The sequence below is a fragment of the Vibrio rotiferianus genome, from assembly GCF_002214395.1.
In the GTDB taxonomy this organism is placed as follows: domain Bacteria; phylum Pseudomonadota; class Gammaproteobacteria; order Enterobacterales; family Vibrionaceae; genus Vibrio; species Vibrio rotiferianus.
On record NZ_CP018312.1, the window covers coordinates 402,803 to 518,145 of the forward strand.

The 115,343-nt window shown below is 45.3% G+C and carries 88 protein-coding genes and 2 tRNA genes (1 of these 90 cut by a window edge); 57 read left to right on the forward strand and 33 right to left on the reverse strand.

All coding sequences use genetic code 11. From position 1 onward, the window contains the following. Window positions 1-54 precede the first annotated feature (54 nt). The 3 genes from aceE to lpdA all read left to right on the forward strand — a co-directional run bounded on the left by aceE (window position 55) and on the right by lpdA (window position 6,345). Window positions 55-2,718 (forward strand): pyruvate dehydrogenase (acetyl-transferring), homodimeric type, encoded by a 2,664-nt coding sequence (aceE, locus tag BSZ04_RS11025; protein ID WP_010450177.1) that lies wholly within the window; start codon window positions 55-57, stop codon window positions 2,716-2,718. A 30-nt stretch (window positions 2,719-2,748) separates the two neighbouring features. Continuing rightward, window positions 2,749-4,671 (forward strand): pyruvate dehydrogenase complex dihydrolipoyllysine-residue acetyltransferase, encoded by a 1,923-nt coding sequence (gene aceF, locus BSZ04_RS11030; protein WP_088880394.1) that lies wholly within the window; start codon window positions 2,749-2,751, stop codon window positions 4,669-4,671. Window positions 4,672-4,914: 243 nt separating this feature from the next. Continuing rightward, window positions 4,915-6,345 carry a dihydrolipoyl dehydrogenase gene (lpdA, locus tag BSZ04_RS11035; RefSeq protein WP_005438019.1) on the forward strand — a complete coding sequence of 477 codons (1,431 nt, stop codon included), beginning with the start codon at window positions 4,915-4,917 and terminating at the stop codon, window positions 6,343-6,345. Between the two features lie 292 nt (window positions 6,346-6,637). Here the strand turns inward: lpdA and BSZ04_RS11040 are convergent, their stop codons facing one another. Beyond that, a complete protein-coding gene (locus BSZ04_RS11040; RefSeq protein WP_010450170.1) occupies window positions 6,638-7,252 on the reverse strand; it encodes a LuxR/HapR/OpaR family quorum-sensing transcriptional regulator in 615 nt (204 codons plus the stop codon). Between the two features lie 319 nt (window positions 7,253-7,571). On the opposite strand from BSZ04_RS11040, the gene hpt reads away from it, so the two are divergent. Then, window positions 7,572-8,102 (forward strand): hypoxanthine phosphoribosyltransferase, encoded by a 531-nt coding sequence (gene hpt / locus BSZ04_RS11045; RefSeq protein WP_010450168.1) that lies wholly within the window; start codon window positions 7,572-7,574, stop codon window positions 8,100-8,102. An 88-nt stretch (window positions 8,103-8,190) separates the two neighbouring features. On the opposite strand, the gene can is transcribed toward hpt, so the two are convergent. Further along, window positions 8,191-8,859 (reverse strand): carbonate dehydratase, encoded by a 669-nt coding sequence (gene can / locus BSZ04_RS11050; RefSeq protein WP_010450166.1) that lies wholly within the window; start codon window positions 8,857-8,859, stop codon window positions 8,191-8,193. Between the two features lie 284 nt (window positions 8,860-9,143). Between can and BSZ04_RS11055 the strand changes: the two genes are divergently transcribed. The 4 genes from BSZ04_RS11055 (at window position 9,144) to BSZ04_RS11070 (ending at window position 13,813) form a co-directional block, all read left to right on the forward strand. Further along, complete coding sequence (locus BSZ04_RS11055; protein ID WP_088880395.1) at window positions 9,144-10,814, forward strand: SulP family inorganic anion transporter; 1,671 nt, start codon at window positions 9,144-9,146, stop codon at window positions 10,812-10,814. A 240-nt stretch (window positions 10,815-11,054) separates the two neighbouring features. Further along, window positions 11,055-11,972, forward strand: a complete 918-nt coding sequence (locus BSZ04_RS11060; RefSeq protein WP_088880396.1) for an ABC transporter ATP-binding protein — start codon at window positions 11,055-11,057, stop codon at window positions 11,970-11,972. Beyond that, the gene (locus BSZ04_RS11065; RefSeq protein WP_088880397.1) at window positions 11,972-12,742 is read left to right on the forward strand and encodes an ABC transporter permease; all 771 of its coding nucleotides are present in this window, start codon (window positions 11,972-11,974) and stop codon (window positions 12,740-12,742) included. Before BSZ04_RS11060 ends, BSZ04_RS11065 begins: the two co-directional genes overlap by 1 nt. A 141-nt stretch (window positions 12,743-12,883) precedes the next feature. Beyond that, entirely contained in the window at window positions 12,884-13,813 is a 930-nt protein-coding gene (locus BSZ04_RS11070) for a Kdo(2)-lipid IV(A) acyltransferase (RefSeq protein WP_088880398.1), read from the forward strand. A gap of 62 nt (window positions 13,814-13,875) precedes the next feature. Here the strand turns inward: BSZ04_RS11070 and panC are convergent, their stop codons facing one another. The 7 genes from panC to sfsA all read right to left on the reverse strand — a co-directional run bounded on the left by panC (window position 13,876) and on the right by sfsA (window position 19,812). After that, window positions 13,876-14,778 (reverse strand): pantoate--beta-alanine ligase, encoded by a 903-nt coding sequence (gene panC, locus BSZ04_RS11075; RefSeq protein ID WP_071235309.1) that lies wholly within the window; start codon window positions 14,776-14,778, stop codon window positions 13,876-13,878. Window positions 14,779-14,789: 11 nt separating this feature from the next. Continuing rightward, window positions 14,790-15,584: a 3-methyl-2-oxobutanoate hydroxymethyltransferase gene (gene panB, locus BSZ04_RS11080; RefSeq protein WP_088880399.1), complete on the reverse strand. Its 795-nt coding sequence runs from the start codon at window positions 15,582-15,584 to the stop codon at window positions 14,790-14,792. Between the two features lie 24 nt (window positions 15,585-15,608). Beyond that, entirely contained in the window at window positions 15,609-16,094 is a 486-nt protein-coding gene (gene folK, locus BSZ04_RS11085) for a 2-amino-4-hydroxy-6-hydroxymethyldihydropteridine diphosphokinase (RefSeq protein WP_010450154.1), read from the reverse strand. Next, window positions 16,091-17,458, reverse strand: a complete 1,368-nt coding sequence (gene pcnB, locus BSZ04_RS11090; RefSeq protein ID WP_010450152.1) for a polynucleotide adenylyltransferase PcnB — start codon at window positions 17,456-17,458, stop codon at window positions 16,091-16,093. Before pcnB ends, folK begins: the two co-directional genes overlap by 4 nt. 102 nt (window positions 17,459-17,560) lie before the next feature. Continuing rightward, complete coding sequence (gluQRS, locus tag BSZ04_RS11095; protein ID WP_010450150.1) at window positions 17,561-18,424, reverse strand: tRNA glutamyl-Q(34) synthetase GluQRS; 864 nt, start codon at window positions 18,422-18,424, stop codon at window positions 17,561-17,563. 88 nt (window positions 18,425-18,512) lie between these two features. Then, the gene (gene dksA / locus BSZ04_RS11100; protein WP_010450149.1) at window positions 18,513-18,959 is read right to left on the reverse strand and encodes an RNA polymerase-binding protein DksA; all 447 of its coding nucleotides are present in this window, start codon (window positions 18,957-18,959) and stop codon (window positions 18,513-18,515) included. Window positions 18,960-19,095: 136 nt separating this feature from the next. Next, window positions 19,096-19,812, reverse strand: a complete 717-nt coding sequence (gene sfsA / locus BSZ04_RS11105; protein WP_071235310.1) for a DNA/RNA nuclease SfsA — start codon at window positions 19,810-19,812, stop codon at window positions 19,096-19,098. A gap of 66 nt (window positions 19,813-19,878) precedes the next feature. On the opposite strand from sfsA, the gene hrpB reads away from it, so the two are divergent. The 10 genes from hrpB to BSZ04_RS11155 all read left to right on the forward strand — a co-directional run bounded on the left by hrpB (window position 19,879) and on the right by BSZ04_RS11155 (window position 36,548). Next, window positions 19,879-22,347 (forward strand): ATP-dependent helicase HrpB, encoded by a 2,469-nt coding sequence (gene hrpB / locus BSZ04_RS11110; protein ID WP_088880400.1) that lies wholly within the window; start codon window positions 19,879-19,881, stop codon window positions 22,345-22,347. Beyond that, window positions 22,340-24,730 carry a penicillin-binding protein 1B gene (mrcB, locus tag BSZ04_RS11115; protein ID WP_088880401.1) on the forward strand — a complete coding sequence of 797 codons (2,391 nt, stop codon included), beginning with the start codon at window positions 22,340-22,342 and terminating at the stop codon, window positions 24,728-24,730. The genes hrpB and mrcB overlap by 8 nt, the downstream gene beginning before the upstream one ends. Before the next feature lie 87 nt (window positions 24,731-24,817). Next, window positions 24,818-27,133 (forward strand): patatin-like phospholipase family protein, encoded by a 2,316-nt coding sequence (locus BSZ04_RS11120; protein WP_088880402.1) that lies wholly within the window; start codon window positions 24,818-24,820, stop codon window positions 27,131-27,133. A 270-nt stretch (window positions 27,134-27,403) separates the two neighbouring features. Further along, on the forward strand, window positions 27,404-29,992 hold the full coding sequence (gene acnB / locus BSZ04_RS11125; protein WP_088880403.1) for a bifunctional aconitate hydratase 2/2-methylisocitrate dehydratase: 2,589 nt from the start codon (window positions 27,404-27,406) through the stop codon (window positions 29,990-29,992). A 482-nt stretch (window positions 29,993-30,474) separates the two neighbouring features. Continuing rightward, window positions 30,475-30,843: a YacL family protein gene (locus BSZ04_RS11130; protein ID WP_088880404.1), complete on the forward strand. Its 369-nt coding sequence runs from the start codon at window positions 30,475-30,477 to the stop codon at window positions 30,841-30,843. Between the two features lie 188 nt (window positions 30,844-31,031). Continuing rightward, window positions 31,032-31,370, forward strand: coding sequence for a P-II family nitrogen regulator (locus BSZ04_RS11135; RefSeq protein ID WP_010450136.1), 339 nt, complete (start codon window positions 31,032-31,034; stop codon window positions 31,368-31,370). 25 nt (window positions 31,371-31,395) lie between these two features. Further along, window positions 31,396-32,625, forward strand: coding sequence for an ammonium transporter (locus tag BSZ04_RS11140; RefSeq protein ID WP_010450134.1), 1,230 nt, complete (start codon window positions 31,396-31,398; stop codon window positions 32,623-32,625). A 153-nt stretch (window positions 32,626-32,778) separates the two neighbouring features. Continuing rightward, window positions 32,779-33,792 (forward strand): Fe(3+) ABC transporter substrate-binding protein, encoded by a 1,014-nt coding sequence (locus tag BSZ04_RS11145; RefSeq protein WP_010450132.1) that lies wholly within the window; start codon window positions 32,779-32,781, stop codon window positions 33,790-33,792. 99 nt (window positions 33,793-33,891) lie between these two features. Then, window positions 33,892-35,517 carry an ABC transporter permease gene (locus BSZ04_RS11150; RefSeq protein ID WP_038884268.1) on the forward strand — a complete coding sequence of 542 codons (1,626 nt, stop codon included), beginning with the start codon at window positions 33,892-33,894 and terminating at the stop codon, window positions 35,515-35,517. Next, the gene (locus tag BSZ04_RS11155; RefSeq protein ID WP_088880405.1) at window positions 35,517-36,548 is read left to right on the forward strand and encodes an ABC transporter ATP-binding protein; all 1,032 of its coding nucleotides are present in this window, start codon (window positions 35,517-35,519) and stop codon (window positions 36,546-36,548) included. Before BSZ04_RS11150 ends, BSZ04_RS11155 begins: the two co-directional genes overlap by 1 nt. 96 nt (window positions 36,549-36,644) lie before the next feature. On the opposite strand, the gene BSZ04_RS11160 is transcribed toward BSZ04_RS11155, so the two are convergent. From BSZ04_RS11160 to hemL, 14 genes are all read right to left on the reverse strand, one after another. Next, window positions 36,645-38,057 (reverse strand): phosphoglucomutase/phosphomannomutase family protein, encoded by a 1,413-nt coding sequence (locus tag BSZ04_RS11160; protein ID WP_088880406.1) that lies wholly within the window; start codon window positions 38,055-38,057, stop codon window positions 36,645-36,647. A 125-nt stretch (window positions 38,058-38,182) separates the two neighbouring features. Further along, window positions 38,183-40,591: a glycoside hydrolase family 94 protein gene (locus tag BSZ04_RS11165; RefSeq protein WP_088880407.1), complete on the reverse strand. Its 2,409-nt coding sequence runs from the start codon at window positions 40,589-40,591 to the stop codon at window positions 38,183-38,185. A gap of 86 nt (window positions 40,592-40,677) precedes the next feature. Next, a complete protein-coding gene (locus tag BSZ04_RS11170) occupies window positions 40,678-42,597 on the reverse strand; it encodes a beta-N-acetylhexosaminidase (protein ID WP_088880408.1) in 1,920 nt (639 codons plus the stop codon). 8 nt (window positions 42,598-42,605) lie between these two features. Further along, on the reverse strand, window positions 42,606-43,496 hold the full coding sequence (locus BSZ04_RS11175) for a glucosamine kinase nucleotide-binding domain-containing protein (RefSeq protein ID WP_010450122.1): 891 nt from the start codon (window positions 43,494-43,496) through the stop codon (window positions 42,606-42,608). 2 nt (window positions 43,497-43,498) lie between these two features. Further along, window positions 43,499-45,238: a glycoside hydrolase family 9 protein gene (locus BSZ04_RS11180; RefSeq protein ID WP_088880409.1), complete on the reverse strand. Its 1,740-nt coding sequence runs from the start codon at window positions 45,236-45,238 to the stop codon at window positions 43,499-43,501. Window positions 45,239-45,308: 70 nt separating this feature from the next. Further along, window positions 45,309-46,304, reverse strand: coding sequence for an ABC transporter ATP-binding protein (locus tag BSZ04_RS11185; protein WP_010450118.1), 996 nt, complete (start codon window positions 46,302-46,304; stop codon window positions 45,309-45,311). A gap of 48 nt (window positions 46,305-46,352) precedes the next feature. After that, window positions 46,353-47,336, reverse strand: a complete 984-nt coding sequence (locus BSZ04_RS11190) for an ABC transporter ATP-binding protein (protein ID WP_010450116.1) — start codon at window positions 47,334-47,336, stop codon at window positions 46,353-46,355. Between the two features lie 2 nt (window positions 47,337-47,338). Beyond that, entirely contained in the window at window positions 47,339-48,364 is a 1,026-nt protein-coding gene (locus BSZ04_RS11195; protein WP_010450114.1) for an ABC transporter permease, read from the reverse strand. Between the two features lie 2 nt (window positions 48,365-48,366). After that, window positions 48,367-49,353 (reverse strand): ABC transporter permease, encoded by a 987-nt coding sequence (locus BSZ04_RS11200; protein WP_010450112.1) that lies wholly within the window; start codon window positions 49,351-49,353, stop codon window positions 48,367-48,369. A 171-nt stretch (window positions 49,354-49,524) separates the two neighbouring features. Continuing rightward, window positions 49,525-51,207 (reverse strand): ABC transporter substrate-binding protein, encoded by a 1,683-nt coding sequence (locus BSZ04_RS11205; protein ID WP_010450110.1) that lies wholly within the window; start codon window positions 51,205-51,207, stop codon window positions 49,525-49,527. 847 nt (window positions 51,208-52,054) lie between these two features. Next, complete coding sequence (locus tag BSZ04_RS11210) at window positions 52,055-55,441, reverse strand: response regulator (protein WP_010450108.1); 3,387 nt, start codon at window positions 55,439-55,441, stop codon at window positions 52,055-52,057. A gap of 228 nt (window positions 55,442-55,669) precedes the next feature. Continuing rightward, a complete protein-coding gene (rsmC, locus tag BSZ04_RS11215; RefSeq protein WP_038883889.1) occupies window positions 55,670-56,692 on the reverse strand; it encodes a 16S rRNA (guanine(1207)-N(2))-methyltransferase RsmC in 1,023 nt (340 codons plus the stop codon). Window positions 56,693-56,768: 76 nt separating this feature from the next. Further along, the gene (locus BSZ04_RS11220; protein ID WP_088880410.1) at window positions 56,769-57,854 is read right to left on the reverse strand and encodes an AI-2E family transporter; all 1,086 of its coding nucleotides are present in this window, start codon (window positions 57,852-57,854) and stop codon (window positions 56,769-56,771) included. Window positions 57,855-58,214: 360 nt separating this feature from the next. After that, window positions 58,215-59,510 carry a glutamate-1-semialdehyde 2,1-aminomutase gene (gene hemL, locus BSZ04_RS11225; RefSeq protein WP_005425271.1) on the reverse strand — a complete coding sequence of 432 codons (1,296 nt, stop codon included), beginning with the start codon at window positions 59,508-59,510 and terminating at the stop codon, window positions 58,215-58,217. A 246-nt stretch (window positions 59,511-59,756) separates the two neighbouring features. Here hemL and erpA point away from each other — a divergent pair, with 246 nt between their 5' ends. The 3 genes from erpA to BSZ04_RS11240 all read left to right on the forward strand — a co-directional run bounded on the left by erpA (window position 59,757) and on the right by BSZ04_RS11240 (window position 64,473). Next, complete coding sequence (gene erpA / locus BSZ04_RS11230; RefSeq protein WP_005449174.1) at window positions 59,757-60,098, forward strand: iron-sulfur cluster insertion protein ErpA; 342 nt, start codon at window positions 59,757-59,759, stop codon at window positions 60,096-60,098. 115 nt (window positions 60,099-60,213) lie between these two features. Then, window positions 60,214-61,329 carry an efflux RND transporter periplasmic adaptor subunit gene (locus tag BSZ04_RS11235; protein ID WP_088880411.1) on the forward strand — a complete coding sequence of 372 codons (1,116 nt, stop codon included), beginning with the start codon at window positions 60,214-60,216 and terminating at the stop codon, window positions 61,327-61,329. 9 nt (window positions 61,330-61,338) lie between these two features. Next, window positions 61,339-64,473 carry an efflux RND transporter permease subunit gene (locus BSZ04_RS11240; RefSeq protein ID WP_088880412.1) on the forward strand — a complete coding sequence of 1,045 codons (3,135 nt, stop codon included), beginning with the start codon at window positions 61,339-61,341 and terminating at the stop codon, window positions 64,471-64,473. A 38-nt stretch (window positions 64,474-64,511) separates the two neighbouring features. On the opposite strand, the gene BSZ04_RS11245 is transcribed toward BSZ04_RS11240, so the two are convergent. After that, window positions 64,512-65,804 (reverse strand): peptidoglycan DD-metalloendopeptidase family protein, encoded by a 1,293-nt coding sequence (locus BSZ04_RS11245; RefSeq protein ID WP_088880413.1) that lies wholly within the window; start codon window positions 65,802-65,804, stop codon window positions 64,512-64,514. 129 nt (window positions 65,805-65,933) lie between these two features. Between BSZ04_RS11245 and tyrS the strand changes: the two genes are divergently transcribed. Both tyrS and BSZ04_RS11255 read left to right on the forward strand, forming a co-directional pair. Beyond that, the gene (tyrS, locus tag BSZ04_RS11250) at window positions 65,934-67,121 is read left to right on the forward strand and encodes a tyrosine--tRNA ligase (protein WP_088880414.1); all 1,188 of its coding nucleotides are present in this window, start codon (window positions 65,934-65,936) and stop codon (window positions 67,119-67,121) included. A 424-nt stretch (window positions 67,122-67,545) separates the two neighbouring features. Beyond that, window positions 67,546-68,391: a magnesium transporter gene (locus BSZ04_RS11255; protein WP_010450092.1), complete on the forward strand. Its 846-nt coding sequence runs from the start codon at window positions 67,546-67,548 to the stop codon at window positions 68,389-68,391. Here BSZ04_RS11255 and dacB read toward each other — a convergent pair. Both dacB and BSZ04_RS11265 read right to left on the reverse strand, forming a co-directional pair. Beyond that, window positions 68,370-69,794 (reverse strand): serine-type D-Ala-D-Ala carboxypeptidase, encoded by a 1,425-nt coding sequence (gene dacB, locus BSZ04_RS11260; RefSeq protein ID WP_088880416.1) that lies wholly within the window; start codon window positions 69,792-69,794, stop codon window positions 68,370-68,372. The genes BSZ04_RS11255 and dacB overlap by 22 nt on opposite strands. 113 nt (window positions 69,795-69,907) lie before the next feature. Beyond that, window positions 69,908-70,909: a porin gene (locus BSZ04_RS11265; RefSeq protein ID WP_088880417.1), complete on the reverse strand. Its 1,002-nt coding sequence runs from the start codon at window positions 70,907-70,909 to the stop codon at window positions 69,908-69,910. Between the two features lie 536 nt (window positions 70,910-71,445). Between BSZ04_RS11265 and greA the strand changes: the two genes are divergently transcribed. Then, the gene (greA, locus tag BSZ04_RS11270) at window positions 71,446-71,919 is read left to right on the forward strand and encodes a transcription elongation factor GreA (RefSeq protein WP_010450086.1); all 474 of its coding nucleotides are present in this window, start codon (window positions 71,446-71,448) and stop codon (window positions 71,917-71,919) included. A gap of 66 nt (window positions 71,920-71,985) precedes the next feature. On the opposite strand, the gene yhbY is transcribed toward greA, so the two are convergent. Then, window positions 71,986-72,282, reverse strand: a complete 297-nt coding sequence (yhbY, locus tag BSZ04_RS11275; RefSeq protein WP_010450084.1) for a ribosome assembly RNA-binding protein YhbY — start codon at window positions 72,280-72,282, stop codon at window positions 71,986-71,988. 138 nt (window positions 72,283-72,420) lie between these two features. Here yhbY and rlmE point away from each other — a divergent pair, with 138 nt between their 5' ends. The 17 genes from rlmE to vmrA all read left to right on the forward strand — a co-directional run bounded on the left by rlmE (window position 72,421) and on the right by vmrA (window position 90,461). Continuing rightward, window positions 72,421-73,050: a 23S rRNA (uridine(2552)-2'-O)-methyltransferase RlmE gene (rlmE, locus tag BSZ04_RS11280; protein ID WP_010450082.1), complete on the forward strand. Its 630-nt coding sequence runs from the start codon at window positions 72,421-72,423 to the stop codon at window positions 73,048-73,050. Between the two features lie 108 nt (window positions 73,051-73,158). Further along, window positions 73,159-75,138, forward strand: a complete 1,980-nt coding sequence (gene ftsH / locus BSZ04_RS11285) for an ATP-dependent zinc metalloprotease FtsH (RefSeq protein WP_162531057.1) — start codon at window positions 73,159-73,161, stop codon at window positions 75,136-75,138. Between the two features lie 69 nt (window positions 75,139-75,207). Then, window positions 75,208-76,038, forward strand: coding sequence for a dihydropteroate synthase (folP, locus tag BSZ04_RS11290; protein ID WP_088881586.1), 831 nt, complete (start codon window positions 75,208-75,210; stop codon window positions 76,036-76,038). A 19-nt stretch (window positions 76,039-76,057) separates the two neighbouring features. Beyond that, entirely contained in the window at window positions 76,058-77,398 is a 1,341-nt protein-coding gene (gene glmM / locus BSZ04_RS11295; protein WP_010450075.1) for a phosphoglucosamine mutase, read from the forward strand. 223 nt (window positions 77,399-77,621) lie between these two features. Continuing rightward, on the forward strand, window positions 77,622-77,963 hold the full coding sequence (gene secG / locus BSZ04_RS11305) for a preprotein translocase subunit SecG (protein ID WP_010450072.1): 342 nt from the start codon (window positions 77,622-77,624) through the stop codon (window positions 77,961-77,963). Window positions 77,964-77,980: 17 nt separating this feature from the next. Then, window positions 77,981-78,064 (forward strand) — tRNA-Leu (locus BSZ04_RS11310). A 56-nt stretch (window positions 78,065-78,120) separates the two neighbouring features. Further along, window positions 78,121-78,197: transfer RNA gene (locus tag BSZ04_RS11315), tRNA-Met, on the forward strand. A gap of 228 nt (window positions 78,198-78,425) precedes the next feature. Next, window positions 78,426-78,881, forward strand: a complete 456-nt coding sequence (rimP, locus tag BSZ04_RS11320) for a ribosome maturation factor RimP (RefSeq protein ID WP_005530330.1) — start codon at window positions 78,426-78,428, stop codon at window positions 78,879-78,881. Window positions 78,882-78,917: 36 nt separating this feature from the next. Beyond that, window positions 78,918-80,405 (forward strand): transcription termination factor NusA, encoded by a 1,488-nt coding sequence (gene nusA / locus BSZ04_RS11325; RefSeq protein WP_045393938.1) that lies wholly within the window; start codon window positions 78,918-78,920, stop codon window positions 80,403-80,405. Between the two features lie 21 nt (window positions 80,406-80,426). Continuing rightward, window positions 80,427-83,111, forward strand: a complete 2,685-nt coding sequence (infB, locus tag BSZ04_RS11330; protein WP_071235324.1) for a translation initiation factor IF-2 — start codon at window positions 80,427-80,429, stop codon at window positions 83,109-83,111. Between the two features lie 109 nt (window positions 83,112-83,220). Continuing rightward, on the forward strand, window positions 83,221-83,628 hold the full coding sequence (gene rbfA, locus BSZ04_RS11335) for a 30S ribosome-binding factor RbfA (RefSeq protein ID WP_005449148.1): 408 nt from the start codon (window positions 83,221-83,223) through the stop codon (window positions 83,626-83,628). After that, complete coding sequence (gene truB, locus BSZ04_RS11340) at window positions 83,628-84,572, forward strand: tRNA pseudouridine(55) synthase TruB (protein ID WP_010450060.1); 945 nt, start codon at window positions 83,628-83,630, stop codon at window positions 84,570-84,572. Before rbfA ends, truB begins: the two co-directional genes overlap by 1 nt. Window positions 84,573-84,722: 150 nt before the next feature. Continuing rightward, the gene (gene rpsO / locus BSZ04_RS11345; RefSeq protein ID WP_010450057.1) at window positions 84,723-84,992 is read left to right on the forward strand and encodes a 30S ribosomal protein S15; all 270 of its coding nucleotides are present in this window, start codon (window positions 84,723-84,725) and stop codon (window positions 84,990-84,992) included. A gap of 322 nt (window positions 84,993-85,314) precedes the next feature. After that, window positions 85,315-87,447: a polyribonucleotide nucleotidyltransferase gene (gene pnp / locus BSZ04_RS11350; RefSeq protein ID WP_071235325.1), complete on the forward strand. Its 2,133-nt coding sequence runs from the start codon at window positions 85,315-85,317 to the stop codon at window positions 87,445-87,447. Between the two features lie 180 nt (window positions 87,448-87,627). Further along, a complete protein-coding gene (gene nlpI, locus BSZ04_RS11355) occupies window positions 87,628-88,545 on the forward strand; it encodes a lipoprotein NlpI (protein ID WP_038883862.1) in 918 nt (305 codons plus the stop codon). Window positions 88,546-88,643: 98 nt separating this feature from the next. Further along, window positions 88,644-89,057, forward strand: coding sequence for a MarR family winged helix-turn-helix transcriptional regulator (locus BSZ04_RS11360; RefSeq protein ID WP_088880419.1), 414 nt, complete (start codon window positions 88,644-88,646; stop codon window positions 89,055-89,057). Window positions 89,058-89,114: 57 nt separating this feature from the next. After that, entirely contained in the window at window positions 89,115-90,461 is a 1,347-nt protein-coding gene (vmrA, locus tag BSZ04_RS11365) for a sodium-coupled multidrug efflux MATE transporter VmrA (RefSeq protein ID WP_088880420.1), read from the forward strand. 70 nt (window positions 90,462-90,531) lie between these two features. Here vmrA and BSZ04_RS11370 read toward each other — a convergent pair whose 3' ends face one another. The 3 genes from BSZ04_RS11370 to BSZ04_RS11380 form a co-directional block, all read right to left on the reverse strand. Beyond that, on the reverse strand, window positions 90,532-91,410 hold the full coding sequence (locus BSZ04_RS11370) for a U32 family peptidase (RefSeq protein ID WP_010450046.1): 879 nt from the start codon (window positions 91,408-91,410) through the stop codon (window positions 90,532-90,534). 20 nt (window positions 91,411-91,430) lie between these two features. Then, window positions 91,431-92,444: a ubiquinone anaerobic biosynthesis protein UbiU gene (ubiU, locus tag BSZ04_RS11375; protein WP_010450044.1), complete on the reverse strand. Its 1,014-nt coding sequence runs from the start codon at window positions 92,442-92,444 to the stop codon at window positions 91,431-91,433. Window positions 92,445-92,593: 149 nt separating this feature from the next. Next, a complete protein-coding gene (locus BSZ04_RS11380; protein ID WP_010450043.1) occupies window positions 92,594-94,630 on the reverse strand; it encodes a sensor domain-containing protein in 2,037 nt (678 codons plus the stop codon). Between the two features lie 266 nt (window positions 94,631-94,896). Between BSZ04_RS11380 and ubiT the strand changes: the two genes are divergently transcribed. Together ubiT and BSZ04_RS11390 are read left to right on the forward strand one after the other, a co-directional pair. Further along, window positions 94,897-95,424, forward strand: coding sequence for a ubiquinone anaerobic biosynthesis accessory factor UbiT (gene ubiT / locus BSZ04_RS11385; RefSeq protein WP_010450041.1), 528 nt, complete (start codon window positions 94,897-94,899; stop codon window positions 95,422-95,424). Then, complete coding sequence (locus BSZ04_RS11390) at window positions 95,408-95,911, forward strand: GNAT family N-acetyltransferase (protein WP_010450039.1); 504 nt, start codon at window positions 95,408-95,410, stop codon at window positions 95,909-95,911. The genes ubiT and BSZ04_RS11390 overlap by 17 nt, the downstream gene beginning before the upstream one ends. Before the next feature lie 72 nt (window positions 95,912-95,983). Here BSZ04_RS11390 and BSZ04_RS11395 read toward each other — a convergent pair whose 3' ends face one another. Next, window positions 95,984-96,436: a hypothetical protein gene (locus tag BSZ04_RS11395; RefSeq protein ID WP_010450037.1), complete on the reverse strand. Its 453-nt coding sequence runs from the start codon at window positions 96,434-96,436 to the stop codon at window positions 95,984-95,986. Window positions 96,437-96,499: 63 nt separating this feature from the next. Between BSZ04_RS11395 and BSZ04_RS11400 the strand changes: the two genes are divergently transcribed. The 11 genes from BSZ04_RS11400 to deoD all read left to right on the forward strand — a co-directional run bounded on the left by BSZ04_RS11400 (window position 96,500) and on the right by deoD (window position 107,794). Next, window positions 96,500-96,898, forward strand: coding sequence for a DNA polymerase III subunit psi (locus tag BSZ04_RS11400; RefSeq protein WP_010450035.1), 399 nt, complete (start codon window positions 96,500-96,502; stop codon window positions 96,896-96,898). Between the two features lie 12 nt (window positions 96,899-96,910). Further along, window positions 96,911-97,366 carry a ribosomal protein S18-alanine N-acetyltransferase gene (gene rimI, locus BSZ04_RS11405; RefSeq protein ID WP_088880421.1) on the forward strand — a complete coding sequence of 152 codons (456 nt, stop codon included), beginning with the start codon at window positions 96,911-96,913 and terminating at the stop codon, window positions 97,364-97,366. Between the two features lie 171 nt (window positions 97,367-97,537). Next, window positions 97,538-98,611 carry a GGDEF domain-containing protein gene (locus BSZ04_RS11410; protein ID WP_088880422.1) on the forward strand — a complete coding sequence of 358 codons (1,074 nt, stop codon included), beginning with the start codon at window positions 97,538-97,540 and terminating at the stop codon, window positions 98,609-98,611. A 120-nt stretch (window positions 98,612-98,731) separates the two neighbouring features. Continuing rightward, window positions 98,732-100,321 carry a peptide chain release factor 3 gene (prfC, locus tag BSZ04_RS11415; RefSeq protein ID WP_010450029.1) on the forward strand — a complete coding sequence of 530 codons (1,590 nt, stop codon included), beginning with the start codon at window positions 98,732-98,734 and terminating at the stop codon, window positions 100,319-100,321. Between the two features lie 122 nt (window positions 100,322-100,443). After that, a complete protein-coding gene (locus tag BSZ04_RS24950; RefSeq protein WP_010450027.1) occupies window positions 100,444-100,611 on the forward strand; it encodes a DUF5363 family protein in 168 nt (55 codons plus the stop codon). After that, window positions 100,598-101,371 (forward strand): TatD family hydrolase, encoded by a 774-nt coding sequence (locus BSZ04_RS11420; RefSeq protein WP_088880423.1) that lies wholly within the window; start codon window positions 100,598-100,600, stop codon window positions 101,369-101,371. The genes BSZ04_RS24950 and BSZ04_RS11420 overlap by 14 nt, the downstream gene beginning before the upstream one ends. Window positions 101,372-101,575: 204 nt before the next feature. After that, window positions 101,576-102,859 (forward strand): NupC/NupG family nucleoside CNT transporter, encoded by a 1,284-nt coding sequence (locus BSZ04_RS11425; protein ID WP_038883847.1) that lies wholly within the window; start codon window positions 101,576-101,578, stop codon window positions 102,857-102,859. Between the two features lie 581 nt (window positions 102,860-103,440). Continuing rightward, the gene (gene deoC / locus BSZ04_RS11430; protein ID WP_010450021.1) at window positions 103,441-104,217 is read left to right on the forward strand and encodes a deoxyribose-phosphate aldolase; all 777 of its coding nucleotides are present in this window, start codon (window positions 103,441-103,443) and stop codon (window positions 104,215-104,217) included. 98 nt (window positions 104,218-104,315) lie between these two features. Beyond that, window positions 104,316-105,644: a thymidine phosphorylase gene (gene deoA, locus BSZ04_RS11435; protein ID WP_010450019.1), complete on the forward strand. Its 1,329-nt coding sequence runs from the start codon at window positions 104,316-104,318 to the stop codon at window positions 105,642-105,644. A gap of 64 nt (window positions 105,645-105,708) precedes the next feature. Further along, entirely contained in the window at window positions 105,709-106,929 is a 1,221-nt protein-coding gene (locus tag BSZ04_RS11440) for a phosphopentomutase (RefSeq protein ID WP_010450017.1), read from the forward strand. A 145-nt stretch (window positions 106,930-107,074) separates the two neighbouring features. Beyond that, on the forward strand, window positions 107,075-107,794 hold the full coding sequence (gene deoD, locus BSZ04_RS11445) for a purine-nucleoside phosphorylase (RefSeq protein ID WP_010450015.1): 720 nt from the start codon (window positions 107,075-107,077) through the stop codon (window positions 107,792-107,794). 76 nt (window positions 107,795-107,870) lie between these two features. Here deoD and BSZ04_RS11450 read toward each other — a convergent pair whose 3' ends face one another. Further along, window positions 107,871-108,476 carry a YtjB family periplasmic protein gene (locus tag BSZ04_RS11450; protein WP_029561031.1) on the reverse strand — a complete coding sequence of 202 codons (606 nt, stop codon included), beginning with the start codon at window positions 108,474-108,476 and terminating at the stop codon, window positions 107,871-107,873. Between the two features lie 91 nt (window positions 108,477-108,567). Here BSZ04_RS11450 and serB point away from each other — a divergent pair, with 91 nt between their 5' ends. Continuing rightward, on the forward strand, window positions 108,568-109,548 hold the full coding sequence (gene serB, locus BSZ04_RS11455) for a phosphoserine phosphatase (RefSeq protein ID WP_088880424.1): 981 nt from the start codon (window positions 108,568-108,570) through the stop codon (window positions 109,546-109,548). A 57-nt stretch (window positions 109,549-109,605) separates the two neighbouring features. Here the strand turns inward: serB and BSZ04_RS11460 are convergent, their stop codons facing one another. Then, the gene (locus BSZ04_RS11460; protein WP_010450009.1) at window positions 109,606-111,957 is read right to left on the reverse strand and encodes a PilZ domain-containing protein; all 2,352 of its coding nucleotides are present in this window, start codon (window positions 111,955-111,957) and stop codon (window positions 109,606-109,608) included. Window positions 111,958-112,108: 151 nt separating this feature from the next. Here BSZ04_RS11460 and radA point away from each other — a divergent pair, with 151 nt between their 5' ends. Then, window positions 112,109-113,488, forward strand: a complete 1,380-nt coding sequence (gene radA, locus BSZ04_RS11465) for a DNA repair protein RadA (protein WP_005439523.1) — start codon at window positions 112,109-112,111, stop codon at window positions 113,486-113,488. Between the two features lie 217 nt (window positions 113,489-113,705). Beyond that, a protein-coding gene (gene fusA / locus BSZ04_RS11470) for an elongation factor G (RefSeq protein ID WP_010450004.1) crosses the window boundary here: on the forward strand, window positions 113,706-115,343 show its 5' portion. The gene runs 450 nt beyond the window's last position; only the first 1,638 of its 2,088 coding nucleotides appear in the window; it begins with the start codon at window positions 113,706-113,708; the stop codon falls past the right edge of the window.

Sequence of the window (115,343 nt, forward strand, 5' to 3'; positions counted from 1 at the left end):
ACAAGAACCGCTTACTTAAATAAGTAGATCCAACCAACAGAAGGATAGATCGCCATGTCTGACATGAAGCATGACGTAGATGCACTGGAAACTCAAGATTGGCTACAAGCCCTTGAATCCGTTGTTCGTGAAGAAGGTGTAGAACGTGCACAGTTTCTACTAGAAACCGTTCTAGAAAAAGCACGTCTAGACGGCGTTGATATGCCAACTGGCATCAACACAAACTACATCAACACTATTCCAGCTGCACAAGAGCCAGCTTACCCTGGTGATGTAACTCTTGAGCGTCGTATTCGTTCGATTATTCGCTGGAACGCAATCATGATCGTATTGCGTGCTTCTAAGAAAGACCTAGACCTTGGTGGTCACATGGCTTCTTACCAGTCAGCAGCAGCGTTCTACGAAGTTTGTTTCAACCACTTCTTCCGTGCTCCAAACGAGACGGACGGTGGCGATCTAGTTTACTACCAAGGTCACATTTCACCGGGTATCTACTCTCGTGCATTCGTTGAAGGCCGTCTAACTGAAGAGCAGCTAGACAACTTCCGTCAAGAAGTAGACGGTAAAGGCGTACCTTCATACCCGCACCCTAAACTAATGCCTGAGTTCTGGCAGTTCCCAACAGTATCTATGGGTCTTGGTCCAATCTCTGCTATTTACCAAGCGCGTTTCCTTAAGTACCTAAACGGCCGTGGCCTGAAAGATACTTCTGCTCAACGTGTATACGCTTTCCTAGGCGACGGTGAGATGGATGAGCCAGAATCACGTGGTGCTATCTCTTTCGCTGCGCGTGAGAAGCTAGACAACCTATGTTTCCTAATCAACTGTAACCTACAGCGTCTAGACGGCCCTGTAATGGGTAACGGTAAGATCATTCAAGAGCTTGAAGGTCTGTTTAAAGGTGCTGGTTGGAACGTAGTTAAAGTTATCTGGGGCAACAACTGGGATGCACTACTAGCTAAAGATACGACTGGTAAGCTACTACAGCTTATGAACGAGACGATCGATGGCGACTACCAAACATTCAAATCTAAAGATGGCGCATACGTACGTGAGCACTTCTTTGGTAAGTACCCAGAAACAGCTGCACTAGTTGCAGACATGACTGACGACCAAATCTTCGAATTGAAGCGCGGTGGTCACGATTCTTCTAAGCTGTTTGCTGCATTTAACAATGCAAAAGAAACAAGCGGCAAGCCAACAGTAATCCTAGCTAAGACTGTTAAAGGTTACGGCATGGGCGAAGCGGCTGAAGGTAAGAACATCGCTCACGGTGTTAAGAAGATGGACATGACTCACGTACAATACCTACGTGATCGTCTAGGTCTACAAGACATTCTTTCTGATGAGAAAGTGGCTGAGCTTCCATACCTGAAACTGGAAGAAGGTTCTGCTGAGTACGAATACTTGCATGCTCGTCGTAAAGCTCTGAAAGGTTACACGCCACAGCGTCTACCTAACTTCACACAAGAGTTCAAAGTACCAGAACTAGAAGAGTTCGCTCCTCTACTAGGTGCTCAGAAGCGTGAAATATCAACAACTATGGCTTACGTACGTACGTTGAACATTCTGCTTAAAGACAAGAACATCGGTAAGAACATTGTTCCTATCATCTGTGATGAAGCGCGTACGTTCGGTATGGAAGGTCTATTCCGTCAAGTGGGTATCTACAACCCAGACGGTCAAGAATACACACCGGAAGATAAAGGCATCGTTTCTTACTACAAAGAAGCAACATCAGGCCAAGTTCTTCAAGAAGGTATCAACGAACTAGGTTCAATGGCATCTTGGGTTGCTGCTGCTACTTCTTACAGCACAAACGATCTGCCAATGATCCCGTTCTACATCTACTACTCAATGTTCGGTTTCCAACGTATTGGTGACATGGCATGGCTAGCAGGTGACCAACAAGCTCGTGGCTTCCTACTAGGTGCTACAGCTGGTCGTACAACACTGAACGGTGAAGGTCTACAGCACGAAGATGGTCACTCGCACATTCAAGCGAACACTATCCCGAACTGTATCTCTTACGACCCAACATTCGCTTACGAGCTGGCAGTAATCATGCAAGATGGTATCCGTCGTATGTACGGTCCTGAGCAAGAAAACATTTACTACTACCTAACAGTAATGAATGAAAACTACGCAATGCCAGCAATGCCAGAAGGCGCTGAAGAAGGCATCCGTAAAGGTATCTACAAGCTTGAGTCTCACGAAGGTGCTAAGGGTAAAGTTCAGCTAATGAGCTCTGGTACTATCATGAACGAAGTACGTAAAGCAGCGACTATCCTAAGCGAAGAGTACGGCGTAGCATCTGACGTGTTCTCTGTAACTTCATTCAACGAGCTAACTCGTGATGGTCAAAATGCAGAGCGTTACAACATGCTTCACCCAGAAGCTGAAGCGAAAGTACCTTACATCACTACTGTTCTTGGTAACGAACCAGCAATCGCTGCGACGGATTACATGAAGAACTACGCTGAGCAAGTACGTGCATTCATGCCTACTGAGTCTTACAAAGTTCTTGGTACTGACGGTTTCGGTCGCTCAGACAGCCGTGAGAACCTACGTCGTCACTTCGAAGTTAATGCAGGCTACGTGGTAGTTGCAGCACTAACTGAACTAGCGAAACGTGGTGATGTTGAGAAGTCTGTTGTTGCTGAAGCAATTGCTAAGTTCAACATCGACACTGAAAAAACAAACCCACTTTACGCTTAATACAGCGCTTAACTAGAAGGTAAATAAGCAATGGCAATCGAAATTAATGTACCTGACATCGGTGCGGATGAGGTTGAAGTTACTGAGATTCTTGTAAGCGTTGGCGACAAGGTTGAAGAAGAACAGTCTCTGATCACTGTTGAAGGCGACAAAGCTTCTATGGAAGTTCCAGCGTCTCAAGCAGGTATCGTTAAAGAAATCAAAGTAGCAGAAGGTGATTCTGTTACGACTGGTTCTCTTATCATGATTTTCGAAGCCGAGGGTGCAGCTGACGCTGCACCTGCTCCTGCGGCGGAAGCGGCTCCAGCAGCAGCTCCAGCTCCAGCAGCAGCGGCCCCAGTTACAAACGAGCTTAAAGAAGTTCACGTTCCTGATATCGGTGGCGACGAAGTAGAAGTTACTGAGATCATGGTAAAAGTTGGCGATGCAGTAGAAGAAGAGCAATCACTTCTAACTGTAGAAGGCGACAAAGCTTCTATGGAAGTACCAGCACCATTCGCAGGTACGGTTAAAGAGATCAAGATTGCTGAAGGTGATTCAGTAACAACTGGCTCTCTTGTGATGGTATTTGAAGTAGCAGGCTCTGGTGCACCAGTAGCAGCTGCTCCTGCAGTTGAAGCGGCTCCAGCAGCAGCTCCTGCGGCATCCGGAGCGCCGGCCGCAGCCGAAAAAGAAGTTAACGTTCCAGATATCGGTGGTGACGAAGTAGAAGTTACTGAGATCATGGTTAAAGTTGGCGATACAGTAGAAGAAGAGCAATCTCTAATCACTGTTGAAGGCGACAAAGCTTCTATGGAAGTACCAGCACCATTCGCAGGTACAGTTAAAGAGATCAAGATTGCTGAAGGCGACAAAGTAACGACTGGCTCTCTAATTATGACTTTCGTTGTTGAAGGTGCAGCACCTGCTCCTGCGGCGGCTCCAGCTCAAGCGGTAGCACCTGCTCCAGCATCAGCTCCTACACCAAAAGCTGAAGCTCCAGCGGCGGCACCTGCAGCGAACGATTTCCAAGAGAACAATGACTACGCACACGCATCTCCAGTTGTTCGTCGTCTTGCTCGCGAATTCGGTGTTAACCTATCTAAGGTTAAAGGTACTGGTCGTAAGAGCCGTATCCTAAAAGAAGACGTTCAAGCTTACGTTAAAGATGCACTTAAGCGTCTTGAGTCTGGTGCTGCGGCATCTGGTAAAGGCGGTGACGGTTCAGCTCTTGGTCTACTACCTTGGCCAAAAGTTGACTTCAGCAAGTTTGGTGAGACTGAAGTTCAGAAACTTTCTAAGATCAAGAAGATCTCAGGTGCTAACCTACACCGTAACTGGGTAATGATCCCTCACGTTACACAGTGGGACAACGCTGACATCACTGAGCTAGAAGCATTCCGTAAAGAACAGAACGCAATCGAAGCGAAGAAAGATACTGGCATGAAGATCACTCCACTTGTGTTCATCATGAAAGCGGTAGCGAAAGCACTAGAAGCGTTCCCAGCGTTTAACTCTTCTCTATCTGAAGATGGCGAAAGCATCATTCTTAAGAAGTACGTGAACGTAGGTATTGCGGTAGATACGCCAAACGGTCTAGTTGTTCCTGTATTTAAAGACGTGAACAAGAAAGGCATCTACGAGCTGTCTGAAGAGCTAATGGCTGTATCTAAGAAAGCACGTGCTGGTAAGCTAACTGCAGCTGACATGCAAGGCGGTTGTTTCACAATCTCTAGCCTTGGTGGTATCGGCGGTACGGCATTTACGCCAATCGTAAACGCTCCAGAAGTAGGTATCCTAGGTGTATCTAAGTCTGAAATGAAGCCAGTGTGGAACGGCAAAGAGTTCGAACCACGCCTACAACTTCCACTGTCTCTATCATACGACCACCGTGTGATTGATGGTGCAGAAGGTGCACGCTTCATTACTTTCCTAAACGGTGCTCTATCAGACATTCGTCGCCTAGTACTGTAATTTAGAAAGTAATAGTTAAGGTGGCTTTCGGGTCACCTTACTTCTTTATATAAAAGACTATTTTTAGACGACAATTTCTAATATCGTTCAGAATCTGAAAGATGAATTGTTGTCTAGCTCACAGGCTAACTTAAAGCTGCTTTCACACTGTTAACATCTCTGTAAAATATTGATCGTTTGAAAGCCTAATAATTTAAGAACATCTACTCAGCCTGTTAGGGATAATGACTACAAGAGGTCACAATGAGCAAAGAAATTAAAGCCCAAGTTGTTGTACTTGGTTCTGGTCCTGCTGGTTACTCAGCTGCATTCCGTTGTGCGGACTTAGGTCTAGAAACAGTACTAGTTGAACGTTACAGCACTCTTGGCGGTGTGTGTCTAAACGTTGGTTGTATTCCATCTAAAGCACTTCTTCACGTTTCAAAAGTTATCGAAGAAGCAAAAGCGATGGCTGAGCACGGTGTTGTGTTTGGCGAACCACAAACAGACATCAGCAAAATCCGTATCTGGAAAGAGAAAGTTGTAAACCAACTGACTGGCGGTCTTAGCGGTATGGCTAAGATGCGTAACGTTACTGTAGTAAACGGCTACGGTAAGTTCACAAGCCCTAACTCTATCCTTGTAGAAGGTGAAGGCGAAGCAACAACAGTTAACTTCGACAACGCTATCATTGCTGCAGGTTCTCGCCCAATCAAACTGCCATTCATCCCGCACGAAGATCCACGTATTTGGGATTCAACGGATGCACTAGAGCTAAAAGAAGTACCAGAAAAACTGCTTATCATGGGCGGTGGTATCATCGGTCTAGAAATGGGTACGGTTTACCACTCTCTAGGTTCTAAAGTAGACGTAGTAGAGATGTTTGACCAAGTTATCCCTGCTGCAGATAAAGACATCGTTAAAGTCTTCACTAAGCGCATTAAAGACAAGTTCAAGCTAATGCTTGAGACTAAAGTAACAGCAGTTGAAGCGAAAGAAGACGGTATCTACGTTTCAATGGAAGGCAAAAAAGCACCAGCAGAAGCTGAGCGCTACGATGCCGTTCTTGTTGCTATCGGTCGTGTACCAAACGGTGCACTTATCGATGCTGAAAAAGCGGGTATTGAAGTGGACGAGCGTGGCTTTATCAACGTTGATAAGCAAATGCGTACTAACGTTCCTCACATCCACGCGATCGGCGACGTAGTTGGCCAACCAATGCTTGCTCACAAAGGTGTGCATGAAGGCCACGTAGCGGCAGAAGTTATCTCTGGTAAGAAGCACTACTTCGATCCTAAAGTTATTCCTTCAATTGCTTACACTGAGCCAGAAGTAGCATGGGTTGGTAAGACTGAGAAAGAAGCGAAAGCGGAAGGCATCAACTACGAAGTGGCAACATTCCCATGGGCAGCATCAGGTCGTGCAATCGCATCTGACTGTGCAGACGGTATGACTAAGCTAATCTTCGATAAAGAAACTCACCGCGTAATTGGTGGTGCTATCGTTGGTACTAACGGTGGCGAACTGCTTGGTGAAATCGGTCTGGCTATCGAGATGGGTTGTGATGCAGAAGATATTGCACTAACTATCCACGCTCACCCAACTCTACATGAGTCTGTAGGTCTAGCTGCTGAAGTATTTGAAGGTTCAATCACTGACCTTCCAAACAAAAAAGCAGTTAAAAAGAAAAAGTAACTTTTTCTTAGCTACTCGCTAATGTTTTTAGAAACCGCTGATTCGTCAGCGGTTTTTTATTGGAAGAAAAGAACGCTACGTTTGGAGGTTCGGGAGTGCTCCGCTTTAGGAATCGAGAGCTGGTTGTGGGAAGGCTAATGAAAGAGGGTCGGCTCTAAAGGAGTTGACTTGTTTCAAGAAAGACAAATTATTATCGCTTATCGCTTATCGCTTATCGCTTATCGCTTATCAAAAACAAAAAAGGCCAATACCTAAGTATCAGCCTTTGATTTAATCAAATTCGCGTTTCAGCTTAATGGTCGCGGTTGTAGATGCAAAGCATATCTAGGTAAGAATTAACTAAGCTAGCTAGTTCAGATTCACTCTTAGAACGATTTGCTTGCACAAATAAAGAGTAACAGATGCCATGGAAGAGGTTTGCCAAGTGCTCTGGTTCATGCTCAGAACATACTTCACCACGTTCGATTGCCTTAATGAACATGTTTTGCACTAGCAGTTGGTTGGTACGGTTTGTAGTTACAAAAAGTGGCCATACTTCATCACGTGTTGAAGCACTCCACTCAAACCATACTTTCAGCCAGTGGCAATCTTGGCTTACTAGCTCAATCATTGCATTAGTGATGTTGGCGATGTTCTCACGAGCATGAATGTCTAAGTCAATATTATCAGACAAAAAGTTAGAGAACTGACGAACAACGTGGTTCAGAACTTCATCCACCAAATCTTCGCGAGTCGGGAAGTAGTTAAATACAGTCGCAACAGAAACTTGAGCGATCTCGGCAATATCCGCATGACCACCACGGCCAATGCCGCGACGAGCAAATACTTCTAGAGCGATTTCCATCAGTTGTTGTTTACGTTTAAGAGGCGAAAGCCTAGTACGAGGCCTCTTTGCAATTGAGTCCATATTAAATATCCTTGCCATTTGAGTTGATTATTTCGCGTTTAATACGCTTATATTTAATTATTCTAATGATTGCTTAAAGCTTGATGAGTGTAATGGTGCATATTATTAAGGTCAATATGCAATCAGAAAATTATCGATAGGAATGTCATTACTGTGGCGTTTTTCATCAACTGCTTGTGAAAACTTAGATGTAGGTCTAAAAATTTCTTGGTGGTGAAGAGCGCTTTTATCGCTCTACTCGTGGTGTTACACTACGCTGCGTAAAAAGGTGATCGTTTGCGTACGACCAACCTCAACTCACAAGAATATTGAGCACAGTATGAAACATACAGTAGAAGTTATGATTTCTGAGCAAGAAGTTCAGGAACGTATTCGCGAATTAGGCAAGCAAATTACAGAACGTTACCAAGGCAGTGAAGATCTAGTTTTGGTTGGTTTGCTTCGTGGTTCATTTGTATTTATGGCGGATCTGGCGCGTGCAATTGATCTGACTCATCAAGTGGACTTTATGACTGCCTCTAGCTACGGTAACACGATGGAAAGCTCTCGTGATGTGCGTATCCTTAAAGATCTAGATGATGACATCAAAGGTAAAGATGTCCTGATCGTTGAAGACATCATTGATACGGGTAATACGCTGAACAAGATCCGTGAGATTCTTTCTCTACGTGAACCAAAGTCGATTGCTATCTGTACGCTGCTAGACAAGCCATCACGTCGTGAAGTTGAAGTGCCAGTTGATTACGTTGGCTTTGCGATTCCAGACGAGTTTGTGGTTGGTGTGGGTATCGACTACGCTCAAAAATACCGCCACCTACCGTTCATTGGTAAAGTGGTACCACAAGAGTAATCATTACTCTTACTAGAAGAATACAAAAACGCCCGTTAAGAAATTAACGGGCGTTTTCTTTTATTTGGTTCGGCTGATACTTTTTAACTCAGCGACAAAGCAATTTGTTGTCTGAGTTAAGAATGGTTGAGAGCGCTTTTTGGTAAGAGGCTTCAACGGTCTCTTTTGAGTTTGAACGAATACCTAAATATTCAAGGCGACCATCTTCAATCCCGTACACCACGCCATGAATTTCTACATCCTGACCACGTTCCCAAGCATTTTGCATAATGGTCGAGTTACCCAGGTTGTAGACTTGTTCTGCTACGTTGATTTCACCAAGTTTATCCGCGCGGTCTTCGACAGGCATTTGGTCTAGATAAGTTCGGTGTTTAAAGTAGAGATCTCGGATGTGAAGGAGCCAGTTATTGATAAGACCAAGTTGAGGGTTGTCGATAGCTGCGTTAACGCCACCACAGCCATAGTGGCCGCAAACAATAATATGTTTTACTTTTAATACATCGACCGCATATTGCACAACCGAAAGGCAGTTTAGGTCGGTATGGATCACTTGATTCGCTACATTTCGGTGAACAAAAAGCTCGCCAGAAAAAAGTCCGGTTAATCGTTCTGCAGGTACACGACTATCAGAACATCCAATCCAAAGAAAATCAGGCTTCTGACCTTCCGCTAGCTTTGCAAAATATTCTGGACGATCAGATTTAATTTCTTCCGACCATTTCGAGTTATTTTCGAATAATTGTTTAATTTCCGGCATCTGGCAATCTACTTCCCTAATAATTCAAAAAGCTCATCGCTCAAGCTTGCTTATAAAGCGATCAGCGCTGTAACTATACACAATGTTACAATTTCGATCCCGTTAAATATCCATCAAAGATGACTCATCTGACGAGTTCTCGCCGTTAAAATCATAAAATATGCAGTCATCATTCATTAAACGAATGAGCTTACTAGTTACATGGTTATATTTGGTTTTTTTCTACATCGAAATATTTGATAGATTGATGGCATTTTGTCTTTTTTATGCAGGGAGCAAATTCAATGTTCGGTAGTCGCTTTAAGGATATCAACTTGAAAGGGGATCTGTTTGGTGGTGTAACAACAGCCATCATTTCACTTCCTCTTGCGTTAGCCTTTGGTGTAGCGTCGGGTGCAGGCGCGGAAGCGGGGCTGTGGGGAGCGATCATGGTGGGGCTTTTTGCTTCGCTGTTTGGTGGCTCGAATACCCTGATTTCTGAACCAACCGGTCCAATGACGGTGATCATGACCGCGGTACTGACTAGCATGATGGCTAAGTATCCAGAAACGGGCATGGCCATGACCTTCACCGTTGTCATGATGGCGGGGGCGTTCCAAGTTGTTCTCGGTACATTGAAGCTAGGTAAGTACATCACATTAATGCCTTATAGTGTGATATCAGGCTTTATGTCCGGTATCGGTGTGATTCTGATTATCTTGCAGTTATCACCTTTATTAGGCCATGCTGCCCCTTCCGGTGGGGTTATCGGGACGCTTTCTGCGTTACCAGACACGATTTCAAACCTGAAGTTTAGTGAGCTATTTTTGGGCTTGCTGACGTTAGGTATCTTATTCTTTTTCCCAAAACACTATCGTAAATACGTTCCCGCTCAGCTAGTGGCTCTTGTTGCCGTCACGCTGCTTTCTGTCATTTTATTTGACGCAGAAGACATTCGCCGTATTGGTGAAATTCCGGCAGGCTTACCATCTTTGGTTGTGCCGCATATCGATCCTGCTATGTTCACGGAGATGGTCATTGATGCTTTGGTACTGGGTACGCTTGGTTGTATTGATACCTTATTGACGGCCGTTATTGGTGACTCTCTGACGCGTAAAGAGCATGATTCAGATAAGGAATTACGTGGCCAAGGTTTAGCAAACATGATTTCTGGTCTGTTTGGCGCGCTGCCTGGAGCTGGTGCCACCATGGGCACAGTAACCAATATCCAAGTTGGCGCACGCTCGCCATTATCTGGAGTGATTCGTGCGTTGATCCTTGCGCTGGTGGTTTTGGTTGCAAGCGGGTTGACTGAGCCAATCCCAATGGCAGTGCTCGCGGGTATCGCGGTGTACGTTGGTTTCAACATTCTTGATTGGAGCTTCATTCAACGTGCCCATAAAGTCAGCTTTCCTGGTATGGCAGTCATGTATGGCGTGATGTTCCTAACGGTGTTCGTCGATTTGATTGTTGCGGTCGGTCTTGGTGTGTTTATTTCTAACATCATCATTATTGAGCGTTTAAGCCGCGAGCAAGCTCGCCAAGTGAAGGCAATCAGTGATGCGGATGAAGACGATGTGCCGCTAACAGACAGTGAGCGAGGCATACTAGATAGAGCGAATGGCAAAGTGTTGTTCTTCTATCTTTCGGGGCCAATGATCTTCAGCGTATCGAAAGCCATTTCTCGTCAGCATTCGAGTATCTCTGACTATGAAGTGATGATCCTCGATCTTACTGATGTACCTATGATTGATGTGACGGTAGGTCTGGCGCTAGAAAACGCGATTAAAGATGCTCTAGATGCAAACTGTGCAGTTTACCTACTGTGTCCAAATCAACGTACTCGTGAACAGTTAGAGAAGTTCCACGTGATAGATTTAGTTCCTGATGAAAACACCTACAAGTTCCGTTACGAAGCATTGAATGCGGCGATAAAGCATGTAGAAACAGATGAGCATCAAATGCTAACCATGTAGTCTAAGTGGTTTACTTAAAAGCGCTACCAGAGAGATTTGGTGGCGCTTTTTCGTATATAGAGTTAAGGAAACTTATAGTTATTTCTAATTTTATGGAAAGGTTTATTTGTGTTCATCGTTATTCAACGATAAACTAATTCAACTTCAGTGCAATACCGCTTTCGACTTTTTAGTCGCTATCAATGAGCCCCTAAAGGTATTGGCATTCACGATTCATCAACAGATGGCAATGATTACGCAATGTACGCATTAGAAATAGAACAGCTTCGCAAGACTTATGCGGGCGGATTTGAAGCGTTGAAGGGCATTAGCCTAACAATAGAAAAAGGTGATTTCTACGCGCTTTTAGGGCCGAATGGTGCTGGTAAATCCACTACGATTGGCATTATCTCTTCTTTGGTAAACAAAACTTCCGGTACGGTTAAGGTTTTCGGTTACGACATCGATACACACCTCGAACTAGCGAAGCAAAATCTAGGTTTGGTACCGCAAGAGTTTAACTTCAACCAGTTTGAAACGGTCGAACAGATTGTGATGCAGCAAGCAGGTTACTATGGTGTATCCAAAACGCTTGCACGAGAGCGAGCAGAAAAGTACCTGACTAAGCTCGACTTATGGGAAAAACGCAAAGAGCGTGCACGTAACCTATCGGGTGGTATGAAACGTCGTTTGATGATTGCTCGCGCTTTGATGCATGAGCCGCAGCTGTTGATCCTTGATGAACCAACAGCAGGTGTGGATATCGAATTACGTCGCTCAATGTGGGATTTCTTGAAGGAGATTAACCAAGAGCAGGGCATTACTATCATTCTAACGACTCACTACCTTGAAGAAGCAGAAATGCTATGTCGTAACATTGGTATCATCAATAAAGGTCAGCTGATCGAGAACACAACGATGAAAGCGCTACTCGGAAAACTTCGTGTTGAAACTTTCATCCTCGATGTCGAGTGTGATGGTGAGATGCCAGAGCTTGCGGGTGTGAATAGCCAAACGATGATCAATGGTTCACTAGAGATTGAGTTGGACAAGAGCCACGGTCTGAACTCAGTATTCAGTCAACTTTCAGACAGTGGGGTGAAAGTACTCTCTATGCGTAACAAAGCAAACCGTTTGGAAGAGCTGTTTGTCAGCATCGTACGTGGAGGTAACCAATAATGTACAAGTTATATTGGACCGCTTTTTGTAGCCTGCTAACGAAAGAAATCAATCGCTTTACACGAATTTGGGTGCAAACTCTTGTGCCGCCAGCGATTACGATGACGCTGTACTTCATCATCTTCGGTAGCCTAATTGGTTCTCGTATTGGTGAAATGAACGGCTTTAGTTACATGGAATACATCGTGCCGGGCTTGATCATGATGTCGGTGATCACCAACTCGTATTCTAATGTCGCGTCGTCGTTCTTTAGCTCTAAGTTTCAGCGTAACATTGAAGAGCTACTAGTAGCGCCAGTGCCGAACTACGTCATCATTCTTGGTTTTGTTATGGGGGGCGTCGTTCGTGGTTTGCTGGTGGGGACTATCGTAACGTTCGTGTCGCTGTTCTTTGTTGATTTGCAAGTGGATCACTGGGGCATCATTATCGCGACGGTATTTATGACTTCGGTTGTATTCTCACTCGGTGGCTTGATTAACGCGGTTTACGCAAGAACGTTCGATGATATCTCCATCATCCCGACGTTTGTATTGACGCCACTGACTTACCTCGGCGGTGTTTTTTACTCAATCAGTCTATTGCCTGAGTTTTGGCAAGGGGTGTCTAAACTGAACCCTATCGTCTATATGGTGAATGCTTTCCGTTATGGCTTCCTTGGTGTGTCCGACGTGGGTATTGTCACTTCGTTTAGCGTACTGACGGTATTTGTGGTCGCGCTTTATAGTGTGGCTCATTATTTGGTGACCAAAGGAATTGGTTTAAGAAGCTAATACACAAAGAATTGAAAGAGCAGCTATTGGGGTTGCTCTTTTTCTATGCACACCAATACATTCCCATACAATTTTTCGACTTTTTACATGCTAGGTTTCACTCATCTGTCGTAAATACATCTGTTGTAAATGAGTGAAGCCATGAATACCGTTCCATCTCCTTCTTTTTCCTTTAAATTGCTTCTTCCTAAATACTGGTCTGTTTGGTTTGCATTCGGCTTGTTAGCGTTTGTCGTCAATGTTCTGCCGTATCCGTTGTTGCGAGTATTGGGAAGAGGTATCGGCTCTCTCGCTATGCTGCCAATGAAGCGTCGCCGAGAAATTGCTAAGCGCAATCTCAAGCTCTGTTTTCCTGAATACACCGATCAACAATGTGAGGAGCTGGTAAAAGCAAACTTTAAGTACACTGGTATGGCACTGATTGAAACGGGTATGGCTTGGTTTTGGCCTGAGTGGCGAGTGAAGCATCTAACTAAAGTTGTGGGCAAAGAGCGTTTACTTGAGCAGGAAAAGAATGGGCGAGGTGTGCTAGTAGTATGCAGTCATCACCTCAATTTGGAAATGACGGCGAGAATCTTTAGTCAATTTGCTGAAGGCTACGGTGTATATCGCCCGAACTCAAACCCCGCTTATGAGTTCATTCAGCACCGTGGTCGAACTCGATGTGGGCATCAAATGATAGACAGGAAAGACGTAAAATCGATGCTCAAAGTCCTGAAAAATGGCAAGCGATTATGGTACTTACCGGATCATGATTATGGGATGAACAATTCGGTATTCGTACCTTTCTTCGCCGTCGAACAGGCGGCAAGCACGGCTGGCTCGAGTGTGTTGGTTGATGCAACCAAGTGTGCGGTGATGTCTGGAGTGACAGTCATGAGAGACAACCAATATACGCTTTATATTGGTGAGGACCTGAGCGAGCAATTTGAACGACGCAATCCGGTTAAAGCGGCGAGTATTTTGAATCAAGAAATCGAGGGGATGATAAAGCGAGATATTCCAGCATGGATGTGGTTACACAAGCGATTTAAGACTCGTCCAGAAGGGCTTAAATGTGTTTACTCATAAATCAAATTAGCAGATGTAAAAAAGGTCGGCTTAGCGCCGACCTTTTCATTTAAGACTTCGATTTACTCAGCATTTGCAGAGTCATCTTCACTTGATTCTTCTTCTTTAGCTTCGACTACCATATCAACCGTTTGGTTATCGATTAGGCGTGTTTTTCCTAAGAAAGCAGACATCAAGATCACCGCTTGTGTGGTCTCTGCTGTGATGGCCTGAAGTGTACGTGCATCACGGATGAAGATTTCATCAGGTTGTAGACCTGCTGCGCGTAGCTGATCGTTCGCATCTTCAATGATAGAAGCGTAATCGTCACGACCACCGCGCATCGCGCTGCTGATCCAACGCATAGTGCGTGCTAAAACCGGTGCACGTTGTCGTTCATCAATGGTAAGCAGGCCATTGCGAGAGCTCATTGCAAGGCCGTCCATTTCACGTACGGTTGGTACGCCAATGATCTCAATGTCCATTGCTAGGTCATCAACCATCTTGCGAATCACAGCAAGCTGTTGAAAGTCTTTCTCACCAAAGCAAGCCACATCTGGCTGAACAATGTTGAACAGTTTGTTTACGATGGTGGTAACACCACGGAAGTGACCTGGGCGAGATGCACCTTCGAGGATGGTTGATAGACCAGGGACGTCAACAAATGTTTGTTTGTCTAAGCCTTCAGGGTAGATGATTTCTGGTGTTGGAGTGAACACCAGTTCTACACCTTCGCCACCTAGTTTACTTAGGTCTTCTTCTAGAGTGCGAGGGTAGTTATTCAAATCGTCTGCACGGTCAAACTGCATCGGGTTTACAAAGATGCTTACGACAACGACATCCGCGTATTCGCGAGCTTTACGAACAAGCGTTAAGTGGCCTTCGTGTAGGTTACCCATGGTTGGGACAAACGCTACCTTACGACCTTCACGCTTAAAGGTTTTTACCTGTTCACGAATCGCTGAGATTTCCGCAAAAGTTTGCATGCATTTATCCTCTAGGCAATAGTATGTGCTTCGTCTGGGAATGAACCGCTTTCAACATCAGCCATGTATTGAGCCACGGCTTTGCGCATATCGCCTGTTTCAGCAAGGAAGTTTTTCGAGAATTTTGGCATGTAGTTCGCCGAAATTCCAAACATATCGTGCATTACAAGAATTTGACCGTCTGTCACATTACCAGCACCGATGCCAATCACTGGCACATCAAGTACTTGTGTAATGCGCGCTGCCAAGTCAGCAGGAACACACTCGAGTAAAACAATTTGAGCACCGGCTTCTTGCAATGCCAGAGCGTCTTTAACCATACGATCCGCTTTTTCTTGATCGCGACCTTGTACCTTGTAACCACCAAAGATGTTTACAGATTGAGGTGTTAGGCCAAGGTGAGCACAAACTGGAACAGCACGTTCAGTTAGCATCTTAACGGTATCAACTAACCAATCACCGCCTTCGATTTTTACCATGTTTGCACCAGCACGCATTAGCGTTGCTGCGTTCTCACACGCTTGCTCAGGCGTTGCATAGCTCATGAATGGCATATCAGCCATCAATAGACAATTAGGGCTACCAGCGCGCACACAGCGTGTGTGATAAGCGATGTCTTCAACGGTCACAGGTAATGTGTCTGTCTTACCTTGCAGAACCATGCCTAGAGAGTCACCTACCAATAAAACCGGCATTTCTTGGCTTTCAAAAAGTTGGGCAAAGCTTGCATCGTATGCAGTTGAAGTAGCAAATTTACGACCTTCTTGCTTCCACTTAATCAGGTCGTTAATGGTCATTTTTTTCATTGTTTTTTCCTCACTAGGAGTTGGCTATGACTGCCAAATGCTGAGGCCGTTTCGATCTACTTGTTTAAGTAGTGACGACACCTCGGTCCCGTCTGGGAGTTGTAAACTTGGTGCAATTTCCGCAAGAGGGTAGAGTACGAACTCGCGCTCTCTCATTCCATAGTGTGGAACTGTCAGTCTTTCGGAATCAATCACCTCATTGCCGTACAGAATCATGTCGAGATCCAAGGTTCTTGGACCCCAACGTTCGTCTTTACGGACACGCCCTTGCTCTTGCTCAATTGCTTGAGTGCAATCGAGCAGTTCAAGAGGCGTCAAATTGGTTTTTATCGCCACCACCGCATTGATGTAATCCGGCTGATTCTGTGGTCCCATTGGCGTGCTGCTGTAAAGCGAAGAGGCTTGCACAAACTCACAGTTTGGTAGCGTTTTTAAAGCCTCAATTGCTTGTTTCGCTTGGCTGACAGGATCAGCCAAGTTACTGCCTACCGCAATGTACGCTGTGATCATGACTTTGGCTTGCTCTTTTTCTTGCGATAGGTTTTACGGCGGCGTTGGCCAGTTTTTGGTGCTTGACCATCTAGGTCGGCAGCCATGGCTTGGCGCATTTCTCGGCCTGCATTTTGGAAAGTTTCCCACCACTTGGCAAGCTTCTGAGTATCACCACCCTCAATTTCACCGCGCATTTCAAGAAAATCAAAGCCAGCTCTAAATTTATTGAGCTCCATTAGACGGAACGCGCGCTTACCATTACGTCGTGGAAGACGTAATTGCAGCTGCCAAATTTCACGAATGGTTGCGGTATGACGGCGTGGAATTGCGATGGTACGAACTTGGTCATCAAGAATGATATTACTCGCTTCCATAATCGCATCGTAATGGCACAGATTGCGCTGTTCCATCAATTTGTCTGCCATCGCACACAGTGGATACCACAACATTGCAGCAAACATAAACGCAGGGTTTATACGTTTGCCTTCTTCGATACGCATATCGGTTGAATCAAGTACTAAATCGAGCATTTGCTCAGTATGAGATTCGTATTCTTCAGTGAAGTGCTCTGCAATTGCTGGGAATAGCTGTTGGAATAGGTTGTACTCGCGCAATAGGTGGTAGGTTTCTAGACCATGGCCAGATTGAAGCATCTTCAGAGATTCTTCGAAAAGGCGAGCGGATGGAATATCACGCAGCAGTGGAGCCATTTCTTCAATTGGTGCTGCGGTATCCTCTTCGATATCGAAGTCGAGTTTCACCGCAAAGCGAACTGCACGTAGCATACGTACAGGGTCTTCTCGATAGCGGGTCTCTGGATCACCGATCAATCGAATTAGGCGGTCTTCTAAATCTTCAATGCCACGAGCATAGTCGTGAATCGAATAGTCTGCGATGTTGTAGTACATCGAGTTAATCGTGAAGTCACGGCGCTCTGCATCTTCATCAATAGTGCCGTAAACATTGTCACGAAGCAGCATGCCTTCTTTAGACTGCTGGGAGACGTTCTTGTTCTTTTGCTCTTGGTGGTGACCACGGAAGGTCGCAACTTCGATGATGTCTCGGCCAAACATAATATGTGCGAGACGGAAGCGACGACCAATCAAACGGCAGTTTCTAAATAGCTGTTTGATCTGTTCTGGTGTCGCGTTGGTTGCGATATCGAAATCTTTTGGTTTTTGTCCAAGCAGTAAGTCTCGAACCCCGCCACCCACAAGAAAAGCATCGAAACCGGCACCGTTTAGTCGGTATAGCACCTTCAGTGCATTATCACTGATCTGCTTACGCGAAATGTTGTGCTCTTCACGAGTAATTACATTGAGAGCGAGTTCTGGGATCATGGCAGATTCGCTTGTTGTATAGTCGTTTGTATTCATGTGCATCTGGCAATAACTGGGTTTAATCCAATTTTGCTTTGGTTAGTTTTTTATGCCTCTAGGGCCAATTTTGCGGCTAATGATAGCCTACACAGTGCCATTTGAGAATCACGGTGTGATCTCGATCTCTGCTGGAAGTTGTTCTAAGTCCCAATTTTCGCATCCCCAACGCAGTATTTCATCCACGTTGGCCGCTTCAATTTCCTCAGGGATATCGAAGCCTAAAAACGTCATGGCATGCAGCAGAGCTGGCTTTGGGTTGTCGACATCAATAGCTGTCGCATGGTTCTGTTTGGACAGCTTGTTGCCATTGGTGTCCATCGCCAATGGTAAATGCAGGTAGCTCACTTCTGGCTGCCCAAGAATTTGGTACAAGCTGATTTGACGGCCAGTGGGCTCAATTAAATCGGCACCACGGACAACCTCGGTTACACCTTGGTCAATGTCATCTAATACTACCGCAAGATTATAGGCAAATAATCCATCTCGACGTTTAATAATGAAATCTTCATTTACTAACGCTTCAGGAATGGCCATCAAACCATGCTTCTGATCGAGAAAATTAGCGATCGGCTTGGTCATTTTTAGGCGAATCGCGCCTTCTTTCAAGCCCTTGTCTCGACAAGTGCCGGGATAATAACCACCGTGCTCTTTAATTTGCTTACGCGTACACTGACAGTAATAGGCATCACCATTAGCTAACCAAGCGTCAATCTGTGCTTGATAAAGGTCGTGTCGTTCACTTTGATAAACCACCTCTCCATCCCAATGCAGCTGATAGGCCTTTAGAGCATTTAGAATCATTTCTGATGCGCCAGGCATTTCTCGTGGAGGATCAAGATCTTCGATGCGAACAAGCCAAGTGCCTTGCTGGGCTCTTGCTTGAAAGTAGCTGCCTAGTGCTGCGACTAAGGAACCAAAATGTAAAGGGCCTGAAGGGGATGGGGCAAATCGACCCACATAGCGTGTCATGCGTGTATCTCGAAATTATTCTATTAGGGCTAAGCCAAAACAAAAAGGGAGCCTGAGCTCCCTTTCAATAATCATGATGCTTGGTTGATTAACCTTGCATTTGTTTCTCTTTGATTTCTGCAAGTGTTTTACAGTCAATACAAAGGTCTGCTGTTGGACGCGCTTCTAGGCGACGAACACCAATTTCAACACCACAAGACTCACAGAAGCCGAAGTCTTCTTCAGTGATTTTATCTAGTGTTTTCTCGATCTTCTTGATCAAGCGACGCTCACGGTCACGGTTACGCAGTTCTAAGCTGAACTCTTCCTCTTGAGAAGCTCGGTCAACTGGATCTGGGAAGTTTGCTGCTTCGTCCTGCATATGGTGTACAGTGCGATCGACTTCTTCCCTGAGCTGATTACGCCAAGCTGTTAAGATCTTTGTAAAGTGTTCAACCTGCTCTGGTGACATGTACTCTTCACCAGGCTTTTCCTGATATGGCTCCACACCGGCAATGGCTAGGATGCCTATCGTTTTCTTCTTTGATTCTGGCATACAGCATCTCCTACTTACACCTAGTCAACTGCTTTGCAGTCAATTTAAGGCGGGTATCTATAGCAAAAAGAGGCGGTGCAGGCAATTACTGAATCGCAAACTTATCGTCATTGTGAAGGTGACATCATTTTTTCTCTTAATTGATAAATTCAATAGCAGAGATTAGTTTGATTTCAGTATTACTTAGTTCAGCTTTATAGCAGAGAACTTCTACTCCCGCTTCTTGTGCTTGTTTTAGTAACGTTGAATATTTCGCGTCTATATGGTGTGCCGCAGATACTTTTTCAATACCTGAATGTAAAACAGTGAATAAAAGTATGGCTCTACTTCCAGTTTGTGCCATTTCTGTGAGCTCTCTTAGGTGCTTTTGTCCTCGAGTTGTCACGGCATCTGGGAAATATCCTTGTCCTGATGAATTCTTCTCATCAAGCAGGGTGACGCTCTTCACCTCTATATAGCACTTTGGTTTGTTGCTTGCGCTGAGCAAGATATCAATTCGGCTATTTTCATTGCCATATTTCACTTCAGTTTGAAGTTGGTCATACCCAATCAGTTCTGAAATCACATTATTTTCAATGGCTTCTACCGCTAATTGGTTAGCGCGAGCAGTATTGATACAGATTCTGTGTCCTTGTGCGGTCTCACTAAGCTCCCAACTGTTTGGGTATTTGCGCTTAGGATTGTCAGAAGTGGAATACCAAACTTTATTGCCCGGTGTTGCACAGCCCGTCATTGCTCCAGTATTGGCACAATGGATGGTGCGAACTTCACCACTATCTAGTTCGATATCGGCAAGGAAGCGTTTGTAGCGTTTGAGCAGAGTTGCTGACTCTAGAGTGGGGTTGAATTGCATTTGCTTATTTAGCCAAGAAGGTTTTTATGTACAATGTAGCCAACATTACAACATAGGGTATTTCCTTTGTCACAATTGCCGATTGAAGCCGTGATGCCACAATTACTTACGGCGGTCAAAAATCAACATCAAGTGATCCTCAAAGCCGCCCCTGGTGCCGGTAAATCCACTTATTTCCCGCTGCAACTTCTCAATAATCAAACCGTGACAGGCAAAATCGTGATGTTAGAGCCTCGACGCCTTGCTGCTCGTAACATTGCTTGTTTTTTATCGCAGCAGTTGGGAGAGCAAGTCGGGGAGCGCGTTGGTTATCGTGTTCGTGGTGAAACAAAGGTGAGTAAGAGCACGCAACTTGAAATTGTGACCGAGGGGATCATGACGCGCATGATCCAAAATAACCCGGAGTTAGATGGCATTGATCTGCTGATTTTTGATGAGTTTCATGAGCGCAGTATTCATGCTGATACGGCACTAGCATTCAGTTTAGAGGTGCAAGAAGCGCTGCGAGACGACTTGAAACTGGTCGTAATGTCTGCAACGCTCGATCAAGATGCTTTGCAATCCTTGCTACCAGAAGCGTCTTACATTGAATCGGAAGGTCGTAGCTTTGAGGTGGAAACGCGCTATTTACCGCTTGGTGCGAACGATCATCTGCCTACATCTATGGCAAAAACGATAGAGAGCTTACTACACAAAGAGTCGGGCTCTCTGCTGGCTTTTCTTCCAGGCGTCGCAGCCATCAAACAGGTGGAAGAGCGTTTATCGCACCTACCTGATAACGTTGAAGTGTGTCCTCTGTATGGCCAACTTAGCTTTGCCGAGCAGCAAAAAGCCATCTCACCGGCTTCTTCTGGTAAACGGAAAGTCGTGTTGGCGACCAATATTGCCGAAACCTCATTGACTATTGAGGGAATTCGCTTGGTGGTGGATTCGGGATTGGAACGTGTGGCACGCTTTGATTTGAAGAATGGTTTAACGCGATTGGAACAAGTTCGTGTGGCGCAATCCTCGGCGATTCAACGAGCTGGCCGAGCAGGTCGTATCGAAGAGGGCATTTGTGTTCGTTTATATTCTGAAAGCCAATTCAAACAGCAACCACAAGTACCGCAACCGGAAATTCTGCATTCTGACTTAGCAAGCTTGGTGATGGAGCTGGCATTTTGGGGCGCTGGGGATATCTCTGACCTTAAATGGCTAAACATTCCCTCTTCGGCATCGCTTGCTCAAGCTAAACAGTTGCTGATTTCTCTAGGATTGCTTACCGAGCAAGGTCAACTGACTCCTGAAGGTAAGACGGCACATGAGCTGGGCGTTGAACCCCGTTCGGCCGCAATGCTGATTCAGGCTCAGCAACACAGCGAAAAGATGCTAAATACTGCGCTAGCGGCAGTCGCCCTTATTGAAGAACCAGAGCGTAATGTCACTAATATCTCTCATAGCCTACATCGGTGGATGAGTAGCACGCATTCTAAGAGAACCGTATTGAGTAAGCGTGCTCAGAACTTAGCTTACAAATTGGATGCAGCATTTCGTCTATCAAATGTCGATGAGCGATTGCTGCCATTGGTGTTAAGCCTGGCTTTTCCTGATCGAATCGCTCAGCAGCGCGTTAATCAACATGGTCGTTTTACTCTGTCGAATGGACATGGTGCTGAATGTCGACCAGAAGAGACGCTGGGAGATTGTGAGTATTTGGTGGCGATTGATTTGATGCGTTCGCACTCTAGTTCCAGCCAAATTAACTTGGCGTGTGATTTAGATATCAATAGCTTACAAGAAACATTCGCGCACCTTTTTAATACGAAAGAAATGGTTGATTGGGATGAAAAAAAAGGCCGTTTGATTGCCGAACGCCAAATCAAGCTCGGTCAACTGGTGATTAAGCGCGAAGCCTTGCCGAGTCCGGGTAAAGAAAAAATGACACAAGCTTTACTCACGTATGTCCGCCGTCAAGGCTTACAGAGTCTAAACTGGTCACCTGCAGCGGAGAGTTTACTGGAACGTATTCGTTGTGCAGTGGAATGGTTACCCGAGCAACCTTGGCCGAGCGTTGATGACGCCAGTTTGCTTGATAGCTTAGAAGGGTGGCTAGAGCCGTACATGAACACGCTCTCGTCGGTGAAAGATTTAGCTAAGGTGAACTTAGTAGAAGCCTTAAATGCTCGACTAGGTTGGCCTTTGAATCAACAGATTGATGAGTGGTTACCTGAAGATTATCGCTTACCTACTGGCTCGAAAAAGCGCATTCGTTACCAGTTTGGTCATGAGCCTGTGCTGTCGGTGCGTATGCAAGAAGTGTTTGGAGAAAGCACTTCTCCAACGGTGGCGCAAGGTCGTAAGCGATTGGTGTTAGAGTTGTTGTCTCCAGCTCAGCGGCCACTACAGGTGACAACGGATTTAGCAGCCTTTTGGGCGGGAAGCTACAAAGAAGTGCAAAAAGAGATGAAGGGCCGTTACCCTAAACATGTTTGGCCTGACGACCCTGCGACTCATGTAGCGACAACGAAAACTAAAAGACAAATGAATAATGACTGATACTAAAAAGCCAGGAGCGAAAAAAGCACCTGCCAAGAAAACAACGTCAAGCAAAACGACACCCGCGAAAAAAAGTGGTGCAAAACGTCCGAGAAAGTCACCATCCAAAAAACCAGAGCGTAGTAACCGTTCTTGGCTAAAAGCTATGTGGTCATTTAGTTGGAAAGCGGGCATTGCACTAGCGGCGGTATTGTTGTTTGTCGGTATTTATCTCGATAGCGTGGTGAAAGACCGTTTTGATGGTCAGTTGTTTGACCTCCCGACAGTGGTTTATGCGCGAATTCTTCACTTAAGCCCAGGGGAAAATATTACCATCAAAGAGATGCGTAATGAGCTTGATGTATTGAACTACCGTAAGGTAAGTCAGCCTCGTTACCCTGGTGAATACTCTTCTTCTTCAACGCGTATTGAGTTGATCCGTCGTCCATTTGAATTTGCCGATGGCCCAGAGCCTGATCGTCATGTCATGCTGCACTTTTCTGATAGTGGTCTAAAACGCATTCAATCCTTAGAATCTAAAGGCGATCTGGGTTACTTACGCATTGAGCCTAAGATGTTGGGCATGCTAGAAAAAGATCAAAATGAGCAACGTCTTTTCTTACGCAGAGATCAGTTTCCTGAGATCCTTGTCGATGCACTTCTTGCAACGGAAGACCGTGATTTCTATCAACATGATGGTGTATCACCACTGGCTATTGGTCGTGCTTTAGTTGCTAACATCAAAGCCGGACGCACCGTGCAAGGTGGCAGTACACTTACTCAGCAGTTAGCGAAAAACCTTTTCCTGACGCGTGATAAAACCTTATGGCGAAAAGTCCGTGAAGCATACATTGCTCTGATTCTAGATTACCGCTACAGCAAAGATCGTATTTTAGAAGCTTATCTAAACGAAGTGTATTTGGGGCAAAGTGGCGGGGATGCGATTCATGGTTTTGCACTGGCATCGCGTTACTACTTCGGCCAGCCGATCCAAGAGTTGCGTATTGACCAACTCGCTATGCTAGTGGGGATGGTAAAAGGACCGTCTTACTACAACCCTATTCGCTACCCAGAGCGCACGAAAACTCGTCGCGATTTGGTACTGCGTCTTTTGATGCAACAAGAGATGCTTACTGCGCAGCAGTATGAACAAGCCGTGAATCGTCCTCTGGATACGCAGAGTCATCCACGTATTGCCAGTCGCCAGCCTGCTTACTTTCAGCAGTTGAATATCGAGTTGAAAGAGAAGGTAGGAGATAACTTCAAGGCTGAAACCGGCCTGCGTTTATTTACTTCTCTAGATCCAGTCTCTCAAAGTAAGTTAGAGCAAGCCATTGCGAAGAAAGTGCCTGAGCTTGCTAAACGTGCTGGCAAAGATCTTGAAGCCGCCGCTGTCGCAGTGGATCGTCATAGTGGTGAAATCCGTGCCATGGTCGGTGGTAAGCGTGTTGGTTATGAAGGTTTTAACCGCGCATTGAATGCTAGTCGTCCAATTGGTTCTTTAGTTAAACCCGCAATTTACTTGACGGCATTGGAGCAACCAGAAAAATACAATTTGGCGACGACGTTACATGATACGCCGTTAAGCTTGAAAGGAAGTAAAGGGACGGTTTGGTCACCGCGCAACTTCGACCGTAAGTTCCGTGGCGATGTGCCGTTATATCTAGCCTTAGCAAAATCACTCAATGTGCCTACCGTGCGCTTGGGTATGCAGTTAGGAATTCCAGAAGTTTCAGACACACTAGAGCGCCTTGGTGTAGATAAGAGCGAGATCCGCCCTGTTCCTTCGATGTTCTTAGGATCATTTTCGTTAACGCCCTTTGAAGTAGCACAAATGTACCAAACAGTAACGAACTCTGGTAAACGTGCGAAACTCTCTGCATTACGCTCGGTGATTGATATGGATGGCAATGTGATTTATCAATCGCTGCCCCGCTCAACTCAGGCCGTTGATCAGCAAGCTGCTTGGCTGACGACTTATGCGATGAAGCAAGGTGTTGCACAAGGTACGGGCCGATTCCTACAAAGCCAATTCGCATGGGCGGCATTAGCAGGTAAAACGGGGACGAGTAACGATAGCCGTGACAGTTGGTTTGTGGGTATTGATGGGCGAGAAGTCACCACCGTTTGGCTTGGTCGCGATGATAATAAATCGACTAAACTAACTGGGTCTAGTGGCGCATTGCGTGTGTATGCTGAATACTTGAAACAGCGTATTCCAGAGCGACTAGAGCTGCCATGGCCGAATGAAGTGACCACATTAGGTTTTCAGAAAGCGACGAATGGTGCGCTGGAAATGAATTGTCGTAGTGAGTACAAACTGCCAGTGTGGGATAAAACCGGGCAAATTAAGCAACAGTGTGAAAAAAAATCGAACTGGTTGAACAGCTTATTTGATTGGTAGGACCACCAAAAACACCATCGCTGACTTGTGCAGTTGTTTAATTCTTAGTAAAAGTAGGTGTTCAATATTCAGTAAAGGAAGAAATGAATGTTCAAAAGGTCAAATACGAACCCATGGATACGTTGCTTTGCGTTGTGGGTCTGCTCCTTTTTGATTGCAACGCCTTCCTTTGCTAAACATCTCGAAGAAGACTCCTCTCGACCTAAAATTGCTGTCGTCCTCGCTGGTGGTGGAGCGAAAGGTGCCGCACACATTGGTGTGCTCAAGGCGCTTGAAGAAATGAATATCCCGGTTGATATCATCACTGGTACTAGCATGGGCGCTTATGTTGGTGGCCTTTACGCTACTGGCATGAGTGCCGATGAAATCGAAAGCTTTATCTACAGCGTCGATTGGAACAGTGGTTACCGAGACCGTGTTGACCGCAGCCAACGTCGTGTCCGCGACAAAGAATATGAAGACCGTTATCAAATCACCACAGACCTAGGATTAAGGTTTGGTGAAGTTCGCTCACCAACGGGGGTCGTGCAAGGGCAAAATATGCTTCGTATTTTGCGTGAAACCACAGGCAACCTTGGACGTTTTGATTCTTTTGATGATCTCGCTATTCCCTATCGCTCCGTCGCGACGGACATCGTCGAACTAGAAGAAGTTGTGTTAGACAACGGCTATTTGGTGGATGCGATGATGGCGAGTATGTCGGTGCCTGGTGCACTCCCGCCATATGAACTGAATGGCCATATGCTGGTGGATGGTGGCGTGGTCAATAACATGCCAGTCGATGTTGCTCGTGCAATGGGCGCCGATATCGTGATTGCGGTGGATATCAGTACAGACTATAAAACCAAAGAAGACTTCACTGGTTTATTCACCGTAGCAGATCAGCTTTCCAACTACCTTGTTCGTCGCAGCACACAAGAACAAGCAGAAACGTTACACGGCGATGATGTTTATATTCGTCCTGATGTGGGGCAGATGGAGACAGTTGAATTCAACAAAATGCCAGGTGCGTTTCAAGCAGGCTACGAGATTACAAAAAAGCTTGAGTCGAAGCTCAAGGGGCTGAGTGTCTCGAACGCGGAATATCAAGAGTACATTGAGCACAAGCAGACCGCGCGAAAAGACCTTGAATATGGTGATGAGCGCGTTGTTGATCAGATCGTGCTAGTGAATAATACCCACTATACTGATGTGCTTCTTACCAACCGTTTAGAGCTTGATACTGGACGTCAGTTAACCACTGCTGAGATCGAAAAAGCGGTAGAAAATCTATACGCATTGGATCGTTTTGAACTGATTACTTACCACTTTGAAGAGATCGAAGGCGTCAACCTACTGGTCTTTGAGGTAAACGAAAAGTCATGGGGACCAAACTACCTCAACTTTCGATTCTTCTTGGAAGACGACTTCAATACTGACAGTCAGTATGGCATTGGAATGTCGGCAAATTTCACCAACTTAAACTCGCATGGTGCGGAGCTGACGTTCAATGTTGATATGGGCACTGATAAGTTGATCGAAGCAGAACTCTATTCGCCAGTGCTTTCAAGTCAACAGCTGTTTGTTTCCAGTAAGCTCAATTACAACAATGAAAATCGCAACTGGCCTTTTAGTGACATAGAAAATCCGGATATAGGTTCAGTGTATGATTTCCTTCCGGTTTCTTATACCGAGTTCATTGCTGAGCTCGCGGCAGGCGTGCAGCCTACTCTATGGCAAGAGTTTCGCGTTGGTGGTCGTTATACCAAAGGTGAGATCGAAGCGTCTACGATTGCTTCAGCTGGGACTTTTGACTACAACCGCCTAGGAGTGTTTGCCAATTATCGTTTAGATACTTTGGATGACTTTGCGTTTCCTACGCGAGGTATGTTGATTGATTTAGATTACTTGGTATCTCATGACAAGAGTCCAGAGGATTTTCGTCAAACCAATGTTGAGGGTGATATTGAAGATACCGTGTACGAAATTACGGCGCGTTTTAAAGGGGCGGTGACCCATAGCCGTCATACTTTAGTCGGACAGGCGGAATACAGCTTTGTTGAGAGCAAAAATTCTTCTATCCCTCTTGACCCTCGTGAACTTGGCGGCTTTTTGAATTTGTCAGGCATTCCACGTAATAGCTTAATTGGACAAAACTTATTCTATACCAGCTTGGTGTATCGTTATAAATGGATGGATAACGACTTCGGGCTGTTTGAAGCACCTGTTTATCTAGGTGCGTCCCTTGAACACGGTGGTGTTTGGTCAGACAACGATCTCAAGTTGCATGAGGCGCCACTGTATAATGCTGCGTCGGTTTTCTTTGGAGTAGACTCTCCAGTTGGGCCGATCATGTTGGCATACGGTCGTACAGAGCAGAATTTAGATGCAGTGTACCTGATCGTTGGAACATCATTTAAATAACCGGGAGTAGGATAGCAAGATCTCCGCATATTTAGCCAAAATTTACCGGACTTTAGTCGTAAGTTGCTATGTTGGTCAAAATGATGAGATTTTAATTTAACGTTAAATTTGCTATCCTTTCGCCCACAGTTTGGCCTCTACGGCGCTGTTTCTCAATCAGAATTGAATGAAAACAAGGGCAATGGAGAGCCAAGTTTCCAAGGATGTTCACTCCTTTACTTTGAAAAATAGTAATTAAAAAGGAGGAACCGCAATGAGAGGAAAAAAGTCGTGCTTGAAGCCTACCGTAAACACGTCGAAGAGCGTGCTGCCGAAGGAGTTGTTCCTAAACCGCTAGACGCTGAACAAGTTGCTGGACTTGTTGAACTTCTGAAAAATCCCCCACAAGGTGAAGAAGCATTTATTCTTGACCTACTAGAGAACCGTATCCCACCGGGTGTAGATGAAGCTGCCTATGTAAAAGCAGGTTTCCTAACGGCGGTAGCAAAAGGTGAAGTGGAATCACCATTAGTAAGCCGTGAAAAAGCGGCTGAGCTACTAGGTACGATGCAAGGCGGTTACAACATCGCTCCTCTAGTTGAATTCCTAGACGATGATCTACTGGCGCCAATTTCAGTTAAAGCGTTGTCTCATACCCTACTGATGTTCGATGCTTTCTATGATGTAGAAGAGAAAGCCAAAGCTGGTAATGCATTCGCACAGCAAGTCCTGCAATCATGGGCGGACGCAGAATGGTTCACATCGAAGAAGAAAGTCGCGGAACAGATTACTGTTAAAGTATTTAAAGTTACTGGTGAAACCAACACCGATGACTTGTCTCCAGCACCAGATGCTTGGTCTCGTCCTGACATCCCAGTACACGCGAAAGCGATGCTGAAGATGGAACGTGATGGCATCGTGCCAGATCAACCAGGCAGCGTTGGTCCTATCAATCAAATTGAAGAACTGCAAAAAGATGGTATCCCACTGGCCTATGTGGGCGATGTTGTTGGTACCGGTTCTTCTCGTAAGTCAGCGACTAACTCAGTGCTTTGGTTTATGGGTGAAGATATCCCATACGTACCAAACAAGCGCACCGGTGGTATTTGTCTGGGTGGTAAGATCGCTCCAATTTTCTACAACACGATGGAAGATTCTGGTGCACTACCAATTGAACTAGACGTACAAAACATGAATATGGGTGATGTGATTGATATCTTCCCATACGAAGGTGTTGTGCGTAAAAACGGTGAAGAGATCTCTAACTTTGAACTGAGCAAAGTATTACTTGATGAAGTTCGTGCTGGTGGTCGTATTCCTCTTATCATCGGTCGTGGTCTAACAAGCCGTGCTCGTGCATCACTTGGTCTAGAAGAAACCGATTTATTTGCTAAGCCAGTTGACCCTTCAGATTCTGATAAAGGCTATACGCTAGCTCAGAAGATGGTGGGTAAAGCATGTGGCGTTGAAGGTGTACGTGCAGGTCAATACTGTGAGCCTAAGATGACGACAGTTGGTTCTCAGGATACAACCGGTCCTATGACTCGTGATGAGCTAAAAGACCTTGCGTGTCTGGGCTTCTCAGCTGATCTTGTGATGCAGTCATTCTGTCACACGTCTGCGTATCCAAAACCAGTCGATGTAAACACGCACCACACGCTACCTGACTTCATCATGAACCGTGGCGGTGTATCACTTCGTCCGGGTGATGGTGTAATCCACTCATGGCTAAACCGTATGCTTCTACCTGATACTGTAGGTACAGGTGGCGACTCGCATACTCGTTTCCCTCTAGGCATTTCATTCCCAGCAGGCTCCGGTCTGGTTGCATTCGCTGCCGCGACAGGTGTTATGCCACTGGATATGCCAGAGTCAATCTTGGTGCGCTTTAAAGGTGAAATGCAGCCGGGTATTACGCTACGTGACCTTGTACATGCGATTCCTTACTACGCAATTCAACAAGGTCTATTGACGGTTGAGAAAGCAGGTAAGATCAACGAATTCTCCGGTCGCGTACTAGAAATCGAAGGTGTTGAGCACCTAACGGTTGAGCAGGCCTTCGAATTATCGGATGCGTCAGCGGAGCGTTCAGCGGCAGGTTGTACCGTTAAGCTGTCTCAAGAGTCTATTGAAGAATACCTAAACTCAAACATCACCATGCTTAAGTGGATGATCTCGGAAGGTTACGGCGACCGTCGTACTATCGAGCGTCGCATCACAGCGATGGAAGAGTGGTTGGCTAACCCAGAGTTGATGGAAGCGGATGCAGACGCGGAATACGCGCACATCATCGAAATCGACCTAGCAGATATTCACGAGCCAATCCTATGTGCACCGAACGATCCAGATGACGCTCGTCTTCTATCAGAAGTTCAAGGCACACAGATTGATGAAGTGTTCATCGGTTCTTGTATGACTAACATTGGTCACTTCCGTGCAGCAGGTAAACTGCTAGAGCAATTCGGTGGTCAACTAGATACTCGTCTATGGGTAGCGCCACCAACGAAGATGGACCGCGACCAACTGACGGAAGAAGGCTACTACGGTATTTACGGCCGCGCAGGTGTTCGTATTGAAACTCCTGGTTGTTCGCTATGTATGGGTAACCAAGCACGTGTAGCAGACAAAGCAACAGTAATGTCGACTTCAACGCGTAACTTCCCGAACCGTCTAGGTACAGGTGCAAATGTATACCTTGCTTCAGCTGAGCTAGCAGCGGTTGGTGCAATTCTAGGTAAGATTCCAACGAAGGAAGAGTACTTGGAATACGCGAAGCAAATCGATGCAACAGCAGCAGATACTTACCGTTACTTGAACTTCCACAAGATGGATGAGTACACCAAGAAAGCGGCAGAGGTTATCTTCCAAGAGCCTGCATAATTTTAGCGAGCTTTGCTAATACTTAATTAAGCGCCCACCACTTGGTGGGCGCTTTCTTTTGTGGAACGCTGCGCTTCGAGATACTAGAACTACGCCGTTTCCTAGAGTGAGGGAGGGGGTAGTCGAAATCTCTTTTAGACAACGTATTGAGAGACCCCCAACTCGCTCGTGCCTCGCTCTTGAGGATGACGATTAAATAGCTAAGAGTAACAACGATGCCATTCCCGAAAGCAATGAAGGAGTGCAGTCGGGAATCTCTTTTAGGCTACGTATTAAGAGATCCCCAACTCACTTGTGCCTCGCTCTTGAGGATGACGATTAAATAGCTGAGAGAAAAAACGATGTCATTCCCGAAAGCGACGAAGGAGTGCTGTCGGGAATCTCTTTTAAACAAGCCATGGAGAGAGCTCCCGTCTCCCGCTTCTCCCATTCAACATCTCCCTGTATACTCCGCACCAAATTGATACGAAAAGGCGATCACGATGGAATTTGAATTCATCCGCAACACATTGATGGGCGAATACTATGTCAAATGCAGCATGGGGCACGAGATTGTAGGTCGTTGGTTGCAAGAAGAAATTGGTAAAGACCCAGCGAAAATCGCGCAAGTTGAAGCCTTAATTGATCAGGCATTTTCTTCGCCATCTCAAGAGCATAGATTAACCGGTGCAGAGATCAGTTTGATGATCCATGGTGACGAGGTGCTAGTGCAAGAAAACGCATTGGGCCATGAGTATGAAGTGGAAATGGAAAGCGAGTTTGACTTCTACGATGTAGAGAGTACAGCCAGTTGTGGTATTGAAGACTTTTGTACCCTGATAGAGCAATGGAAAGACTTTTTGAACATTTAACGCACAGTTTTGGGGAGCCTAATTAGGGTTGCCTTATATTTGTGAGAAGGGCGCACCGATATGGTGCGCCCTTTTTGTTTATAAGTTTGTTAATTTTGCTAATTCCATATAAATCAACAAGATAAAAAGTTGGCACGCCGCTTGGATTAATACAAATGTTTCAGGATGAAAGCTGCGGAGAAGATTCAATGAAAATCATTAATGCCATTATAAAACCTTTTAAATTAGACGATGTGCGCGAAGCATTGGCTGATGTCGGTATTGAAGGGATGACAGTATCAGAGGTTAAAGGTTTTGGTCGTCAGAAAGGCCACACGGAGCTATACCGTGGCGCCGAGTATCAAGTCGACTTTCTACCAAAAGTAAAACTAGAAATCGCAACCCATGCAGACAATGTGGATCGTGTGGTAGAGGCCATCACTAAAGCGGCTCAAACGGGAAAGATTGGTGACGGTAAGATTTTTGTCTACGACCTAAATCAAGCAGTACGTATTCGTACTGGTGAAATGGACGCAGAAGCACTTTAAGAATTCAAGGGATTGGAGAACTATCATGGAATTAACAACAACGGTAACTGAATTACGTTACGCACTCGACACCTTTTTCTTCCTCATTTCTGGTGCGTTGGTTATGTGGATGGCAGCTGGCTTTGCCATGCTGGAAGCGGGCTTAGTTCGCTCGAAAAACACAACAGAAATTCTAACCAAAAACATCTGTCTGTACGCGATTGCTTGTACCATGTTCCTATTGGTCGGCTACAACATTATGTACGTTGATAATGGCGAAGGTGGCTGGTTACCATCATTTGGTGCGCTAATTGGCACACAAGGTGAAGGCGCAGATCACTCGTTAGAGTCGGATTTCTTCTTCCAAGTGGTATTCGTCGCAACAGCAATGTCAGTGGTATCTGGTGCGGTAGCAGAGCGTATGAAGCTTTGGTCTTTCCTCATCTTCTCTGCAGTGCTGACGGCATTTATCTACCCAATGGAAGGTTACTGGACATGGGGCGGTGGTTTCCTATCAGAAGCAGGTTTCAGTGACTTTGCTGGCTCAGGTATCGTACACATGGCGGGTGCAGCAGCAGCTCTTGCAGGTGTATTACTTCTGGGTGCTCGTAAAGGTAAATACGGTAAAAATGGCGAAATCTACCCAATTCCTGGTTCAAACATGCCTCTAGCTACATTGGGTACGTTCATTCTTTGGTTTGGTTGGTTCGGCTTCAATGGCGGTTCTCAGTTGATGGTATCTGATTTTGAAAACGCGACAGCGGTAGGTCAAATCTTCCTTAATACAAACGCAGCAGCGGCAGCAGGTGCAATCGCAGCATTACTCGTATGTAAAACGACTTGGGGTAAAGCTGATCTAACTATGATTCTTAACGGTGCATTGGCAGGTCTTGTTGCCATCACGGCAGATCCTCTATCACCATCACCACTTTACGCAGTCGCAATCGGTGCAGTATCGGGCGCGCTAGTGGTATTCAGTATCATCGGTCTAGATAAAGTGAAGATTGATGACCCTGTAGGTGCTATCTCTGTACACGGTGTGTGTGGTTTCTTTGGTTTAATGGTTGTACCGCTAAGTAATGGTGATGCAACGTTCGGCGCACAGCTTCTAGGTGCGGCTGTTATCTTTGCTTGGGTATTCGGTGCGAGCCTTGTGGTATGGGCAATCTTAAAAGCAACCATCGGCATTCGCGTATCGGGAGAAGAAGAGCTTGAAGGTATGGATATGCATGACTGTGGTGTCGGTGCCTACCCTGAATTTGTTACTGTGAAATAACAGTCATATTGAAATAAATAGTTACAAAGTAAATAATCAAAAACCTGCTCTGATGAGCAGGTTTTTTTGTGCAGCATCATTGTTTTCCTACTGAACATGCATATAATAACGCAACTGATAAACGTTATCATTAGCATGGTAAAGGATTAAACAATGAAAAAACTGCTAACTCTTTCAGCGATTACTTGCGCTACTCTAGCTCCAACAGCAATGGCTGCTGAAGAAGTGAACGTCTACTCTTACCGTCAACCTTTCCTAGTTGAGCCAATGTTCAACGAGTTCACTAAAGAAACTGGCATTAAAGTAAACGTGAAGTTTGCCAAAAAAGGCCTAGCAGAGAAGTTGGCTCAAGAAGGCGAATACAGCCCAGCTGACGTAATCCTTACTACAGATATCAGCCGTCTAGCGGAGCTGACTAACAAAGGTCTAGTTCAAAAGGTAGATAGCAAAATCATCGAAGAAAACGTACCAGCACAGTACCAAGACAAAGAAAACGAGTGGTTTGCTCTGACTCTACGTACTCGTAACGTTTACTCTTCACGTGACCGTGTTGGCAAACTAGGTAACGACTTCAACTACGCAGATCTAGCGAAGCCAGAATTCAAAGGCAAAATCTGTACGCGTAGCGGTAAGCACCCTTACAACGTATCTCTAGTGTCTTCTATGATCGCGCACCACGGTGAAGCTGAGACAAAAGAATGGCTAGAAGGCGTAAAAGCGAACCTAGCTCGTAAGCCTCAAGGTAACGACCGTGCTCAAGTTAAAGCAATCAAAGAAGGTCTATGTGACGTTTCTCTAGGTAACAGCTACTACCTAGGTAAGATGGTTAACGACAAAGAGCAAAAAGCTTGGGCTGATGCGGTATACATCAACTTCCCTAACCAAGAGACAACGGGTACACACGTAAACATCTCTGGTATGGCGATGGCTAAGTTCTCTCCAAACAAAGACAACGCTGTGAAGCTAATGGAATTCCTAACGGGTGACAAAGCGCAGCAAATGTACGCAGAAGTAAACTACGAGTACCCAGTAAAAGAAGGCGTTAAGCGTTCTGAACTTGTGGAATCTTGGGGTGACTTCAAAGCGGATACGGTTTCTCTAGACGATATCGCTTCTCACCACGAAGCGGCAATTAAGCTACTAGATGAAGTGAAATTTGACCTTTAATTCCATGTGGGGGTATAACTATACCCCCATTTGATTAAAGGATATGAGATGTATTTGCAGACGCATCTGTATTTCATACAGCCTTGCAGTATTTAGGCAATGAAGAATAAACATTCTCTATGGAAAACCAGTAGTGGGGTGATTACCCTGTTACTGGTTTTGCCGATCTTAGCGATCTTCTATACCGCCATTGGCGAGACGGATGACCTGTTCACACATTTGATGTCGACGGTTATGCCAACCTACATCTATAACACCGTAGTCCTGACTGCAGGTGTGATGCTCCTTTCTTTGATTCTTGGAATCCCAAGTGCTTGGTTTATGGCGATGTGCAAGCTGCCAACCGAGAAGTGGTTGCAGTGGGCACTGGTTCTGCCGCTTGCGATGCCGGGCTATATCATTGGTTACATCTTTACTGATTGGTTTGACTTTGCTGGGCCGATTCAGATCTTTTTGCGTGATATAACGGGATGGGGACCTGGCGAATATTGGTTCCCTGATATCCGTACCTTGAGCGGTGCCACTTTCGTTCTTTCTCTTGTTCTTTACCCATACGTTTACTTGCTTTGCCGAGCGGCATTTATGGAACAGAACGTCTCTTTGTTACAAAGTGCACGCTTACTGAAATGTTCTCCTTGGGAAAGCTTTTGGCGCATCTCTTTGCCGCTTGTCAGGCCTTCTATCGCTGTTGGCCTGTCTCTGGTTGCAATGGAAACCATTGGCGATTTCGGCACCGTCAGCTATTTTGCGGTGAACACGCTGACTACTGCCGTTTACGATACTTGGCTAGGCTACTCGAACTTAAATGCAGCCGCGAAGATCTCAGCCATGATGTTGATGATTGTGGTGTTGTTACTGAGTGCCGAGCGCTACAGCCGCCGCAAACAGAAGTTATTCCAAAGCCAGTTTAATAGTCATGAAGATTTCCGTTATGAGCTAAAAGGTTGGCGAAAGTGGGGCGCACTGATTTGGTGTTGGGGTTTGGTAGCAATTGCGTTCATCTTCCCATTGCTACAGTTAATTGATTACGCGATTACTTACTTTGCACAAAGTTGGACACCGGAGTTTCGTGAATATGCATGGAACAGTTTGGTGGTGTCAGTCGTGGCTGCCATCATCGGTGTTGCGATTGCATTGACTGTGAACTTCAGTCAACGCGTAAACGGCGGCCGCTCTAGCTTAGCTTTCATGCGTCTGTCTTCAATGGGCTATGCGGTTCCAGGCACTGTACTTGCGATTGGTGTCATGGTGGCAGTGCTGTTTATGGATCACCGTGTTAACGATATTGCTAAAGCGATGGAATGGGGCAGACCTGGACTGATTTTTTCTGGCTCTATGTTTGCGCTGATTTTTGCGATGGTGGTGCGTTTCTCCGCTGTGGCGATTGGTAGTGTCGAAAGTAACTTAAATAAGATCTCTCCGTCGCTAGATATGGCTTCCCGTACCATGGGCTGTACGCCTAATACCATGCTTTGGCGAGTGCACTTCCCTCTGGTTAAACGTGGTGCACTGATTGCTGGTTTGTTGGTGTTTATTGAGTCGATGAAAGAGCTCAATGCTGCACTATTATTGCGTCCATTTAACTTTGAAACCTTGGCGACGTATGTATACAACTTCGCCTCGGACGAGCATTTGGAACTTGCTGCTCTACCAGCAGTATTACTGGTCCTAGTTGGGTTGATCCCGCTTGTTGTTGTTAACCGTTCACTGGAGCAAAATCACTGATGAGCTGCGCACTATCGATTAAAAACCTAACTTGTCAGTATGACGATCAAACCGTCCTTGAATCACTTTCATTAGAAGTTGAACAAGGACAGATCGTGTGCCTGCTCGGCGCGAGTGGTTGCGGTAAGACAACGCTATTGAAAGCCATTGCTGGTTTGTTGCCGCTAAGCTCTGGTCAAATGAGCTTGAATTGTCTCACTATTGATGACGGTGAAAACTGGTTACCACCAGAGCAGCGTAATATCGGTATGATCTTCCAAGACTATGCCTTATTTCCGCATCTGACAGTGGCAGAGAACATCGCTTTTGGCTTGAAAAATGAAACGGCGCAGCAAAAGCTTCTCAAAGTAGAAGAAATGCTCGGCTTAGTTCACCTTAAAGGCTACGGTGATCGTTATCCTCACCAGCTTTCTGGTGGTCAGCAGCAGCGCGTGGCGATTGCCCGCTCACTGGCTTACAAACCTGATCTTCTGTTGTTGGATGAACCGTTTTCCAATATCGATACCCAAGTTCGCCATGAACTTATCCGAGAGATCCGTAAAATCTTTAAAGAGCAAGGCGTTACCGCAATTTTCGTTACTCACAGTCGTGAAGAGGCGTTTGCGTTTGCCGATAAGATGGCAGTAATGAACCACGGTGTAATCGAGCAATATGGAACAGCCTCTGAGCTTTACTACCAGCCTTCGAGCAAATTTGTTGCAGACTTCTTAGGTGGTGGTAGCTACCTTGCAGCGAAGCGCATTTCTGAAAGTGAATTTGAAACTCATCTTGGTGTGGTGGAAGCCAATGCTCAGCAAGAAATCCAAGTTGATGCAGAATGTGCATTACTGCTTCGCCCTCAACATGTGCAAATTGCTGCTGATGAAGAGAGTGCGGTCAAAGTACTTGAGCAGCACTTTATGGGTGACCACTGCCGCTACGTGATTGATGTCAATGGTGACCGACTGTTGGCAACTTCAACCCAAGCGTTGAATGTTGGTGATAGTGTGACGGTGAAAGTCGAAACTCAAGGCGTGTTGGCTTTCGCCTAAGTAGTATCGTCAAAAATAAAAAGGCCCGGCGGGTATGTCGCCGGGCAAGTGTTCTTCACCTATAGGTCGTGTGCACGAAGCGGGCACACAATTTAGCTATAAGGACAGAAAGTCCTTAAACTGTTGAAGAACACGTTCTGCAGTGTCTTTATCTTGCATCTCTGCAAAAATTCGTAGCAATGGTTCAGTACCTGAGAAACGAGCGATGATCCAACCGCCATTTTTGAAGTACACTTTTGCCCCATCTTCGTAGCTGACTTTTTCGATTTCAAATTCAAATTCAGGTAACTGTTTCTCAACATAAATCTTGTTGAACAGTACTTCTTTTTGCGCCGGTTTGAACTTGCAATCGCCTTCTGCCATGTAGGCATACCCGTACTTACCGTAGATTTCATCCAGCAACTCAGACAGCTTCTTGCCAGTTACTGAAATCATTTCTACCAATAGGCTTGATGCGAATACGCCGTCTTTACCTTTGATGTGACCGCGAATAGTTAGACCGCCAGAGCTTTCACCACCAATCAATGAATCGTCAGCTTCCATTTGAGAGCTGATGTGCTTAAAGCCCACTGGAACCTCAAAGCACTTCTCGCCGTGATCTTCTGCGACTTTATCCAACAGGTGAGTGGTTGCGATGTTACGTACCACGGAACCTGTCCAGCCTTTGTATTCAAGTAGGTAGTAGTAAAGTAGCAGTAACACTTCATTTGGATGAATGAAGTGACCTTTCTCGTCGATAATACCAAGGCGGTCTGCGTCGCCATCGGTACCAATACCAATGTCATAGCCTTCTTGTTCTACAAGGTGCATCAAGCGGTAAAGGGTTGCTGCACTTGGTGATGGCATTAAGCCGCCGAAGTCTGGGTTCTTGCCATCGTTGATCACGTCGACTTCACAGCGACCGTTGATCAATACGGTCTGTAGCGCGTTTTTCGCAACACCAAACATTGGGTCAATCAACACACGTAGATTCGCCTTCTTGATCGCCTCGATGTCGATAAAGTCGATGATCGAGTCAACAAACTCGTTCATAGGGTTGATGATTTGAATCAGCTTGTCTTCAACTGCTTGTTCGAAATCGACGCTTCTCACGTCATTCACTGTTAGGGTTGAGATTTGTGATTCGATCTTTTGGGTGATGATTTCATCTGCGTCACGACCGCCTTCGATGAAGACTTTGATGCCGTTGTAATCGGCTGGGTTGTGCGATGCGGTAATACATGCAGAGTAAGCACAGCCCATTTCCTTCGCTTTGAACATCACGATAGGTGTAGGGACAAACTTGTCGATAAAGCTAACCACAATACCGTTTGCTGCCAATACTTCAGCAAACCAACGACCTGCTTTATCAGAAAGAAAACGACGGTCATAGCCAATCACAAAGCCGCGATCAGCAGCGGATTCGTTGTTGGTAATGTTTGCTACTGCTTGAGCCACCAAACGTACATTATCTTTGGTGAACTCCTCACCAATAAATGCACGCCAGCCGCCTGTACCAAATTTGATCATGATTCGATCCTCGATAAGAGCGGCATCCCACCGCTTCTTAAATCTTTGCTAGCGAACCGATGCACTCATCAAACTCAAGTGCATCGGATAAATCAAAAGGGGAGAAGCTCTCCCCTAAAAGACGATTAACCTAGAGTAACGATAACTTCGTTTACTGAACCTTCCGCTTGAACTGGTACAGATGAACCATTTACTGCTTCACCGTTCACGGTAATCGACTTAACGCCTTTGCTTACTGAGTCTGGGTTAACCACTTTGATGTTGTACGTTGCACCTAGCCATTGACGAGTCACTTCGAAACCAGGCCAGTTAGTTGGGATACATGGATCGATAGTCAGACCATCAAAGCCTGTACGCACACCAAGGATAAAGTTGGTAACAGCGAAGTAAGCCCAGCCAGATGTACCTGTTAACCACGGGTGGTTTGCACGACCGTGGTCTTGGTGGTCACGACCCATAATGAACTGCACGTATGAGTATGGTTCTGCAATACGTTTTTCGATGATATCGTTTTGGTTGTATGGGTTTAGTGCATCGTAGAATTTCATTGCACGGTCACCACGACCCAATTTTGCTTCTGCTACCCAAGCCCATGGGTTTGGATGTGAGAAGATAGCGCCGTTCTCTTTTACGCCTTGGTAAACGCGAGTTACGAAACCGATGTCATCGTTTGGTGTTGCGAATGATGGTGAGTTTAGGTGCAGGCCGTATTCAGAGAACAGGTTCTCATCGACTGCGTCCATCGCTTTCTCACCGCGCTCTTGAGATACCGCACCAGAAAGCACCGCTAGCGTGTTTGACTCTAGGTGCACTCGGCCTTCTGCTTGTTGCGCTGTACCGATCTTGTCGCCATTCTTCGTCAGACCACGGATGTACCAGCCGCCTTCGTCGTCCCAAAGGTGTGTTTCACACGCTTCACGAACGTTTGCTGCCATTTCCGTGTACTTCTCAACGTCGGCTTCTTTGCCTAGGTATTTCGCTAGGTCGATGAACTCTTGCAGTGCCCAGAAGTGTAGGAACGACACCATTGAAGATTCACCACCACCAAGATTTAGACAGTCGTTCCAGTCTGCGCGTAGACCTTTACAGATACCGGTTTGACCTACGTATTCCGCAGAGAAGTCTAGCGCTGCTTTCATGTGGTCATAAACGCTTGCATCGCCGCCATCTGCGTAAGGGATCACTTCGTCAAAGAAACTGTGCTCACCCGTTTCCATCACGTACTTACAGATGGTTGGAACTAGCCATAGGTGATCATCAGAACATGTGTCTTCGATGCCGTGGATCTTGTCTTCATCAGAAGGTGTTGGAACTACTGTTGGAGATTTCGATGGTTTAACGTCAGCTTTCTCTGGATCGAACCAATCTGGATCGAATAGGTGTAGACCGTAACCCGCTTTCACTTGGCCGCGCAGTAGGTCAACGATACGTTTGCGCGTCATTGTTGGGTTAGCGTGAGGAACTGAGATTGCATCTTGCGCTGTATCGCGGTAACCAAGACCAGTACGACCACCCACCTCGATGAACGAAGCAAAACGAGACCACACCACACAAGTTTCTGCTTGGTATAGTGTCCAAGCGTTGATCATGGTGTCTAGACCTTCGTTTGGCGATTTCACTTGGAACTTGCCACAACGCTCATCCCAGTGTGCTTTGATACCCGCAAACGCATTATCTACTTCTGCAAGGTCTTGGTACTTAGCACGTAGACGGTCACCATTGCCTTTACCGATACCTAGAATGTAAGCAAAACGCACTTCCTCACCTGGTTGAATAGTGAATTGCTTATGCAGAGAACCACAGTGGTTGTAACAAGTCTGTGCAGTGTTGAAACACTTACCTTGTTCTACCGCTAACGGGTTTGCTTCGTCACGGTATAGACCTAGGAAGCTGTCACGTTGGCCGTCGTATGAATCTGGGTCAAACGTTGAAGCTAGGTAGTAGAAACCTTCGAAATCGTTCGTGTTGTAGTACAGGTCGTACTCAATCACGCCTTCGTTGTATGACGTACCCGCAGAATACAGAGACATCTGATGGTTCTGGTTATCAGACTGAATGTGGCTGAATGAGAACTCAACAAATGAGAATGCGCTGATCGTACGTGGCTTATCTGAAGTGTTTTTAATTACTACATCCCAGATTTCAGCGTCTTCGCCTTTTGGCACGAACAGTGTTTTCGTTGCGGTAATACCGCTGTATTCACATTTGAACTTAGAGTAAGACAAGCCATGGCGGACTTCGTAGCTTGCTTCGTCTAGACTTTTTGCAACTGGTTGCCAAGAGAGTGACCAGTAATCGCCTGTCTCATCATCACGTAGGTAAACGTAGTGCCCAGGGCGATCGAATGTCGCGTTAGGACGGAATTTAGTAACACGGTTGTATTCTGGAGAGTTGTAGAACGAGTAGCCACCCGCGTTGTGCGAGATAACCGTACAGAACTTCTCAGTACCTAGGTAGTTTGTCCATGGTGCTGGTACGTCAGGGCGAGTGATGACGTATTCGCGATTCTCGTTATCGAAATAGCCGTATTTCATTTGTGTATTTCCTTTTTACTAAGCTGCGTCTGCAGCCAAAAATTTAAAAACTCTTTAAGCGTGATGCGGTTGCATCTGGCTTGTTATTACTTCCACGGTTTACGGTAATTCACTCCCTGCAAATCGAGCAGAGGAAGGTGTCCTTTCAAACGTGATAAATAGTCGGTCCAATTGCGGTGTTGTTTTTCAGTCCAACATGCTTCAGCCATGGCCGTTAGGCGAGGGAAAATCATGTAGTCCATGCGCGATTGGTTGTTGATGATTTCGCACCATAGAGCGGTTTGAATGCCCCAAATGCGTTTTCTGATTGGGTCGTCTTCAGGTACTTCTGCTAACGGCTCGTAGTTGTAGGCTTTCTCTAGTGGCAACGGGTTCGCCCAGTCCACACCTGGCTCTTCTGGTGCGTAATCTTGAGTCATGTCTAAGTAAGTGGTTTGTGCTGGTTGTAGCACCACATCAAAGCCCTGGCGAGCGCAGTTCAGTGCTGCTTCTTCGCTTAACCATGAGTAGATCACGGTGTCTTTGCTGACCTTATTGCCGTGCTGAGCTTCTTCCCAGCCCACCATACGTTTGCCCAACTTGCGCAGCTTGTCTTCGGCGTGGCGTAGGAAGTGGCCTTGCAGCTCTTTGTAATCGGTGTAACCCAATTGCTCCATTAACGCTTGGCATGCAGGGCTCTTTGACCACACGCCATTAGGTACTTCGTCGGCGCCGATATGTACATAAGGAGCTGGGAATAAAGCGGCTACTTCCTCAAGAACTTTGTCGATAAACTCGTAGCTTCCCGGTAGAGCAGGGTTGATGACATTGTCGTTGTAGTGCTGGATACTACGATATTCTGTTGAGTCCTCTTTCTCTACCAAAAGGTGCGGCAGAGATTTGATCGCTGCGCGGCAATGTCCGGGTACATCAATTTCAGGAATAATCGTGATGCTACGTTGCGCTGCAAACTCAATAACGTCTTTGATTTCTTCTTGGGTATAGAAGCCACCATAACGCTCAGATAAATGAGTATATTGAGGTTCAACCGCTTCATTTACACCTCGCCAAGCCCCAATACTGGTTAGTTCTGGTAAGGATTTAATCTCAATTCGCCAACCTTCGTCGTCAGTGAGGTGCCAGTGAAAAGTATTAAACTTGTAGTGTGCCAATAAGTTAATGAGGCGTTTCACTTCCTCTACAGAATGGAAGTGACGAGCACAATCTAGCATCATGCCGCGGTAACGAAAGCGAGGGCTGTCTTTGATTGTGACGCAGACAAAATCGAGAGTGGATGCTTCTCTCCCCGCCTTAACTAGCTGCAATAACGTCGCTGTCGCGTGTATAAAACCGGAAGTGGAACCTGCTTCGATCTTAATCGATTCTTCCGATATCTTTAGCTTGTAGACGCCTTCGTCTAAAGTCGGGTTTCCTTTAAATATTACATTGCCACTGTTTGATTCTTTTACAGAGAACTGATGAATGCGCTGAAGTTCGTCTATGAACCAATTTTGAGCTGGCTGAGCCAAATCGGTATATGTTGCAACACCAGATTGCTCAGTCAGCGTAAAGTAGCCTTCATTGACTTCAATATGATTTGGTTTCGGTAGCAGCGGCTGAGCGTGGGTTAAGCTTGCTGGAATGTCACTGCGCTCACGATAAGGTGAAGCTAAAACGATAGGGGTGACATCGACTTGAGCACGTTGAGGTTGACCATCTACCATAAAGTCGATTATCGCTTCATTAAAACCATCCGAGTAGTAACGGAATGGGTTAGAGCCAATGCTAAATTCACAGTAGTAGTGATGGTTGGCAGCCAGCACCATACCCTCAGGGTTGAGTGTGCAAAAGCTACCAATCTGTGTAAGTTGACCATTTGAAACACTATCTGGAAGTATGTAGCGATCAAATGCGAAGGTCAGACTCCAGTTGTTTAGGTCCTGATCGCTCAAGTTATGAAAGGTGAGTCCGAAACGGCAGTTTTGTTTTTGCTCAGAAAGGACCACTAAATCAACACGATATTCCATGTTCACTCCTACTCAACACTCACCGAGTAAAGGTTATGTTCTGGCTTGCCAGCAAACATAATTGCCCCTTCAATCGCATCAAACTGAGGCTCTACCACCCATTGTTGTACTGGTGGAGATAGCCAGTGCAGAATTCGCTCAGCAATGCTACCCATCAAGCAAATACGAGTTGCGCCGCGCTTATTCAAAGCAACTAAGAACATTTCTATGTCCGCTGCGGTTTGCTTTAGCATTTCAATCGCCAGTGCATCACCTTGTTCTGCATGTTGGAAAATTGCTGGAGAGAACTGGCCGTAATCGCGAGGCAGAGCTTGCTTAGACCATGCCACCACGTTGTCGACGTCATTTTCAAAATGAGCCATGACGTGCGCGGCCAGAGGTGTTTTTTCTCGGATGCCATCTTCTGCTAGCAAGACTTGCTGAATTAGGCGTAGACCCATTACGGCACCGCCGCCTTGATCGGATATTGGGAACTCACGACCGCCAACAACGTGTTGCTCAAGGCCTTTGAGGAAAATGCCGCAAGAACCTGTTCCTGCAATCATGATCGCGCCATCTTCACCATTGTGTGCACCGATACAAGCACCGTATGCGTCAGTATTGAGTGTCATACTGGCAAAAGGATGTTCTAAAGCCATAAAAGATTGCCAAGAGGTTTTATGCTCAGCTCCTGCAAGCGCTAAACCTACGTGCATAGAGGCAAAGTCTTGTTGGGTTAGGCCGCCTTGCTGTGCTGCCGAAGCAATAGATTCAAGAATCGATGCCATTGCGACTTCTGCTCCCAACATAATGTTGGCACTACCACTTTTTGCTTCGCCAATGAAGTTGCCTTGCGCGTCTTTGATACGGGCGCGACATGAAGTGCCACCGCCATCAATACCTACAAAATACATCCCCATGTTTATTGTTCCTTGAATGCTTGAGAGTTCGCTAAAGTTGAGATGTGCTGAGCCTGACTCATTACGGCGAGTAGATACCAAGCACCATGTGGGATCCATTGTTCTCCCCAGCGCCAGTTTTGAAGCATGTCGTCTTTCTGTGCTGGTGGATTAAATGCAATGTCTTCCTCATCTTCAAAGCCGCCAGTAATGCCGTTACATACGCCACCTTTTGCGTTGAAGAAACCGTATTGCGGAAGGTAATCAGGGTTATTGCGGCCGTGACCGTCTAACATGCACATGTCGTACGGGTTTAAGCCAACAATCCAGTTCATAGAGTCTTGTGCCAGTTTTGAAAGCTGCTGCTGTAGAGTTTCTGACTCGATGAAAGGTTGCGCCACGTAAGCCATGGTTGCCAGTGAACCCAGGCGGGCATTTTCACCTTGCCACCAGTAACCGGATTCGTTGTTGTGTGCCACAAAGAACGCATCACGTTTGGCCTCATCCACACCTTTTACGTATTGTCGAGGGTAGCCAAATGGGTTGGTTACTTTGTTGGTGATAGAGACTTCAAATTCACACGCTCTGTTGATGGTTTGTTTTACTGGTGATGCGCGCTCAGAGTCGTCTTCAATTGATAAGTACTCACATAGCGCGATAACAGGAAGCCCGGCTTCTGCCGCATGGAAATAAGGGCGGCTACCATCTTGATTGGCTGACCAGAAGTGTTGAATGTGCTCATCACTCATTTGACGAGCTGAAAGACGGTTGGCCCACAAGCGGCTTTCTTCTAAGTAGCGCGTTTCTTTCGTCGTCTTGAATAGCTCCACTGCGGCAAGCAGCGCGCAGTACTCATCGATGATGTTTTCTTCACCATCATTCAAGTATTGGGTGTTGTGTTCTTTTAGGTGCCAGTAACCGTTTTCTGCAGCATTACGGTATTTTTGTTGGTCGAATTCACCGTGAACATCTAAACGTGCTGCTGCCGCTAGTGCAGCAATGCAGACACCAGCGCCTTGTCGGTAGCCCGCTTGGTAATCATCAAATTTATGACCGAGCTGGGTCTCGTAGGCACAGATCTCGCGTTGCGCTGTGTCTTTACTCCACTTGTCGAACACCGTCATGTAGAAGAAGCCTTTTTCGTTTTGCATACGAACAAGGAAATCAGCGCCGAATAGTGCTTCTTCGAGAAGGCGAGTAGCAGTGAATTTAGCCAGTTTGTCGTTGCCTTCAAGCAGAGACAAACCTTTCAATATATTCCACACCACCATTGGTGTTTGTTGTGGGTTCAGATAGTTCGCGTATGACAAATGGCTCAGATATTTGCTGACGTCACCCGATGCATCATACCAACCGCCGTGAACATCAGCGGTTTCATTTGAATTAAGCAGTGGTGCTTGACGATCTTGTTGATCGAAAATGCCACCACAACGTTGAGATTTAAAGTAGTGGATCACATCAGACAGCGTGCAATCGAGAAGAATATGTTCACCGATCTCAAAGTGAGACGAGCGTAAATGATCGAAACGAAGGTAATAGTGCCCTGGAGTATTAAATGAGGAAAAGTCGATAAGGTAGAAATGACCTTGATGCCAGTTTGCTACTTTGCCTTGCTTCTCTACTGTCAGAGTTGCGACCGTCTGGTGGCTATCTGCGCATACGAGTAAAGCTGTGTAAGAAGACAGACGTGGTCGGCTCGTCTGGATGATCGCTTTCTTAGGGCCCAGGCGCTCGTAACCAATGTGGTTAGTCAGTAGCAGCATTCGATTTCTCCGGGAAACAATAAAATAAAATGGAAAAAGGGGTCAGGTTGATACCTGACCCTCGTTATGATTAATCTTCGAATAAGTAACAACGAACAAAGTGGTTATCGGACAGTTGCGTCACACCAGGCAGTCGCTCACGACATTTTTCTGTTGCATGAACACAGCGTCCTGCAAATGGACAACCTACAGACTCAGGTGTCCAAAGAGGGATCTCACCTTTGTTGCCTTTCAACTTCTCGTGAATTGACTTCGATGGATCGGGTACCGCTGAAACCAACAACTGTGTATATGGGTGTTGCGGATCGTGAATGATTTCCTCGGTATCGCCCCATTCAACCATGTGGCCTACATACATAACTGCGAGATCTTCAGCGATGTAACGCGCTGTTGCGATATCGTGAGTGATGTAAAGCAGAGACATTTGCTTCTCAAACTTCATTTCTTCCATCAGGTTAAGTACACCTGCACGAATTGATACGTCTAGCATTGACGTAGGTTCATCTGCTAGAACCACTTCTGCACCCACTGCGATGTTACGTGCCAAGTTAACACGTTGACGCTGACCACCAGATAGCTGATGAGGGAACTTTTGTGCGGTCTCTTTTGGTGGGATCAGACCAACTTGTTCCAATAGGTCGTATACACGCTCTTCCAGTTCTTTCTTGTTGCCCGGAGCTATCTTTTTGTGGATAAGCAATGGACGAGCGATATGGTGGAAGATGTTGTGTGTTGGGTTTAGCGAGCCAAACGGGTCTTGCCATACCATTTGTACGCCTTCACGGTAGGTCATCAAATCGTGCTTAGACGTGATATCTTGAATATCGCGACCTTTGTACTCGATGATGCCATCGGTCGGGGCGTACATTTTCGCAATCATTTTTGCGGTAGTAGATTTACCTGAACCAGATTCACCTACTACTGACAAACCGCGGCTTTTGTACATTTTGAATGATACGTCGTTGATAGCACGCATCTTAGACTGCTTGATTGAGTTACTGTTTAAAGGGAAGTCCTTAACGACATTTTTACCTTCAATCAGCAGTTCGCCGAGTTGTTTGCTCATAATTCTCTCCAGTGTAATTTTGTTCTTAGCTAGCGTTATTTTTTGTTGTTAAACCTTGGCTTGAGCAATCGGATCGCCGTATAAGTGGCAGTTTGAGAAACGACCAGGTTCAATTTGACGCAGCTGAGTTGGTACTCGAGTACAAGCTTCGTGGACGCGTTCGCAACGAGCTTGGAAGCGGCAGCCTTGAGGAACTTCTAGTAAGTTCAAAGGGTTGCCTGGAATACCAGTCAATTTGGTTTTAGGACCAGTTAATGGAGGGAAAGAGCTACCCAAACCTTTAGTGTAAGGGTGGTAAGGACTTTCCAGAATTTGCTTAGAAGGCGCGACTTCAATCAGTTCACCCGAGTACATGATGCCGATGCGGTCAGAGAACTCGACCATCAATGACAAGTCATGGGTGATGAACAAAATGGAGAAGCCAAACTCTTCTTTAAGTGCATAGATCTTCTGCAGAATCTCACGCTGAACCACTACGTCTAGTGCCGTCGTTGGTTCATCCATGATGATCATTTTTGGATTCAGAGCCAAAGCAATAGCAATAACCAGACGCTGACGCATACCACCAGAGAACTGGTGCGGGTAATCGTTTAGACGGCTAGGGTGGATATCTACGATTTCCAATAAACCTTCAGCGCGAACTTTCGCTTGAGCACGAGTCATATTGGTATGACGCATGATTACATCACAGAACTGCTCTTCCATAGTAAGAACTGGGTTCAAAGCGTTCATTGCGCTTTGAAATACCATCGACATCTCGCTCCAGCGGAAGGCTTGCATGCGGTCATCGCTGTATTTGAGGATATCTTCACCGTTGAAGATAACCTCACCACCTGTGATAAACGCTGGCGGCTTATGAAGGCGCATTAGCGAGAATGCAACGGTTGATTTACCACAGCCTGATTCACCGGCTAGGCCGAATACTTCGCCTGGTGCAATATCAAAGCTGACGTTGTTACAGGCGCGGACATCGCCCGCGTCTGTAATGTAGTCTACGCATAGGTTACGGATAGAAATTAGTGGTGCAGTCATGATTATTTATCTCCGCTCCATAGTGCATTTTGTGGTGCCAATTCTGGCTCACGTTCTTTCTTGTCTTGTGCTGCCAATTTCTTCCAACGCTTCATGCCTTTGTGAGAACGAAGCTGAGGGTTAGCAATTTCATCTACTGCGAAGTTCAGTAGAGCAAGACCTGTAACCAGTAGAGTCAGTGCAATACAAGGAGCTAGTACTTCCCACCATGCGCCGATAAGCATTGCAGACGAAGTCTGTACGTTGTACAGCATGATGCCCCAGCTGATAGTATTTGCATCGCCTAGACCTAGGAACGAGATTACCGCTTCTGTGTTGATTGCTAGCATTACCGAACCGATGAAGCTTGCGCCCACGATAGGGATAAGGTTTGGCAAAATCTCAACGAAGATAATACGGAACGACGATTCACCCAGTACTTCAGCGGCTTTCACAAACTCTTTCTCGCGCAGTGCCATCGTCTGAGAGCGAACGACACGGGCGCCCCAAGCCCAGGAGGTACCAGCGATGATCAAGGCAATGGTGAGCGGGCCTGCCTCCCCAATGAAAGCAGCAAGTACGAACAATAGTGGGTACTGAGGAATTACCAGCATGATGTTCATTGCTGCACTCAAAATGTCATCGACACGACCACCAAAGTAGCCAGCTGAGATACCGATTACCGTTGCTAAGAAACACACAATAATGCCTGCGCCAAAGCCAACACCTAGCGATACTCGAGCACCGTAAGCCACTTGAGACCAAACATCACGACCCATACGAGTTGTACCCATAACATGGTCAGCCTTCTTAGACATGATCAGTGTGCGACGGTCATCAGCAAGGTTTTTCGCGACCCAACCATCAGGGTTATTCTGCGCCTGCTTCACAACAAAGCCCGGGTACTCATGTGGATTACCTGTACGTTTGTCAGGAGCATGCTTGGTAATTAATGGTGCGGCAATTGCCACGAACAGGAACACAGTTACGATACCTAGGCCAATACGTGCGAACGGGTTGCCCAGAATTAGTTTGAATAGATCTTTCATGATTATTTGCCTCCCTTACGTAGGCGAGGATCTAGAATCATGTACAGCATGTCAGCCATTAAGTTGAAGCACAGCATGAACATGGTCATGATGATTAGCTGACCTTGAAGTACTTGGTAGTCACGTGCGTGAATTGCGTTTAGAAGAACGGTACCTAGACCAGGGTAGTTGAAGATCATCTCGATAATTAGCTGACCACCAATCGCCATACCTAGTGACATGGAAAGTGCTGTCACACTTGGTAGAAGAGCGTTACGTGCAGCGTAATTGAATACTACGCGGTTTTCGCTCAGACCCTTACCTTTTGCCATTGTGATGTAATCTTCAGCAAGAAGGTTGATCATGTTGTTACGCATGTTTACCAGGAAGCCACCAATCTGAACAATCGTTGCACAGAATAATGGTAGGATTGCGTGGTAACCAACGTCTTTTAGGAACTCCCAGCTAGTCCAATCTGGAATAGTACCTGGAGTGTAAGCGTAACCTGATGGGAACCATTTCAGACCGATTGAGAAAGTAAATAGCGCTAGCATTGCGATAACCATTTGTGGAATCGCTTGAACAATCAGTGTGCCTGGCGTAACGAAAGCATCATATTTGCTGCCACGTTTCCATGCCGCGAAGATACCTAGTATAGAGGCAATCGAGAACGAAAGTACTACTGCAGTACCAGCAAGAAATAGAGACCAGCCGAATGCACTACCTAGTAGGCTGTTAACTGAAAGCGGGTAAAACTGAATAGAAGTACCTAGCTCCCAGCTTAGAATGTTTTTGATGTATGACAGGTATTGAATGTAAATAGGACCATCAACGAAACCTAGCAACTCTTTCATTGCTGCGATTCTTTCTGGCGTAACCTGTACTGAAGCGTTAGCGAACATCATGGTAACTGGGTCACCAGGCATTGCTCGCGGAATAATGAAGTTTAACGTCGCTGCAACCAAGAGCGCGACAAGATAGAACGACAAACGTCTTAAAAAATAACCCATAACTCACACCTTACTCACCCAGATTTTTTCCCTGTTTCTGGTTTCAGGTCGCTCCTAGCGAAATTTAGAGCGAAAAATCCCCTGACGACGAGCGCCATATGTTGCTTTGGTCACGAGGGGATTTTTTATAGGCGGCACACGGAAGGTGTGCCGCGAGGAATGAACTTCTACTTATTTAACTGGTTTTAGGTCCAGTACGTGAAGTAGACGCTCTGGGATACCAGCCCAAATGTTTGGACGGCCCTTAGGATTTTCTTCGTTCCACCAACCAGTGAAGCGAGTTGTGTTGTATTGGTACATGTAAGCACCAGACATCACAGGGATAGTTACTTGGTCTTGAGCGATGATTTGCTGAATACCGTGAGCAATCTCTAGCTGTTTCTGCTTATCAGCTGTTTTGTAGAAGCTGTTAAGTAGACCATCTAGTTTCTCGTTCTTGTAGAAGTGCATCGCGAAGCGAGGCATACCGTCACCAGATTGCAGTTTAGAGTTGTAGCCGCTATCCCAGTACAAGTGTGGATCTGCACCGTGGAAGTAGTTGGTGTACGCCACGTCGTAAGTACCTTCTAGCATCGCTTGGTTGTACACAGAGAAATCTGGTGTACGAGCACGAGCTTTGATGCCTACTTCAGCTAGTTGTTCAACTGCTAGCTGTACTGTGTTGTTGAAGTCTGTCCAACCGTTTGGAGATTGAATTAGAAGTTCAAAAGACTTGCCTGATGGAGTATCAACGAAACCGTCTTTGTTTACGTCTTTAAAGCCAGCTTTTGATAGAAGCTTCTTAGCACCTTCAACATTGTACGTGTTGTAGCCTTTGTACTTGTTGTGTGTTGCTTCGTCAGACCATGCTTCGAATGCGTAGCCTAGACCAGATGCGAAGTCATTCACTGTACCGCCGCCGTAGAATGCGATATCGATAATAGTTTGACGGTCAAGTGCCATAGAGAATGCACGACGGAAATCAACGTTTGTTAGCGCTTCATTTTTAGCTGCGTCTGGGTTCTTGAAGTTCACAACAAACGCTTGAGTGCCTGAAGGCGGGTACCAGTAGTGGTGGCTAGGGCTTGCTGCAGCGTAAGTACGGTCAATATCAGGAACGAATGAAGACGTCCAGTCCATTTCGCCGTTAACAATCTTACCTAGGAACTGGTCGTTGTTCGCAATTTGAGGAACACGTAGACAGTCTACATCTAGGTTAGCTGCATCCCAGTAGTTCGGGTTTTCACACTGGATGTATAGCTGAGGAGTGAAAGTATCGATCTCTGTGAATGGACCAGTACCTACTGGGTTTTCGTTAGTGAATGTTGATGGATCTTTCACTTTGCTCCATACGTGCTTCGGTACAACTGGTACTTTCGCGATTTCGTAAGGAACGTTTGAGTTCGCTTCACTTAGACGGAACTTCACTTGGTAATCGTTAACTTTTTCAACGCCAGTAACCCAAGAGTTGATACCAGACTGGTCTAGTTCAGGTTTTTCTTTTACTAGGTTGAATGAGTAAACAACATCGTCAGCAGTAAATGCTTTACCGTCAGACCACTTCACGCCTTTACGAATATCGAAAGTTACGCTCATTAGGTCATCGGCCATTTTGAAGTTTTCTGCTAGACGGAATACAGGCGTGTTACCATGCATTTCGTTGAAAACTACCAATGGCTCATAGATGAAGTCTGTTGTTGTGTGCAGGTTAGTTGCACCCAAGAACGGGTTAAAGTTACGAACAAAAGTTGTAAACTCTTTAGGGTGGATAGTCAGCTCACTACGTTCAGCTGCTGTTGCTACTGATGCGAAACCTGTAGTAGCAGTGGCAATAATTGCTGTTGCTAGTGCTGTTTTTTTAATATTGGCAAGCATAGCTGTTCCTTACTATTTGCTTTCATTTCACTAATGGAATTGAATGTCATCAATTGATAAACACTCTCTAAGGCCTACCTCTGTCATTACAACTGAGTTCTAGAGTGGCCTGTAGGCCTTAGGCAGGACTAAGAAAACACCTTATCTACTAAATAATCAAACTCGATTCCCGTTAAAAACGTTAAAACACATCAAATCTCCGTTATAAACGTCATTTCTGATTTAATTTTGCTCTCTGAGCGTATTTTTTGAACATTGATATGCCTCGCAGTTTATATGGGGTTAAATTTGTCATGTTAGTGATTGCTAACCTGTGGTCATTTTTAAATGCAGGGGTTTTTGCCTTTTGATTACATTGGAGATCTGGCTCACAGCGTAAAATGACGTTAATTTATTAGGTGAAATTTAATCTGCCGTTCTGTTGTGATTGACGTCTCAATCTACATCAATTGTTGGTCTTATTAGCCTGATTGGAGTGAAAATGGCTGTTTTTGTAAGCGAAAGAAAGCAGCTGAACATGCTTTTTTTATACGAGAAATGAAGTGTGATTGAGGTGTATTTTGCAAGATAAAAAATGGTAAATCAGTAGAAAATGAAGGTGATAAAAATAGCGTAAGATAGCTCATTGAAAATGAGTTCTGTTATCTTGCTTCCAATGTTTTTGGCTGCACCTGTTGGCACCTACGTTTGGTGCCGACTTGAATAATCTCAAGGTTGTGGCTTGGCCAAGGTACTTTGATTACCTGAGTTGGGGAGTGATAGGAGCCAGAGCTATGGAGTGCCTAGTTAACTTGCACTGGGTGAAAAAAAAGCCCCACCGGGCTGGTGGGGCTATTTAATAAATTGGCTAGCTAGTGAGTAACCTCTGCAGTTTATCGCGCTGTGCTTCAATGTGGCTACGATCGGGGCTTTGTTCTTTACAATGCTCAAGAATAAACTCTATAGAGCTTAGTACAGTTCGCCAACGAGGAGTCTTAGGTAGCGTCTCGATACGTAGGTATTTATCTAAGGTTCGTGTTTGGAGGGTGCTTCTGTCTAAGTACACTCGCCAAAGGCCGCTTTGTTCCGCAAAAGCAAATTTACTCTCTCCAGTAGCAGACTCCCAGTAATCTAGGGCGTGAATCATGGTATCAACCAGTATTTCCCGCATTAGATCCTGCTTATCCTTCTTGTTACCCAGCGCTTTATCAGCTAGGCGTGTAAACTCGCCACCCAGTTCCTTCAGCTTTTGTAGTTGGTCTTTATCACCATCAAATGCATAGCTAGACAATACTTCTACAGCCGTTTCCAGATTGTAAATTCGAGTCGCGCTTGCCCCCCCTCCAACGTTAAAGATATACATAACATCGAGGCCTGAACCTTCAGGAAGCTTGAGGATATCCGCTTCAATATTTTGGCGAACATCTTCAACATAAATATCAATTTTTCCGCAGTAATGAGGCTGTTTAACGGTCAAATATTTAGGGGCGATAAGCTCGTCTGCAGATGAGCGTCGCAACTGTTCTAGGCTGCGCTTAAACAGTTTGCAGGCAGCCTCATTCGCAAATCGAATTCGTTGGTCTTCCCGTAAACATATGATCGCTTCAGGAGCGGACTCTAGTTGCTCTAAAAGTCGCCCTTGAGTTTCTAGCAAGCTAGCTTCTACTTGAGCGCGTTGCTTTAGTTCACTCTCAAGCTGCTTATTCTCGATTCGACGTTGCTCTGCCTTACTTGCGGTTAAATGTGCTTGAATCCTTGCTGCTAGTTCATGCTTATTGAATGGCTTGGATAAATAGTCATTCGCGCCAGCTTCAAATCCTCGAACACGATCTTCAGTTTGATTGAGTGCAGTGAGCATAATGACGGGAAGTTCGGCATGATCGTAGTGTTTACGTAGTTCGCTACAAACTTGGTAGCCACTCATTCCAGGCATCATGATATCAAGCAATAACAGCTCAGGTTTTTCTTTCTCAACAAGCTCTAGTGTTTCTGGACCATCGGTTACCGTTCTTACTCGGTAGCCTTCAAGGCGTAAGAAGCTTTCTAGCACACGTAGGTTTACAGGCTCATCATCAGCAACATACAGTAGTGGACCGTCCGGGTTCTCCGGAAGTGAAGGCTCCTCATTTACTTCGACTCCGTTTTCTGGCACCTGGAAATGGCCACGAACTGAAAGGTTTTGAGTCAGAGAGATCTCATCTTCACTTGCTACAGGTAGCGTGAAACTAAATGTAGTACCAACCATCGGTTGGCTACTTACGTAGAGAGAGCCGCCCATCAGTTCAATCAATTGACGGCTGATCGATAGGCCGAGCCCAGCACCTTGGCGGTATCGGGTGGAGTCTTGGCCTGCTTGAATCAGAGGTTCAAAGATGTGCTCTAATTGCTCCGCTGGTATCCCTTGTCCTGTATCTACAACTTGCACTCGGATGTGATCGTCTATCACACCTGCTGAAATAACAATTTTACCTTCAGATGTGTACTTAATCGCATTGCCAATAAGGTTATAGAGAACTTGTTCTAAGCGCTGAGGGTCGGCCGATACTGGAACAAGATCACTAGGAACTTGATTGATAATCCGAATCGTTTTGTTGCCTAACAAGTGGCTAGACAGCTCAAGAACCAGTTGCGTAGCACTTGGTAAGTTAACGGCAGATTTTTGAATATCCATACTGCCGTAGCGCATCTTATGGTAATCAAGTAGGTCGTCAACTAGGCTGGCGAGTCGTTGGCCACTTTTAATAATGATATCGAGCTGGTATTTCTGGCTCGCGGGAATGACTCCGTTCGCGCCAGAAACTAATGTCTCGGCAATGCCAACCATCCCATGTAATGGTGTTCTTAACTCGTGAGAAGTGGTGGCAAGGAATTCATCTTTGAGCTTATCAGCGAGCTGCAAATCCTCATTTTGCTTTTGAATGAGTTTAATGTTGCTCTCTAGTTCGGCATTTTGTTGTTTAATCGTCTGGATTTTTTCGCGGATAGAGCGCTGCATTCGTTCGAAGCTGATTGCCAGGCGACCGATTTCGTCTTTTCGTTCAGTATTAAAAGTCGTTTCATCTAGATCACCAGCGGATACTTTCTCTGCTGCCCAAGTCAGCTTAAGTAAAGGGGATGTGATGAAGTTAGATAGGTAGTGCGATGCAATAATCACTAGAATAATGGCGATAAACATCGCGATAACAAACAACTTTTCTAATTGATGCACGCGAGCAAAGGCGAGTTTTTCTGGCAATTGAACAACTAGCGCCCAAGTAATCCCTCGATTGCTGATTGGCGCAAATGCAGCCATGATATCTTCACCCACTCCATTGGTGTAGGTTTCTACGCTAGTTTCACCTTGTAGCGCCTTATCAACCACAATTAAGCTATTGTTAATTTCGTTACTTTTGGTGTTGATTGTCCTTGGTTTATGATCAGACCCAACTAAAAGAGTTTCGATAGGTGTGTCACGGTTGATCTCCGCTATTAATTTGGTGATCCCGTTACTCGGTAGGCGGAACATTGCATAGCTGTGTAGGTAGCCTTGTTGGATAATTGGAGCGCCAAGCCAAGCAACTTGTTTACCGTTTTCTACGTCAAAGTCTGAAATAACAACTGGCGTATAGTCTTCATTGACTTTACGGCGAGCACTTACATCTTCAGATAGACGCTTGAATGTTCTGCCTAAAGCCGCATCTTTATAGCGTCCTGTTAGTAGGTTGGTACCGTAGTTGTCATCTTTGTTGATTGAATACGTCACGTTGCCGTCAATATCGACCAATAGAATGTCGTTGAAGTCAGAACGTTTAAGCAGCTCTAGGTATGCCCAGTGATAACGTTTATGTAGTAGTCGATAACGCTCACTACCTACGTAATTGGAAGATTCGGGTAAAATCGACGTTTTTATCTGATCACCACTACCTTTTATGTAGCGTTGCTGTGCATTTTCACGAGATTCTTCTTCACTTTGACCCAAGCGATTAAATGCATTCACGAGACCATAGAAGCGTCCGCCGCTCGCGTATGCGAGCTCAGAACGAACAAAGCCCATGACTTCGGTTTCTTGGGCTGCAAAATAATCTAAGATTTGCTGCTGCTTAGTATCACGGACAGAGAGAAGATGAGATGTACTCTGTTCTTGTAAATCTTTACTGTGTGATTGTAGGAAGAAAATCGCAGTGATCGTCAAAGGCGTAATACTTAAGACCAGAAATGCGGTCATGAGAGTATTCTGCAGTCGCTTAAATTTCTGCTTTTTGTAAAACTTAAACATGGGATGGTTACAACTCATAAATCGGTAAGTTGTTGAAGATAAGACTTACCTTGGTTCTCGTTAAAAACGGATAAGAAGTTAATTCGTTAGAATTAACAAAATTAACGAGTTTTTTTTCTTTGACAAGAAAGTTGGTTGTAAACCGTGCTGAACAACGCAAATTTTCGCGGGAGAGGCAACTAATGTGTGAATAACGCACAGTAATTCTACTGTGCGTTACTAAAAACGTTATTTTTTTGCGTAGTAAATAGAGAACTTGTTGGTCTTATTTAGCGTCTCGCAATTATTGAATGCTTGCTCAATAATTGGTGGGTATTTCAAGAAACTATTAGCCACGATTACCATCTCACCATCGGCTGTCATGTACTGTGGTGCTTGACCTAACAGCGTTTCTGCCGCGTTGTAGTTGGTATCTAAACCGCTGTGAAAGGGTGGGTTACTGATGATAAAGCGATAGTCATTGGCGGTATCAGAGTAAATATCTGACGCAAATACGCGGCCAGTTATCCCATTCGCCTCTAATGTTGCTTGGCTAGAGGTGATCGCGTATGCGTTAATATCACACATCTCAATCGCGATCTCTGGGTTTGCTTTAGCCATAAAGGCACCAAGCACACCTGCTCCACAGCCAAAATCGAGCACTTTGCCAGACAGTTTAGGCAGGGTTTCAAGCAGTAAGCGACTACCTAAGTCAAATTCACCATGACTGAATACACCAGGAAGGCTCTTAACCGTAAGTGATTGCTCACCCAGAGTGATGGAGTAAGACTTAAACCAGTCGGCTTGATTGAACGGTTTCGGTTCGTTAAGGCAAGTGCCCCAATAGAACGAACAGCGACGTGCAGAGTCGTATTTGTTCACAGGGCCATATTCTTTGAACATCTTCTCAATGCTCTTGATGCCTGAGCGGTTCTCACCAACGACGACGATTTCTGTGTTGATGCCTAACTTTGCCATCAACATTGCCAGTAAGTATTCTGCTTCCGCCTTGGCTTTTGGCCAGTATAAAAGCACCATGTCTGCTTGAGTCTCAATATCAAACTCTGACCCAAAGTGACTCTTCACTTTGTCCGATGCACGAATTTGACGGTAGTAGCTGTAGTTAGAAGTAAACACTTCAACAGACTCACAATGAGCTACTAGCTCAAGAGGAAACAGGTCTTCAACTTCCCCTGCAACTAAAACGTGTTTGCCGTTGAAGTATTCAAGTTGGCGCTGAGCTATTTGGCTAGGAGCGATATAAGCAGACATAAATTTGGTTCATCAGAAATAATTAGGGCCAGATTTTCGCATAATCTGGCCCAAGCTTGAAGTGAATAAGCGGTTGCTAGCTATTGTCTTGTTGATTGAGGAAGTCTTTAAACTCCTCTTCGTAGATATTGAACAGCACCATGGTCACGGCAAAGATCAACGGACCATAAATAAGACCAATTAAACCAAACAGATGCAGACCACCTAGCAGCGAGAAGAAGATCATTAGCGTGTTCATGCCTGCACTGCCTTGCATTAGCAGTGGACGCAGTAAGTTGTCGATTGAGCCAACCACGACCACACTCCACGCTGTTAGGAATATAGCCCAAGTTGTGTCGCCAGTTAGGAACAAGTAAGCGGCAGCTGGAATCCAAATTAGCGCCGTGCCAACTACAGGGATAAATGACGCAAAGCCCATCATAGTGCCCCAGAACAAGCCTGGGAAACCAGCGAGCCACATACCGATACCACCAGCAAAGCCTTGAGCAATCGCGGTTAAGAATGACCCCATTACAGCGGATTTCGAGACCTGTTCAATCTCGGTCAGGATCTTATCTTCTTGGCTGCGAGAGAGCGGCAGAATATGACGCATCGCTGAGATGATCTTGTCGTGGTCACGTAATAGGAAGAACAACACGAACAGCATCAGGAAGAAGTCCATCAGGAAGTTGGTTGCGTCTCCTAGGATTTTGGCACTGATAGCAACAAGGTTTGAACCAAATGATGTCGCGAATTGACCAATTTTCTCAGCGATAGCTTGTGGTTCGATTTTGTCGAAAGGTAAGTACTCATTAACCAGTGCTAACCCTTTGACAACCCAAGGGTGTTGGAAGATATCTTGGATACCACCATTGCTTACCCACTTGTAGGTGTTTTGCGAAAATACCGACCCTTGCTGCACGATAGCAGCGAATACAAACAATAATGGAATCACAATAATAAAGGTGAGAACCACACAAGAGAGCAGTGAAACCAAGTTTTTGTGGTTAGGTAATTTTCGTTCGAACCACTCATGTATTGGGAACATGAGCAGAGAAATAATAAACGCCATTACGATCGAGTTGATGTAAGGCTCGACCAATAAATAGCAGGCAAAAGCAGCGGCGAGCAGCGCAACAACTAGCACTCGATGACTCGACGTGATTTTTACATTATTCGGCATGTGATTAATCCAACTTACGGATGATTTACGTTTTACGCCTTATACCACAGCGCAAAATCTTTATTACTTTGCACCGACGATTCTTTCAAGCTTATGACATAGCTGAATTGGGAAGGGGCAATTGACCTTGTTATAATGACCACAAATCAGACGGTTATCAATCAAGAGATGGAAAAATGGGCTGTTGTAGCGGCGATAAGAAGTGTAAAAGTGAAAAGAAAGCCAAACGTATACCGTGGTTTGGTATTGTTCTTGGCGTGTTAGCTATCCTCGTGATTGTGAATTGGCAAGCCTAATCCAGATAATAAAAAAGGACCTTGAAGGTCCTTTTTTTGGAATTAGTTTTCTGGTAAAGAACGCTTATTTTGCTTCTTCAGCCAGAATCGCAAAACAGCGATCAGCAGCTTCTAGTGTTGCATCGATTTCTTTTGAACCGTGAGCAAGCGAAGTAAAGCTTGCTTCGAATGCTGATGGTGCAAGGTATACACCGTGTTTTAGCATTAGGTGGAAGAAACGCTTGAAGCGCTCGACATCGCACTTAGTCACGTCTTCGTAGCAAGTTACGGTTTCTTGGTCAGTGAAGAAGAAGCCGAACATGCCGCCCACTTGGTTTACTACCATTGGGATACCGTGCTTTTCTGCCAGTACTTTGAAGCCTTCAGCAAGTTGTTTGGTTTTTGCTGCAAGACGTTTCTCGTTGCCTTCTTCTTTTAGCAGGTTCAAACATGCAAAGCCCGCAGCCATTGCTACAGGGTTACCTGAAAGTGTGCCTGCTTGGTAAACGGGACCTGTTGGCGCAACGTATTGCATGACTTCTTTACGACCACCGAAAGCACCCACTGGCATACCGCCACCGATTACTTTACCTAGGGTCGTTAGATCTGGTTTGATGTTGTAGTGTGCTTGTGCGCCGCCTAGTGCTACGCGGAAGCCTGTCATTACTTCATCAAAAATCAGTAGTGCACCTTCTTGGTCACAGATTTCACGTAGACCTTCGTGGAAACCTTCTACTGGTGGGATACAGTTCATGTTGCCCGCTACTGGTTCAACGATGATACATGCGATCTCGCCTTTGTTTGCCGCGAACAACTCACGTACTGAATCTAGATCGTTGAATGTTGCGGTTAGCGTGTGCTTAGCAAAGTCAGCAGGAACGCCAGGAGAGCTTGGTTGGCCTAGAGTTAGAGCACCAGAGCCGGCTTTTACTAGCAAGCTGTCTGCGTGACCGTGGTAACAGCCTTCAAACTTCATGATTTTGTCACGGCCAGTAAAGCCACGAGCAAGACGGATAGCGCTCATGGTCGCTTCTGTACCAGAGCTCACCATGCGGATTTGTTCCATAGATGGCACTAGCTCAGACACAAGCTCAGCCATTGCAATTTCCATCTCAGTTGGTGCACCAAAACTTAGGCCACGTTGTGCTGCATCGATAACGGCTTCACGAATAACAGCGTGGTTGTGACCTAGAATCATTGGACCCCAAGAGCCAACGTAATCAATGTACGCTTTACCATCGGCATCAAAAATCAGGGCACCGTCTGCTCGTTCGATAAATAGCGGAGAGCCGCCAACGCCGTTGAATGCACGAACTGGTGAGTTCACACCGCCAGGAATGGTTTGCTGAGCTTTTTGATATAGCTCTGATGATTTGGTCATGGGGTTATCCTCTTTTGATTGCTCGGACCAAGTGGAGCGCATTGTACCTAGCTAATCTCAAGTTAGAAACGTTTTGGGTAATTTATGTGTAGTCTAGCGGTGTAATCTTACATATCAGCATCTGATCTAAAGAATCGGCGGTGAATACTTGAACGAGTTGGTCAGGTATTGGATAATCGCTCTAATTAGCATAAATTTGACGTCTTGCTTCAGGCTTGACGCATTACACGAGTGAGAGAGGTCTTCGTGAGCGAAGTAAACGTACCATTGTCTTTTTCTGATGCTGCAGCATCACGCGTTAAAGCGCTGATTGCGGAAGAAGAAAACCCAGCACTGAAATTACGCGTATACATTACTGGTGGCGGTTGTAGCGGCTTCCAATACGGCTTCACATTTGATGAAAGCGTAAATGAAGGTGACACTACGATCGAAAACAGTGGCGTAACACTGGTTGTAGACCCAATGAGCCTGCAATACTTAATCGGTGGCGTGGTTGATTACACGGAAGGTTTAGAAGGAGCGCGCTTCTTCGTTAACAACCCAAATGCAACGACAACCTGTGGTTGTGGTGCATCATTCAGTGTGTAGTTAACACCGCAACAGGCAGCCAATTGGCTGCCTGAGTTTTACGTAGCAGGAAGTCACGTAAACGCAGTCCCTGCTTTCACGATGAAGTGGGGGATAAAAATAAAAAGGACTTTATATGTCTGGAACTTCTTTCGGACGTCGCATTGTCGAACGTCCATGGCTAGTCTCGCTAACACTTGTCATCGTTTTGGCTGTTTGGCTCGCAATGGGTCAACTCAACGCACAAGACGAATCGGTCTCTTCTCTATCCACTCAATCAGATGACACACCTGTCGCAAAGGTGATGTTTAACTCTTTTTCCGCGCAACCAACCAGTAAAACCATAGAACTGTATGGACGGACTGCACCAAATCGACAAGCTCGCTTAGGGGCTGAAGTCGCAGGTAAGATAGTCAGCTTGAATGTTCAGAAAGGGCAGCGTGTTAAACAAGGGCAGGTGATTGCTAACATTGATGAGCGCGATCTCGATATTCAGCTTCAGCGCGCCAAAGCGATGTTGCGCGTAAAAGAAAAAGAATTTAAAGCGGCAGAATCTTTGAAGAACCGAGGTCTGCAAGGTGAAGTCGCTTTTGCCACTGCTCAAGCAGCGCTTGTTGATGCTCGTGCAAACTTCAGTAATGTTGAAACTGCCCTTAAAAACACCAAAGTAAGAGCGCCATTTAATGGCATTCTTGACCATCGATTCGTTGAAGTGGGTGATTTTGTTGGTGTCGGTGACCCTATTGCGACCGTGATTGACTTAGAGAAGTTAGTCATTGAAGCGGATGTGAGTGAGCGTCATATCCAATATTTAAAAGAGGGTCAGCAAGCTGATGTTAGAACCATCGATAACATCCATCATCAAGGCCTCATCCGCTATATCGGGCGCGTATCTTCTACTTCGACCAATACCTTCCCAATTGAGATTGAAATTAGCAACGATGAAAGTGCAATGCCTGCGGGTGTTAGCGCTGAAGTGGTATTGTCGCTTAGTGAAGTGATGGCAGTGAAAGTAACCGCAGCCATGCTCGCGTTAGATGAAGCAGGTAATCTTGGTATCAAAACGCTTCGAGACCAACATGTCCATTTTGTGCCGATTCAACTTGTGAAAGCCGAGAAAGATGGCGTTTGGCTATCAGGCTTGGGTGACCAAGTGGACATCATTGTACTTGGGCAAGGTTTTGCGCGTGATGGTGATTTAGTGATGGCGACCAAAGTGGATGACGCCATTGAAGCCGTGAACCAGCAATAAGGAGGCAATATGTTTGCTTTGATTGATGCTGCGTTATCGCGTGCACGTACGATGTTAACTTTGCTAGTGATGATTCTTATTGCTGGCGTGATTACCTACATTACGATTCCTAAAGAATCGAGCCCAGACATTACAATCCCAATCATTTATGTGTCAGTAGGGCACCAAGGTATTTCTCCAACAGATGCGGAGCGTTTATTGGTTCGTCCAATAGAGCAAGAGCTGCGTTCTATCGAAGGGGTAAAAGAGATGACCTCGGTGGCCTCTGAAGGGCATGCCTCAGTGACATTGGAATTTAGTGTTGGTGTTGACCTAGCTGAGGCCATGGCTGATGTGCGTGATGCGGTTGATCTCGCTAAGCCCAAACTGCCAGCAGATAGCGATGAGCCGACAGTAAACGAGGTAACATTTGCTTCCGAGGAGCCGGTTCTCACACTGGTTTTGTATGGCACGGTTCCTGAGCGCACCACAGTGCAGATTGCTCGTGCACTGCGTGACAAGCTAGAAAGCTATCGTCAGGTATTGGAAGTTGATATTGCCGGTGATCGTGAAGACATCGTTGAGATCGTGGTCGATCCGCTATTGATGGAAAGTTACGGTTTGGATCAAGCCGATATCTACAATTTGATTGCTTTAAACAACCGAGTGGTTGCTGCCGGCTTTGTCGATACGGGTTATGGTCGCTTCTCGGTTAAAGTCCCTTCCGTATTTGATTCTCTAAAAGACGTATTAGAGTTGCCGATCAAGGTTAATGGTAAAGAGGTGATCACTTTTGGTGATGTTGCGACAGTGCGCCGAGCCTTCCGTGACCCTGAAAGCTTTGCTCGCTTGGATGGTGATCCGGCTGTCGTATTGAATGTTAAAAAACGTGCGGGCGAAAACATTATCGAAACGGTTGAACTCGTTAAGCAAGTCCTAGTTGAAGCTCAAAAGCGAGCGGATTGGCCAAATAACCTGCAAGTTAAGTATACGTGGGATCAGTCTGACGATGTCAAGCTGATGCTTAGTGATCTACAAAACAATATCCTTTCCGCGATTATCTTAGTGGTTATCGTCATTATCGCGATACTTGGTGTGCGAACCGCTCTCTTGGTAGGCATTTCCATTCCTGGCTCATTCCTTACGGGCTTATTGGTGCTTTCGGTATTTGGCTTAACGGTCAACATTGTCGTGCTCTTCGCGCTGATCATGGCAGTCGGTATGCTGGTGGATGGTGCTATCGTGGTGACCGAATTTGCTGATAGGCGTATGCAAGAAGGTACGCCACGTAAAGAAGCATATCGAGACGCGGCAAAACGGATGGCTTGGCCTATTACGGCATCTACTGCGACTACTCTTGCTGCGTTTGCTCCGCTATTGTTCTGGCCGGACATTACGGGCGAGTTCATGAAGTACTTGCCATTAACCTTGATTGCGACGTTAACAGCTTCGTTAATGATGGCGCTGCTGTTCGTGCCGGTCATTGGTGGAATTATTGGTAAGCCACAAGTGGTTAACCCTAAAAGCCAGCAAGAGATGATTGATCTTCATAATGGCGAGTTTGATAAGGCCACCGGTATTACCAAGCTTTACTATCAAACGCTCTCGGTCGCTATCAAGCATCCACTGAAAGTTCTATTCAGCGCCATACTACTCGCTGGTGGTGTCGGCTTTACTTATAACAAAGCGGGACTAGGGGCGGAGTTCTTCCCTGAAGTGGATCCCGCTTTCTTTACTGTCAAAGTGCGTTCTTATGGTGATTTGTCGATCAATGAGAAAGACATCGTAATGAAAGAGATTGAGAAAGTAATGTTAGGGCATGATGAGTTTGAAAGTGTCTACACGCGCACAGGCTCCGATTCAAATGACGGTGATGAGATTGGTCAAATTCAGATTACCCCTGTTGACTGGCAATATCGCCGTAAAGTGAAAGACATCATTGAAGAACTCAAACAAACCACTAACCAATTCTCAGGCGTGGAATTGGAGTACAAATTCCCCGATGCCGGACCACCAGTTGAGCATGATCTCGTGATTGAAATGTCGGCGCAAAATTCAAGCATTGACCAATTAGACAGTGCAGCCAAAGTGGTTCGTCACTGGGCTGATCGTAACCCCGCGCTAACTAACTTGAGTGATACCACTAATAAAGAAGGGATTGATTGGCAGATTGATATCCGCAGGGACGATGCTTCTCGCTTTGCCGCTGATGCGACTCTAGTTGGTAACACCGTCCAGTTTGTCACTAACGGTTTGAAGATTGGTGATTATCTGCCTGATGATGCTGATGAAGAAGTCGATATCTTAGTACGTTATCCACAAGATAAGCGGGATATCGGGCGCTTTGATCAGTTGCGAGTAAAAACGGCAGTGGGCTTAGTACCGATCACTAACTTTGCGCAAATTAAACCGGATCATAAGCAGGATACGATTCGTCGTGTTGATGGACGCCGAGTGGTAAATATCAAAGCGGATATGGTTGAGGGGTATAACCTCGCACTGGAGCTGCCAAAGATAACGGCGGAAGTGGCACAATTGGGTTTACCTGCTGGGATTGAGTTTAAAATTCGTGGGCAAAACGAAGAGCAAGAGAACTCTTCCGCTTTCTTGCAAAGTGCCTTTATGGTTGCTCTTGGTGTGATGGCGCTTATTTTGATTACTCAGTTTAACAGCTTTTATCAAGCTTTCTTAATCCTAAGTGCTGTGCTGTTCTCTACCGTCGGTGTGTTTGTTGGACTGCTGATTTTCCAAAAGCCATTCGGCATTATTATGTCCGGTATTGGAGTGATCGCGCTGGCTGGGATAGTGGTGAACAACAACATCGTACTGATTGATACTTATAACCAAATGCGCAAGCGAGGATTAGAAAAATCAGACGCGATTTTGCGTACGGGCGTACAACGTCTGCGCCCAGTGCTATTGACCACGGTAACAACGATACTTGGCTTGTTGCCGATGGTATTAGAGATGAACATCGATTTGGTGAACCAGAAAATAGAATTTGGTGCACCGAGCACACAGTGGTGGTCGCAGTTAGCCACTGCAGTCGCTGGTGGTTTGGCTTTTGCGACTGTGTTGACCTTGGTGCTGACACCGTGTTTGTTGATGCTTGGCCGTGAACACAATATTGATGAACCTGACCCTAAAACAAAAGAGGCAGCTTAGGCTGCCTCTTAGTCACTGTTCAATTTAAATCGTTTTAATTACTTCATTGCGAGCAATTTACTGTAGCGATCTAGTTTAGCCATGCTGATTTTCGCATTCGCCATAAAGGTTTGCTTTGCTTTGCCGGTTAGCGATTTGGACTGTGGTAATTTAACCGTTCTCGCATTCTTATGAACGCCGTTGACTAAAAACTCATAGTGTAAGTGCGGACCAGTTACTCGACCTGTTCCACCCAAGGTGCCGATAGTTTGTCCTTGTTTAACACGTTGGCCTGTTTTTACCATTCTCTTAGTTAAGTGTAAGTACTTGGTAATGTAAGTATTACTGTGCTTAATAAAGACATAGTTACCGTTGAACTTATTATAAGCAGATTTCTGTACGACACCGTCACCAGCTGCCCAAATTGGCGTACCCACCGGAGCAGCATAGTCTGTACCTCGGTGAGGGCGGACTTTGCCAGTCACAGGGTGTAAACGACGAGGGTTGAAGTTTGATGTTACACGACGAAAATCCAAAGGTGCACGCAAGAAAGCTTTCTTCATGGCGCGGCCGTTCTCGTCGTAGTATTTCCCCGTTTTCTCATCCAAAATAGCGGTAAACTTATCGCCTTGGTTGTGGAATATTGCTGCGATGATTTTGCCGCGTCCAATCACTTCACCTTCAACCACCTCTTCTTGATAAAGTACGCGAAAAGTGTCGTTTTTACGAATGTCCAAAGCAAAGTCGATGTCCCAACCAAAGATCCCAGCCAGCTCCATAATCTGGTTAGCATTTAAACCCGAAGAAATGCCGGCATTCCAGAAGTTAGATTTGATGGTCGCTTCAGCGTAGTTGTATTGGTAATCGACTTCTTTTTTATCAACTTGAGAGATGTATTTGCCACCCTCAGACTTAATTCTAAATGTCTCGAATGCATTGAGTGTGCGTTTTAGCTGAACAAAATCATTGTTCTCATCAAAACCAAACTTAAGCTCGTCTCCTGGACGAAGGCGGGTAAGCTGATTTTTGATCTCTTTATTAGTTGTAATCAGGTCGTGGAGAAGACGAGGTGATAAGCCGATACGATTGAATAGCACCGCAGCACTCTCACCATCTTTCACCGTATGCGTTTCCCATCTTAGCACTGAAGGAAGTGAACTAAGGGATGGGTTAGATAAGTTTGTTGGTAGAGAAAGGGGGACAGGGTAATGCTGGCCGATTTCTAATCGGCTTTGCTCTGGTGCTAGGTCTTGAGGATCGGGTAAAAAAAACAGTGCAACAACAATGAGAGCACTAAAAACACCGATCAATACTTTGTGCAAGAGTGGAAGTCGGACAAAAAATGAATGCATGAGTATTGGATAACTGATTTAAACGTAAAAAATGACAACTACCTAGTCTAACGTGTTTCAAAATGCATCGCTATTCAAGTAAGATGTCCAGCTATTAACTTTTTGCCAAATCTGTGGGAGTGAACAAGAATGGCGAGCATTGAAGCTGCACTAGCCGAGATTAAGCGCGGTGTTGAAGAGCTGATTCCAGAAGAAGAGCTTATCGCAAAACTAAAAGAAGGTCGTCCTCTACGTATTAAATTAGGCGCCGATCCAACAGCACCTGATATTCACCTAGGCCATACGGTTATTTTCAATAAGCTTCGCTTGTTCCAAGAACTAGGTCATGAAGTGACGTTCCTAATCGGTGACTTCACTGCAATGGTTGGTGACCCAACAGGTAAGAACACAACTCGTCCACCGCTAAGTCGTGAAGACGTTCTACGTAACGCTGAAACGTACAAAGAGCAGGTGTTCAAGATCCTAGACCCAGCTAAGACTAAAATTCAGTTCAACTCTGAGTGGCTATCTGAGCTAGGCGCAGAAGGTATGATTCGTCTTGCTGCGAACCAAACTGTTGCTCGTATGCTTGAGCGTGACGACTTTAAAAAGCGTTATGCAGGTGGTCAGCCAATCGCTATCCACGAGTTCATGTACCCACTGCTTCAAGGCTGGGATTCAGTAGCAATGGAAACTGACGTTGAACTGGGTGGTACTGACCAGAAGTTCAACCTACTAATGGGTCGTGAACTGCAAAAATCTCACGGTCAAAAACCTCAAGTTGTACTGATGATGCCGCTTCTAGTTGGTTTAGACGGCGAGAAGAAGATGTCTAAATCTTCAGGCAACTACATTGGTATCAGCGAAGCGCCAAGCGAAATGTTTGGTAAGATCATGTCTATCTCAGACCTTCTAATGTGGAGCTACTACGAGCTATTGTCTTTCCGTCCTCTAGAAGAGATTGCACAGTTCAAAGCGGATGTAGAAGCAGGTAAGAACCCACGTGATATCAAAGTTCTGCTAGCGAAAGAAATCATTGCGCGTTTCCACAGTGAAGCTGATGCAGACGCTGCTGAGCAAGAGTTCGTGAACCGTTTTGCTAAAAACCAAATCCCTGACGAAATGCCAGAGTTTGATTTTGAAGCAGGCACTCCAGTAGCAAACCTACTGAAGGAAGCGGGTCTATGTGCTTCAACTTCTGAAGCAATGCGTATGGTTAAACAAGGCGCTGCTAAGATCGAAGGCGAGAAAGTTGCTGATGCGAAGTTTGCTCCTGAAGCTGGCACTTACGTATTCCAAGTCGGTAAACGTAAATTCGCACGTATTACTATTAAGTAATCAATAACTGTTCAAAATGAAAGCGCCTATATGGCGCTTTTTTTGTATGAAAATTTGGTGAATTAGCCTGAGATGAACTGTAAAAGTTGCTTAACTTTGCTACTATACGCGCGCTGCTAAGTGAGCAGCTTTATCGGAGATTTACATGAACAATACCGACCATCCTCCCAGTTGCTGGGTGAGTAAGATAAAGGGAGCGAAATAACCCGCTTCGGTATTGGCGATCTCCGCCTTACCTGAGTGGTGAGGCATCTTTTCTTCTAGTTTTCCTTCTTGTTATTTCCTTTCATAAATTCTGAATAGACAGTGCTTTGGCATTGATGTTTTCGTGCGCCCCGAGTTTCAAATATATGAATTGGGTGTATTGAACGTTGTTTGCGTGCGTTGTCGATGGTCGTTACCAATGCCAATCGGGAGATTCGCCATGACGGTAATGAACAACACTTTTATTGAAACAACACCAAACTTTTCTGAAGTAGAAATTGGTGCCGCTCGTAATGCGTTTTTGCAATACGAGCAAGAGCAGCAACTGCACTTACTAACAATCATGCCTATTGATGAGGCGGTTGGTATCTTGCAACACTGCTCGGTTGGCTATGTAAATAGCCTTATTGCTCAACTTGAACAAGCTGGGCATGACAAACGTGCTCGTCACTATGCTCATCAGTTAGGCCTGCATATGTCTGAAGTTGATACACCTGACGGTTATCTTTCCACGAGCGTACTAGGGCATGTGAAGCAGCGTATTGGTTGGATCATTGCACTCGCGTTGCTCGGAATTGTGTCTGGTTTAATCATAGCGCAGTATGAAGACACCTTGAGCCAGCTCGTTTTACTTGCGGTGTACATGCCAGTGATTGCTGCTGCGGGTGGCAATACGGGGACACAAGCTGCAACCTTGGTCATTCGTGCTCTTGCAACAGGGGAGCTTAAGAAGCGCCAATGGTTAGAAGTTCTATGGAAAGAAAGCCGCGTAGCGCTATTTATTGCATTAGCGATCGCCGTTGTGATGGTGGGGCGTATTATGCTTTTTAGCAACGGGCAGTCAACGGGCGGCTTTGCGCTAGAAGATATCGCATTGGCTATTGCAGTTGCACTATTTATTCAGGTGACTATTTCTACCACGCTTGGCGGTTTGCTACCTATTATTGCTCGAGCTTTTAAACTGGACCCTGCCGTATTGGTGAGTCCAGTATTAGCATCGATTGTCGATATATCAGGGATGTGGATCTACTTTACCGTGGTGAACTACTTCTTAGGCATTGCTTGACTGAAGTTCACAATGTCTTGGTAGAACAGTTTTTCAAAACGGGTGATAGGGGCGATGACAGGTTTGTTAGCGTCCCTTTTTTCTGGGAAGTAGTCCGACACAAACTGAACAAACAAGGTGTTTGGCTTGCCGTTTTTATCAAGTCCATAACCCGCCATATTATACGTCCCGTAAAGCGAACCACTTTTCGCGATTAATTGCCCTTTTATTGGTGCTTTACGCATACTCTGTCTGTATTTCAAAGTGCCTGATTCACCAGATTTAGGCATGATTGCAATCAGGTTTAGCTCTTTATCATGCTTCCATATGTAACGAAGGATGTCTGCCATTGATGCGGCTGAGATACGGTTATTACGCGATAAACCAGAGCCATCTTCAAGCTGCGCATTTTTTATATCAATAGATGTATTGGCGAATATGATTTGCTTAATCGCTTCGGTACCATTTCTAAAACTGCCAGGCTGAATATAAAAATGGTGGCCTAGAGTCTTCGTTAATGTATCTGCAATTAGGTTGTCTGAGCGCTTTAACATTTCTTCAAGCAAGGCTGGCAAAGCTTTAGAGTGGTGGCTTGCGATAAGCTTCGTGTTGATGCCATTGGTTGGAGCTCCAATCAATACTTGCCCATGGAGCTTAATCCCTTTTTGGCGCAGTAATGTATAGACGATACGACTGGTATACGCTCTAGGGTCTTGCACCGCAAATTTAAGTGGCAGCGGCTTATCACGTTTAACTAGGCACCCTTTGAGCTCGTATTGGTTTGAGGAGTGTGCAATAAGGTCTAAGTCACAATGTTTTGCTTTCTGAGCCGATTTGCTAACGGTAATTGCTGAGGTTGAAACATGGATTGGTTGATGCTCTGGGACAAATACCCGCGTTTTACCATTGTCTTGAGTATAAATCGACGCCTGAACACAATTCTCATTTAATGTAATCGCACTGGCTGGGGCACTGTAACACACGCCTAGAATATCCCATGGCCAGCCTACGGCGCGGTCATACCCAACAAACATAGCGTCATCTAACCAGACATTTCCTTTAATTTCGGTAATACCATTTTCTTTTAGTTGATCCAGCAGGTTACTCAAGTCTTTGCTTGTTAACGTGGGATCGCCACTAAATGACATGACAAGATCGTCATTAGCTTTAGAAAGGCTGGTGGCAAAGGTGAAACTATCTCCGAGCTCTAACTTTGCCGCTAGTGCGGTGACGACTTTTAGGGTGCTTGCAGGCGGAAACAGCTGAGAACTTGGTGCTGAGCCTAGCAGCTCAGTTTGGTCACTCAATTTTTCTGCGACTAGGCTAAGGCGCACCCCATCAGGAAGTACCTCTTGATATGGATACGCATGGGCAATCATGCTGAAGCAATAAAAGAAAAAGCAAATTGGCCAATGTATACGCATGGTGATGATACTTTCTTGTGGTAGATGAGGAGAGTATATACTGAATTGGTGTGAATATCTGAATACAAAAATGCCCGCAATGTGCGGGCATTTCTTCAAGTCTAAAGACTCAATTAGAAGTCGTAGCGTAGGCCTAGTGCTAGCTCGTCTTCAGCATCGATCTTAGAAGCAACTGTGTTACCACCAACTTTACCTAGTTTATCGCCAGAGTCGATTAGGTTGAAGTTGTATGATACGTAACCACGGAAGTTAGGCTTGAAGTAGTAAGATGCGTCAACTGCGAAGTTGTTTGCAGATGTTTCGTTGTTTGTTTCTGCGTTGTTGTACGTAGAAGTAAATACTGTTTGACCTAGAGTGTAAGCACCTGCTAGTTCGTAACCTGTGTAGTCGCCATCTTTCTTAGCTTTTTCACCGTCAGTGAATACACCAGCGAAGTATAGATCGCCCATTGTGTAAGACGCTGCAAGCATGTATTCGTTAGCTTCGTCTTGATCTGCGTAACCAGCACCTAGCTCAAGACCTGTGTCTGCGAAAGCGTAGATTGCAGATAGAGAGTAACCGTCTTCACCGTTGTCTGTGTACTCAGTACCAGCAGTGTTTTCGATACGGTCAGCGAAACGGTAGCTTGCTTTAACAGCTAGGTTTTCGAATTGACCTTTGTAAGCAAGCATGTTGTCTGCACGGTCTGCTACAGCTAGCTTGTCTGCTGCTGAGTTACCAGCGTATGCCATGATATCTGTGAAGTCAGTGATAACGCCTAGTGCACCGTCGTTTTTACCGTAAGTCACTTCACCGAATGCGCCACCTAGACCAGCGTATGCGTAACGAGTAGTTAGATCGCTGCTGTTGTTGTCTACTTTACCTTCATCAGAAGTAGTGAATTCGCCTTCCCAGAAACCAACGCCGTATAGGTTGTCGTTGATCGCTTGTGTACCAAGGAAGTTTAGACGGATGCGAGATTTGTCTGCTACATCGCCATCTTTCATAGATAGACGTGCTTCAGCGCGGCCGCCCATTTCTAGAGAAGTGCCGTCTTGGTTGTAAAGTTCAGCTGCGTTAACGCCAGTTGCCATAGCTGCTGCAGATACAGAAAGAGCAATTAGAGTCTTTTTCATCTTATTTGTCCTAGTTAGCTGTCCATAATCATTGTTTTATGGGGGAGAGGTAATCTCTCACAAGTTACTGTTATGCGTATAGTTTCATTTGTGAGAAAACTTCACTTTCGAAAACACTATGACGTAATAACTTGCCGGACATGTTTTACTGCTAAAGTTTCATTATGAGTTAGTAAAATGATATAAATTGAACTGATGAACACTGTTCGATTGTTGGTTTTTATAATTTAAGTTGTTGTATTTTATTGGATATGTCGTAGTTTGCTTGGTTCTGACATTGATTTGTTTTTATCTTTTTTGATGTTTTTGTGTGTGGCTAGCTAGTTGTTTTTCAATAATTTGAGATGTGTCTCGAAACTAAGTTTGCTGCATTTAAGTGCATTACATCACGTTATTTCGACGGTTTTTAAATTAGGGTGATTTCACCCTAGAGTTTGTTTAAACTAGAAGAAATGCATCAATTAACTCACTACCTAATCTTTTAGATTGGGTAGGTTTTTTTTGTCCAAAGAACCCTTTGGCCTTGAGGTTATATAATGGAAAAAGTTCCAATGACACTGCGTGGTGAACAACTCCTGCGCACAGAACTAGATCGTCTACTTAAGCTTCGCCCTCAAATATCTGAAGCGATCGCAGAGGCTCGTGAACTAGGTGATTTAAAGGAAAATGCGGAGTATCACGCAGCACGCGAAGAGCAAGGCATCTGTGAAGCTCAGATTCGTGATATTGAGTACAAGCTGTCTGTTGCTCAAGTGATTGATGTAACGAAAATGGATAACACTGGTAAGGTTATCTTTGGTTCGACAGTTACCCTGATCGATTGTGATACAGAAGATGAGAAAACTTACCAAATCGTTGGTGATGACGAAGCGGATATCAAAGCTGGCCGTATTTCTATTAGTTCACCGATTGCCCGCGGCTTGATCGGTAAGATGGAAGGTGACGAAGTCGTGATTCAGACCCCTGGCGGTGCTAAAGACTTTGAAATCGACAGCGTAGAGTACGTCTAATACTGTTGTTTAAATACAAAAAAGGTCGCATTAAGCGACCTTTTTTTCTGAAGCTAAGAACTGAAATTACTTGCGTGGAATTTCGATCTTACGTTCTTCAGATTGACGGTATAGGACAAGTGTTTTACCAATAACTTGTACTTTTTCTGCGCCAGTTTCACGCACAATAGCATCAATGATTAGCTGCTTTGTTTCACGGTCTTCTGATGCAACTTTAATCTTGATCAGTTCGTGGTGGTTCAGAGCGATTTCAATTTCTGCTAGCACGGCTTCTGTAAGTCCATTTGCGCCCATTAGCACAACAGGTTTTAAACTGTGAGCTAGGCCTTTTAGGTGCTGCTTTTGTTTGGTGCTTAGGTTCATTACGCGGCCAATTTTCTTTAAAATAAGGGTTGAAAAAAGCTATTTTAACGCCATCTATTGCTGAAGACTATAATTTATTGAGTAATAGGTTGAGCCTATTAGAACAATAGCTCCTAATTACGCCTTGTTGGGATTAAAATGAGTAAACAAAAACATTCGGCTAGTTCTGGTCGTTGGTTGAAAGAACACTTTGATGATAAGTATGCAAATGAAGCTCGTAAGAAAGGCTACCGTTCACGTGCTTACTTCAAGATAGACGAGATCCAAACAAAAGATAAATTGTTGAAACCTGGGATGACTGTTGTCGATTTAGGCGCGGCTCCAGGCGGATGGTCTCAATATGCTGCTAAGATAATAGGTGAAGAAGGTCAAATCATCGCGTGTGACTTGCTACCTATGGATCCAATCGCTGGTGTAAGCTTCCTGCAGGGAGACTTTAGAGATGAGGCGGTCTTAGATGCTTTATTAGAACGAATCCAACCTTCGATGGTTGACGTAGTAATGTCTGATATGGCGCCTAATATTGCTGGTAACAACTCTGTAGATCAGCCGAGAGCTATGTATTTAGTTGAATTGGCTTTAGATATGTGTCGACAAGTTCTAGCACCTAATGGTAGCTTTGTCGTAAAGGTTTTCCAGGGTGAAGGCTTCGATCAATTTGTGAAAGAAGTCCGAGACATGTTTAAAGTCGTAAAAATCAGAAAACCAGACTCATCGCGAGCTCGCTCACGAGAGGTATTTGTTGTAGCCACTGGTTACAAAGGTTAACTATTTCGCTCGTTTAGAGCATGGTTAACACTATAGCTACAGCTTATAAACTGTAGTACCCTACCTTTAATTACAATTAGTTATCGAGAGGCTGACACCTTGAGTGACATGGCAAAAAATTTAATTCTGTGGCTTGTTATCGCTGTCGTGTTGATGTCGGTATTCCAGAGCTTTGGCCCTGGAGAGAGCAATGGCAGAACCGTGGATTACACCACGTTTGTACAGGAAGTTGGCCAAGGCCAGATTCAAGAAGCAACTTTTAAAGACGGTGAAATTAGTTTCGTTCGTCGTGGCGGTGGTGCCAAAATGGTCACTTACATGCCAGTGTATGATCAGAAGCTTCTAGATGACCTAATTAACCAAAACGTGAAAGTGCAAGGTACGCCTCCTGAAGAGCAAAGCCTACTTGGCACAATTTTCATTTCTTGGTTCCCAATGATCTTACTGATTGGTGTATGGATTTTCTTCATGCGTCAAATGCAAGGCGGCGGCGGTAAAGGCGCTATGTCTTTCGGTAAGAGTAAAGCTCGCATGATGAGCGAAGAACAAATCAAGACAACTTTTGCGGATGTTGCAGGTTGTGACGAAGCAAAAGAAGACGTAAAAGAACTGGTGGACTACCTACGTGATCCAAGCCGCTTCCAGAAATTGGGCGGTAAGATTCCGACGGGCGTTCTAATGGTTGGTCCTCCTGGTACTGGTAAAACGCTATTAGCGAAAGCCATTGCAGGTGAAGCAAAAGTACCATTCTTTACTATCTCTGGTTCTGACTTCGTAGAAATGTTTGTTGGTGTTGGTGCATCTCGTGTGCGTGACATGTTTGAACAAGCGAAGAAAGCAGCACCTTGTATCATCTTCATCGATGAGATCGATGCGGTTGGTCGTCAACGTGGTGCAGGTGTTGGTGGTGGTCACGATGAACGTGAACAAACGCTAAACCAAATGCTTGTAGAGATGGATGGTTTTGAAGGCAACGAGGGTATCATTGTTATCGCTGCGACTAACCGTCCTGACGTACTTGACCCTGCGCTATTGCGTCCTGGCCGTTTTGACCGTCAAGTGGTTGTTGGTCTTCCAGACGTACGTGGTCGTGAGCAGATCCTAAAAGTTCACATGCGTAAAGTGCCTCTAGCGGGTGACGTAGAGCCTTCTCTAATCGCACGTGGTACTCCAGGCTTCTCTGGTGCTGACCTAGCAAACTTAGTTAACGAAGCGGCTCTATTCGCTGCACGCGGTAACAAGCGCAACGTTTCTATGGTTGAGTTTGAACTGGCAAAAGACAAGATCATGATGGGTGCAGAGCGCCGATCAATGGTGATGTCTGAAGAAGTGAAAGAATCAACAGCATACCACGAAGCGGGTCACGCAATTGTTGGTCGTTTGGTTCCTGAACACGATCCAGTGTACAAAGTGTCTATCATTCCACGTGGTCGTGCGTTGGGTGTGACGATGTACCTACCTGAGCAAGACCGTGTGAGCATGTCTCGCCAACACCTAGAATCAATGGTTTCTAGCTTGTACGGTGGCCGTCTAGCGGAAGAGCTTATCTACGGTGCTGACAAAGTATCGACAGGTGCTTCTAACGATATCGAACGTGCAACAGACATTGCGCGTAAAATGGTAACGCAATGGGGCTTCTCTGAAAAACTTGGTCCGCTACTTTACGCGGAAGAAGAAGGTGAAGTGTTCCTAGGTCGTAGTGTGACTCAGACTAAACACATGTCTGATGACACGGCAAAACTTATTGATGATGAAGTTCGTAAGATCATCGACCGTAACTATGACCGTGCGAAGAAAATCTTGGAAGACAACATGGACATCATGCATGCGATGAAAGATGCGCTAATGAAGTATGAGACCATTGATGCTGGCCAGATTGAAGACTTGATGGAGCGTAAGACTGAGATTCGTGAACCTGCTGGTTGGGGCGATAAGCCTGCAAGCAAACCAGAAGACAACGATAAGCCTCAGGCTAAACCTGAAGCAAAAGCTGAAGAGAAGTCGGAAGAGTCTACAAAACCAGTAGAGCAACCGGCATCTCAAGAAGCGACTTCAAGCGAAGCGCCAGAAAAGAAAGACTCTGAATAAAGAGTAGCCTTTGATAATAAACCCCGAGTTAAGCTCGGGGTTTTTGTATATGTTGTGATTATTAAAGCTATGATTATTAAAGCAAACAACAAATCTCTCGACCTTTCTCGTCCGCATGTTATGGCGATTCTCAATGTCACTCCTGACTCATTCTCTGATGGTGGTAAGTTCAACTCACTTGAACTTGCACTTGCTCAAGCTGAGAGAATGATTGCTGCTGGTGTCAGCATCATCGATATCGGTGGAGAGTCGACTCGCCCTGGAGCCCCGGATGTTTCACTAGAAGAAGAATTACAGCGTGTTGTCCCTGTGATCAAAGCGATCCGTGAAAAACATGATGTTTGGATTTCTATTGACACAAGTAAAGCCGAGGTAATGCATCAAGCCATTGAAGCGGGGGCAGACTTAATTAACGACGTGCGCGCACTTCAAGAGCCAGGGGCGTTAGAAGTGGCAGCGAAAGCAAACTTGCCAATTTGCTTGATGCACATGAAAGGCCAACCACGTACGATGCAGGCCAATCCTCAATACGATGATCTGATGGAAGATGTCGCGGCATTTCTCCAAGAGCGTATTGCAGCTTGCGAAGCGGTCGGTATTGATAAGTCTCAACTTATTCTCGACCCAGGTTTTGGCTTTGGCAAAACAATTGAACACAATTATCATATGCTTGCTCATCTCGAGAAGTTTCACGAATTTGGTCTGCCAATTTTGGCTGGCATTTCACGTAAATCGATGATCTTTAAGCTGTTGAATAAACCCGCAGCTGAATGCGCCAACGCTAGCGTGGTCTGTGCGACCATTGCGGCGATGAAAGGTGCTCAGATAATCCGAGTTCATGACTTCGAAGAAACCATTGAAGCAATGAAAGTTGTTGAGATGACGAAAAACAATATCTAAAAGAATTAAGGAACGTTATATGTCTGATAAAAGACGTTACTTTGGTACCGATGGTGTGCGTGGAAAAGTGGGTCAATACCCAATTACACCTGACTTTGTACTCAAGCTTGGCTGGGCGGCTGGTCGTGTATTAGCGAAACAAGGCACTAAAAAAGTTATTATTGGTAAAGATACGCGTATTTCTGGCTACATGCTTGAGTCTGCGTTAGAAGCGGGTCTTGCTGCGGCTGGTCTGAAAGCGACCTTTACCGGTCCAATGCCAACACCGGCAGTTGCTTATCTGACGCAAACCTTCCGAGCGGAAGCGGGTATCGTTATTTCAGCGTCACACAACCCATACTACGATAACGGCATCAAGTTTTTCTCATCTGAAGGTACTAAGCTTCCGGATGATATCGAATTGGCTATCGAAGCAGAGCTAGATAAAGACATTGAATGTGTGGAATCTGCCGAGCTTGGTAAAGCAACTCGCCTAAATGATGCAGCAGGTCGTTATATTGAATTTTGTAAGAGCACTTTCCCATCAGAGCTTAGTCTTGCCAATGTGAAGATCGTAGTTGACTGTGCACACGGCGCAACTTACCACATTGCTCCTAACGTATTCAAAGAGCTAGGTGCAGATGTTGTTGCAATGGGTGTGGAACCAAATGGTACTAACATCAATGATGAAGTCGGTGCGACAGACGTCCGTGCATTACAAAAACGTGTTGTAGAAGAGCAAGCTCATCTTGGCCTTGCGTTCGATGGTGATGGCGACCGAATCATCATGGTTGACCATTTAGGCAACAAGGTCGACGGTGACCAGATTGCTTATATCATCGCACGTGACGCGCTACGCCGAGGTGAACTGAAAGGTGGTGTGGTTGGTACACTAATGACCAACCTAGGCATGGAAAATGGTCTGAAGCAATTAGGTATTCCATTCGTGCGTGCAGCGGTCGGTGACCGTTATGTTATGGAGCGCTTGCTAGAAAAAGGGTGGAAGATCGGTGCAGAAAACTCTGGTCACGTGATTTTGCTGGACAAGGTTACGACCGGAGATGCTATCGTAGCTGCACTACAGGTGCTTGCTTCTATTGTTGGCAGTGAGATGTCACTACATGATTTGTCTCAAGGTATGACCTTGTACCCTCAAGTGCTAGAAAATGTACGTTTTGAAGGTGATAGCAATCCTCTCGAGGCTAGTGCCGTGCTTGATGCGGTGGCTGAAGTAGAATCTGAACTAGGTGAAAAAGGCCGTGTTCTTCTGCGTAAGTCAGGCACAGAGCCTTTACTAAGGGTGATGGTTGAAGGTGAAGATGCTGACTTAGTTCAGAGTTCTGCGTTAAAGATCGCTCAAGCAATCAAAGATAACTGTTAAGTTTTCTTAGGTTAATGTGGTGAATTAAGAGTAAGTTTTGCCCTTTTTTTGACCGCTTGGGCTTTTGCCATTGTTTTTTTGGCAATTTCCCCTTGTCAGCGTTGCTGGCTTTCGCTAGTATTGCTCGGCCTCCAGTCAGGAGGTCGCTAGCCTTGTTCGTAATGCTCATTGTTTGAACTTATGAACGGCGCTGGCTCAACAATTTGGAACATAGGTGGAAAAAATGTTTTCAGTTCTACTTGTGATTTACCTGTTGGCAGCGCTTGGTGTGATTGGCCTTGTGTTGATTCAACAAGGTAAAGGCGCAGATATGGGAGCCTCGTTCGGTGCTGGTGCTTCAAACACAGTGTTTGGTGCAAGCGGCTCAGGTAATTTCCTAACCCGAACAACTGCTATTTTAGCAACAGTATTCTTTATCGTTAGCTTGCTACTTGGTCGTATGTCTACACATAAGACAGAATCTCAATGGGTTGATCCAACACTAGGTCAACAACAAGTTGTAGAGCAAGTTAATGATGCAGCGAGTGAAGTTCCAGCACCAACTGGTGATGAAATTCCTCAATAAGCTGTAAGGTTTGTGTAGCCGAGATGGTGAAATTGGTAGACACGCTAGCATGAGGTGCTAGTGCCTTTGGTGTGAGGGTTCGAGTCCCTCTCTCGGCACCATAAATTTACAAACTTGTAAATCACTTGTTTGGCGGTATAATGCTCAGCAAGTCGGACGCGGGGTGGAGCAGCTTGGTAGCTCGTCGGGCTCATAACCCGAAGGTCGTCGGTTCAAATCCGGCCCCCGCAACCAATCTCTTCTTTCGTTGGAAAGAATGACTCGATTGGCAAGTTTGCACAGTGCTAACCACACTGTGAGTTAAGAAAAGCACTTTTTGCTAATCTTAACGTATCAGGGTCCAGCAGCATAAAACCCCGACTTTTCGGGGTTTTTTGTTATCTGAGTTTTTATAATTACTCAGATACTGCTTGGTTTTTTGATTGGGCTCTGAGCCCTTTTTTTGTTTCTGGAGTGGTTAAAATGACTGGTTTAGAAAGACAACTTACTGAAATGCTTGAAGCTCCAGTAGAGGCAACAGGCTACGAGTTAGTTGGATTAGAATTTATTCGTGCGGGTGCGCACTCAACGTTACGTATCTACATCGACCATGAAAATGGTATTAACGTAGATGCCTGTGCAGAAGTTAGCCATCAGGTAAGTGCGGTATTAGACGTTGAAGATCCAATTTCTGTTGCTTACAGCCTAGAAGTTTCTTCTCCAGGCTTAGAAAGACCACTTTTCAAAGCAGCACATTACGAGCAATTTATTGGTCACGAGGTCAGCATCGTATTGAAAATGGCTGTTGCAAACCGTCGTAAGTGGAAAGGCATTATCCACAGCGTAGATGGTGAGACAATTGCAGTTACTTGTGAGGGGCAACAAGAAGAGTTTGCTCTAAGTAACATTTCAAAAGCTAACCTGATCCCTAAATTTTAGTTCCCTAAAAAATTTGAAGCTTAGAGGCTAAATACAATGAGTAAAGAAATTTTAGCGGTAGCAGAAGCGGTATCGAATGAAAAAGCGGTACCTCGTGAGCGTATCTTTGAAGCTCTTGAGATTGCTCTAGCAACTTCTACAAAGAAAAAATACGAAATCGAAATCGATGTGCGTGTTGCCATTGACCGTAAAACGGGTGAGTTTGAAACATTCCGCCGTTGGTTGGTTGTTGATGAAGTTGAAAACCCAACAAAAGAAATCTCACTAGAAGCTGCACAATATGAAGATGCAGATCTTCAACTAGGTGATTTCGTAGAAGACGATATCCCTTCTGTTACATTCGACCGAATTACAACGCAAACTGCGAAGCAAGTTATTGTACAAAAAGTACGTGAAGCAGAGCGCGCACAGATCGTAGAACAGTTCATTGACAACGAAGGTGATCTTATCACTGGTGCTGTTAAGAAAGTAAACCGTGAGACGATCGTTCTTGACCTAGGTAATAACGCAGAAGCGGTTATTCTTCGTGATGACCAACTTCCTCGTGAAAACTTCCGTCCAGGTGACCGTGTTCGTGGTCTTCTTTACAAAGTTGCTCCAGAAGCTCGTGGTTTCCAACTTTTCATTACACGTTCTAAGCCAGAAATGTTGGCTGAACTGTTCCGTGTAGAAGTGCCAGAAATCGCTGAAGAAATCATCGAACTGAAAGGTGCTGCACGTGATCCAGGTTCTCGCGCTAAGATTGCTGTTAAAACAAACGACAAACGTATCGACCCTGTAGGTGCGTGTGTTGGTATGCGTGGTGCACGTGTACAAGCAGTATCTGGTGAGCTTGGTGGTGAGCGTATTGATATCGTTCTTTGGGACGATAACCCAGCTCAATTCGTAATCAACGCAATGGCACCAGCTGATGTTGCTTCTATCATTGTTGATGAAGATGCACACTCAATGGACATCGCTGTTGAGGCAGACAACCTAGCACAAGCTATCGGTCGTAACGGTCAAAACGTACGTCTAGCATCTCAACTGACTGGTTGGGAACTAAACGTAATGACAGTGGCGGATCTTCAGAAGAAGCATGCTGAAGAGTCTCAAGCATCTATCGAAAACTTCATGAAGTACCTAGACATTGAAGAAGACTTCGCTCAACTGCTTGTTGAAGAAGGTTTCTCAACGCTAGAAGAAGTTGCGTACGTTCCAGTTAACGAACTACTAGAAGTTGATGGTCTGAACGAAGAGCTTGTAGAAGAACTTCGTAGCCGTGCGAAAGACGCACTAACGACAATCGCTCTAGCGCAAGAAGAGTCATTTGAAGGTCTAGAGCCTGCTGAAGACCTACTAGGTCTTGAAGGCCTAGAGCGCGAAATGGCGTTTAAATTGGCAGCGAAAGGCGTGGCAACACTAGAAGACTTGGCTGACCAAGGTATCGATGATTTAGAAGGTATTGATGGCCTGACAGAAGAGCGTGCAGGTGAGCTTATTATGGCTGCGCGTAACATCTGTTGGTTCGGCGAAGAAGCATAATATCAGCAAGGAGGAAGCGGCATGACACAATTAACAGTTAAAGCACTGAGTGAAGAGATTGGTACTCCAGTCGACCGCTTAATGGAACAACTTGCTGACGCAGGCATGAACAAAGCGAGTTCTGACCATGTCTCGGATGAGGAGAAGCAGAAGCTTCTCTCTCACCTGAAGAAAGAGCACGGCGATACGTCGGGCGAATCTGAACCTACTAGACTGACGCTTCAACGTAAGACTCGTAGCACATTAAGTGTTGCAGCAGGTGGCGGCAAAAGTAAGGATGTTCAAGTAGAAGTGCGTAAGAAGCGCACATATGTGAAGCGCAGCACTATCGAAGACGACGCAAAACGTGAGGCTGAGGAAGCAGCAAAACGTGAAGCTGAAGAGCTTGCGAAGCGTGAGGCTGAAGAACAAGCCAAACGTGAAGCTGCAGAGAAAGCACAGCGCGAAGCCGAAGAAAAAGCAAAACGTGAAGCGGATGCAAAACGTGAAGCTGAAGAAAAGGCAAAACGCGCACAAGCTGAAAAGGCTAAGAAAGAAATGAATGCAAAAAATGCGGATGTTAATACGCAAGCGAAGAAAGAAGCTGACGAGCTAAAGCGTCGTCAGGAAGAAGAAGCCCAACGTAAAGCTGAGCAAGAAGCAGCTAAGCTTGTTGAAGAAGCTCGTAAACTTGCAGAAGAGAACGAAGCTCGTTGGTCTGAAGAAGAGTCTAAGAAGAAAGAACTTGAGAACTCTGATTACCATGTAACCACTTCTCGTTACGCTCGTGAAGCTGAAGATGCAGCTGACCGTAAAGAAGAAGGTGGTGCTCGTCGTAAGAAGAAGAAGCCAGCGAAAGAAGAGCAATCTCGCGGTGGTCGTAACCAACGTGGTGGCAAAGGCCGTAACAAAGGCAAACTTGCTAAGCCGACTTCAATGCAACACGGTTTCGACAAGTCTGCGACTGTAGCGAAACAAGACGTAGTGATTGGTGAGACAATCGTTCTTTCTGAACTTGCTAACAAGATGTCAGTTAAAGCGACAGAAGTTATCAAAGTAATGATGAAGATGGGCGCTATGGCGACTATCAACCAAGTGATCGACCAAGAAACAGCACAACTTGTTGCTGAAGAAATGGGTCACAAGGTAGTTCTTCGTAAAGAGAACGAACTGGAAGAAGCAGTACTATCTGATCGTGATACAAACGCAGAAGCAGTACCACGCGCTCCAGTTGTTACAATCATGGGTCACGTTGACCACGGTAAAACGTCAACACTTGACTACATCCGTCGTACTCACGTTGCTTCAGGCGAAGCGGGTGGTATCACACAGCACATCGGTGCTTACCACGTTGAAACTGACAACGGCATGATCACGTTCCTTGATACTCCTGGACACGCGGCGTTTACTGCTATGCGTGCTCGTGGTGCTCAAGCGACAGATATCGTTGTTCTTGTAGTTGCAGCAGACGATGGCGTAATGCCACAAACAGTTGAAGCGATCCAGCACGCGAAAGCGGCAGGCGTTCCACTAATCGTTGCTGTGAACAAGATCGATAAAGAAGACGCGAACCCAGACAACGTTAAGAATGAGCTAGCTCAATACGACGTAATCCCTGAGGAATGGGGCGGTGAGAACATGTTCGTTCACATCTCTGCTAAACAGGGTACAAACATCGACGGTCTTCTAGAAGCAATTCTTCTTCAGTCTGAAGTTCTAGAACTTACAGCTGTAGCAGAAGGTATGGCGTCTGGTGTTGTTGTTGAATCTCGCCTAGATAAAGGTCGTGGTCCAGTAGCAACAGTACTAGTTCAATCTGGTACGCTAAACAAAGGCGACATCGTTCTTTGTGGTCAAGAATACGGCCGCGTTCGTGCGATGCGTGACGAACTAGGTAAAGAAATCACAGAAGCTGGTCCATCTATCCCTGTAGAGATCCTAGGTCTTTCAGGCGTACCTTCTTCAGGTGATGAAGCAACAGTAGTACGTGACGAGCGTAAAGCACGTGAAGTAGCGAACTACCGTGCTGGTAAGTTCCGTGAAGTGAAACTTGCTCGTCAGCAGAAATCTAAACTAGAGAACATGTTCTCTAACATGACGGCTGGTGAAGTTGCTGAGCTAAACGTAGTTCTTAAAGCAGACGTACAAGGTTCTGTGGAAGCGATTGCTGACTCACTACTGAAACTGTCTACTGACGAAGTGAAAGTAAACATCGTTGGTTCTGGTGTTGGTGGTATTACAGAAACTGATGCAGTTCTTGCAGAAGCTTCTAACGCAATCATCCTTGGCTTTAACGTACGTGCTGATGCATCTGCTCGTCGTGCGATTGAAGCTGCAAGCGTTGATCTACGTTACTACTCAATCATTTACCAATTGATTGACGAAGTTAAACAAGCAATGGGCGGTATGCTTGCTCCAGAATTCAAGCAAGAAATCATTGGTCTTGCTGAAGTACGTGACGTATTTAAGTCACCGAAACTGGGCGCAATCGCTGGTTGTATGGTTACTGAAGGTCTGATTAAGCGTAGCAACCCAATCCGCGTACTACGCGATAACGTTGTTATCTACGAAGGTGAACTAGAGTCACTACGTCGCTTTAAAGATGACGTTCAAGAAGTTAAGAATGGTTACGAGTGTGGTATCGGCGTTAAGAACTACAACGACGTTCGCGTAGGCGACCAGATCGAAGTATTCGAAATCGTTGAAATCAAACGTACTCTAGACTAATTGACTAAAATTACTAACCGTCTGAAAGACAAATAGTAATTGGTTGTTGAATACACCATGGGGGGCTGGCTTGACCATCCCCCCATTCTTTCTATTTAAGAGAATGAATATGTCAAAAGAATTTAGCCGCACGCAGCGCGTATCACAGCAGCTGCAAAAAGAACTTGCGATGATCCTTCAACGTGAAGTTCGTGACTCTCGCCTAGGCATGGTTACGATTTCTGATGTAGAAGTATCACGCGATCTTGCTTACGCAAAAGTGTTCGTTACTTTCCTATGCGTGGGTGAGCAAACGCCAGAATCATGCTTAGCAGCGCTACGTGAGCACGAAGTGCACATCCGTATGATGCTTGGTAAGCGTATTCGTCTACGTCTGACTCCTGAAATCCGTTTCTACTACGACAACACGCTAGTAGAAGGTATGCGTATGTCTAACCTAGTTTCTGAAGTGGTGAGCGAAGACAAGCGTAAACAGCAAGATTCAGGTCGCGAAGAAGATCAGGCAGGGGAAGAGTAATGGCTCGTCGTCGTAAAGGTCGTCCAATTAATGGCGTTATCTTGTTGGATAAACCAACAGGTATTTCTTCCAATGATGCACTGCAAAAAGTAAAACGTATCTACTTTGCTGAGAAAGCGGGTCATACCGGTGCATTGGACCCACTAGCGACGGGCATGTTGCCAATCTGCTTAGGCGAAGCAACCAAGTTCTCTCAGTTCTTGTTGGATTCAGACAAGCGCTACCGCGTAATCGCAAAGCTTGGTGAGCGTACCGATACGTCTGACTCTGATGGCGAAGTGGTAGAGACGCGTCCTATTGACGTGAATCTAGAGAAGCTAGAAGCGTGCATTGATACGTTCCGTGGTGAATCAGACCAAGTACCTTCAATGTTCTCAGCATTGAAATACCAAGGTAAGCCGCTCTACGAGTACGCTCGTAAAGGCATTGAAGTGCCGCGTGAATCTCGTAAGATCACGGTATATGAGATCGTGCTTCACCGCTTTGAAGGTGACGAAGTTGAGATGGAAGTGCATTGCTCCAAAGGCACTTACATTCGTACTATCGTTGATGACCTAGGTGAAATGCTTGGTTGTGGCGCACACGTGACTATGCTTCGTCGTACTGGTGTTGCTAAATACCCGTACGAAAAAATGGTGACGCTAGAGCAACTTAATGAGCTGCTAGAGCAAGCGCATCGTGACGAAGTAGCGCCTAAAGAGTTGCTTGATCCACTGTTGTTGCCAATGGATACCGCAGTAGAAGACTTGCCAGAGGTAAATCTCAACGCTGAGCTGACTAACTTAGTACAGCACGGCATGCCAGTCCAAGTGTTTGGTGCTCCGGAAGGTACACCAATTCGCATGACCTCCGGTGAAGACAAGCTCTTTATTGGTGTTGCAGAAGTGAACGACGATGGAAAAGTAGCACCAAAACGTTTGGTGGTGTTCCGCGACGAAGCATAAGCTTGTCTGTGAATTGAAAATACCGGCGAAATCGCCGGTATTTTTATATTGCGCGTATAAGGAAACTTCCCTATAATTCGCGCTTCGCGTAGTGGCTGAATCAGAGATTGGCTGCTACAACTTTAAACCTACTCTTATTAGGAGAGAATTATGTCTCTGAATGCAGAAACTAAAGCAGCAATCGTTGCAGAATACGCACAAGGCGAAGGCGACACTGGTTCACCAGAAGTTCAAGTAGCTCTACTTACAGCTTCTATCAACCACCTACAAGGTCACTTCAAAGCGCACAAAGGCGATCACCACAGCCGTCGTGGTCTTCTACGTATGGTTTCTCGCCGTCGTAAGCTTCTTGACTACCTGAAAGGTAAAAACCTTTCTCGTTACCAAGATCTAATCAAGCGTCTAGGCCTACGTCGCTAATCAGCGGCTGCATAGAACAGTTTGTCGAAAAAGGGGCTTTTAGCCCCTTTTTTGTTGCCCGCTACTTAATTTAATTGCTATAGCTTAGCCAAATCCTATTTAAGTCGTTATACTACGCACGGTAAAATTCCACGATCGGAGTTTTATATCCAAAGTAGCTCATTGCATTACAGTCACAACGTCGACCAAAAGGTCGCGACTATTAAAAGTGAACTGAATACCTAATCAGTTTGTTTTTACTAGTCGCGATTCGTAATGCCTTGAGTATCAATCAATACTCTCTGAGCAAATCATTCGATACGCTTGGAAACAAGGAATAACAATGTTCGAAAAACCAGTTGTTAAAACGTTCCAGTACGGTAACCACACAGTTACTCTAGAAACTGGCGTTATCGCACGTCAAGCTACGGCTGCAGTAATGGTTACTATGGACGATACGGCAGTATTCGTTTCTGTAGTTGGTAAAAAAGAAGCGGTTGAAGGTCAAGACTTCTTCCCTCTAACGGTTAACTACCAAGAGCGTACTTACGCTGCAGGTAAAATCCCTGGTGGCTTCTTCAAGCGTGAAGGTCGTCCTTCTGAAGGTGAAACGCTAACGGCTCGTCTGATCGACCGTCCAATCCGTCCACTATTCCCAGATGCGTTTAAAAACGAAGTTCAAGTTATCGCGACAGTTATGTCTGTGAACCCTGACGTTCAACCAGACATCGTAACAATGATCGGTACTTCTGCTGCTCTTGCTATCTCTGGTATTCCGTTCAACGGTCCTATCGGCGCAGCACGTGTTGGTCACGTTGATGGTCAACTAGTACTGAACCCAAGCAACACTGAACTAGAGACATCTAAACTAGACCTAGTTGTTGCTGGTACTGAAGGCGCTGTTCTTATGGTTGAGTCTGAAGCAGACAACCTAACAGAAGAAGAGATGCTTTCTGCAGTTGTATTTGGTCACGATCAACAACAAGCAGTTATTTCAGCAATCAACGAATTCGCAGCTGAAGTAGCGACTCCTGCATGGGATTGGGTTGCTCCAGAAGAGAACACTACGCTTGTAAACAAGATCGCAGAACTTGCAGAAGCGAAACTAGTAGAAGCTTACCAAATCACTGAGAAGATGGCTCGTTACGACCGTATTCACGCTATCGCTGGTGAAGTAAACGAAGTTCTACTTGCTGAAGATCCAGAAGCAAACACGAAAGAAATTCACACTATCTTCCACGATCTAGAGAAGACAGTTGTACGTCGCAGCATCATCGCTGGTAACCCACGTATCGATGGTCGTGAAAAAGACATGGTTCGTGCGCTTGACGTACGTACTGGCGTTCTTCCACGTACTCACGGTTCTTCACTATTCACTCGTGGTGAAACTCAGGCAATCGTAACTGCGACACTAGGTACGCAGCGCGACGCTCAAATCATCGACGAGCTAACAGGTGAGCGTAAAGATCACTTCCTACTACACTACAACTTCCCTCCATACTGTGTAGGCGAAACGGGTTTTGTAGGTTCTCCTAAGCGTCGTGAAATCGGCCACGGTAAACTGGCTAAGCGTGGTATTGCTGCAGTAATGCCATCTGTAGATGAGTTCCCATACACAGTACGTGTAGTATCAGAAATCACAGAATCTAACGGTTCTTCTTCAATGGCTTCTGTATGTGGTACTTCTCTAGCACTTATGGATGCTGGTGTTCCAATTAAAGCTTCTGTTGCGGGTATCGCAATGGGTCTAGTTAAAGAAGGCGACGACTTCGTTGTTCTTTCTGACATCCTTGGTGACGAAGACCACCTAGGTGACATGGACTTTAAAGTAGCAGGTACTAACGACGGTATCACTGCACTTCAGATGGATATCAAGATCGAAGGTATCACTAAAGAGATCATGCAAATTGCTCTTAACCAAGCGCAAGGTGCACGTAAGCACATCCTATCTGTAATGGATGAAGCTATCTCTGGTGCTCGTGAAGATATCTCTGAGTTCGCTCCGCGTATTCACACAATGAAGATCAGCGCAGAGAAGATCAAAGACGTTATCGGTAAAGGTGGTGCAGTTATCCGTGCTCTAACTGAAGAGACAGGTACAACTATCGAAATCGAAGACGACGGTACAATTAAGATTGCTGCAACTGAAGGTACAGCTGCGAAAGAAGCAATCCGTCGTATCGAAGAGATCACTGCAGAAGTTGAAGTGGGCCGTATCTACACAGGTAAAGTTGCTCGCCTAGCTGACTTCGGTGCATTCGTTACTATTCTTCCTGGTAAAGATGGTCTAGTACACATCTCTCAAATTGCTGAAAAGCGTGTTGAGAAAGTGTCTGATTACCTAACTGAAGGTCAAGAAGTTCAAGTTAAAGTTCTTGAAATCGACCGCCAAGGTCGTGTACGTCTAAGCATGAAAGAAGCGGTAGAAAAGCCAGCTGAAGAAGCTGCTGAAGCACCTGCTGCTAAAGACGAGTAATACTGATTTGGGCTTTGGTCTTTTATTAGATTAACGGCCTGAAAACGTGCTATAAAAGGGGAGCATTTTCGCTCCCCTTTTTTTAACTTGCTATTTTTAATTGTATTTGATGGGCAGAAATATCCTATAGTGCATTAATACATCGTGAGTTAAAGGCGGTCCAAACAGGAGTATCAATTAGTGAAATGGTTTCAAACCGCAAGTTTATGTATCGCAATTGCATTGACGGGGTGCGCTAGCACTTCTCAACAAACCTCTCAGCAGTGGGTATATCCACCGATGGCTGTGCCATTGCAGCCTAGCGTACAGCAAGAGGTTCAGATCGCACGGCTATCTCAGTTATTACAACGACCAGATCTTAGTGATGAAGTGCGAGCTAAAATGCATTATGAGCGCGGGAGTTACTACGATAGCGTTGGTTTGAGAGATCTCGCTCGCCTTGATTTTAATCAGTCACTACAGCTAAATCCTGCTCAGCCAGATATATTCAATCTGCTTGGCGTTTACTTTACTCAGCTAGGTGAGTTCGACGCGGCTTATGAAGCATTTGATTCAACATTAGAGCTTGCGCCAGAGAACTCTTATGCGGAACGTAACCGTGCGATTGCTTTGTACTATGGTGGTCGAATTGATCTTGCTATGGAAGATATGACAAAGCACTATGAAGAGAACCCTAAAGATCCTTTTCGAGCATTGTGGTTATACATTATTGAAGCAGAGCAAAATCCAGAGTTAGCGAAGGCAAACCTACAGCAAAGATATCAACGCGATATTAGCGAAGAGTGGGGGTGGGTTTTAGTCGCCATTATGCTGAGAGATGTGCCTGATGACGCAGCACTGAAAGCTATTATGGAAGGGACGCGAGAGAATCACCGCCTAGCAGAGCGTTTAACGGAAACGTATTTCTATCTCGGCAAACGTTATCAACTAGAGGGTGATGTAGCAGATGCTATATCGCTATATAAATTAGCGATTTCGTTCAATGTCTATGAGTATGTGGAACACCGCTATTCATTTGTTGAGCTGACTCAGATTTACGAAAAGCTACAGCAAGAACGTTTAGCAAAAATTAAAGCAGAAAGTACTCAGCAACAATAGTTTTTTAGCCGCTCAACTAGAGCGGCTTTTTTGTACTTGAACAAATTAGACTGCTTCACTAAAATAGTTAGCCTTGCTAACTAAATGGGCAAATTACAGTGGCATTAGAAAAAAGCCTGATTGATTTAGAGCGTTTTTGCGCTAAAGCGTGGCGTGTTTATGCCAAGGAAGATCCGCTTTCACATTTGAGCTTTAATGAGTTCGATTACTTACGAGTGATTCAGCTTCATCCAAAAGGTGTGCGTATTACTGACTTGGCTGAAGAGCTGCAAGTCACCAAACCTTCAGCTTCAAATATGGTAGTTCGTTTGGAGAAAAAGGGATTGGTTAGACGCATCGCTTGTAACGAAGATGCGCGTTCAAAGCGCGTTTTGCTAACGGAAGAAGTGATAGCAGAAATGTCCCTTGAACAGGTGGTATACAAGGATATTTCTGAACAACTGATGCGTAAACTTGATAAGCAAGAAGTACAGCAACTGAAAGCGCTACTGGATAAAGCGCTCGGAAACTAAACATACATTTTATTCTTTTATCTATTTAGTTAGCCTTGCTAACTATTGGTGGTAGTCATGCAAAACTCTATCTATAAACAGTTTTGGAAATACACAATTCCGACCGTTGCAGCCATGTTGGTTAACGGCTTATACCAAGTTGTTGATGGCATTTTTATCGGTCGTTATGTCGGTGCTGAAGGATTAGCGGGGATCAACGTTGCTTGGCCGATCATTGGCTCGATACTTGGTATCGGTATGATGGTCGGGGTAGGTACGGGGGCACTGGCCTCTATCAAGCAAGGTGAAAAAGACAGTGAAGGTGCTAAACGTATTCTTTCAACCGGCCTTTTGCTTTTAGTTGCTTTGATGCCTTTCGTAGCGACAATCTTGTTCTTCTTCGCCGATGACTTTATTCGCTGGCAGGGCGCAGAAGGGCGAGTGTACGAGCTAGGCTTGCAATACCTACACATTCTTAGCGTGGCGTGTGTGTTCTCGCTAGGCTCGATTGCGGTGCCATTTTTGCTTCGTAATGATGATAGCCCTAACTTAGCCACCATCCTGATGGTGATCGGTGCGGTGATCAATATCGTACTCGACTACCTTTTTATCGCTTGGCTTGGCTGGGAGCTTACCGGTGCTGCTATTGCTACCGCTCTGGCGCAGATGGTTGTGACGATTTTGGGGGTAGGGTACTTCTTTACTTCCAGAGCCAACATGCGCTTGTCTTTCAGCGATTTGAAGATGCAGTTTGATGTCATTCCTAAGATTGTCATGATTGGCACGTCGAGCTTCTTTATGTACGCTTATGGCTCAATGATGGTCGCGCTGCATAACGCGTTGTTTGCCCAGTACGGTAGTGCGTTGTTGATTGGTGCTTACGCCATCTTGGGTTATATCGTGACGGTCTACTACTTGATCGCGGAAGGCATCGCCAATGGTATGCAACCTTTGGTGAGCTACAACCATGGCGCGCGCAACCAAGATAACATTCGTAAGCTGTTAAAGGTCGCAATGGGCACTTCTGTACTTGGTGGAGTTGCGTTTGTTATTTTGATGAACATCTTCCCATACGAGTTTGTATCGGTGTTCAACAATGCTGACCAGAATCTGATTGATGCGACGGTGGTCGGTATTCGTCTCCATATGTTTGCATTGTTCTTAGATGGGTTCTTAGTGGTTGCCGCGGCGTACTACCAATCAGTCAACAAAGGCAGTAAAGCCATGTTCGTGACCATCGGTAATATGGTGATTCAATTACCGTTCTTGTTCATTATGCCGAAGCTGTTGGGTGTGACGGGTATTTGGATTGCATTCCCACTGTCCAACATCGCCTTGAGTTTAGTGGTGATGACAATGTTGTGGCGTGATATTAAGAAGCTAATGAATGAGAGCTCAGCAGAGCCGAGTGTTCAAGTCTCTTAACGACGAAAAGATGTAAAAAAAGCGAGTTCAGTGCCTCGCTTTTTTATTGCTTTGAAATCGTAAGCAGAGATTAGATGTTCTTCACTTCCAGACCTGCAAGTTGATGCCAGTAACCGTTACATTGGCGGTCTTGGATTTTGCCAGGGTTGGTGCCTTTCTCGTTTGAACGGAACTGATCCAGTTCAGAGAAGGTGCTGAGACCCAGTGGGCTTAGGCGAACCACATCAACCAGACCTTCCATGCTTGGTAGATCGTTGATCAGGTTATAGCAGTAACCTGACTGAGTTTGGATGCCGTTTAAGTTAAAGACTTCTTGACCTTCTTGGCTGCTTACTTGGATACCTGTTGGGTATTTAATACAGCAAGTTTCGCAATCATCTTTAGCTTTGTTTTCTGCACGAGCGGTAAAGCAGCGTGCCGAGTAAGCCAATGGTAGATAACCGTGGCTGAATACTTCTACTTCAAACTTATTGCGAATACCAAGCTCATCACATTGAACCAGCGTATTACTGAGCCATTCACGAGATAGCTCTACAGGCATACACCAGCGGATCATGCCTTGTTTTAGGAACAAGTTAAGCGTGTGCGCATTGTAAGTGTTAACCGCAGGGCCAACGACGAAAGGCACTTTGTGCTCAGAAGCCAGTTGAACTGCAGACACGTCATTGGCTTCAATCGCGAAGTCACCGTTGTCGATGTACTTCTTCATGATGTTCACTTCACTTGGTGCTTCTAATAGTGCCATCGTTGAAAGAACGACTTGTTTGCCAGATGCAGACAAGTCTTTCGCAATATCGAACCAATGTGCGGGCTTCATTTCACGACGTTTTGAACATACGGTTTCACCAAGGTAGATGATGTCCGCAGAGCTTGATTTCGCTTGTTCGTAAAACGCTTCAACATCTTGCTTTGGCCAGAAGTACAACAGTGGACCAAGCGCGTATTTCATTGAGTTATCCATCTTAACCTCTACTGCCATTTACGGTGGTAAGCACCAAGTGTGGTTTGCGTACCTTCAGACACGTTTGCCAACGCTGCATCCCAAGCCGCTTCTACTTGGTAAGCTTCTGGGTTTGCTTGGTAGCGATCAATCGCAGCACGCCATGTGCGCGTTACTTGTTCTACGTACGCAGGGCTGCGTTGGCGACCCTCAATTTTTACTGAAGCGACATTCGCAGCAAACAGTTCTGGCAGCATAGACAGGGTGTTCAAACTGGTTGGCTCTTCCAGTGCGTGGTAGCGTTTTTTCTCGCCTTCGATTTCAGCTTCAAAACGACCCTTACATAAGGTCGGGTAGCCCGCGTTTTCACCTGCGCTGTAGCGATCGATCAGGATATCGTTAAGACGAGATTCCAGACCATTTTCTGTTTCTTGCCAGCGAACGTATTTCGCCGGAGAACACGCGCCAACGGTGTTTGGTGATTCGCCAGTCATGTAAGACGATAGGTAGCAACGACCTTCCGACATGATGCATAGGCTACCGAAAGCAAAGACTTCTAGCTCAACATCGCTGGTGATATTGCGTGAAAGCTGTTTAACCTGATGGATAGACAATACTCGAGGCAGTACAACACGTTTGACGTTGAAGTTTTGCTTGTAGAAGTCTACTGCTGCAACGTTGGTTGCTGAAGCCTGTACCGACAGGTGCAGTTCTAGCTCTGGGTATTTGCGAGCAGCGTACTCAAGTACCGCAATGTCAGCCACGATCAGCGCATCTACACCCAGTGCCGCTGCATTGTCGACCGCATTTGTCCAACGGTCGAAACCATTTGGATGGGCAAAGGTGTTTAGCGCAACGTGGATCTTTTTGTTGCGGTCATGAACGTATTGCACCGCTTTTTCAAGCTTCTTGCCGTTGAAGTTCAGGCCAGCAAAGTGACGAGCGTTGGTATCGTCTTTAAAGCCGATGTATACGGCGTCTGCACCGCAATCAATCGCGGTTTTTAGCGCAGGCAAGTTACCCGCAGGACACAAGAGTTCCATATGCTCACAATCATAGAGAATAAAAAGGTGCCCGCATTTTATGAAGAATTATGAATAGCGAAATTGACCTAAGTTAGGTTTAGCTCAATAAAGTTGAGATTTACCCCTTGAGAGTAAGGGGTAAATCTCAGATTTTGCTGTAGTTGAGATCAGTTCTTATGACGGCGGTTTTGCGCAAACAACTCTTCAACTTCGTGTTTTGGTTGAGGGCGGTAGAAATGGAAGCCTTGAATCGAGTTACATTGCAGGTTCGATAGTAGTGTTGCTTGCTGATGGGTTTCTACGCCTTCCGCTACTACGGTTAAATCCAGTGACTTACCTAGGTTGATGATGTTCTCTATGACCGTGACTTGTTTCGGTAGCGTGTCTATGTCGTTGATAAACGCACGGTCGATTTTTAGCTCATCGATAGGGAAGCGGGCTAGGTAGGAAAGGGAAGAGTAACCAGTACCGAAGTCATCGATAGACAATGCAAAGCCAAGTTTCTTGATCGCATTAAGCATTTGCAAAGTGTGTTCGCTGTCGCTCATTACCGCACTTTCTGTTAGCTCGAAGGTAATGCAGCTTGGGTCAAGTTCGGTAGTGCGCAGTAACTTCTCCATGTAATCGATCAGTTGCGGGTTACCAAATTGCTCTGGAGAGAGGTTGATGGCCACACGGCCTGGTAAGATACCTTGCAGTTTCCAGCGTTTTACTGTGTTAAATACATCACGCATTACCACACGACCAAGGTGCTCAATCAAGCCTGCGCGCTCTGCTACAGGGATAAATGCTCCTGGACTAATGTAGCCTTCGACTGGGTGCTTCCAACGTACGAGTGCTTCTGCGCCGTTAATGCTGAAATCACGCGCGTTAACTTTTGGCTGGTACCATACTTCCAAACCGTTTTGCTGCAACGCTTTTTGTAGCTCGATCTCTAACCACAAACGCATGCGTGCTTCTTTGTTCATCTGGTCGTTGAATTTAATCAGACGGTTACGGCCGCGATCTTTTGCTTCGTACATAGCGGTGTCTGCGTTTTGCAGCAGAATACGCGCGTCTTGACCATCTTCTGGGTAACGAACACTACCGATAGAACACGCGAGGCGTTTACTAAAGTGATGCAGATCGAAAGGTTGGTTGATCAGGGAAATAATACGATCAGAGATAATCTCCGCCATTCTTGAGTTTTCAGGCTCAGGAAGGATGATGCCAAACTCGTCACCACCTAAGTGGCCAATGATAGCTTGGTTAGGTAATAAACGTTTTAGTCGGGCTGAAACTTCTTGGATGACTTTATCGCCAATATGATGACCAAGTGAGTCATTGATGTTTTTGAAGTTGTCGATATCAAGATAGAAGACCAAGAGTGGTGTTTGGCTTCTGATTAACTGCTCTAAACGCTTGGTAAAGCCAAATCGGTTATAAAGCTTAGTCAGTGAATCGATATGTGCGTCTTCAGTACTATTCGATAAATTTTTTGGTGTGTCATCCGCATCTTGAATCAAGATGATTTGAGATTCACTACCAAGAATAGCGGTGACATCAGCATTAAGTTGAACTTTACGTTCAAAGCCACAGCGAGCACTGGTCAGGCAAATAAACGGCTTTTCCGATAATAATGAACTGAGTTTATGACTGAATACTTTCTTACTGTTCTCATCGATAAACAGCCTAGAGAGCTCTTCGCCAAGTAATTCATGTGGTGAGTTCAAGCCAAGCAATCGTGCTGAGGCAGGGTTTGCAGAGATGATGATGTCATCTTCAACCAGTAATAAGCCGTCGGGTAATAACTGAGTCAGCTTACTAAATTTTGTTTCGGACTCTTCAAGAGAGCGAACAAGGATTTGTTTTTCAGAGGTATCGATGGCATGAAAAACAACAAATCGAGTTTGTTTGTCTTCAATAATTGGAGAAATACTGAAATGAAGGCTAGTTTCTAAGTCAGTTTCATCGAGCGTAATTTCTGCCTCAATGTGCTCTCCGCTAAAAGCACGCTGATAGTATGGCTGAAGTTTATGATAAAACTGTTCACCCAATACTTGTTCGTCGGTAAGACCGACAACATCATCGTGCTCTAAACCTGTAATATCGCAATAGCGCTCACTTACCATTCGATAACGATATTCGTTATCTAAGATGGCAAAGAAAAAAGGACTATTTGAGGTGAGCTTTACAAACCAATGTTTTAGGTGCTGCGAAGGCATTATGGGGTTACCGATCTCCAAAGAGCCTGATTATTCTTCCGTGTAATAAAAACGCTGTTTTGATAACTATAACTTTGAATATCCCGTTATTAAAGGGTTTATCAATGTGAGTGCTTCAAATCTCTACGTAAGTTCAAAAAAAGATGGCTTCGCCATGAAAACTGCTTATGAAGCAAACAAACAATTTTTATTGATGCATAACAGGTATAGGTATTACTCTATCGCTTAATATAAGCATTCTCATGACAAAGTAACGGATAATTAGCGTGTTAAACAAGATTCGCAGTCAACTAGTAAAGAACGCAGCATCAATTTTGCGATCTCCAGTCCAGTTATTGCCACAAACTGTTCAGAAAAAAGCCTTATTAGAAGGTTTGAAAATGGTATTCAAAGAAGCTCTAGAAGATGGCGATTTTGAGTTCCTTGAAGATAAGTGGCTGAAAGTTGCGATTAAAGACTTGAACTTAGCATGGTACATCAGCTATCAAGATGAAAAATTGCTGGTGGCAGAGAAACCAGTTCAGGAAGATGTGAGTTTTAGCGGCAACCTTAACGACCTAGTCCTGATTGCTGGCCGCAAAGAAGACCCTGATACACTGTTCTTCCAACGTCGTCTGTCTATTGAGGGCGATACTGAACTTGGCTTAGAAGTTAAGAACCTGATGGATAGTGTTGACTTAGAGCAGCTGCCAAAAGCGATGCAAGTGGCACTGAACCAATTGGCTGACTTTGTTCAGAAAGGGGTTCAAGAACCAGAACAAGAAACTGGAGTAGCGAATGCTTATTCGAACTGAAGCCCCAGCGGACATTCTCACTATTGACCGTTTATTGAAACACGCCTTCCCAACGGATGCAGAGGCTAATTTAGTGATGCGTTTGCGTGAAAACGGCAAGCTCACGTTATCTTTGGTGGCATGCACCGATGAAGGTGAAGTGGTTGGTCACGCGCTGTTTAGCCCAGTGACGTTGAATGGTGAAGATTTGTCGTGGCAAGGTCTGGCGCCTTTGGCTGTGCATGAAGATTACCGTCGCCAAGGCATTGCAGCCGAGTTGATCAAAGAAGGCTTTGATTCACTGCGTGATTTTGGTTACCCAGTGTGTGTGGTGTTGGGTGATCCTGCTTACTACGGGCGTCAAGGCTTTACAGCTAGCGAAGAGATGGGCTTCGATTGTGCGTGGGAAGTACCACAAGGTGCATTTCGCGTAGCTGAGCTGGTAGAAGGTCAATGTGATGGACGTTCTGGTCGCATCGATTATTCTCCAGAGTTCTCTGAGCTATAATCGCTACTATTCAACGACAAAGCCTGCTATAAAAAGCGGGCTTTGTTTTAATAAGTAGGTAGGAAGAGTAGATTAATCCTGTTCTTGAACGCGCTTTTTACCCCAAACCTCTATTTTGGCTTTTTTGCTCATGCCTGCAGCATTGAGAGTCATGTTGCCCCAGCTCTTGTATTCCATATCTAGACGTTTGAATTTAGCGTCTTCTGAACCTGGCAGTGTCCAAGCGCGAGTCGACATACCTTTCGTTAGTGTACCGACCATGGTTTTCAACTTTTTCTCGCTGCCATCGGTCATGGTGACTTTCATGTTTTTAATACTCATGGTGCCTTGAGTACATTTGATTTTAATTTTGCTGAACTGACGGTTTTTAAACAGACCATTGGGTTCAACGGTGTCGGTTTCGGTTTGGAAGTTTACGGTCTTTTCGGCGATAAGCTCCCAACCATCATTGTTATCCTTAGCAAAAGTAGTGAAGCTGGTGGTGGCGATAAGTAATGTGATTGCGAGTGACTGGAAAAGCTTCATAACACCTCTGACTTTAAATGCGAAATTTTGATAGGATTGCCTCGTTCAAATAGGTGACAAAAGATGTCAATTAACGAGAAACAGTATTTACACGAGATGGGGATCAGCACATGGGAGCTGAGTCATCCAGAAAGGCTAGAAGGCTATCAAGCGCCATTATTAGATTTGCAAAGTTCATGTAAACTCTTATTGGTATCGCCAATGTGTCCAAAAAATGAGACCGCTTTGATGTTTGAGCGTGTATTGAAGAGTATTAAGCTCACACTCAATGACGCAATGCACATTGAGCCAGAAGGCTTATCTTCTTTAGGTGAACATCAGCTAGAGTGGGTATGGTTTGCGGGTTGTGAGGCTGATGTGAGCATCAATGCCAAGCAACTGACTTCACCGCTATTACAAGATATTGATGGCAACAACGAACAACGCCGCGCATTGTGGCAACAAATCTGTTCGTACTCTTAACGGAGCTAACGCGTGACAATTGAAATTACGCCGATGGGTGCTGAGCACCTTGACCAAGTCTGGCAAATTGAACAACAAGCCCATTCTCATCCTTGGGCTGAGTCATTGGTTCGAGATTTAACGAGCCGTGGTGCTTGTCACCATGTCATGCTTGAAGGTTCTCAAGTGGTTGGCTACTTCTATGGGCAGAATATTGTTGGAGAGGTGACGCTACTGAACATTGCCGTTTCGCCATCTCACCAAGGCAAAGGGTTAGGACAAAAATTGCTGGATGCGTTTATCGAACACTGCGAGCAAGCCAAAGCAGAAAGTGCTTGGCTGGAGGTACGTGAAAGTAACCACCCGGCAATCCATATTTATGAGCAAGTGGGTTTTAATGAAGTGGATCGTCGCTATAACTATTACCCAGCGAAAACTGGTAATGGTAAGGAAGACGCAATAATCATGAGCTATATCTTCTTCAACTAAAAGCTGGCATTTGTCCCACCTGATTCTAAAGCCTTGGTTCATCCAAGGCTTTTATAAACCGTCCTCACACATATTTACTCTCTATCACTACTTTTGTTCGCATTATCCTCAACATAGTTATAGATTTATAAATTATATGAAACACGATCTATAAAGTGTAGGGAGGGAGCGTTGACTAAGTCGTATCCTAGAAAACTCGATACTCCTGTGGCTCAGTTGTTTGATGAGACTAGTCGTGAAGTGGTGCTCAAGGTTTTGATGCTCGTGACATTAGCGACATTTATTCCCCTAGGAGTAAAAAACCTTATCATTGGTGAAACCTTACTCGGGGTTGTTCTATTGAGCTTTCAGCTCAGCTTTGTGGTTGAGTTGGCGTGCCTATTTATGCTGGGTGTGGGAGTAATTGGTCACCGCATCCCTTTATTTTTGCTCTGGTTATCTATTGTCTTAAGTGTGTCTACTTTTGGTGTCATTGCCACTTATTGGGTTTTCCCTGTGATCGTAGCGCTGGTGTTTATTATCCCGACGAAAGATGCACTCGTGACCAATATTTTTATGATTGTAGGTTGCATGGTCGCCACTTGGCAGCAGCTCGAATTGAGCATCATACTACGATTCATCATTGCGTTGATTTGCTGCACGGTTGTTGCGCATGTTGCGGTACACAAAATAGTAGAGCTACAAAACAGCCTAAAATACCTCTCGACACGAGATTCGATGACTGGAGCGCTGAATCGGAGTCAGTTAGAGGCATTTCTATATCGTGCGCTTGATGAGAAAAAGAATCAGAAAGCGTCAACAATCGCGGTTATCGATATTGATCACTTTAAGCAAGTCAATGACCTTTATGGGCATGACGTTGGAGATGAAGTGATTACAGAGGTTGTCAAAATCCTAAATCAAAACTCCCGCGAGTATGATCTGTTATTCCGATTGGGGGGAGATGAGTTTTTACTGTTGTTTGAAGGGCTTTCTATGCAAAGTGCTCACATTATGATGAATAGCATCTGCGAGAAAGTAAGGACGAAACATTATCCACGTCATGCTCAGGTCTCTCTTAGTGTGGGTATGTCAGAGTGTTTGATTGCTGAAGATACTCCGGATATGTGGGTAAAGCGTGCAGACATTGCATTGTATGATGCGAAGCAAAATGGAAGAGATCAGGTAGTCATATCTGCCAACAGAGTCGCGCCGCTAGGTGAGTTAGCATGGAAGGATAAGGTCAATCAGCCGACATCTCTCTGAACTCGTCAGAGGAAAGTTGCCCCTAAAGCAATAATAAGCGAGAATACCGCGCAATATTGAATCGAATAAGGCTTGTTTAAATTTCAAACAAGCTACCAGACATCAAAGAAGATCAGTTTCATGTCAAATACACCTTTTCTAGGCGAAGTTTCTAAGCGCAGAACGTTCGCTATTATTTCTCACCCGGATGCGGGTAAAACCACCATCACTGAAAAAGTACTGTTATTCGGAAACGCGATCCAAAAAGCAGGTACGGTTAAAGGTCGTGGTAACGCGCAGCACGCAAAATCAGACTGGATGGAAATGGAAAAGGAACGTGGTATCTCGGTTACTACTTCTGTAATGCAGTTCCCTTACAATGATTGTCTGGTAAACCTACTTGATACTCCTGGACACGAAGACTTCTCAGAAGATACCTACCGTACTCTAACGGCGGTTGACTCGTGTCTGATGGTTATCGATGCGGCGAAAGGTGTCGAGGATCGTACTCGTAAGCTGATGGAAGTAACGCGTCTGCGTGATACGCCAATCGTAACCTTCATGAACAAACTTGACCGTGATGTTCGTGATCCAATGGAAGTATTGGATGAAGTAGAGAACGAACTTGGCATGATGTGTGCGCCAATTACCTGGCCAATTGGCTGTGGTAAAGAGTTTAAAGGTGTTTACCACATTCACCGTGACGAGACTATTCTGTACGAGTCTGGTCATGGTCACGAAATCCAAGAAGTGCGCATCATCAAAGGTCTGGACAACCCTGAGCTTGATGAGAAAGTCGGTGAGAGCCTAGCAGCAAGTGTGCGTGAAGAGCTTGAACTAGTCATGGGCGCATGTCCTGAGTTTGATCTAGAGCTATTCCTGACCGGCGAACTAACGCCAGTTTACTTTGGTACGGCACTGGGTAACTTTGGTGTTGACCACATGCTAGACGGTCTAACGGAGTGGGCACCTGCACCGAAAACACGTCAAGCGGTTGAGCGTGATGTTGAAGCGACAGAAGACAAATTCTCTGGTTTCGTATTTAAGATCCAAGCAAACATGGATCCAAAGCACCGTGACCGTATCGCCTTCATGCGTATCGTATCGGGTACTTACACGCAAGGCATGAAGATGAACCACGTTCGTCTTGGCAAGCAAGTAAGTATCTCTGATGCGGTAACGTTCATGGCGGGTGACCGTTCTCGTGCAGAACATGCTTACGCCGGTGACATCATTGGTCTACACAACCATGGTACGATCCAAATCGGTGATACTTTTACCCAAGGTGAAGCGCTGAAATTCTCTGGTATTCCAAACTTCGCACCAGAACTGTTCCGTCGTATTCGTCTAAAAGATCCATTGAAGCAGAAGCAGCTTCTAAAAGGTCTGGTTCAGCTGTCTGAAGAAGGTGCGGTACAGGTATTCCGTCCACTGCAAAACAACGACCTGATCGTTGGTGCCGTTGGTGTGCTTCAGTTTGACGTGGTTGTGGCTCGTTTGAAGTCAGAATACAACGTTGAAGCTATCTACGAAGGTGTTAACGTAGCAACAGCACGTTGGGTTGAGTGTGGTGATGCGAAGAAACTGGATGAGTTCCAGCGTAAGAACCAAACGAACCTTGCATTGGACGGTGGCGATAACCTAACGTACATCGCACCAACCATGGTTAACCTAAACCTAGCGCAAGAGCGTTTCCCTGATATCGATTTCCGTGCGACTCGTGAGCACTAATCGAATCTAACGCGCTTTACATCGCGTACTAGATTATAAGCCGCCGTTAGCTATACACTTAGCTAACGGCGGTTTTTTTATTTGGCGCAGAAAGAACTCTATGGGCTAAAAAAGGGGGGGCAATGAACTGGTTTAAAAAAGGACTCAAACGCTACGATGATTGGTGTAAAGAGATGGGGCTGACGCCTGATCAAAAACGCAGTTGCGTGCCGTATAAACAGGACCCTGTTCACGAAAACTCTTCTTCCAATAAAGAAGAGCAAAAGAAGCCAAATAATGAAACTGTTTGATACTCATTGCCACTTTGACTTCGATGTCTTTCAAGAGGATTTTGCTCACCAAGTCGATCTCGCTCGCGAGCAAGGCGTTGAGCGCATCTTGATTCCTTCTGTTGGGCCGAGTAATTGGACTCATATTCAAGCGCTGGCCAATCAATACCCCCATCTTTATTACGCGCTTGGCTTCCATCCTTATTTTCTACAACAAGGTTTTGAGCAGTTTGTTCCGGAACTGGAATCATTACTTTTTTCGTCTAGTCGACAATGTGTTGCGATAGGGGAGTGCGGTCTCGACTTCGCCATCGAAGTGCCGGTTGAATTGCAAGAACGTGCACTGGAGTTGCAATTTGAACTCGCCAGGCGATTTGATTTGCCGGTGATTCTACACAGCCGTAAAGCGCACAATCGACTTATCCAAATGGTTAAAGCGGCTAAGCTTCCTAAAGGTGGCGTATTGCACGCGTTTTCTGGCAGTTATCAGCAAGCAATGGAATGGGTTCGATTAGGTTTTTTTATCGGTGTTGGCGGCTCTATTACCTACCCAAGAGCGAATAAAACACGCGACGCGATTCAAAGATTATCACTTGAATATCTTGTTTTAGAAACGGACGCTCCGGATATGCCTATACTTGGCTATCAGGGCGAGCCGAATCACCCTGCCAAACTCATTCATATATTGAATCAACTCTCAGAGTTGCATAACAGAGAAAAGCAATCGATTGCTGAAAGTCTATGGAAAAATAGCAATTCAGCCTTCTCCATATGTGAATAAAATCTAAAGATGCTGTTCAGAATAGAAAACGTTTCCCTTCTTATTGTGAGATAACTCACAAACGCAGGTGAATCAATGATGAATCTTATAAGAAAGTGTGAGGATGGCATTACTTTAATTGATTCTGGATGAGTATAATTGCCCCCGCTTTATAGCTCCATTTTGTAACACGCCAACAAATAACTTATAAGGAAGTCATAAACTATGAGCCTGTTTATGAGCCTAGTCGGTATGGTAGTGCTTCTTGCTATTGCATTTGCATTTTCTAATAACCGTAAAGCTATCAATCTAAGAACTGTGGGTGGCGCATTTGCTATCCAATTCGTATTAGGTGCATTTGTTCTTTATGTACCTTGGGGCCGTGATCTACTGAACGGTTTCTCTACTGGTGTTTCTAACGTTATCAACTACGGTAACAATGGTTCATCATTCCTATTCGGTGGTCTTGTTTCTGACAAGATGTTCGAAGTATTCGGCGGCGGCGGCTTCATCTTCGCATTCCGCGTTCTTCCTACACTGATCTTCTTCTCAGCACTGATTTCAGTTCTTTACTACATTGGCGCAATGCAGTGGGTTATCAAGATTCTTGGTGGTGCACTACAAAAAGCGCTTGGCACTTCTCGCGCGGAATCAATGTCTGCTGCAGCTAACATTTTCGTAGGTCAAACTGAAGCACCTCTAGTTGTTCGTCCATTCGTACCTAAGATGACTCAATCTGAGCTATTCGCGGTAATGTGTGGTGGTCTAGCATCTGTAGCTGGTGGTGTACTAGCTGGTTACGCTTCAATGGGTGTTCCTCTAGAGTACCTAGTAGCAGCATCATTCATGGCAGCACCAGGTGGTCTACTATTCGCTAAGATTCTTCACCCTGAGACTGATAAGCCTCACGAAGACATCGAAGAAGCAATGGACGGTGGCGACGACAAACCAGCTAACGTAATCGACGCAGCAGCGGGCGGTGCGGCTTCTGGTCTACAACTTGCACTAAACGTTGGTGCAATGCTAATCGCGTTCGTAGGTCTTATTGCTCTTGTTAACGGTATGCTAGGTGGCATCGGTGGTTGGTTCGGTATGCCTGAACTAACACTAGAGCTAATCCTAGGTTACGCATTCTCTCCACTAGCATTCCTAATCGGTGTTCCTTGGAACGAAGCAGTTGTTGCTGGTTCATTCATCGGTCAGAAACTAGTTATCAACGAATTCGTTGCTTACTTGAACTTCACACCTTACCTAGGTGAAAGCGCTCAAGTAGTTGCAGCAACTGGTGAAGTAATGTCTGAGAAGACAACAGCTATCATCTCATTCGCACTATGTGGCTTCGCGAACCTTTCTTCTATCGCGATCCTACTTGGTGGTCTAGGTAGCCTTGCACCAAACCGTCGTTCAGATATCGCTCGCATGGGTATTAAAGCAGTTCTTGCTGGTACGTTGTCTAACCTAATGGCAGCTACTATCGCAGGTTTCTGCCTTAGCCTTGCAGCACTTTAATTAGAATCGGTTCTTAATATATAGACGCCGTTTTAAACCATGCCCTGTAGCAAGAAATTGCTGCGGGGCATTTTTCGTTTTTTGGACCTAAAAAATTCTACCGCACGCAGGTCTACGTGAGTGGCTTACGAAGTTGGTGGAATAGAGGCCGGAAAATTTTGAGATACAAACCGTTTGCGCTCTATTTGGTGCTACAGTTTTGCGGTGAATATCTATAATGTAGTAATCACAGGATAGCGGTTAAGGTTATTACTTAATCACTCCATGAATACTACATACTCGATGGGCAAATGATTTGCCCTCAATATCAAATCTAGCAAGAGTTTTATTGTTTGATGTGATATTAAAGACACCGCAATCATAGATTGTTGTGCCATAGGCCAAACTGGTACTGTGCGGTGACAAGGATAGCAATTGGCATATGAATTATTCGCTGTATATGCCGAGTCTTCAGGGAACCAAGTCCGTTCATTAATAGACTGTTTAGCCAATTTCTCACACTGTCTCGACTTGTTGATTATAGTTAGAGAAGTGATGTGAGGCTGAGTAGTGAATTTTTTGAATATTGATCGGAGATAGAAATGAGCGATTTAAAAGCAGCAGCGCTACGTGCACTAAAACTTATGGACCTAACTACGCTGAATGATGACGACACTGATGCAAAAGTGATCTCACTATGTCATGACGCGAAAACAGCAGTAGGCAACACAGCTGCAATTTGTATTTACCCTCGCTTTATTCCTATTGCTAAGAAGACACTTCGTGAGCAAGGTACGCCAGAAGTTCGTATTGCAACAGTAACGAACTTCCCACACGGTAACGACGATATTGAAATCGCTGTTGCTGAAACTAAAGCGGCTGTCGCTTACGGTGCAGACGAAGTTGACGTTGTTTTCCCATACCGCGCTCTAATGGCGGGTGATGAGAAAGTTGGCTTCGAACTAGTTAAGCAATGTAAAGAAGCTTGTGGTGATATCCTTCTTAAAGTGATCATCGAAACAGGTGAACTAAAAGAAGAAGCGCTAATTAAGAAAGCATCACAAATCTGTATCGAAGCGGGTGCTGACTTCATTAAAACTTCAACTGGTAAAGTGCCAGTAAACGCGACTCCAGAATACGCTCGCATGATGCTTGAAGTTATTCGTGATATGGGTGTTGCAGAATCTGTTGGTTTCAAACCTGCAGGTGGTGTGCGTACTGCTGAAGATGCAGCAGCATACCTAGCAATGGCTGACGAAATCCTAGGTGACAACTGGGTAGATGCTCGTCATTACCGTTTTGGTGCGTCTAGCCTGCTAACAAACCTACTAAATACATTAGAAGTATCGGACGAAGTTGCTGATCCAACAGCTTACTAATTCCAACAATACGTCTGAACGGTAGCACCAGTTTTTGGTGCTACCAAACCTCTTTATCCTACTTTAACCATGGCTCATAACGAGCGTGGGAGGCACTAATGTATTTACCACAAGAAATTATTCGTAAAAAACGTGATGGCGAAGTTTTAACTGCCGACGAAATCAACTTCTTTATTCAAGGCGTAGCAAACAACACAGTATCTGAAGGTCAGATCGCTGCGTTTGCTATGACTATTTTCTTCAATGAGATGACAATGCCTGAGCGTATCGCACTAACGTGTGCAATGCGTGACTCCGGTATGGTTATCGACTGGAGCCACATGAACTTTGGTGGCCCGATTGTTGATAAACACTCTACAGGTGGTGTGGGTGACGTTACTTCACTAATGCTTGGCCCAATGGTGGCAGCATGTGGTGGTTTCGTTCCTATGATCTCTGGCCGTGGTCTGGGCCACACAGGCGGTACGCTGGATAAACTTGAGTCTATCCCTGGCTACAACATCACACCAACTAACGAAGTTTTTGGTGATGTTACTAAAGACGCAGGTGTCGCAATTATCGGCCAAACTGGCGATCTTGCACCAGCTGACAAACGCGTTTACGCAACTCGTGATATCACAGCAACAGTGGATAACATTTCACTGATCACTGCTTCTATTCTATCTAAGAAGCTAGCAGCAGGTCTTGAGTCGCTAGTAATGGACGTAAAAGTAGGTTCTGGCGCATTCATGCCAACTTACGAAGCGTCTGAAGAGCTAGCAAAATCTATCGTTGCAGTAGCCAACGGTGCTGGCACTAAGACTACCGCAATCCTTACGGACATGAACCAAGTATTGGCTTCTTCTGCGGGTAACGCAGTGGAAGTACGCGAAGCGGTTCGCTTCCTAACAGGTGAATACCGTAACCCACGTTTACTTGAAGTAACAATGGCATCATGTGCAGAAATGTTGGTACTTGGCAAACTTGCTGAGAACACAGAAGACGCACGCGCGAAACTGATGGAAGCGCTAGACAACGGTAAAGCGGCTGAGTGCTTCGGTAAGATGGTAGCTGGCCTAGGTGGCCCTGCTGACTTCGTAGAAAACTACGATAATTACCTAGAGAAAGCTGAAATCATCAAGCCTGTATACGCAACAGAAACTGGCGTAGTGTCTGCGATGGATACACGTGCTATCGGTATGGCTGTTGTTTCTATGGGTGGCGGTCGCCGTGTTGCGACAGACGAAATCGACTACGCAGTTGGTTTTGACAACTTCATCCGTTTAGGTGAAGTGGCAGATAGCGATAAGCCTCTTGCTGTTATCCACGCTCGCACAGAAGAGCAGTGGGAAGAAGCAGCAAAAGCACTTCGCAGTGCAATTAAAGTTGGTGGCGAATACACACCAACACCAGAGGTTTACCGCCAAATCCGAGCAGAAGATCTTTAATAAGTAATATTACACAAGGCCTACTCACCATAATAAGAAGCCGAGTGGGCCTAAGGAACGAGCAATGAAAAGAGCATTTATTTTAGTACTAGACTCATTCGGCATCGGCGCAGCAGCAGATGCTGAGCAATTTGGTGATGTAGGTTCAGATACACTTGGTCATATTGCTGACCAATGTGAGCAAGGCTTAGCAAACAACGATCAGCGTCAAGGCGCACTTCGTCTTCCAAACCTATCTAAGTTAGGTCTGGCAATGGCGCATAAAGAGTCTACTGGTCGCTTTGCACCTGGCCTAGACGCAGATGCAGAAATCATCGGTGCTTACGGTCACGCAGCGGAGCTTTCTTCTGGTAAAGACACGCCGTCTGGTCACTGGGAAATTGCTGGTGTACCTGTTCTTTTTGATTGGGGCTACTTCACTGACAAAGCAAACAGCTTCCCGAAAGAGCTGACTGACCGTATTCTTGAGCGTGCTGGTCTAGACGGCTTCCTTGGCAACTGCCACGCATCAGGCACACAAGTTCTTGATGATCTTGGTGAAGAGCACATGAAGACTGGCCAGCCAATCTTCTACACGTCAGCTGACTCAGTATTCCAAATCGCATGTCATGAAGAGACATTCGGTCTAGACCGACTACTAGAGCTTTGCCAAATCGCACGTGAAGAGCTAGAAGATTACAACATCGGTCGTGTTATCGCGCGTCCATTCATCGGTGCTGGTAAAGGTCAATTCGAGCGTACGGGCAACCGTCGTGACCTTTCTGTTGAGCCACCATCAGCAACCGTTCTACAGAAGCTTGTTGAAGAGAAGCAAGGTGATGTGGTTTCTATCGGTAAGATTGCTGATATCTACGCAAACTGCGGCATCACTAAGAAAGTGAAAGCGACTGGTATCCCTGCATTGTTCGAAGCTACGCTAGAGCAAATCAAAGAAGCGGGTGACAACACAATCGTATTCACTAACTTCGTGGACTTCGACTCTGCTTACGGTCACCGCCGTGATGTAGCGGGCTACGCAGCTGCACTTGAGTACTTCGATGGTCGCATTAACGAAGTACTTGAGCTAATGGAAGAAGACGATGTGCTTATCCTAACGGCTGACCACGGTTGTGATCCAACATGGCCAGGTACTGACCATACACGTGAACACATCCCTGTGATTGTTTACGGTAAGAAGGTACCAGCAGGTTCACTAGGCCGTCGTGATAGCTTTGCCGATATCGGTCAAACATTGGCAAGTTACTTCGGTACTTCTCCAATGGATTACGGTAAGAACTTCCTATAATTAGTTAGGTTTTGAAAACTAGGAGCATCATGCTCCTAGTTTTATGTTGGCAGCATAAAAATGTTGCTTGTCGGAAATGAGAATATTCTAGCCAAAGCCGCCAGTAGCAGTGCGGATCGCTAGAGACAGGTTAAGGAAAAGAAACATGGCAACTCCACATATCAACGCAGAAAAGGGTGCTTTCGCAGACGTCGTTCTAATGCCGGGTGATCCGCTACGTGCTAAATACATCGCAGAGACTTTCCTTGAAGATGTAGTTCAAGTGTGTGACGTTCGTAATATGTTCGGCTACACCGGTACTTACAAAGGTCGTAAGATCTCAGTAATGGGCCACGGTATGGGTATCCCATCATGTTCAATCTACGTTACTGAGCTGATCAAAGACTTCGGTGTAAAGAAAGTGATCCGTGTCGGTAGCTGTGGTGCTGTGAACGAAGACATCAAAGTACGTGATGTTGTGATTGGCATGGGTGCTTGTACTGACTCTAAAGTTAACCGTATCCGCTTTAAAGGTCATGACTTCGCTGCTATCGCTGACTACAAAATGGTTCGCGCAGCAGAAGAAGCAGCAAAAGCTCGCGGCGTTGATGTGAAAGTAGGTAACCTATTCTCTGCAGAGCTATTCTACACACCTGATCCAGAAATGTTCGATGTAATGGACAAGTACGGCATTGTGGGTGTTGAAATGGAAGCGGCTGGTATCTACGGTGTTGCAGCTGAGTACGGTGCAAAAGCGCTGACTATTTGTACTGTTTCTGACCATATCAAAACTGGCGAGCAAACCACATCTGAAGAGCGTCAAACTACGTTCAATGACATGATGATCATCGCACTTGACTCAGTTCTATTAGGTGATGAAGAGTAATCTTCTTGCTGTAAATTATAAAAGCAAACAGCCCGCATCATGCGGGCTGTTTTATTTTCTGAATTCGCTTTTCGAATTACTTGGTCAGCAACAGGTTTTCCCCTTTCTTACGGCGGATTGTCTGTCGACGTAAAATCATAATAAATAGCATGCCACCCACAAAACTCATGAGTATCATCATGTACATGTAGCGATCACTTTTACGATAGTGGTGGTCAGATATTGCGGTAACACGTCCTGTTTCAAAGGTGACGCGTACAAATCCAATAAGTGCATTGTCAGCATATACAGGTTCCACCAACTGCTGACGACCAATAGAGGCTGTGGCCAGTGGTGTGTCCAGTCCTAACACCTCACGTACAGATAGCGCCTTTTCGCTGGAAGCTAAGCGAATACCTTCAGCGTCATAAATAGTGGCATCAAAAACTAAACGATCTTGTGCTAATTGATTGGTGAGCTTTAGTAAGCGTTCTTGATCTTTGTTAATGATCATTTCACTCGCTGACAGGGAAGCTTGTGAGATCAATACCTTCGTGAGTGTCTCTAGTTGCTGGGCTTGAATTTTCTCATTGCCTTTACTGATTACGACACTGTTTTTGATGGTGATAAAAAACATCACACATAACAAAATCAGTGCGAGTATTCGCAAGGCATTTCTTACCGAGAATAAGGATTCACTCATAGCTATTACTCATCCGTTCAACATAAAACAAAGACTTGCCTTTTTAGATTGTTAGGGTAACGTTTTAGCAAAGTCATAAGGGATTATATACATGGACGCGTCAAAAAGCTTGCCTATCAGAAGGCATACGACTCTTTTAAAACGACTACCTGAAACTCGCTTTGCTACACAGCTCGATAAAGCTAAGGCGAATTGGATTGTATTTGGTGAACATCTTGAGCCCCGCAATTTTGAAGATATCGACTTCTATACAGGCTTCTACAACCCAATTTTAGATACGTGGAAAGTCGGTCAGTATGAAGTGGCATTAATGGCGGGCAACCTTACACCAGAGCATGAAACCATACTACAAAGCTTAAAGCTGGATTACGCTTCATTAAATGAAGTACCGGATCTATCTGCGCCAGGGTTGGTCGTGTTTGATATGGACTCAACGGCAATTCAAATAGAGTGTATTGATGAAATTGCTAAACTTGCTGGTGTGGGCGAAGAAGTCGCAGAAGTGACTGAGCGTGCTATGCAAGGTGAATTGGATTTTGAACAAAGTTTGCGTCAGCGTGTGGGTAAGTTAAAAGGTGCTGATGAATCGATTTTAGAGCAGGTGCGTAGCCAACTGCCATTTATGCCAGATTTCGAGGCCTTGATTACTACCTTTAATGCATTGGGCTGGAAGACTGCCATTGCCTCAGGTGGCTTTACCTATTTCTCCGACTTTATCAAAGGCAAGGTTCGCTTAGATTTTGCTCAGTCTAATCAGTTGGAAATTATTGATGGTAAGCTGACTGGCGAAGTTTTGGGTGATGTCGTTTCTGCACAAACCAAAGCCGACATTTTGGTCGAGCTTGCCGAAGAATATGACATTGAACAGCATAACACCGTGGCGGTGGGTGATGGTGCCAACGATTTGGTTATGATGTCCGCTGCTGGCCTTGGGGTTGCTTATCACGCAAAACCTAAGGTTGAAGAACAAGCACAAACCGCTGTGCGATTCGCAGGTTTAGGTGGCGTACTGTGTATTCTTTCTGGTGCGTTGGTTAAACAACAGAAAATCAGCTGGAAAGCGAAACCCTAACAGCATTGCTAATACCGCGTAATTGATAGAAAAACACCGCCAGATGTCGGTGTTTCTTTATTGTGTTAACTCCAATCGAATGAGAACTTCTTCAGTGATGTCTTCTAATTCGATATAACCAACGAGTGCAGTGAGTTCTTTCTCTAGCTTGCTTGCTTGATGAACGCCAAATTGAGTTAAGTCACTCAAATCTTTTTCCAGTAATGAAGTCATTGCATCAAAAATCGGTGCGCTGGAGATTCTAACCGCAAGAAACTCTCCCGCCATACGCGCTTTCTTGATGAACATTATTCGTTCTTTTATGCTGGAAAATTCACCGTGAAGCTTTGACTGAATGCCGGTGATTTTTTTACCGGTGTACTCAACACTAATATAAGCGTCATGATGTTTGGCCTGAGCGCCATCGATACGCTTGATAGGTTCTGCGATTAATGTGCTTGAGCGACCTTTAAACAGCGGCTCAAGAGAGTAATGCTGTTTGTGTCCTAGACGAGCGAATAGTTCGACGTGTTTCGGTAATGGGAAGTTCACCCCCATTACGGGTGTTTTTATTGTCGATGAGCTTTGCTTGCTGACAAATATTGGTGTACTCACAATTCGCGAAAGCAAAATACAATGCAGCCGCTCTAATAATGCATTGCTTGGTAGTAGTTCTTTTTGTGGTATCAGCTTATCTTGATTGTGTTCGATAATACTGTTGAGGAATGCGATAACTTTGATCGTCTTACTATTCTCATCGATAACTAATTGAACGCCTTTGCCATCAGGGCTAACACGAATGACGCGATAGGGAACCTCACTGAGTGGAAGCTTTTTATCGTAGAGTTGCAGCTCTCTAAAGTTGACTCTTACTTCTTGGCCAGAACGTAATGGCGTTGGTGTATCAAGAATTAACCCAAGTCCTCTCTTCGATAGGTCTAATGTAAAGCCTGATGACTGTATTTTGTCTGAGGCTGTTAACACTAATGGTGTCTTAAAGCGATACCTTGGTTCTTTGCGTCGAGAGCGTGCGTCGAAGTAGATGCCTTTCGGATTGCCAACCACTTTTCTTGGATGGCGGAAATTATTCAAGGTATTTGCTGGCAAGCGAGGTTTTTCAGTAAGTAGGTAATCTGCTCCGGCATTGAAATCGGATATCTCTTGTAAGATGCCGACGTGGGAGAGCGACTCCGAGCTGTTGGCTAACTCTGTTGAAAATGCAGCTAGATCTTCTTTTTCTTTTTTCGATAGTTCAAAGATTGAAATGCGAAATGCTTTCCAACTTTTCCTACGTGCGCCTAGATGCCAGAAAAGCTGCCTTTGCTCTCGAGTTGCCTCTGGCATGAGCATTGAATAGAAGTAAACCTTGCCTTCGTGTTCATGAGTGAAAGAATAGAGTACGTTACTAGCACCTTTCACTCCGGCTTTTATAAGGCTTGCTACCCTTTGAGGGTTAAATAGCGCACCAAGGCTTTGTTGGTTTCGTTCATCATGCCAGTATTGCCACAACTTCTGATTATTTGGTGTTAGCATCGCAAGCTTTAACTTACTGCCTTCAAAAAACAGCGGCAAATTACCAGTGTGCTTTAAGGCGATGTGCTCGTATCCCCTTGTCCTTGCTCGAATAATCTTGTCTTGATTATCATGCCTTGCTCTTTTTGAAGCGCTGTTTAGTGCTTCATCAATCACACGTGCGATGATGTTGGTATCAGTAAGGCGTAACGTTCTTAGATATTTTACAGAGTCATTCTCGTAGCAATCATCCACTGCCAAGACTCGATACTCAAGAGGCTTTTCGATACCAGCAACTTGAGATTTTCCTGAAATTTCACTGAAGGTGACTTGGATGATTTCTCCAAGCGCGTATTTAAAAGCACTTGGTACTTTAAATTTTGCACCTGAGCTTGAGAGATCGATACTCAGCCCATGGAGAACTTGACCTCTTGCCAGCTTTATCTCTACTTGCGATTGTACTCTTAATCGCTTTTCTTGGCGCTTTAGGTCATACCCGAGATGCACAGGCTCGGAAAGGAATGGACTTTTGGGGTCAGTGAGTTGGGTTGCTTGATTTGCGGCATTTGAGTTGCCCATAACCCGAAAGTTGTTTCTGGTGTTGACTAACGTCTCCCAAACGCCTTCCGTATATCCACCAAATCGTTTGATGTTTTTGTGGTAGGTATTAAAAGCGACGTCATCTAACCAATGGGCAATACCATCTAAAATATACTCTCGGCATTCTCCTTTTACTCGCCCACGTAAGTCGATGCTTTTTGTGCAAGGAGTCATGATGCGCTTTAGTTCCATCTTGACCAATATTTTGGCCGACGGCGCTTCTCCCTCAGTTAATTGGCCCAAAACGAAGTCAAAGTCGTTCGAGCCATAAACAGGGATGAGTCTTTCTGCTAAAGAGAGTATTTCAGATTGCTGCATTATTTCTGTTAAAGTATGTCGTTATTTAGATTATATCGGCTAAGCAAAGCGAAACTTAAGTATATCAATACTTCGTGTCATATAAGGTATGACATGGCGGTGCTTGGTCACATTTGTTGAAGAAACCGAGTGTTGAAAAAATCGAGGCATCATGGCGAAAGCAAAACGAGCGTATGTTTGTAATGATTGTGGCGCAGACTTCCCGCGTTGGCAGGGACAGTGTAATGCGTGTGGTGCGTGGAATACGATTACCGAAGTTCGTATCGCGGCATCTCCGACGGTTGCGCGCAATGAACGCTTGAGTGGTTATGCTGGTTCAGCAACAGAATCGAAAGTTCAAACCTTATCGGAAATCGATTTACAAGAAGTACCAAGGTTTACGAGTGGTTTTAAAGAGCTCGATCGTGTGCTTGGTGGTGGCGTTGTTCCTGGTGCTGCAATTCTGATTGGTGGTAACCCTGGTGCGGGTAAATCGACATTGCTGCTGCAAACTATGTGTTTGTTGTCTGCGCAAATGCCAACACTCTACGTCACTGGTGAGGAATCACTTCAGCAAGTCGCGATGCGCGCTTCTCGTCTTGGTTTACCAAAAGAGCATCTTAAGATGCTGTCTGAAACCAACGTTGATAAAATTTGCCAGATCGCTGAGAAAGAACAGCCGCGCATTATGGTTATTGACTCGATTCAAGTCATGCATGTGTCTGACGTTCAGTCTTCACCGGGCAGTGTGGCGCAGGTGCGTGAATCGGCAACGGCATTAACGAGGTACGCGAAGCAAAACAACGTTGCAGTATTTATTGTTGGTCATGTAACAAAAGATGGTACTCTTGCCGGCCCGAAAGTGCTTGAGCATATTATTGACTGTTCAGTACTACTCGATGGTGGCACTGATAGCCGCTTCCGTACTTTACGTAGCCACAAAAACCGTTTTGGTGCTGTGAACGAACTTGGCGTCTTTGCTATGACGGGGCAGGGGCTGAAAGAGGTTAATAATCCTTCGGCAATCTTCCTATCCCGTGGTGAAGAAGAGACATCCGGTTCTTCTGTGATGGTGGTTTGGGAAGGTACACGCCCTCTATTAGTAGAGATTCAAGCGCTGGTCGACTACTCACAATTGGCAAACCCACGTCGTGTAGCGGTAGGTTTAGAACAAAACCGCCTTTCTCTATTATTAGCAGTGCTGCATAAGCACGGTGGTCTACAAATGGCAGACCAAGATGTGTTTGTGAATGTGGTTGGTGGTGTGAAAGTCACAGAGACTAGTGCCGACCTTGCTTTAGTTATGGCGCTTTTATCAAGTTTTCGTGATCGACCATTGCCGAAAGATGTTGTCGTGTTTGGTGAAGTTGGCTTGGCGGGTGAGATTCGACCTGTACCAAGTGGCCAAGAGCGTCTGAATGAAGCATTCAAGCACGGCTTTAAGAAAGCGATCGTACCAGCTGCGAATATGCCAAAGGGCGGTATTCCTGGTATGCAAATCCATGGTGTAAAAAAACTATCGGAGGCTATTGAAGCATTTGATGAGTTGTAAACACTATCTTGTGCCCCAATTTTAGGGGTAATAATAATGTTGAATCTATCCTTAATATAATCGAATTAAGCACACAAATTGCGAAGTTTGACTATTATTTGATGGTGGAAAATCGACGTTAAAATTTTTTTTGTTCCAATGGCACGCAAAGGTATCCGTCTTGACAGATTGTGATATACTCTGCGCGCACTTTATACCTTATTAACAGAGTAAGACAATGACTGATTTATCAAAATACAGAAACATTGGTATTTTCGCGCACGTTGATGCGGGTAAAACTACCACAACTGAGCGTATCCTGAAGCTTACTGGTAAAATCCATAAGACTGGTGAAGTACACGACGGCGAGTCTACAACTGACTTCATGGAGCAAGAAGCTGAGCGTGGTATTACAATCCAGTCTGCTGCAGTAACTTGTGAGTGGAACGGTCACCGCCTGAACGTAATCGACACTCCTGGACACGTAGACTTTACAGTTGAAGTATACCGTTCACTTAAAGTTCTTGACGGTGGTATCGGTGTATTCTGTGGTTCTGGTGGTGTTGAGCCTCAGTCAGAAACAAACTGGCGTTACGCGAACGACTCAGAAGTTGCTCGTCTGATCTTCGTAAACAAACTAGACCGTATGGGTGCAGACTTCTTCCGCGTTGTTGACCAAGTTAAGAACGTACTAGGTGCAAACCCACTAGTTATGACTCTACCTATCGGTCGTGAAGACGATTTCGTTGGTGTTGTAGACGTACTAAACCGTAAAGCTTACGTTTGGGATGACACAGGTCTACCAGAAAACTACGAAATTCAAGACGTTCCAGCTGACATGGTTGACGACGTAGAACAGTACCGTGAAGAGCTAGTTGAAACTGCTGTAGAGCAAGACGACGACCTAATGGAAGCTTACATGGAAGGCGAAGAGCCGACTATCGATCAACTAAAAGCTTGTATCCGTAAAGGTACTCGTGATCTAGCGTTCTTCCCAACGTTCTGTGGTTCTGCATTCAAAAACAAAGGCATGCAACTTATCCTTGACGCTGTTGTAGATTACCTACCAGCTCCAACTGAAGTTGATCCTCAACCTCTAACAGATCCAGAAACTGGTGAGCCGACAGGTGAAGTTGCTACAGTTGACGCTGACGCGCCACTAAAAGCACTTGCGTTCAAGATCATGGACGACCGTTTCGGTGCTCTAACATTTATCCGTATCTACTCTGGTCGCATGAAGAAGGGTGACACAATCCTTAACTCTGCAACTGGTAAGACTGAGCGTATCGGTCGTATGTGTGAGATGCAAGCTGACGAACGTAACGAACTTACTGAAGCTCAAGCTGGTGACATCATCGCTGTAGTAGGTATGAAGAACGTTCAAACTGGTCACACTCTATGTGATCCTAAGCACGAATGTACTCTAGAAGCTATGATCTTCCCAGAACCAGTAATCTCTATTGCTGTTTCTCCAAAAGACAAAGGTTCTACTGAGAAAATGGGTATCGCGATCGGTAAAATGGTTGCAGAAGATCCATCATTCCAAGTTGAGACTGATGAAGATTCAGGTGAAACTATCCTGAAAGGTATGGGTGAACTTCACCTAGACATCAAGGTAGACATCCTTAAGCGTACTTACGGCGTTGAGCTAGAAGTAGGTGCTCCACAGGTAGCTTACCGTGAAACTATCACTCAAGCAGTTGAAGATAGCTACACGCACAAGAAGCAGTCTGGTGGTTCTGGTCAGTTCGGTAAGATCGACTACCGTATCAAACCAGGTGAGCCAAACTCTGGCTTCACGTTCAAGTCAACAGTTGTTGGTGGTAACGTACCTAAAGAATTTTGGCCTGCAGTTGAGAAAGGCTTTGCGTCAATG

Excerpts from the sequence above, each read along its gene's own strand:
- can (WP_010450166.1), bottom strand. The coding sequence starts at position 8,859 with ATGCCGGAAATTAAACAATTATTCGAAAATAACTCGAAATGGTCGGAA.
- BSZ04_RS11055 (WP_088880395.1), top strand. The coding sequence starts at position 9,144 with ATGTTCGGTAGTCGCTTTAAGGATATCAACTTGAAAGGGGATCTGTTT.
- BSZ04_RS11235 (WP_088880411.1), top strand. The coding sequence starts at position 60,214 with ATGTCTGGAACTTCTTTCGGACGTCGCATTGTCGAACGTCCATGGCTA.
- BSZ04_RS11060 (WP_088880396.1), top strand. The coding sequence starts at position 11,055 with ATGTACGCATTAGAAATAGAACAGCTTCGCAAGACTTATGCGGGCGGA.
- deoD (WP_010450015.1), top strand. The coding sequence starts at position 107,075 with ATGGCAACTCCACATATCAACGCAGAAAAGGGTGCTTTCGCAGACGTC.
- BSZ04_RS11400 (WP_010450035.1), top strand. The coding sequence starts at position 96,500 with ATGTCAATTAACGAGAAACAGTATTTACACGAGATGGGGATCAGCACA.
- BSZ04_RS11190 (WP_010450116.1), bottom strand. The coding sequence starts at position 47,336 with ATGACTGCACCACTAATTTCTATCCGTAACCTATGCGTAGACTACATT.
- BSZ04_RS11130 (WP_088880404.1), top strand. The coding sequence starts at position 30,475 with ATGGAATTTGAATTCATCCGCAACACATTGATGGGCGAATACTATGTC.
- deoC (WP_010450021.1), top strand. The coding sequence starts at position 103,441 with ATGAGCGATTTAAAAGCAGCAGCGCTACGTGCACTAAAACTTATGGAC.
- BSZ04_RS11220 (WP_088880410.1), bottom strand. The coding sequence starts at position 57,854 with ATGCCGAATAATGTAAAAATCACGTCGAGTCATCGAGTGCTAGTTGTT.
- folK (WP_010450154.1), bottom strand. The coding sequence starts at position 16,094 with ATGATCACAGCGTACATTGCGGTAGGCAGTAACTTGGCTGATCCTGTC.
- BSZ04_RS11210 (WP_010450108.1), bottom strand. The coding sequence starts at position 55,441 with ATGTTTAAGTTTTACAAAAAGCAGAAATTTAAGCGACTGCAGAATACT.
- BSZ04_RS11165 (WP_088880407.1), bottom strand. The coding sequence starts at position 40,591 with ATGAAATACGGCTATTTCGATAACGAGAATCGCGAATACGTCATCACT.
- BSZ04_RS11040 (WP_010450170.1), bottom strand. The coding sequence starts at position 7,252 with ATGGACTCAATTGCAAAGAGGCCTCGTACTAGGCTTTCGCCTCTTAAA.
- BSZ04_RS11200 (WP_010450112.1), bottom strand. The coding sequence starts at position 49,353 with ATGGGTTATTTTTTAAGACGTTTGTCGTTCTATCTTGTCGCGCTCTTG.
- infB (WP_071235324.1), top strand. The coding sequence starts at position 80,427 with ATGACACAATTAACAGTTAAAGCACTGAGTGAAGAGATTGGTACTCCA.
- nusA (WP_045393938.1), top strand. The coding sequence starts at position 78,918 with ATGAGTAAAGAAATTTTAGCGGTAGCAGAAGCGGTATCGAATGAAAAA.
- BSZ04_RS11245 (WP_088880413.1), bottom strand. The coding sequence starts at position 65,804 with ATGCATTCATTTTTTGTCCGACTTCCACTCTTGCACAAAGTATTGATC.
- lpdA (WP_005438019.1), top strand. The coding sequence starts at position 4,915 with ATGAGCAAAGAAATTAAAGCCCAAGTTGTTGTACTTGGTTCTGGTCCT.
- aceF (WP_088880394.1), top strand. The coding sequence starts at position 2,749 with ATGGCAATCGAAATTAATGTACCTGACATCGGTGCGGATGAGGTTGAA.
- dksA (WP_010450149.1), bottom strand. The coding sequence starts at position 18,959 with ATGCCAGAATCAAAGAAGAAAACGATAGGCATCCTAGCCATTGCCGGT.
- rbfA (WP_005449148.1), top strand. The coding sequence starts at position 83,221 with ATGTCAAAAGAATTTAGCCGCACGCAGCGCGTATCACAGCAGCTGCAA.
- deoA (WP_010450019.1), top strand. The coding sequence starts at position 104,316 with ATGTATTTACCACAAGAAATTATTCGTAAAAAACGTGATGGCGAAGTT.
- ftsH (WP_162531057.1), top strand. The coding sequence starts at position 73,159 with ATGGCAAAAAATTTAATTCTGTGGCTTGTTATCGCTGTCGTGTTGATG.
- BSZ04_RS11460 (WP_010450009.1), bottom strand. The coding sequence starts at position 111,957 with ATGCAGCAATCTGAAATACTCTCTTTAGCAGAAAGACTCATCCCTGTT.
- pnp (WP_071235325.1), top strand. The coding sequence starts at position 85,315 with ATGTTCGAAAAACCAGTTGTTAAAACGTTCCAGTACGGTAACCACACA.
- BSZ04_RS11380 (WP_010450043.1), bottom strand. The coding sequence starts at position 94,630 with ATGCCTTCGCAGCACCTAAAACATTGGTTTGTAAAGCTCACCTCAAAT.
- BSZ04_RS11395 (WP_010450037.1), bottom strand. The coding sequence starts at position 96,436 with ATGAAGCTTTTCCAGTCACTCGCAATCACATTACTTATCGCCACCACC.
- BSZ04_RS11120 (WP_088880402.1), top strand. The coding sequence starts at position 24,818 with ATGTTCAAAAGGTCAAATACGAACCCATGGATACGTTGCTTTGCGTTG.
- BSZ04_RS11145 (WP_010450132.1), top strand. The coding sequence starts at position 32,779 with ATGAAAAAACTGCTAACTCTTTCAGCGATTACTTGCGCTACTCTAGCT.
- panB (WP_088880399.1), bottom strand. The coding sequence starts at position 15,584 with ATGAAAAAAATGACCATTAACGACCTGATTAAGTGGAAGCAAGAAGGT.
- BSZ04_RS11425 (WP_038883847.1), top strand. The coding sequence starts at position 101,576 with ATGAGCCTGTTTATGAGCCTAGTCGGTATGGTAGTGCTTCTTGCTATT.
- tyrS (WP_088880414.1), top strand. The coding sequence starts at position 65,934 with ATGGCGAGCATTGAAGCTGCACTAGCCGAGATTAAGCGCGGTGTTGAA.
- BSZ04_RS11140 (WP_010450134.1), top strand. The coding sequence starts at position 31,396 with ATGGAATTAACAACAACGGTAACTGAATTACGTTACGCACTCGACACC.
- BSZ04_RS11135 (WP_010450136.1), top strand. The coding sequence starts at position 31,032 with ATGAAAATCATTAATGCCATTATAAAACCTTTTAAATTAGACGATGTG.
- BSZ04_RS24950 (WP_010450027.1), top strand. The coding sequence starts at position 100,444 with ATGAACTGGTTTAAAAAAGGACTCAAACGCTACGATGATTGGTGTAAA.
- BSZ04_RS11265 (WP_088880417.1), bottom strand. The coding sequence starts at position 70,909 with ATGAAAAAGACTCTAATTGCTCTTTCTGTATCTGCAGCAGCTATGGCA.
- greA (WP_010450086.1), top strand. The coding sequence starts at position 71,446 with ATGGAAAAAGTTCCAATGACACTGCGTGGTGAACAACTCCTGCGCACA.
- BSZ04_RS11370 (WP_010450046.1), bottom strand. The coding sequence starts at position 91,410 with ATGAAATACGCGCTTGGTCCACTGTTGTACTTCTGGCCAAAGCAAGAT.
- BSZ04_RS11065 (WP_088880397.1), top strand. The coding sequence starts at position 11,972 with ATGTACAAGTTATATTGGACCGCTTTTTGTAGCCTGCTAACGAAAGAA.
- rlmE (WP_010450082.1), top strand. The coding sequence starts at position 72,421 with ATGAGTAAACAAAAACATTCGGCTAGTTCTGGTCGTTGGTTGAAAGAA.
- rimP (WP_005530330.1), top strand. The coding sequence starts at position 78,426 with ATGACTGGTTTAGAAAGACAACTTACTGAAATGCTTGAAGCTCCAGTA.
- BSZ04_RS11240 (WP_088880412.1), top strand. The coding sequence starts at position 61,339 with ATGTTTGCTTTGATTGATGCTGCGTTATCGCGTGCACGTACGATGTTA.
- radA (WP_005439523.1), top strand. The coding sequence starts at position 112,109 with ATGGCGAAAGCAAAACGAGCGTATGTTTGTAATGATTGTGGCGCAGAC.
- pcnB (WP_010450152.1), bottom strand. The coding sequence starts at position 17,458 with ATGCACATGAATACAAACGACTATACAACAAGCGAATCTGCCATGATC.
- prfC (WP_010450029.1), top strand. The coding sequence starts at position 98,732 with ATGTCAAATACACCTTTTCTAGGCGAAGTTTCTAAGCGCAGAACGTTC.
- mrcB (WP_088880401.1), top strand. The coding sequence starts at position 22,340 with ATGACTGATACTAAAAAGCCAGGAGCGAAAAAAGCACCTGCCAAGAAA.
- hemL (WP_005425271.1), bottom strand. The coding sequence starts at position 59,510 with ATGACCAAATCATCAGAGCTATATCAAAAAGCTCAGCAAACCATTCCT.
- BSZ04_RS11170 (WP_088880408.1), bottom strand. The coding sequence starts at position 42,597 with ATGGAATATCGTGTTGATTTAGTGGTCCTTTCTGAGCAAAAACAAAAC.
- BSZ04_RS11185 (WP_010450118.1), bottom strand. The coding sequence starts at position 46,304 with ATGAGCAAACAACTCGGCGAACTGCTGATTGAAGGTAAAAATGTCGTT.
- BSZ04_RS11420 (WP_088880423.1), top strand. The coding sequence starts at position 100,598 with ATGAAACTGTTTGATACTCATTGCCACTTTGACTTCGATGTCTTTCAA.
- serB (WP_088880424.1), top strand. The coding sequence starts at position 108,568 with ATGGACGCGTCAAAAAGCTTGCCTATCAGAAGGCATACGACTCTTTTA.
- vmrA (WP_088880420.1), top strand. The coding sequence starts at position 89,115 with ATGCAAAACTCTATCTATAAACAGTTTTGGAAATACACAATTCCGACC.
- dacB (WP_088880416.1), bottom strand. The coding sequence starts at position 69,794 with ATGCGTATACATTGGCCAATTTGCTTTTTCTTTTATTGCTTCAGCATG.
- BSZ04_RS11150 (WP_038884268.1), top strand. The coding sequence starts at position 33,892 with ATGAAGAATAAACATTCTCTATGGAAAACCAGTAGTGGGGTGATTACC.
- BSZ04_RS11070 (WP_088880398.1), top strand. The coding sequence starts at position 12,884 with ATGAATACCGTTCCATCTCCTTCTTTTTCCTTTAAATTGCTTCTTCCT.
- aceE (WP_010450177.1), top strand. The coding sequence starts at position 55 with ATGTCTGACATGAAGCATGACGTAGATGCACTGGAAACTCAAGATTGG.
- gluQRS (WP_010450150.1), bottom strand. The coding sequence starts at position 18,424 with ATGACACGCTATGTGGGTCGATTTGCCCCATCCCCTTCAGGCCCTTTA.
- truB (WP_010450060.1), top strand. The coding sequence starts at position 83,628 with ATGGCTCGTCGTCGTAAAGGTCGTCCAATTAATGGCGTTATCTTGTTG.
- BSZ04_RS11440 (WP_010450017.1), top strand. The coding sequence starts at position 105,709 with ATGAAAAGAGCATTTATTTTAGTACTAGACTCATTCGGCATCGGCGCA.
- BSZ04_RS11160 (WP_088880406.1), bottom strand. The coding sequence starts at position 38,057 with ATGATCAAATTTGGTACAGGCGGCTGGCGTGCATTTATTGGTGAGGAG.
- BSZ04_RS11195 (WP_010450114.1), bottom strand. The coding sequence starts at position 48,364 with ATGAAAGATCTATTCAAACTAATTCTGGGCAACCCGTTCGCACGTATT.
- BSZ04_RS11175 (WP_010450122.1), bottom strand. The coding sequence starts at position 43,496 with ATGGGGATGTATTTTGTAGGTATTGATGGCGGTGGCACTTCATGTCGC.
- sfsA (WP_071235310.1), bottom strand. The coding sequence starts at position 19,812 with ATGCAATTCAACCCCACTCTAGAGTCAGCAACTCTGCTCAAACGCTAC.
- secG (WP_010450072.1), top strand. The coding sequence starts at position 77,622 with ATGTTTTCAGTTCTACTTGTGATTTACCTGTTGGCAGCGCTTGGTGTG.
- hpt (WP_010450168.1), top strand. The coding sequence starts at position 7,572 with ATGAAACATACAGTAGAAGTTATGATTTCTGAGCAAGAAGTTCAGGAA.
- ubiU (WP_010450044.1), bottom strand. The coding sequence starts at position 92,444 with ATGGAACTCTTGTGTCCTGCGGGTAACTTGCCTGCGCTAAAAACCGCG.
- glmM (WP_010450075.1), top strand. The coding sequence starts at position 76,058 with ATGTCTGATAAAAGACGTTACTTTGGTACCGATGGTGTGCGTGGAAAA.
- rsmC (WP_038883889.1), bottom strand. The coding sequence starts at position 56,692 with ATGTCTGCTTATATCGCTCCTAGCCAAATAGCTCAGCGCCAACTTGAA.
- rpsO (WP_010450057.1), top strand. The coding sequence starts at position 84,723 with ATGTCTCTGAATGCAGAAACTAAAGCAGCAATCGTTGCAGAATACGCA.
- panC (WP_071235309.1), bottom strand. The coding sequence starts at position 14,778 with ATGCAAACTTTTGCGGAAATCTCAGCGATTCGTGAACAGGTAAAAACC.
- BSZ04_RS11390 (WP_010450039.1), top strand. The coding sequence starts at position 95,408 with ATGCTTATTCGAACTGAAGCCCCAGCGGACATTCTCACTATTGACCGT.
- BSZ04_RS11155 (WP_088880405.1), top strand. The coding sequence starts at position 35,517 with ATGAGCTGCGCACTATCGATTAAAAACCTAACTTGTCAGTATGACGAT.
- BSZ04_RS11180 (WP_088880409.1), bottom strand. The coding sequence starts at position 45,238 with ATGCTGCTACTGACTAACCACATTGGTTACGAGCGCCTGGGCCCTAAG.
- folP (WP_088881586.1), top strand. The coding sequence starts at position 75,208 with ATGATTATTAAAGCAAACAACAAATCTCTCGACCTTTCTCGTCCGCAT.
- BSZ04_RS11450 (WP_029561031.1), bottom strand. The coding sequence starts at position 108,476 with ATGAGTGAATCCTTATTCTCGGTAAGAAATGCCTTGCGAATACTCGCA.
- BSZ04_RS11205 (WP_010450110.1), bottom strand. The coding sequence starts at position 51,207 with ATGCTTGCCAATATTAAAAAAACAGCACTAGCAACAGCAATTATTGCC.
- BSZ04_RS11255 (WP_010450092.1), top strand. The coding sequence starts at position 67,546 with ATGACGGTAATGAACAACACTTTTATTGAAACAACACCAAACTTTTCT.
- yhbY (WP_010450084.1), bottom strand. The coding sequence starts at position 72,282 with ATGAACCTAAGCACCAAACAAAAGCAGCACCTAAAAGGCCTAGCTCAC.